At 70.1% G+C, this 115343-nt stretch carries 98 protein-coding genes (1 of these 98 only partly in view); 36 read left to right on the top strand and 62 right to left on the bottom strand.

All coding sequences use genetic code 11. The annotated features are described in order from the left end of the window. From U9J66_RS08610 to U9J66_RS08600, 3 genes are all read right to left on the bottom strand, one after another. Positions 1 to 18, bottom strand: the start of a protein-coding gene (locus U9J66_RS08610) for a TlpA family protein disulfide reductase (protein ID WP_017533128.1). The gene continues 306 nt to the left of window position 1, outside the view; the window shows 18 of its 324 coding nt (coding positions 1–18); the start codon lies at positions 16 to 18; the stop codon falls past the left edge of the window. After that, the gene (locus tag U9J66_RS08605; protein WP_017533127.1) at positions 18 to 716 is read right to left on the bottom strand and encodes an LmeA family phospholipid-binding protein; all 699 of its coding nucleotides are present in this window, start codon (positions 714 to 716) and stop codon (positions 18 to 20) included. Before U9J66_RS08605 ends, U9J66_RS08610 begins: the two co-directional genes overlap by 1 nt. Before the next feature lie 287 nt (positions 717 to 1003). After that, positions 1004 to 2149, bottom strand: a complete 1146-nt coding sequence (locus U9J66_RS08600) for a putative quinol monooxygenase (protein WP_051067443.1) — start codon at positions 2147 to 2149, stop codon at positions 1004 to 1006. Between the two features lie 249 nt (positions 2150 to 2398). On the opposite strand from U9J66_RS08600, the gene U9J66_RS08595 reads away from it, so the two are divergent. After that, on the top strand, positions 2399 to 3205 hold the full coding sequence (locus tag U9J66_RS08595) for an HAD family hydrolase (RefSeq protein WP_014912502.1): 807 nt from the start codon (positions 2399 to 2401) through the stop codon (positions 3203 to 3205). A gap of 23 nt (positions 3206 to 3228) precedes the next feature. Here U9J66_RS08595 and U9J66_RS08590 read toward each other — a convergent pair whose 3' ends face one another. The 5 genes from U9J66_RS08590 to U9J66_RS08570 form a co-directional block, all read right to left on the bottom strand. Further along, the gene (locus U9J66_RS08590) at positions 3229 to 4164 is read right to left on the bottom strand and encodes an NAD-dependent epimerase/dehydratase family protein (RefSeq protein ID WP_026124732.1); all 936 of its coding nucleotides are present in this window, start codon (positions 4162 to 4164) and stop codon (positions 3229 to 3231) included. A 228-nt stretch (positions 4165 to 4392) separates the two neighbouring features. After that, a complete protein-coding gene (locus U9J66_RS08585; protein ID WP_013155353.1) occupies positions 4393 to 4491 on the bottom strand; it encodes a 30S ribosomal protein bS22 in 99 nt (32 codons plus the stop codon). Positions 4492 to 4819: 328 nt separating this feature from the next. Next, positions 4820 to 5455, bottom strand: coding sequence for a histidine phosphatase family protein (locus U9J66_RS08580; RefSeq protein ID WP_014909855.1), 636 nt, complete (start codon positions 5453 to 5455; stop codon positions 4820 to 4822). A 34-nt stretch (positions 5456 to 5489) separates the two neighbouring features. Continuing rightward, on the bottom strand, positions 5490 to 6785 hold the full coding sequence (gene hemL / locus U9J66_RS08575; RefSeq protein ID WP_017533124.1) for a glutamate-1-semialdehyde 2,1-aminomutase: 1296 nt from the start codon (positions 6783 to 6785) through the stop codon (positions 5490 to 5492). 146 nt (positions 6786 to 6931) lie between these two features. Continuing rightward, the gene (locus tag U9J66_RS08570) at positions 6932 to 7579 is read right to left on the bottom strand and encodes a phosphatase PAP2 family protein (protein ID WP_014909594.1); all 648 of its coding nucleotides are present in this window, start codon (positions 7577 to 7579) and stop codon (positions 6932 to 6934) included. A gap of 268 nt (positions 7580 to 7847) precedes the next feature. Here U9J66_RS08570 and rraA point away from each other — a divergent pair, with 268 nt between their 5' ends. Further along, entirely contained in the window at positions 7848 to 8330 is a 483-nt protein-coding gene (rraA, locus tag U9J66_RS08565; RefSeq protein ID WP_017533122.1) for a ribonuclease E activity regulator RraA, read from the top strand. Positions 8331 to 8370: 40 nt separating this feature from the next. Here the strand turns inward: rraA and U9J66_RS08560 are convergent, their stop codons facing one another. Genes U9J66_RS08560 through U9J66_RS08550 form a run of 3 tightly spaced genes read right to left on the bottom strand, consistent with a single transcriptional unit; the run spans position 8371 to position 10735 of the window. Beyond that, positions 8371 to 9135: a hypothetical protein gene (locus U9J66_RS08560; RefSeq protein WP_017533121.1), complete on the bottom strand. Its 765-nt coding sequence runs from the start codon at positions 9133 to 9135 to the stop codon at positions 8371 to 8373. Next, positions 9132 to 10016 carry an ABC transporter ATP-binding protein gene (locus U9J66_RS08555; RefSeq protein WP_108914154.1) on the bottom strand — a complete coding sequence of 295 codons (885 nt, stop codon included), beginning with the start codon at positions 10014 to 10016 and terminating at the stop codon, positions 9132 to 9134. Before U9J66_RS08555 ends, U9J66_RS08560 begins: the two co-directional genes overlap by 4 nt. A gap of 11 nt (positions 10017 to 10027) precedes the next feature. Beyond that, positions 10028 to 10735: a hypothetical protein gene (locus U9J66_RS08550; protein WP_326337452.1), complete on the bottom strand. Its 708-nt coding sequence runs from the start codon at positions 10733 to 10735 to the stop codon at positions 10028 to 10030. A gap of 195 nt (positions 10736 to 10930) precedes the next feature. Between U9J66_RS08550 and U9J66_RS08545 the strand changes: the two genes are divergently transcribed. Further along, complete coding sequence (locus U9J66_RS08545; protein ID WP_017533118.1) at positions 10931 to 12205, top strand: sensor histidine kinase; 1275 nt, start codon at positions 10931 to 10933, stop codon at positions 12203 to 12205. Then, positions 12202 to 12849 (top strand): response regulator, encoded by a 648-nt coding sequence (locus U9J66_RS08540; protein ID WP_014911990.1) that lies wholly within the window; start codon positions 12202 to 12204, stop codon positions 12847 to 12849. The genes U9J66_RS08545 and U9J66_RS08540 overlap by 4 nt, the downstream gene beginning before the upstream one ends. A 26-nt stretch (positions 12850 to 12875) precedes the next feature. Here the strand turns inward: U9J66_RS08540 and U9J66_RS08535 are convergent, their stop codons facing one another. The 9 genes from U9J66_RS08535 to U9J66_RS08495 form a co-directional block, all read right to left on the bottom strand. After that, positions 12876 to 13517 carry a hypothetical protein gene (locus tag U9J66_RS08535; RefSeq protein ID WP_326337451.1) on the bottom strand — a complete coding sequence of 214 codons (642 nt, stop codon included), beginning with the start codon at positions 13515 to 13517 and terminating at the stop codon, positions 12876 to 12878. A 74-nt stretch (positions 13518 to 13591) separates the two neighbouring features. Next, positions 13592 to 14251, bottom strand: a complete 660-nt coding sequence (locus tag U9J66_RS08530; protein WP_014913535.1) for a bifunctional DNA primase/polymerase — start codon at positions 14249 to 14251, stop codon at positions 13592 to 13594. Positions 14252 to 14343: 92 nt separating this feature from the next. Continuing rightward, positions 14344 to 15342, bottom strand: coding sequence for a porphobilinogen synthase (hemB, locus tag U9J66_RS08525; protein ID WP_161110778.1), 999 nt, complete (start codon positions 15340 to 15342; stop codon positions 14344 to 14346). Between the two features lie 59 nt (positions 15343 to 15401). Beyond that, a complete protein-coding gene (locus U9J66_RS08520) occupies positions 15402 to 17093 on the bottom strand; it encodes a uroporphyrinogen-III synthase (RefSeq protein WP_026124729.1) in 1692 nt (563 codons plus the stop codon). Positions 17094 to 17211: 118 nt separating this feature from the next. Beyond that, positions 17212 to 18168: a hydroxymethylbilane synthase gene (hemC, locus tag U9J66_RS08515; RefSeq protein ID WP_014911621.1), complete on the bottom strand. Its 957-nt coding sequence runs from the start codon at positions 18166 to 18168 to the stop codon at positions 17212 to 17214. Then, a complete protein-coding gene (locus U9J66_RS08510; protein ID WP_042284452.1) occupies positions 18165 to 19646 on the bottom strand; it encodes a glutamyl-tRNA reductase in 1482 nt (493 codons plus the stop codon). Before U9J66_RS08510 ends, hemC begins: the two co-directional genes overlap by 4 nt. 132 nt (positions 19647 to 19778) lie before the next feature. Beyond that, the gene (locus U9J66_RS08505) at positions 19779 to 20474 is read right to left on the bottom strand and encodes a redox-sensing transcriptional repressor Rex (RefSeq protein WP_014910427.1); all 696 of its coding nucleotides are present in this window, start codon (positions 20472 to 20474) and stop codon (positions 19779 to 19781) included. Between the two features lie 322 nt (positions 20475 to 20796). After that, entirely contained in the window at positions 20797 to 21063 is a 267-nt protein-coding gene (locus U9J66_RS08500) for a glutaredoxin family protein (RefSeq protein WP_026124728.1), read from the bottom strand. Positions 21064 to 21094: 31 nt separating this feature from the next. Further along, the gene (locus U9J66_RS08495; RefSeq protein WP_026124727.1) at positions 21095 to 21352 is read right to left on the bottom strand and encodes a MoaD/ThiS family protein; all 258 of its coding nucleotides are present in this window, start codon (positions 21350 to 21352) and stop codon (positions 21095 to 21097) included. Positions 21353 to 21460: 108 nt separating this feature from the next. On the opposite strand from U9J66_RS08495, the gene U9J66_RS08490 reads away from it, so the two are divergent. The 7 genes from U9J66_RS08490 to U9J66_RS08460 all read left to right on the top strand — a co-directional run bounded on the left by U9J66_RS08490 (position 21461) and on the right by U9J66_RS08460 (position 28726). Next, positions 21461 to 22228, top strand: a complete 768-nt coding sequence (locus U9J66_RS08490; protein WP_014912544.1) for a winged helix-turn-helix transcriptional regulator — start codon at positions 21461 to 21463, stop codon at positions 22226 to 22228. Between the two features lie 195 nt (positions 22229 to 22423). Next, positions 22424 to 23551 (top strand): hypothetical protein, encoded by a 1128-nt coding sequence (locus U9J66_RS08485; protein WP_161110779.1) that lies wholly within the window; start codon positions 22424 to 22426, stop codon positions 23549 to 23551. 70 nt (positions 23552 to 23621) lie between these two features. Beyond that, the gene (gene mshD / locus U9J66_RS08480) at positions 23622 to 24602 is read left to right on the top strand and encodes a mycothiol synthase (RefSeq protein WP_326337450.1); all 981 of its coding nucleotides are present in this window, start codon (positions 23622 to 23624) and stop codon (positions 24600 to 24602) included. 276 nt (positions 24603 to 24878) lie between these two features. Continuing rightward, on the top strand, positions 24879 to 25844 hold the full coding sequence (pstC, locus tag U9J66_RS08475) for a phosphate ABC transporter permease subunit PstC (protein ID WP_014908526.1): 966 nt from the start codon (positions 24879 to 24881) through the stop codon (positions 25842 to 25844). Further along, positions 25841 to 26923: a phosphate ABC transporter permease PstA gene (gene pstA / locus U9J66_RS08470; RefSeq protein ID WP_017533109.1), complete on the top strand. Its 1083-nt coding sequence runs from the start codon at positions 25841 to 25843 to the stop codon at positions 26921 to 26923. Before pstC ends, pstA begins: the two co-directional genes overlap by 4 nt. 19 nt (positions 26924 to 26942) lie before the next feature. Further along, positions 26943 to 27722 carry a phosphate ABC transporter ATP-binding protein PstB gene (gene pstB, locus U9J66_RS08465; RefSeq protein ID WP_014913178.1) on the top strand — a complete coding sequence of 260 codons (780 nt, stop codon included), beginning with the start codon at positions 26943 to 26945 and terminating at the stop codon, positions 27720 to 27722. 38 nt (positions 27723 to 27760) lie between these two features. Next, positions 27761 to 28726 (top strand): nucleoside hydrolase, encoded by a 966-nt coding sequence (locus U9J66_RS08460; RefSeq protein WP_017533108.1) that lies wholly within the window; start codon positions 27761 to 27763, stop codon positions 28724 to 28726. Positions 28727 to 28759: 33 nt separating this feature from the next. On the opposite strand, the gene U9J66_RS08455 is transcribed toward U9J66_RS08460, so the two are convergent. The 4 genes from U9J66_RS08455 to U9J66_RS08440 form a co-directional block, all read right to left on the bottom strand. Next, positions 28760 to 29479 carry a DUF981 family protein gene (locus U9J66_RS08455; protein ID WP_042284445.1) on the bottom strand — a complete coding sequence of 240 codons (720 nt, stop codon included), beginning with the start codon at positions 29477 to 29479 and terminating at the stop codon, positions 28760 to 28762. Between the two features lie 142 nt (positions 29480 to 29621). Next, on the bottom strand, positions 29622 to 30035 hold the full coding sequence (locus tag U9J66_RS08450) for a PaaI family thioesterase (protein ID WP_017533105.1): 414 nt from the start codon (positions 30033 to 30035) through the stop codon (positions 29622 to 29624). Positions 30036 to 30104: 69 nt separating this feature from the next. After that, a complete protein-coding gene (locus U9J66_RS08445) occupies positions 30105 to 30554 on the bottom strand; it encodes a GreA/GreB family elongation factor (protein ID WP_014908583.1) in 450 nt (149 codons plus the stop codon). Positions 30555 to 30625: 71 nt separating this feature from the next. Beyond that, entirely contained in the window at positions 30626 to 31894 is a 1269-nt protein-coding gene (locus U9J66_RS08440) for an NAD(P)/FAD-dependent oxidoreductase (RefSeq protein ID WP_014909101.1), read from the bottom strand. Between the two features lie 148 nt (positions 31895 to 32042). On the opposite strand from U9J66_RS08440, the gene U9J66_RS08435 reads away from it, so the two are divergent. Further along, positions 32043 to 33614, top strand: coding sequence for a PucR family transcriptional regulator (locus tag U9J66_RS08435; protein ID WP_042284442.1), 1572 nt, complete (start codon positions 32043 to 32045; stop codon positions 33612 to 33614). 53 nt (positions 33615 to 33667) lie between these two features. Here U9J66_RS08435 and U9J66_RS08430 read toward each other — a convergent pair whose 3' ends face one another. Then, a complete protein-coding gene (locus U9J66_RS08430; protein ID WP_014908919.1) occupies positions 33668 to 34285 on the bottom strand; it encodes a DUF47 domain-containing protein in 618 nt (205 codons plus the stop codon). Between the two features lie 479 nt (positions 34286 to 34764). Between U9J66_RS08430 and U9J66_RS08425 the strand changes: the two genes are divergently transcribed. From U9J66_RS08425 to purM, 3 genes are all read left to right on the top strand, one after another. Next, positions 34765 to 35217, top strand: coding sequence for a sterol carrier family protein (locus tag U9J66_RS08425; RefSeq protein WP_014908309.1), 453 nt, complete (start codon positions 34765 to 34767; stop codon positions 35215 to 35217). Positions 35218 to 35283: 66 nt separating this feature from the next. Then, positions 35284 to 36780 carry an amidophosphoribosyltransferase gene (gene purF, locus U9J66_RS08420; protein ID WP_017533102.1) on the top strand — a complete coding sequence of 499 codons (1497 nt, stop codon included), beginning with the start codon at positions 35284 to 35286 and terminating at the stop codon, positions 36778 to 36780. 121 nt (positions 36781 to 36901) lie between these two features. Then, the gene (gene purM, locus U9J66_RS08415) at positions 36902 to 37966 is read left to right on the top strand and encodes a phosphoribosylformylglycinamidine cyclo-ligase (protein WP_017533101.1); all 1065 of its coding nucleotides are present in this window, start codon (positions 36902 to 36904) and stop codon (positions 37964 to 37966) included. 153 nt (positions 37967 to 38119) lie between these two features. Here purM and U9J66_RS08410 read toward each other — a convergent pair whose 3' ends face one another. Beyond that, the gene (locus U9J66_RS08410; RefSeq protein ID WP_014913176.1) at positions 38120 to 38347 is read right to left on the bottom strand and encodes a DUF3073 domain-containing protein; all 228 of its coding nucleotides are present in this window, start codon (positions 38345 to 38347) and stop codon (positions 38120 to 38122) included. A 253-nt stretch (positions 38348 to 38600) separates the two neighbouring features. On the opposite strand from U9J66_RS08410, the gene U9J66_RS08405 reads away from it, so the two are divergent. Both U9J66_RS08405 and bldC read left to right on the top strand, forming a co-directional pair. Continuing rightward, a complete protein-coding gene (locus tag U9J66_RS08405; RefSeq protein ID WP_014908467.1) occupies positions 38601 to 39434 on the top strand; it encodes a hypothetical protein in 834 nt (277 codons plus the stop codon). A gap of 708 nt (positions 39435 to 40142) precedes the next feature. Then, positions 40143 to 40346: a developmental transcriptional regulator BldC gene (bldC, locus tag U9J66_RS08400; RefSeq protein ID WP_013155387.1), complete on the top strand. Its 204-nt coding sequence runs from the start codon at positions 40143 to 40145 to the stop codon at positions 40344 to 40346. 264 nt (positions 40347 to 40610) lie between these two features. On the opposite strand, the gene U9J66_RS08395 is transcribed toward bldC, so the two are convergent. Continuing rightward, on the bottom strand, positions 40611 to 41732 hold the full coding sequence (locus tag U9J66_RS08395; RefSeq protein WP_326337448.1) for a hypothetical protein: 1122 nt from the start codon (positions 41730 to 41732) through the stop codon (positions 40611 to 40613). Positions 41733 to 42300: 568 nt separating this feature from the next. On the opposite strand from U9J66_RS08395, the gene U9J66_RS08390 reads away from it, so the two are divergent. Then, the gene (locus tag U9J66_RS08390; RefSeq protein ID WP_161110786.1) at positions 42301 to 43182 is read left to right on the top strand and encodes an N-acetylmuramoyl-L-alanine amidase; all 882 of its coding nucleotides are present in this window, start codon (positions 42301 to 42303) and stop codon (positions 43180 to 43182) included. Positions 43183 to 43284: 102 nt separating this feature from the next. Here U9J66_RS08390 and U9J66_RS08385 read toward each other — a convergent pair whose 3' ends face one another. Continuing rightward, positions 43285 to 44577: a hypothetical protein gene (locus tag U9J66_RS08385; RefSeq protein ID WP_326337447.1), complete on the bottom strand. Its 1293-nt coding sequence runs from the start codon at positions 44575 to 44577 to the stop codon at positions 43285 to 43287. Positions 44578 to 45203: 626 nt separating this feature from the next. Here U9J66_RS08385 and U9J66_RS08380 point away from each other — a divergent pair. The 3 genes from U9J66_RS08380 (at position 45204) to U9J66_RS08370 (ending at position 47207) form a co-directional block, all read left to right on the top strand. Further along, complete coding sequence (locus tag U9J66_RS08380) at positions 45204 to 45869, top strand: DivIVA domain-containing protein (protein WP_014908457.1); 666 nt, start codon at positions 45204 to 45206, stop codon at positions 45867 to 45869. A gap of 106 nt (positions 45870 to 45975) precedes the next feature. Next, entirely contained in the window at positions 45976 to 46818 is an 843-nt protein-coding gene (locus tag U9J66_RS08375) for a M48 family metallopeptidase (RefSeq protein ID WP_017533097.1), read from the top strand. A gap of 128 nt (positions 46819 to 46946) precedes the next feature. Beyond that, positions 46947 to 47207, top strand: coding sequence for a DUF6504 family protein (locus U9J66_RS08370; protein ID WP_014910526.1), 261 nt, complete (start codon positions 46947 to 46949; stop codon positions 47205 to 47207). Between the two features lie 88 nt (positions 47208 to 47295). Here U9J66_RS08370 and U9J66_RS08365 read toward each other — a convergent pair whose 3' ends face one another. The 3 genes from U9J66_RS08365 to U9J66_RS08355 all read right to left on the bottom strand — a co-directional run bounded on the left by U9J66_RS08365 (position 47296) and on the right by U9J66_RS08355 (position 49064). Further along, entirely contained in the window at positions 47296 to 47763 is a 468-nt protein-coding gene (locus tag U9J66_RS08365) for an NUDIX hydrolase (RefSeq protein WP_014913320.1), read from the bottom strand. A gap of 31 nt (positions 47764 to 47794) precedes the next feature. Further along, positions 47795 to 48376 (bottom strand): GNAT family N-acetyltransferase, encoded by a 582-nt coding sequence (locus tag U9J66_RS08360; protein WP_026124724.1) that lies wholly within the window; start codon positions 48374 to 48376, stop codon positions 47795 to 47797. A gap of 67 nt (positions 48377 to 48443) precedes the next feature. Next, entirely contained in the window at positions 48444 to 49064 is a 621-nt protein-coding gene (locus tag U9J66_RS08355) for a hypothetical protein (RefSeq protein WP_326337446.1), read from the bottom strand. Between the two features lie 110 nt (positions 49065 to 49174). Here U9J66_RS08355 and U9J66_RS08350 point away from each other — a divergent pair, with 110 nt between their 5' ends. Together U9J66_RS08350 and U9J66_RS08345 are read left to right on the top strand one after the other, a co-directional pair. Continuing rightward, positions 49175 to 49489, top strand: coding sequence for a hypothetical protein (locus U9J66_RS08350; protein ID WP_014911351.1), 315 nt, complete (start codon positions 49175 to 49177; stop codon positions 49487 to 49489). After that, positions 49489 to 50031, top strand: coding sequence for a hypothetical protein (locus U9J66_RS08345; protein ID WP_026124723.1), 543 nt, complete (start codon positions 49489 to 49491; stop codon positions 50029 to 50031). The genes U9J66_RS08350 and U9J66_RS08345 overlap by 1 nt, the downstream gene beginning before the upstream one ends. A 145-nt stretch (positions 50032 to 50176) precedes the next feature. Here U9J66_RS08345 and U9J66_RS08340 read toward each other — a convergent pair whose 3' ends face one another. The 11 genes from U9J66_RS08340 to U9J66_RS08290 form a co-directional block, all read right to left on the bottom strand. Next, positions 50177 to 50548: an STAS domain-containing protein gene (locus U9J66_RS08340; RefSeq protein WP_026124722.1), complete on the bottom strand. Its 372-nt coding sequence runs from the start codon at positions 50546 to 50548 to the stop codon at positions 50177 to 50179. Between the two features lie 309 nt (positions 50549 to 50857). After that, positions 50858 to 51922, bottom strand: a complete 1065-nt coding sequence (meaB, locus tag U9J66_RS08335; RefSeq protein WP_026124721.1) for a methylmalonyl Co-A mutase-associated GTPase MeaB — start codon at positions 51920 to 51922, stop codon at positions 50858 to 50860. Continuing rightward, entirely contained in the window at positions 51919 to 54153 is a 2235-nt protein-coding gene (gene scpA, locus U9J66_RS08330) for a methylmalonyl-CoA mutase (RefSeq protein WP_014911751.1), read from the bottom strand. The genes meaB and scpA overlap by 4 nt, the downstream gene beginning before the upstream one ends. Beyond that, positions 54150 to 56084, bottom strand: a complete 1935-nt coding sequence (locus U9J66_RS08325) for a methylmalonyl-CoA mutase family protein (RefSeq protein ID WP_326337445.1) — start codon at positions 56082 to 56084, stop codon at positions 54150 to 54152. Before U9J66_RS08325 ends, scpA begins: the two co-directional genes overlap by 4 nt. A 161-nt stretch (positions 56085 to 56245) precedes the next feature. Further along, positions 56246 to 56644, bottom strand: coding sequence for a hypothetical protein (locus tag U9J66_RS08320; protein WP_014909074.1), 399 nt, complete (start codon positions 56642 to 56644; stop codon positions 56246 to 56248). A gap of 11 nt (positions 56645 to 56655) precedes the next feature. After that, positions 56656 to 58296, bottom strand: a complete 1641-nt coding sequence (locus tag U9J66_RS08315) for a serine/threonine-protein kinase (protein WP_326337444.1) — start codon at positions 58294 to 58296, stop codon at positions 56656 to 56658. Positions 58297 to 58444: 148 nt separating this feature from the next. Continuing rightward, positions 58445 to 62845 carry an FtsK/SpoIIIE domain-containing protein gene (locus U9J66_RS08310; protein WP_161110791.1) on the bottom strand — a complete coding sequence of 1467 codons (4401 nt, stop codon included), beginning with the start codon at positions 62843 to 62845 and terminating at the stop codon, positions 58445 to 58447. A gap of 138 nt (positions 62846 to 62983) precedes the next feature. Next, on the bottom strand, positions 62984 to 63280 hold the full coding sequence (locus U9J66_RS08305; protein WP_014912563.1) for a WXG100 family type VII secretion target: 297 nt from the start codon (positions 63278 to 63280) through the stop codon (positions 62984 to 62986). 139 nt (positions 63281 to 63419) lie between these two features. Further along, entirely contained in the window at positions 63420 to 64067 is a 648-nt protein-coding gene (locus U9J66_RS08300; protein ID WP_161110792.1) for a hypothetical protein, read from the bottom strand. Between the two features lie 27 nt (positions 64068 to 64094). Beyond that, positions 64095 to 64430, bottom strand: coding sequence for a hypothetical protein (locus tag U9J66_RS08295; protein ID WP_161110793.1), 336 nt, complete (start codon positions 64428 to 64430; stop codon positions 64095 to 64097). 22 nt (positions 64431 to 64452) lie between these two features. Beyond that, positions 64453 to 69645: a hypothetical protein gene (locus tag U9J66_RS08290; RefSeq protein ID WP_326337443.1), complete on the bottom strand. Its 5193-nt coding sequence runs from the start codon at positions 69643 to 69645 to the stop codon at positions 64453 to 64455. A 249-nt stretch (positions 69646 to 69894) separates the two neighbouring features. On the opposite strand from U9J66_RS08290, the gene U9J66_RS08285 reads away from it, so the two are divergent. After that, positions 69895 to 71370, top strand: coding sequence for a hypothetical protein (locus U9J66_RS08285; protein WP_326337442.1), 1476 nt, complete (start codon positions 69895 to 69897; stop codon positions 71368 to 71370). A 42-nt stretch (positions 71371 to 71412) separates the two neighbouring features. Here the strand turns inward: U9J66_RS08285 and U9J66_RS08280 are convergent, their stop codons facing one another. Both U9J66_RS08280 and U9J66_RS08275 read right to left on the bottom strand, forming a co-directional pair. Beyond that, a complete protein-coding gene (locus U9J66_RS08280; protein ID WP_161110795.1) occupies positions 71413 to 72936 on the bottom strand; it encodes an outer membrane protein assembly factor BamB family protein in 1524 nt (507 codons plus the stop codon). Between the two features lie 118 nt (positions 72937 to 73054). Beyond that, positions 73055 to 73687 carry a YigZ family protein gene (locus U9J66_RS08275; RefSeq protein WP_014910709.1) on the bottom strand — a complete coding sequence of 211 codons (633 nt, stop codon included), beginning with the start codon at positions 73685 to 73687 and terminating at the stop codon, positions 73055 to 73057. A 341-nt stretch (positions 73688 to 74028) separates the two neighbouring features. On the opposite strand from U9J66_RS08275, the gene U9J66_RS08270 reads away from it, so the two are divergent. Next, positions 74029 to 74646 carry a superoxide dismutase family protein gene (locus U9J66_RS08270; RefSeq protein ID WP_014909592.1) on the top strand — a complete coding sequence of 206 codons (618 nt, stop codon included), beginning with the start codon at positions 74029 to 74031 and terminating at the stop codon, positions 74644 to 74646. Here the strand turns inward: U9J66_RS08270 and U9J66_RS08265 are convergent. Both U9J66_RS08265 and U9J66_RS08260 read right to left on the bottom strand, forming a co-directional pair. Beyond that, positions 74643 to 75350 carry a YidC/Oxa1 family membrane protein insertase gene (locus U9J66_RS08265; RefSeq protein WP_014912611.1) on the bottom strand — a complete coding sequence of 236 codons (708 nt, stop codon included), beginning with the start codon at positions 75348 to 75350 and terminating at the stop codon, positions 74643 to 74645. The two genes, U9J66_RS08270 and U9J66_RS08265, sit on opposite strands and share 4 nt — an antisense overlap. A 110-nt stretch (positions 75351 to 75460) precedes the next feature. Beyond that, positions 75461 to 75772, bottom strand: coding sequence for a DUF6412 domain-containing protein (locus U9J66_RS08260; RefSeq protein ID WP_014912229.1), 312 nt, complete (start codon positions 75770 to 75772; stop codon positions 75461 to 75463). Positions 75773 to 75999: 227 nt separating this feature from the next. On the opposite strand from U9J66_RS08260, the gene U9J66_RS08255 reads away from it, so the two are divergent. Beyond that, complete coding sequence (locus tag U9J66_RS08255) at positions 76000 to 76311, top strand: hypothetical protein (RefSeq protein ID WP_014910161.1); 312 nt, start codon at positions 76000 to 76002, stop codon at positions 76309 to 76311. Between the two features lie 63 nt (positions 76312 to 76374). On the opposite strand, the gene U9J66_RS08250 is transcribed toward U9J66_RS08255, so the two are convergent. From U9J66_RS08250 to U9J66_RS08240, 3 genes are all read right to left on the bottom strand, one after another. Further along, the gene (locus U9J66_RS08250; RefSeq protein ID WP_326337440.1) at positions 76375 to 77973 is read right to left on the bottom strand and encodes an N-acyl-D-amino-acid deacylase family protein; all 1599 of its coding nucleotides are present in this window, start codon (positions 77971 to 77973) and stop codon (positions 76375 to 76377) included. A gap of 292 nt (positions 77974 to 78265) precedes the next feature. Further along, positions 78266 to 78916 (bottom strand): class I SAM-dependent methyltransferase, encoded by a 651-nt coding sequence (locus U9J66_RS08245; RefSeq protein ID WP_014913249.1) that lies wholly within the window; start codon positions 78914 to 78916, stop codon positions 78266 to 78268. A gap of 114 nt (positions 78917 to 79030) precedes the next feature. Beyond that, a complete protein-coding gene (locus U9J66_RS08240; protein WP_014909400.1) occupies positions 79031 to 79645 on the bottom strand; it encodes a TetR/AcrR family transcriptional regulator in 615 nt (204 codons plus the stop codon). Positions 79646 to 79836: 191 nt separating this feature from the next. Here U9J66_RS08240 and U9J66_RS08235 point away from each other — a divergent pair, with 191 nt between their 5' ends. Next, positions 79837 to 81522 (top strand): MDR family MFS transporter, encoded by a 1686-nt coding sequence (locus U9J66_RS08235; protein ID WP_326337439.1) that lies wholly within the window; start codon positions 79837 to 79839, stop codon positions 81520 to 81522. 84 nt (positions 81523 to 81606) lie between these two features. On the opposite strand, the gene U9J66_RS08230 is transcribed toward U9J66_RS08235, so the two are convergent. Both U9J66_RS08230 and U9J66_RS08225 read right to left on the bottom strand, forming a co-directional pair. Further along, on the bottom strand, positions 81607 to 82056 hold the full coding sequence (locus U9J66_RS08230; protein ID WP_326337438.1) for a GNAT family N-acetyltransferase: 450 nt from the start codon (positions 82054 to 82056) through the stop codon (positions 81607 to 81609). Positions 82057 to 82188: 132 nt separating this feature from the next. Then, positions 82189 to 83403: an ATP synthase F0 subunit B gene (locus U9J66_RS08225; protein WP_161112368.1), complete on the bottom strand. Its 1215-nt coding sequence runs from the start codon at positions 83401 to 83403 to the stop codon at positions 82189 to 82191. A gap of 370 nt (positions 83404 to 83773) precedes the next feature. Here U9J66_RS08225 and U9J66_RS08220 point away from each other — a divergent pair, with 370 nt between their 5' ends. The 3 genes from U9J66_RS08220 (at position 83774) to U9J66_RS08210 (ending at position 86024) form a co-directional block, all read left to right on the top strand. Then, positions 83774 to 84337 carry a gamma carbonic anhydrase family protein gene (locus U9J66_RS08220; protein ID WP_326337437.1) on the top strand — a complete coding sequence of 188 codons (564 nt, stop codon included), beginning with the start codon at positions 83774 to 83776 and terminating at the stop codon, positions 84335 to 84337. A gap of 314 nt (positions 84338 to 84651) precedes the next feature. Then, entirely contained in the window at positions 84652 to 85152 is a 501-nt protein-coding gene (locus tag U9J66_RS08215) for a hypothetical protein (protein WP_326337436.1), read from the top strand. 146 nt (positions 85153 to 85298) lie between these two features. Further along, entirely contained in the window at positions 85299 to 86024 is a 726-nt protein-coding gene (locus U9J66_RS08210) for a hypothetical protein (RefSeq protein WP_017533085.1), read from the top strand. A gap of 54 nt (positions 86025 to 86078) precedes the next feature. Here the strand turns inward: U9J66_RS08210 and U9J66_RS08205 are convergent, their stop codons facing one another. The 4 genes from U9J66_RS08205 to U9J66_RS08190 all read right to left on the bottom strand — a co-directional run bounded on the left by U9J66_RS08205 (position 86079) and on the right by U9J66_RS08190 (position 93220). Next, positions 86079 to 88733 (bottom strand): sensor histidine kinase, encoded by a 2655-nt coding sequence (locus U9J66_RS08205; RefSeq protein WP_326337435.1) that lies wholly within the window; start codon positions 88731 to 88733, stop codon positions 86079 to 86081. Between the two features lie 122 nt (positions 88734 to 88855). Further along, positions 88856 to 89710 (bottom strand): ABC transporter permease, encoded by an 855-nt coding sequence (locus U9J66_RS08200; RefSeq protein ID WP_326337434.1) that lies wholly within the window; start codon positions 89708 to 89710, stop codon positions 88856 to 88858. Positions 89711 to 89796: 86 nt separating this feature from the next. Further along, positions 89797 to 90798 carry an ABC transporter ATP-binding protein gene (locus U9J66_RS08195; RefSeq protein ID WP_326337433.1) on the bottom strand — a complete coding sequence of 334 codons (1002 nt, stop codon included), beginning with the start codon at positions 90796 to 90798 and terminating at the stop codon, positions 89797 to 89799. 205 nt (positions 90799 to 91003) lie between these two features. After that, positions 91004 to 93220 carry a (Fe-S)-binding protein gene (locus tag U9J66_RS08190; RefSeq protein WP_041561749.1) on the bottom strand — a complete coding sequence of 739 codons (2217 nt, stop codon included), beginning with the start codon at positions 93218 to 93220 and terminating at the stop codon, positions 91004 to 91006. Positions 93221 to 93827: 607 nt separating this feature from the next. On the opposite strand from U9J66_RS08190, the gene dnaK reads away from it, so the two are divergent. From dnaK to U9J66_RS08160, 6 genes are all read left to right on the top strand, one after another. Then, a complete protein-coding gene (gene dnaK, locus U9J66_RS08185; protein ID WP_326337432.1) occupies positions 93828 to 95687 on the top strand; it encodes a molecular chaperone DnaK in 1860 nt (619 codons plus the stop codon). A 45-nt stretch (positions 95688 to 95732) separates the two neighbouring features. Beyond that, positions 95733 to 96464, top strand: a complete 732-nt coding sequence (gene grpE, locus U9J66_RS08180; protein ID WP_042284393.1) for a nucleotide exchange factor GrpE — start codon at positions 95733 to 95735, stop codon at positions 96462 to 96464. 188 nt (positions 96465 to 96652) lie between these two features. Next, positions 96653 to 97816 (top strand): molecular chaperone DnaJ, encoded by a 1164-nt coding sequence (gene dnaJ / locus U9J66_RS08175; protein WP_014908313.1) that lies wholly within the window; start codon positions 96653 to 96655, stop codon positions 97814 to 97816. Beyond that, positions 97813 to 98316 (top strand): heat shock protein transcriptional repressor HspR, encoded by a 504-nt coding sequence (locus U9J66_RS08170; protein WP_086003582.1) that lies wholly within the window; start codon positions 97813 to 97815, stop codon positions 98314 to 98316. Before dnaJ ends, U9J66_RS08170 begins: the two co-directional genes overlap by 4 nt. 112 nt (positions 98317 to 98428) lie before the next feature. After that, positions 98429 to 101056 carry an ATP-dependent chaperone ClpB gene (gene clpB / locus U9J66_RS08165; protein WP_014908667.1) on the top strand — a complete coding sequence of 876 codons (2628 nt, stop codon included), beginning with the start codon at positions 98429 to 98431 and terminating at the stop codon, positions 101054 to 101056. Between the two features lie 159 nt (positions 101057 to 101215). Then, entirely contained in the window at positions 101216 to 101812 is a 597-nt protein-coding gene (locus U9J66_RS08160; protein ID WP_014911122.1) for a Uma2 family endonuclease, read from the top strand. Positions 101813 to 101870: 58 nt separating this feature from the next. On the opposite strand, the gene U9J66_RS08155 is transcribed toward U9J66_RS08160, so the two are convergent. The 7 genes from U9J66_RS08155 to U9J66_RS08125 form a co-directional block, all read right to left on the bottom strand. Beyond that, positions 101871 to 102152: a hypothetical protein gene (locus tag U9J66_RS08155; RefSeq protein WP_014911898.1), complete on the bottom strand. Its 282-nt coding sequence runs from the start codon at positions 102150 to 102152 to the stop codon at positions 101871 to 101873. A 172-nt stretch (positions 102153 to 102324) separates the two neighbouring features. Beyond that, a complete protein-coding gene (locus tag U9J66_RS08150) occupies positions 102325 to 103308 on the bottom strand; it encodes an NAD-dependent epimerase/dehydratase family protein (protein ID WP_326337431.1) in 984 nt (327 codons plus the stop codon). A 68-nt stretch (positions 103309 to 103376) separates the two neighbouring features. Further along, on the bottom strand, positions 103377 to 104639 hold the full coding sequence (locus U9J66_RS08145) for an RNA polymerase sigma factor (protein WP_017533075.1): 1263 nt from the start codon (positions 104637 to 104639) through the stop codon (positions 103377 to 103379). A gap of 82 nt (positions 104640 to 104721) precedes the next feature. Beyond that, positions 104722 to 105141, bottom strand: coding sequence for a YciI family protein (locus tag U9J66_RS08140; protein ID WP_326337430.1), 420 nt, complete (start codon positions 105139 to 105141; stop codon positions 104722 to 104724). Positions 105142 to 105189: 48 nt separating this feature from the next. Continuing rightward, complete coding sequence (locus tag U9J66_RS08135; RefSeq protein WP_326337429.1) at positions 105190 to 106557, bottom strand: MFS transporter; 1368 nt, start codon at positions 106555 to 106557, stop codon at positions 105190 to 105192. Between the two features lie 210 nt (positions 106558 to 106767). Next, complete coding sequence (locus U9J66_RS08130) at positions 106768 to 106968, bottom strand: MbtH family protein (RefSeq protein ID WP_014908853.1); 201 nt, start codon at positions 106966 to 106968, stop codon at positions 106768 to 106770. 10 nt (positions 106969 to 106978) lie between these two features. Further along, a partial coding sequence (locus U9J66_RS08125; protein WP_326337428.1) for a non-ribosomal peptide synthetase occupies positions 106979 to 115343 on the bottom strand: 8365 nt, incomplete at its 5' end.

Raw genomic sequence — 115343 nt, 5'->3', positions numbered from 1 at the left:
CTCCACCGCGACGGACATCAGGCGACCTCGGAGCCCATCAGCGGGATGTCCGAGCCGGTGCCGGTGATCCGCAGCCCGCTGGAGGTGGCCTCCATCTCGGTGACGGACAGGCCGAGCGGGAGCTCGGGCACCTGGGCGCTGAAGCCCAGAGCGTCGGCGACCTGGTCCCCGAGGTCGATCGGCAGATCGCCGATCTGGATGTCGACCGGGGTGACCGTGAGGACGTCGCCGTCGACGGTGAACTCGACACCGCTGGAGACCGGGATGCTGCGGCCCAGCTCGGTCAGGGCGAGCTCACCGCTGATGCGGGCGTCGCCCTCCTCGGTGCCGATGGTCATGCCCTCGGGCAGGTACGGGTTGAAGTAGGTGTAGGGGACCACGAAGGAGCCGTCGACCTGGCCGGCGACCACGTCGGGCTCGTTCATGAGGTCGCTCAGGGGCGCCTCGACGTCGGAGGCGGTCGCCTCGACCTGTTCGACCGTGACACCGCTCATCGTCGCGCTGGCGGCGTCGATGTTCACCTCGGTGTAGGTCCCGCTCAGCACCTGGGGCAGGAAGGCCCAGCCCTCGATGGAGACGTCCGGCTCCTCGGACATGTCCATCTGCTGGGCGAGCCGTTCGGAGAGGGTGCTCTGCGCGAAGGAACGCGCCCCGATGTCGGCCACGACGACCAACGCCGCGAGCAGGATCAGGAGGACGACAAGGAACTTACGCATCGGAATCCCAGCACACTTTCTTTCGCTCCGGCGCGCCTCTCGGCTGGGTCATCCGGCCGGACTCGGTCACACGCCAACGGTGCTCGATGGGCACCGGTCATGGAAAACCTGTAGGGAAGGGTACTTCACCACGCGTTGGATGCCCCGCTCCCCGGATCGGTTGCGACGAGGCGGGGATCGGTTTCTCGTCGAGAACGCGGGAGCACTTCCGGGGGCGTCTCCCTCCCCGGCACAGGGGAAGGAACGCCATCATCGAAACGGCTGTTCGGAGGGGAGGCCGGACCCGCTCAGCGGGGCATCAGCATCGCCGCGAGGCCGTCATTGGCCGCCGCGTCCGCGAGGGAGAGTTCGATCACGTTGGTCGCGACCACGTGCCCGGAGAGCAGGCGGCCGAACTCCAGGATGTGCGGCTGACGCTCGTGTTCCTCCTGCGCCAGCTCGTCCCGGTAGATCGCGTAGACGATGCGCTGTAGCGGCGCGCTGGGCACGGTGTGCGCGGCGAACAGCAGGGTGTCGGGCTCGTGGGCGGACACCTGGGCGACCACGGCGGCGGCGAGCCGGTCGAACCCTTCGCCCTCGCCCTCGGCCAGCGTGTAGATCGTGATGACCCCGCGCACCTTGGAGGGCGGGGCCGAGGGGGCCCCTCCGTAGAGGTCCTCCTCGTGGTTCTCGGCGTGGCGGCGCTTACGGCGCACGGGTTCCTCCTGCGGATCGTCGAGTTCGTCGTCCACGTCGTCGTACTCGTCGTCGTAGTAGTCGTCCTCCACCTCGTCGTAGGGGTCACGACGGGGCTTGGCGGCCATCGCGCCCGCGCCCCAGAGAGCGGCGAGCGAGCCGAGCATGAGCACCGGCCCCATGGCGCCCAGGCCCGCACGACCCACGACGATGGACAGGAGCGCGGCCACGAGCAGCAGGAGGACGACGGTCAGGTCGACCTTCCCTCGGCCTCCAAGGCCTCGGCGCACGATGGCGACCAGCGCGGTGACGAGAAGGACGACGACGAAGACCTGCGCACCGTTCACGAGCGCGCGCGGGATCAGGTCGTAGTGTTCCAGCGGGGGGAAGGAGTCGCCGAAGCGCTCGCTGACGCGATCGACGGCCAGTACCACCAGGGGGACGATGGTGAAGACGCTGAGGAACAGGCGTGAGGTGAAGCGGGCGTTCGGCGCGCGAACCGCGTACTCGAAGGCCCCCCACGCCAGGTAGACGGGGCCTATGAGGCTGATGCCCACGTGCAGGAGCCGGAATGTGGCCCCGCCGAAGTCGAACATCACGCCGATCACCGCGGCACTGAGACCGACCGTGATCCCCAGGGCGGCGATCGACCACGCGATCACGGCGACACCGGGGCGGCGTTGGGCGTACGCGGTCAGCGCGGCGGTGGCGCTCCAGCCCACCAACGCGCTTATGAATGTCAGTCCTACCGTGACCATCTCGATAATGATGCTGCACGTTAGTGGGTGGATGTGCACAGGATGCACTTTTGAGGGCACGTTCCCGGGAGAGATCTCGCAGAACGGAGGCGCAAACCGTGACTTACACTGTGATCTTCATCACCAGGTTTAGTGTCAGGGCACGGAGGCCGCATGAGGCATCCGGAGGGCCTTAGGCTCACAGTACTCGGGGAGCGTCACCCCCGCCCATCGGAGGATCGCCTCCCCCACCCGAGCCAGGAGAGAACCGTGTCACAGGACGTATCGTCCCCGGAACCGGTCGGCCCCGGAGCCGCCTTCTTCGACGTGGACAACACCCTGATGCGGGGCGCGTCGATCTACCACTTCGCCCGGGGACTCGCCTCCCGCGACCTGTTCACCACACGTGACCTGATGCGTTTCGCATGGGGACAGACGGTGTTCCGGGTGACCGGCAGCGAGCAGCCCGAGCACATCAACGCCGCCCGGGAGGCCGCCCTGGCCTTCGTCGCCGGACACGACGTCGACGACCTCGTCTCGCTCTGCGAGGAGATCTACGACGACACCATGTCCGACCGCATCTGGGAGGGCGCCCGCGCCCTGGTCCAGAGACATCTGGACGCCGGCCGGCCCGTATGGCTGGTCACCGCCACCCCCGTCGAGCTCGCGGAGATCATCCGCCGCAGGCTGGGACTGACCGGAGCGCTGGGCACCGAGGCCGAGACCGTGGACGGGGTGTACACCGGACGGCTCAACGGAGACCTGCTGCACGGCCCCGCCAAGGCCGTGGCGGTCCGGGCGCTGGCCGGCGCGCAGGGATGGGACCTGCGCTCCTGCTCGGCCTACAGCGACTCCTCCAACGATCTGCCGCTGCTGTCACTGGTCGGCGACCCTCACGCGGTCAACCCCGACGGGGACCTGCGCCGGTACGCGCGCAACCACGAATGGCCCATCCACGACTTCCGCAAGCATCGCAAGGCGTTGAAGGTGGCCGTGCCCGCCGCCGTGGCGGGCGCCGTGGCCGGGGCCGTGGCACTACGCGCGGTCAGACACCGCAAGGCGCTCACGGCGCGCTGAGAGCCGCGCGGAAGGAACGTCCGTCAGCGACCGAAGGTGGCCCGGGCCAGGGCGAGGACGTGGATCGGACGCAGACCCGCGCCACGGGCCACACGGCCGCGGCTGTGCGCGTAGGACTCGAAGGCCTCGATGGAGCTGTAGGCGGGAGCCCAGCCCAGGGCGGCGCACAACGGCGCCGGATCCAGACGGGAGACGTGGGGTCCGACCTCGACGCTCCGTGCCGCGCTCGCGCCGGCGTAACCGATCCGTCCATGCCGGGCCACACCCCGCAGCGCCCTCAGACCGCGCGCGGGAACGGGGAGACGCTGTCCGCCGACCCTGCGCAGGCAGTGGGAGAGAGGTACCGTGTCCGCCCCGCAGGCGTCGAAGACACCGGTCTCCTCGCAGAGCGCCATCCGGACGAGCGCCTCGGCGCCGTCGTCCTCGTGCAGGAACTGCACCCTGGGGTCGCGTCCCATCACCGTGGGCACGACGCGGGAGTGCATGTAGCGGGTGAGAGGGGTGTCCACGGAGGGGCCGATGAGGTTCGCGAGCCTCATGACGGCCACGGAGAGATCCGGCCGACGGCGTCGCAGCGCGTGGACGTGCCGTTCGACCTCGGCGGTGTCATCGGCGTTCAGGGCCGCGTTGGAACGGACCACGAGTCTGCGGACGGTGTCGGAACGCTGGGCCGCGCCCAGGACCCGCAGAGTGCCCAGGAGGCCGTCCGCCCGGTCGGAGGTCTCGGTGGCGTCCAGACCCAGGTGCAGGACCAGTTCGGCACCGGACTCGGCGACGATGCGGTCCAGGCTCCCGTCGTGCAGGTCGACGTTCTGGTATTCGATCCCCTCGACGCCCGCGGGCGGAGGAGAGGAGTCCGCGCCGATCACCCGGCCGACGCCGGGGTTCTCGCTCAGGGTCTGCGCGACCCTGGCGGCCAGGGGACCTGAGACCCCGGTGACGAGTACGACACGAGCCATGGCGACACGTTCCTTGGGAGGAGACGGTGGTGGTTCCGGGAGGCTCGCGGACCGTTCACCCGGGGAGGGTGAAGCGGCGACCGCGACCCGTGGAACACGACAACGGCGTCCCACCCGGAGAATTCCTTCATCCCGGCCGACGCCGGGTGAGGAAAGAGAGTGTCTCCGCGTCCGGGGCGTGCTCGAAGCGCGCCCACGCCCGCGGAGAGACGTTCGCCGCGAACAGTCCTACTTCTTGTTGCGACGCGCGACGCGCGTGCGCTTGAGCAGCTTGCGGTGCTTCTTCTTCGCCATCCGCTTACGGCGCTTCTTGATGACGGAACCCATGGGATCACCTTCTCGCTGACGAGTGAGTACGGACATGCCGAACCACCGGTGGCGGACACCTTCTGGTTCGGATGCGGTTGCTGGGCTCGCTGAGGCACGCGTACACGAGGCACGCGGCCGGTGCGACCGGGGCGGGCCCCGGGGAGGACTGCGCTGAGCACGCACGTCTACCGCACCCGTGGCCTTAGCTTACCCGTAGGGCGTGTCCCGTGGACACACACCCCGCCACGTGACATGCGGCCTCCACCCGGTGGACCCACGAAGTCCCCGGGTGGAGCGAGCCGAAAAAGGCCTGGTCCCGGCGCCCTCGGACCCGGGACCGGGCCGGTCAGGCCCCGGGAACGGACGGACCGTCGCCGTAGAGCTCCGCCGCCGGCTCCGCGTAACTGACACTGGCCAGACGCTGATCGGCGAAGGTCAACGACGTGACGCTGGCGAGATTGCACTCACGCAGGTCCGGCCGGTGCCAGAGGCGTTTGCCCTCGGCCGCGCGACGGGCCATCCAGATCGGAAGCTGGTGGCTGACGCACACGGCCTCACGACCCCAGGCCTCACGGCGGACGACCTTGATGACCTCGACCATGCGGGAGACGATCTCCTGGTAGGGCTCGCCCCACGAGGGCCTGAAGGGGTTGTAGAGCCGCCTGAGGACCTGGGGGTCGCGGGCGGAGGAGGCCGACAACGACATCCCCTCGAACCTGTTGGCCGCCTCGATGAGCCGCTCGTCCAGGGTCACCTGTAGATCGAACGCCTTCCGCAGCGGGGCCGCGGTCTCCTGGGTGCGGTCCAGCGGGGAGGAGTACAGGGCCGCGATGTCGTGCCCCTCGAACCAGTCGGCGGCCATCTCCGCCATCCTCTGGCCCCGGTCGCTCAGGTGGTAGTCGGGCAACCGCCCGTAGAGGACCTTCCGGGGGTTGTACACCTCGCCGTGGCGGAGCAGGTGGACGACGGTGGTCGTGGTCATCGTGGAAGTCCTTCCGTCCTGGGTCCGAGCATGATCAGCCCTGGGCCTCGGCCGCGGCCCGGGCGGCCTTCGGCAGAGCGGAGACCACCTCGTCGATCGCGGCCTCGTCGTGGGCGGCCGAGAAGAACCAGGCCTCGAACGCCGCGGGCGGCAGGTAGACGCCCTGGTCGAGCATCGCGTGGAAGAACGCCGAGAACACCTTCGTGTCGGTCCGACGCGCGGTGTCGAAGTCGACGACCTCCTGGTCGGTGAAGAACACGGTGAACAGGTTCCCGCCGCCCTGGACGCGGTGGGCGACCCCGGCCGCGGACAGCGCCTTGGAGACCTCGCCCTCGACCTGGGCGGAGACCCGGTCGATGTGCTCGTAGACCTCGGGGGTGGCACCGCGCAGCGTGGCCAGGCCCGCGGCCGTGGCCAGCGGGTTACCGGACAGCGTGCCCGCCTGGTAGACCGGGCCGTTCGGGGCCAGACGGTCCATGACGTCGGCCCGACCGCCGAAGGCCGCGGCCGGCAGGCCACCGCCCATGACCTTGCCGAAGGTCATCAGGTCGGGCGTCACACCCTCCAGACCGAACCAGCCCGAGGCGCTGACCCGGAACCCGGTGAGGACCTCGTCGAGGATCAGCAGGGCGCCGTTGGCGTGCGCGATCTCCTTGAGACGGGCGTTGAAACCGTCCTTGGGCGGGACGACCCCCATGTTCGCGGGGCAGGCCTCGGCGATCACGCAGGCGATCTCGTCACCGTGCTCGGCGAAGGCGTTCTCGACGGCCTCCACGTCGTTGTACGGCAGCACGAGGGTGTCGGCGGCGCTGGCGCCGGTGACGCCCGGGGAGTCGGGCAGGGCGAAGGTCGCCAGACCCGAGCCGGCCGCGGCCAGGAGCGCGTCCACGTGACCGTGATAGTTGCCCGCGAACTTGACGATCTTGCTCCGCCCGGTGAACCCGCGCGCGAGACGGATCGCGGACATGGTCGCCTCGGTCCCGGAGTTGACCAGACGGACCTTCTCCACCGGGGCGCGCTCGACGATCAGCTCGGCGAGTTCGACCTCGCCCGGCGTCGGCGCCCCGTAGGAGGTCCCGGCCGCGACCTGGCCGTGGAGGGCCTCCACCACGGAGGGCTCGGCGTGCCCGAGGATGAGCGGACCCCAGGAGCAGACGAGGTCGACGTAGCGACGACCGTCGGAGTCCGTGAGGTAGGGGCCCTCGCCCTTGACGAAGAACGGAGGGGTGCCGCCGACGGCACCGAAGGCGCGGACGGGCGAGTTCACGCCGCCGGGGACGACGGCGGACGCCCGTTGGAAGAGCTCTGCGGAAGTCTGTTGTGTACCCACCTCACCAGTGTGTCAGCCGTCCTCCCCGTTCCGTCCATGCCCCACCCCGAAGACCTGGTCACGATGCCCCTCCCCCACCCCCATGGGTCCGGGAAGGGGTGTGCCCCGCCACCGGGGGACGGGGCGGGGCACGGGGAGAGGGATCCCTAGGCGTAGGTGTCGTGTTTCGGTGCCTCCTGGGCGGCGCGGTCCCCGGAGCGGACGAGGGGCCGCAGGCGGTCGTTCTCGGCCACCTTGTCGACGAGGAGGGTCATGGGGCGGGACATCGCGAGGCTGACCAGCGTCGCGACGATCGCGCCGACCAGGAGTCCGACCGTGACGTCGTGCGGGTAGTGGACGCCGACGAGGACCCGGGAGAAGGCCTCCAGAAGAGCGAACAGGATCGCCGCGAAGGCGTAGCGGCGCCAGGCCACGATGATGGCCGCGGCCGCGGCGCCCGCGATGGCGGCGTGGTTGCTCGGGAAGGACCAGTCACCTATGGGGTCGCAGGTGGCGATGGTCGTCAGGTCGGTCATGGCCTGACAGGGCCTGAGCTGTTCGAAGAAGGACTTGATCGTCAGGCTGACGAAGTAGGCGATGACGGTGGCGACCGGCGCGAAGAGCGCGAGGCCGACCAGGCGTGAGCCGGCGGACCGGGCACGCCACCAGGCCATGAGGAACAGGAGCGCGAAGACACCGAGGAAGAGGTCGGTACCCCACTCGGCGGCGGTCTGCATCCAGGGATCGAGGCCGGCCGCGAACTCGATCACGGCCCGGGACCAGGCGGCGCTGATGGCGAAGATCTCAGAGACCATCTCTCTCCATTGAGGTCGTACGGGGAGAAGGTCGCGCGTGCAGCGGAGAAGGCTGGGCGACGTCCCGGTGACGGGACTCCCACGGGCGAATGAACGGAAGCCCTTATCCTGTCATCAACCCGAAGCCCGCAAAGCCGTTCCGGTGGGGAAATCGACCAAAGAGATGACGAAACCCCACGAAAGAGACGGCCACCCCTGAACAAAAGGCGTGGTGACGGAGGTGGATAGCGTGGCGGGGTCCATCCGTCTCCCACAGACCGGAGTTGTCATGGCCACGAACTTCACCACGGCGGATCTGATCGACGACCACGGTGACACCCTGCGCAGCTGTTCGACGCAGTTCCGTCGGTACGGCGGGCACGACGTCTTCTCCGGGCCGATCCGTACCGTGCGCTGCCACGAGGACAACGGGTTGGTGAAGCGGATCCTCGCCACCCCCGGTGACGGCGCCGTGCTGGTCGTGGACGGCAACGGCTCCCTGCGCACCGCCCTGATGGGCGACATGATCGCCGCCTCGGCGGTGGAGAACGGCTGGGCCGGAGTGGTCGTCAACGGCGCGGTCCGCGACACGGTCGCACTGGCCGGGCTGGAGCTGGGGGTGAAGGCGCTGGGCTCCAACCCGCGCAAGTCGCTCAAGGACGCCGCCGGACGTGCGGACGTCCCGGTCACCTTCGGCGACGTCACGTTCGTCCCCGGCGAGTGGCTCTACAGCGACCACGACGGCATCGTCGTCAACGCCACGAGGCTCTGAGACGGCGGGGACGGCGGGGACCGCCGCCCCCGCCGTCCCGTCAGATCTCTCGGGCCCCGCTCCTGTTCACCGTCACGAACAGGAGCAACGCGGTTCCCACGAGACCGACCGCCGCGGCCGGGAGGAGGTCTCCGACCGGTGCCCCCGCGGCCAGAAGGGCCGGTCCGCGCATGAGCGTGCTCGGCACCCACTCGGCGAGAGCGGGGATCTGCCCGATCCCCGAGAGGAGCATCAGGGCGAGCGCGGAGGCCCCCACCACGGCGAGGGCGTTGCGCATCAAGGACGACATCAGCGCCACCACCGCCACGGCCAGGATCGGGAAGACCCCGCCGATCAGGGCTCCGATCAGGACCGACGGCGACAAGGGTTCGAAGAGCGCCGAGGCGAGCGCCCAGGCCACCAGGGAACCCGCCAGGTGGGCGAGGACGGCGGCCGCCGCCGGAAGGACGAAGCGGGGCAGGAGCATCTCCGCCGCCCCGGAGACCCGGGTCCGGTAGAAGACGGCCCGTCCGGGCCCGGAGTCCACCGTCAGGGCCATGGTCGCCACCAGGATCACCACGAGCGTCCCCACCGGGGCCGCCAGTTCGACGTAGGAGCCCAGGGCGTCGACCGCGGTCATCTCCGGCAGTTGGAAGTCCATGGCGGCCAACTCCCCTCGAGGATCGGCCAACGTCAGGAAGTCCTCCATGAAGTAGGAGAGCAGCGGCCCGACCGCCCCGAAGATCCCGAAGACGAGCACCAGGGCGAGCAGGGTGTGGGTACGGAGCAGTCGCCGGGCCTCCAGCCGGTACAGCGTGCCGTTCATCGATCCGTCCTGTTCGTGAGGGAGAGGAACGCCGACTCCAGGTCCTCCTGGAAGCCGGTCATGGACACCAGCGGCATCCCGTGTTCGGCGAGCAGCCGGGGGATCCCCAGCTCCCCCGAGTCGGCGTCCACCGCCTCCAGATGGACGCAGTCCTCCTCCACCCGGGAGGCCCGGGTGACCCAGGGCTCGGCCGTCAGGAGTCCGACGAGACGGTCGACCGGTCCATGCGTCCGCAGGTACCAGGCGTTGGGTCGGCCGCGGTCGGCGATGTCGGCGACCGGCCCCTGGTAGACCAGTCGGCCCCGGACGAGCACCGCGACGTCGTCGCAGATCCTCTGCACGTCGCCGAGCAGATGGCTGGCGACGATGATCGTGCACTCTCCTCTCAGCGAGGTGATGAGGTCGAGGACGTCCACCCGGCCCTGAGGGTCCAGGCCCGAGGCGGGTTCGTCGAGGATGAGCACCTCGGGGCGGCAGACGAGGGCGGCGGCCAGCCCCAGGCGTTGACGCATGCCCCGGGAGAAACGGCCGTTGCGCCGGTCGGCGGCCTCGGCGAGCCCGACGCGGTCCAGGGCCCGGGCGATCTCGGCGTCACCGGCCTTCTCCCCGACCATGTGGGCGCTGAGGGCGACCACCTCGGCCGCGGTCAGCCAGGGTTCGAAGTCGGGAACGTCGGGGCAGAGCAGGACCCGCCCCTCGGGGGCCGACACCGTCCCTTCTCCGGGCGCTCGCATACCGGCGAGGATCGACAACAGGGTGGTCTTTCCCGCTCCGTTCGGGCCTACCAGGCCCAGAACGCGGCCACGCGGCACCGCGAGGTCGATGTCGAAGATCCCCGTCTCCGGCCCGTAGGACCGGGTGAGTCCCTTCGTGGTGATCACGTGTTCGTGTTTCATGGGCCGCTCCTGGGCTCCTTCTTCCATTCCCGGTCTCCGACGAAGGGGACGGCACAGCCGACGAGGATCGCGGGCCCCATCAGCATCACCGTGTAGGCCGCGACGGTGGGGTCGGGCAGTACGAGTCCCATGACCCCGGTGGCCACTCCGACCATGGCGATGAACGCCCCCACCCACCCGCGTGCCTGTTCCCACCAGCGCGCGGCCGGGGTCTCCTCGGGCCGTTCCGCGCGCAGGAGCGGGGCGATCGCCCCCATCCCCACCAGGAAGGCCGCCAGGGTCAGGGCGACGATCCGGTCCGTGGGCAACGACGGGCCTCCGCCCGCCACCTCGTACAGCGTCACGACGTGCAGCGCGGCCAAGAGCAGCGCCAACAGCAGCGAGAAGAGGTCGACGACCCGCCTCAAGGATCGCGTCGACCACGGTGTGGGCGTCTCCAAGGCCCGGTGGAACCGGTCGCCCACCACCGAGACCAGCGAGAACACGGCCACCATGGTCAGGGTCACCGCGGGCAGGATCGACGCGACCGCCCATCCGGGCAGGTCGGAGGAGCCGCGGAGTATGTCGTACTCCGCCGAGTCCACCCGGGCGGGGAGCCCGGGGTACAGATGGATCGACACCGCCACCATGAACACCACCGTGGCCAGGGTGCCCAGCGTTCCCCAACGGGGAAGGGGGATCCTCCCCGAGGTCCTTCCGCCCATGCGCTCCGCCTCCGTCCCTCGTCTTTCACGAACGACGCTACGGAGCCGCGCGGGATCGGCGCATCGCCCCGGAGGAACGCTCCGGTCATGGGTTCGGGACGCCTTCGGGCATGCCGGAGGTCATGGTCGTGGACGTGCCCCGGACATGACCTCGGCGGCCGTCCCCGGCCCGGCTCCCCCGGTTACCCTCGATCAATGACGAACAACGGCCGGTTCCCCGACCTGTCCGACTGGGTCGCCCTACGGGAGGGCCGACCGCCCCGGGTCCTGGGGTTGCTCTTCTGGGCCGCCGTCCTCACCACCGCGTTGATGTTCGGGGTCGCCGCGTTCACGGAGGGCATGGAGGAGCTCCGGTCGGCCGGGCCCCTGATCATCGTCTACATCGTCGCCAGCGGCGTGGCCCTGACCCTGTCCTGCGCTCTGTGGCCGTTCCTGGCGTGGAGCCCCGGGGCACGTTGGACGGGACGGCTCGCCAGCGCGACCTTCCTCCTCCTGAGCCTGTGTTCGATGTTCGTCAGCAACCACACCACCTTCCTGTTCGTCTGTGTGGCCGCGATGAACGCGGTGGCGGTCTTCGGGATCCCCGGTCTGCTCTGTTACGCGACGCTCCTCATCGGGTTCTCGATCACAACGATCGGCCTTCCCGAGGGACACCTGTTCATCGGCGCGGCCATGGCGGTCGGACTCACCACTCTGGCCCTGTTGTCCGGGCTGGTGTACATGGGACTCGTGATCTCCGCCCAACGGGCCGAACGCACGCGGGAGCTCCTCGCCGAACTGGAGGAGGCCCACGCCGAGCTGCGCCGCCATTCCGACCGGGTACGCGAACTGACCGTCGCCGAGGAGCGGGCGCGCATGTCCCGGGAGATGCACGACAGCACCGGGCACTACCTCACCGCCCTCACCATGAACCTCTCCAACGCCCTACGCTTTCGCACCGCCCGCCCCGAGTCCGCCTGGGAGGAGGTCGAACAGGCCCGGGAACTGGCTCGTGAGGCCCTCACCGACACCCGCAGATGGGTCAGGGCGCTACGACCTCTCCGACTGGAGGGACGCGCGGGCGTGACCGCCATGCGGGCGATGGCCGAGTCCTTCGACGGCGGCGGGGCGCGCATCGTCTTCACCGAGACCGGGGAGTGGCCGGAGCCGTCGCAGGAGGCCGAGCTGGTCTGTTACCGGGCGCTCCAGGAGGGGCTGACCAACGCGATGCGCCACTCCGGGAGCGATCGGGTCGAGGTGACGGTGGCCTCCTCCCCCGAAGGCGTGACGGTGACGGTGACCGACAACGGGAACGGCGCCGACGAGGAGACCGCCCGGAACGGGTTCGGCCTGCGCGGTCTGCGAGAGCGGGTGGCCTCTGTACAAGGGACGATGAGCGCGGAGAGCCCGGCCGAGGGCGGCTTCCGGCTCAGGGTGACCGTCCCGGCGGTCGCACGGGCCGCTACGGTCGTGACGGGAGGTGCGGCGTGACGTCGGTTTCGGTCCTGATCGTGGACGACCAGATCCTGCTGCGACAGGGGCTGCGCAAGCTGCTGGAGATCGAGGAGGGCATCGAGATCGTCGGTGACGCCGCCGACGGGGTCGAGGCCCTGGAGTTCCTGGCCGCGCACCCCTCTCCGGACGTGGCCCTGGTGGACGCCCGTATGCCGCGCATGGACGGGATCGAGCTCATCGCCCGGATGCGCGTCGAACATCCGAAGGTCCCCGCCATCGTCCTCACCACCTTCGACGACGACGAGCTCGTCTTCGGCGGGCTGCGCGCGGGCGCCCGAGGCTACCTGCTCAAGGACGTGCCGCCCGACGAGCTGGTCTCGGCGATCCGTCGGGCCGCGCGGGGCGAGACGGTCCTGGGCGGCCCGGCCGCCGACCGGCTCGTCGCGGCCCTGAACACCACCGTGGCCCCGCCCCCGGTCTCCGAGACGGCGACACCGCTGTCCGACCGGGAGTGGGAGGTGGCCCGCATGGTGGGCGAGGGCGCCACCAATCGGGAGATCGCCCGTGCCCTGTTCATCACCGAGGGCACGGCCAAGAACCACGTCACCAGCATCCTGCGCAAGCTGGACCTGCGCGATCGCACCCGCCTGGCCCTCTGGGTCGGCCGACAGGACACCTGACCGAGAGACAAGGGTCCGTGGTGGGCTCACTCGACGCTCACCGAAGCGAGAACCGCGTCGGTGATGCCCTCGGGGACCTCGTCGAGGGTGGGACGAGCGGATCGGTCGATCAACACGCTGAGCACCGCGGCGGTCCCGGTACCGGTGTCCACCAACAGCAGGGTCGCGTCCTGGCTATCGAAGACGAGGTCGACACGGGTCGCCTCCTCGGTGCCGGGCACGGAATATTGTTCCTGGGCGTCGTCCCGGGCGTCCGTGGCCGCCAGCCCGAGCAGCAGGCGCAGGTTCACCGCCAGCTCCGCGGTCGAGACGGCCCGTCCGTCCGACGTTTCCGCGTCGACCGTGGTGACGGAGACGGCGGCGACGTGGGTGCCGTCCGCGCGTGTGAGGACGTGCGCGACCTCGTCGTCCTCCCACCCCAGGGACATCCCCGAGGGTGGAGGGGAGATCGACTCCCAGCCCTCGGGGACGCGGTAGGCGATCCCGTACGCGGCCAGGTCCTCACGGCCCGCCAGAGGTCCGCTCTCCGTCGGGGCGTCGGACGCCTCGGGAGGAGTCTCGACGGACTGATCGTCCCCGTCACGGCAGGCGCCGACGGACAACACCATGGCGACGCACAGGACCATGAGGCGAAGGGGCAGGGGGTGTTCCTCGGCGCGATCTCTCACCCGAACGAAGCTAGGGCATCACCCCTCATGCCCCGTCCGTCGTGGCCGGATGAGGTCAACGTGCCCCGTTCCGGTCAGGGCCTGGGGGCGGAGAACTCCTCGCTGGCGTCCGACAGGATGTCCAGGACGGCGATGGGGTCGGGCAGGAGCACGGAGCCCTCGGAGTCGGAGGGGGTGCGGATCCAGGTGACCCGGTCGTCGAAGGGCAGGGCCGAGGGGGCCCCGAGGACGAAGCTGTCCCGGCAGTGCCAACGCAGCCCCGGCATCTCCTCGACGGCCTCGGGTACGCAGTCCAGATGGCAGGACCACCACTCCTCCTCGTCCACCGAGGAACGGGTGGCGACGAAGAACAGGTAGCGGGACCCCATGGCGGCGACCGGACCCGCCGGGATCCCCGCACGCCCCATCCGCGCCAGGGCCATCACACCGGCCTCGCGGGGCACGTCCAGGACGTCGAAGACGCGGCCGGTCGGCAGTACCACGTTCGCGTGGGGCGCCGCGGTCCACCAGCGGCGGATCGTCTCGGTGTCGGTGCTGGCCTCCACGCCCCAAGCGGCGGTGACCGGGTGGGCGGCCGGGTCGGGACAGCCCATCCGGTCGCACGTACACGCGCGGTCCTCACCCGGGGAGGCGCCCCGGACCACCGGCCATCCGAGCCGGGCGTAGCGCAGCGCGGACTCCAGCATGCTGTCCGTCGCGTGGCGGCGTTTCCTTCGGTACAACACGTCGGCCATAGGAGCTCCCCGGTCTCATCGGTGCGGGCGCGGCCGGGTTCGGATCTGGGGCCCGAACCCCCGGCGACCGCGACCGGGACGAGCCGGTGCGCTCAACGCAGCAGACGTGCCGCCTCGGTGGCCCAGTAGGTCAGGATCTGCTCCGCTCCAGCTCGTCGGTAGGAGGTCAGGGTCTCCAGGATCGCCCGTTCCCGGTCGAGCCAGCCCTTCTCCGCCGCGGCCTCGATCATCGCGTACTCGCCGCTCACCTGATAGGCCGACACGGGTACCGGAGAGGATTCGGCCACCTTGGCGACCACGTCGAGGTAGGCCAGGCCGGGTTTGACCATCACCATGTCCGCGCCCTCGGCCACGTCCAGGGCCACCTCGCGCAGGGACTCGCGGACGTTGGCCGGGTCCTGCTGGTAACCGGAACGGTCCCCGAACCGCGGAGCTCCCTCGGCCGCCTCGCGGAAGGGCCCGTAGAACACGGACGCGTACTTGGCGGCGTAGGCCAGGATCGGCACCTCGGGGTGGCCGGCCCGGTCCAGTCCGGCGCGGATCGCCGCGACCTGGCCGTCCATCATCCCGCTGGGCGCGACCACGGCCGCCCCCGCCTCGGCCTGGGCGGCGGCGATGGACGCGTACCGCTCCAGGGTGAGGTCGTTGTTCACGTGCCCGTCGCTCTCCAGCGGACCGCAGTGACCGTGGTCGGTGTACTCGCACAGGCACAGGTCCGCCATGACGACGATGTCGTCGCCGACCTCCGAGGCCAGGTCGCGCAGGGCCACCTGGACGACGCCGTCCGGGTCGTCGGCCTGCGAGCCGACGGAGTCCTTGTGCTCGGGGATGCCGAAGAGCATCAGCCCGCCGACGCCCGCCTCGGCCGCCTCGCGCGCGGCCTTGCGCAGGCTGTCCCGAGTGTGCTGGACCTGGCCGGGCATCGAGGAGATCGCCACCGGTTCGGTGAGCCCCTCCTTGACGAACATCGGCAGGATGAGGTTCTCCGGAAGCACCCGCGTCTCCGAGACCAGACGACGCAGCGCCGTGCCCCGGCGCAGGCGACGCGGTCGGACGACGGGGAACGCGGCGTCGTGGTCGTTAGAGGTCATCTCGGATGCTCCCGGATCGTGGAGTGGACTGCTGTGTCGTCGTGTCGTGGTGCCCTCGGTCAGAGCTTGCGGCGGCGACCGCGACGCTTCTGACTCGGCTTCAGAACGGGCTTGCCCGCCTCGATCGCCTCTCGGCGCTTGGCCGCACCGTACTCCGCCAGAGCCTCCGTCAGGGCGGAAACCGAGGCTTTCGGTGCCACGACGTCGACGCGCAGGCCGAACTCGATGGCGGTCTTCTCGGTCTCTCGGCCGATCACGGCGATGGCGGTGGTGTTGTGCGGCTTGCCGGCGATCCCCACCAGGTTGCGGACCGTCGAGGAGGACGTGAAGAGCACGGCGTCGAAGCCGCCGCCCTTGATGGCCTCACGGATCGGCTGGGGCGGGGGCGCGGCGCGAACGGTGCGGTAGGCCGTGACGTCGTCGACCTCCCAGCCGAGGTCGCTCAGGCCGGCCGAGAGCACCTCGGTGGCGATGTCGGCCCGGGGCAGCAGGACGCGCTCGATCGGGTCGATCTCCGCGTCGTAGGGCGGCCAGACCGACACCAGCCCCTTACTGGACTGGACGTCCTCCGGCGGCTCCAGGTCGGGCTGGATACCGAAGTCGCGGACGGCCTTCGCGGTGGCGTCTCCGACCACGGCGACCTTGACCCCGGCGAAGGCCCGGGCGTCCAGACCGTAGGACTCCAGACGCTCCCGAATGGCCTTGACCGCGTTGACCGAGGTGAAGGCGACCCACTGGTAGCGGCCGGTGACCAGGCCTCGGACGGCGCGTTCCATCTGCTGCGGGGTCCGGGGCGGCTCCACCGAGATGGTGGGCACCTCCTCGGGGACCGCGCCGTGGTTGCGCAGCTGCTCGGACAGGGAGGCCGCCTGCTCCTTGGTGCGGGGCACCAGGACGCGCCAGCCGAACAGCGGCCGGGTCTCGTACCAGGAGAGCTCGGACTGACGGGCCACCGGAGAGCCCACGACCATCAGGGCGGGCGCGGTGACGTGGTGGTTCTTGGCGTCGGTGGACTTGAGCTCGGCGACCAGACGGGCCAGCGTGGAGGTCACGGTGGTCTGTCGGGTGGTGCCCCCGGCCCGGACGACGGCGACCGGGGTGGTCGCCGGTCGACCGCCCGCGATGAGGTTCTTGCACACCACGTCGAAGCCGGGGCCGCGGTGCTCGAGCGGCTCGCTCTCGTGGGCGTCGGCGCCCAGGATGACGAGCGGGGCGTCGGAGGCGGCCGCCTCCTGCCAGTCGACGTCCTTGCCGGAGTGCGGGCGGGCGTGGAGTACGCGCAGTTCGGCGACGTCGTCCCCGAGCAGGGGGATACCACCGAAGGTCGGCACGGAGGTGACGGAGGAGACCCCGGGCGCGACCTCGACCTCGATGTCCGCCTCCTTACAGGCGGCCACGAGCTCGGCGCCGCGGCAGCCGAAGAAGGGGTCGCCCGAGTACAGGCGGGCGACCCGACGCCCCTCACGGGCGTGTTCGACGGCGAGGGCGTTGATGTCGCCGCCGCACTCGGCGGCCTCCACCACGGAGACGTCCTCACGGCACAGGGCGAGCAGCTCCTCACGGAAGGCCGAGAGCTCCTCCGCCGCGGGCTCGCGCAGAGTGATGACCACGTCGGCGCGGCGCAGGAGTTCTGCGCCGCGCAGCGTCAACAGGTCGGCGCCGCCCGGACCGGAGCCGATCAGGGCGACGTGGCCCGCTCCGCGCGCGTCGCGCTGCGGGTCCTCCGGCTGGGGGTTGACGTTGGCGTTCACGTACTCGCTCCTCTTGTGTGGATCGCCCACGCCTCGGGGCGCGAACTCCGAGGCGGTGATGGTCGGGGCGACCCGCGCGGGTGTCACCCCGGCAGCCGAGGTGCTGCCCGGGTCGTTCTCAGGGGTTGTCCCTTTCGGCGAAGGCCTCGGCGACGATGCGGTCGGCGCCTTCGGCGATCATCTGTCGGGCCAGTTCGCGGCCGAGCCCGATCGCCGTCTCCAGGTCCTCCGGCGAGGCCATCTCCACGGTCCGCTCGCGGCGGACGGAGGTGGAACCGTCGGTGGCGACGACGGCGGCGCGCAGGCGCAGCCGTCCCTCCCCGTACTCGGCGAAGGCGCCGACCGGTGCGGCGCAGCCGGCCTCCAGCTCCGCGAGGATGGTGCGTTCGGCGACGACCTCGGCGCGGGTGGGCGCGTGGTCGACGGAGGACAGGTAGGCCAGGTCCCCGTCGGCGCGCTCGGTGCGGCACTCCACCGCGAGGGCGCCCTGGCCGGGGGCGGGCAGCATCTGCTCGGGCTCGAAGACGTCGGTGACGTCCTCGCGGCGGCCCACCCGGCCCAGACCGGCGTAGGCCAGGATCACGGCGTCGAGTTCGCCGGAGGCCACCTTGCCCAGGCGGGTCTCGGCGTTGCCGCGGATCGGCACGTAGACCAGGTCGGGGCGCAGGGCCGCGAGCTGGGCGACCCGGCGCGGGGAGCCGGTGCCGATCTTGGAGCCGGCGGGCAGGTCCATGAACTTGAGGCCGTCCCTGGCGCACAGGGCGTCGCGCGGGTCGTCGCGTTCGGTGATGGCGGCCAGGACCAGACCGTCGGCCGGGGTGGTGGGCAGGTCCTTGAGGGAGTGCACCGCGAAGTCGATGGTGTCGGCGACCAGCTCGTCTCGCAGGGCGTTGACGAACACCCCGGTTCCGCCGAGCTGGGTCAGGTGGGCCTTGGTGACATCGCCGAAGCTGGTGATCAGCTCCAGTTCGATGGCGTGGCCGGTCCGTTCGGTGATCGTGTCGGCCACCTTCTGGGACTGGTTGGTGGCCATGGTGCTGCGTCGGGTGCCGAGCTTGGCGGCGGTGGCGGTCATGCCTTCTCCTGTGCGGGCCGCGCGGCGGTGGAACGCCCGGCGTCGGCCGCGGTCTTCGGGTCGAGGTCGAACAATCGGCGCAGGGCGGCCTCGTATGACTCCCCGTCGGGGGCGGCGGCCAGCTCCTTCACGCGCACGGTGGGTCTGTGCAGAAGCTTGTCGGCGACGCGGCGCATGGCGCGGCCGATCTCCTCGCGGGTGCGCTCGTCGAGGTCGTCGGGGAGACGGCCGTGCAGGCGGGAGAGTTCGGCGTCCACGACGCCGCGGGCCTGGGCGCGCAGGGCGACGACGGTGGGGGCGACCTGGTCGGCGCGGCGTACCGCGCGGAACTCGTCGACCTCCTCCTCGACGATCCCGCGTACGAGGGTCAGCGCTCCGGAGCGGCCGGCCTCGGTGTCGGTTCCGGTCGCGGCGGCCTGACGCAGGTCCTCGATGTCGACGAGGTGGACGCCCTCGCGTTCACGGACGGCGGGGTCGATGTCGCGGGGCAGCGCGAGGTCGAGGAAGACGAGGGGGCGGGTACGCCCCCGGGTCGCGTCGGCCACGGCGTCGGCGGTGAGCACGAGGCCCTGGGCTCCGGTGCAGGAGATGACGAGGTCGACGTCGGGGAGGGCCTCGGCCGCGTCGGCGAAGGGGACGGTGTCGGCCCGGACGGTCTCGTAGGCCTCGTTGAGGCACTCGGCCAGACGCGCGGCGCGCTCGTGGGTGCGGTTGGCGACGATGACCGTTCCGGCGCCCTGACGGGCGACGGTGTTGGCGGACAGGGCGCTCATGGAACCGGCCCCCAGGACCAGCACGCGGGTACCGGTGAGCGGGCCGGAGGGAAGGTCGGCGGTGAGGGAGCGCGGCTCGGCGGAGGCGGCCTCGGCGAGTCCCTGGCCGGACATCGGGCATCCGGCGGGCGGGGTGACCGACCCGAAGGGGAGGTCGGGGCTGGGGGTGACGGCGAGGTGTCTGGAGGCGACGGTGAGGCCGAAGCTCACCATGTCGGCGCCGGCGTGGTCGAGGTGCGTCTCGGTGTGGGCTCGCTTGCCCACGCGCAGGGCGCGCTGGCCGAGGTCGTTGAGGACGCGGCCCACGGAGCCGGTCTCCTGGCCCTCCTTGAGGGAGTCGCGGACCTGGCCGAGGATCTGACCCTCGCCGACCACCATGGAGTCGAGTCCACAGGTGACGGAGAACAGGTGCTGGACGGCCTGGTCCTCATAGTGCGCGTAGAGGTGCTCGGAGAGCTCGGACAGGCTCACGCCGCTGTGCCAGGACAGGAGTTCGGTGATGGCCGCGAGTCCGTCGTGGTAGCCCGCGACATCGGCGTAGATCTCCGTGCGGTTGCAGGTGGAGACCACCATGACCTCGTTGACCGCGTCGGAACCGACCATCTCCCCGACCGCCCTGCTGCGCGCCTCCCCGTTCAGCGCGACGCGTTCGAGCAGCGCCACCGGTGAACTCCGGTGGCTCAACCCCACGGCCAGGACACTCATCCGTACTCCTATGCAGGCACTAAGTCTCTCCATGTTCGGGCAGGGCCGCGGCCCCCGGCCGTCGGCCCCCCGAAACGCGGCGCACGCTCGCTCTTCGCCGCCGCCCGTGCGGGTCCGCAGGACCCTGGACGTCTACGTCATCTCCAGCCCTACCCGCTCCGCCTCTCGGCCGTCGCCATCGGCCCTGCGTTGCGCGTGGAAGGCGAGGATCTGGAGTTCGATGGACAAGTCGACCTTACGCACATCGACCCCGTCCGGCACATTCAGCACGACGGGAGCGAAGTTGAGGATGCTGGTCACGCCCGCCTCGACGAAGCGACTGGCCACCCCCTGGGCGGAGCCGGCCGGTGTGGCTATGACCCCGATCGACACGCCCTTGGAATGCACAACCTCTTCCAGGCTGTCAATATGCCTCACCTCCAGCGACGCGACGGTCCTCCCGACCACCTCCGGATCGGCGTCGAGCAGGGCCGCGATCCGGAAGCCCCGGGTGCCGAAGCCCCCGTAGTTGGCCAGAGCGCGCCCCAGGTTGCCGATGCCGACGATCGCGACGGACCAGTCCTGAGTGAGACCAAGCTCACGCGAGATCTGGTAGATGAGGTACTCCACCTCGTAGCCCACCCCGCGCGTCCCGTAGGAACCCAGGTGCGACAGGTCCTTACGGAGCTTGGCCGAGTTCACCCCGGCCGCTCCGGCCAGGGCCTCCGAGGAGACCGTGGCGGTGCCGCGGTCCTGGAGGACCTGGAGAGCTCGCAGATACACCGGGAGCCGGGCGACGGTGGCCTCCGGTATTCCCTTTTCCCGGGGTCGAGGCGGACGACTGATCACAGGCGGGCGCTCCTGAGGTGGGTCGGTTCGGGCGGGGTGCGGGCCACGCCCGTCCCCGGCCTCACCCACCGGTTCCGCGCGTTCCCCGACCTTCGGGATGTACGGGAACTCCAGATTACGTGCTTGTGAAAGCACGCACAAAGTGGGGTGGCATGTGAGCGCCCACGAGCGGGTTCACACAAATCACCCCTCCCCGAGGGCCCTCGAAAACGAAAGATCACATCATCGGCATTTCCGGCGGGAGGGAAAACCCGCCGGCCCCGACGTGGTGCTCGTTCCCCGAGAAAAAGGGCGGGAGAACCCGTCGCCCTCCCGAGCACGCTCAGGAGGAGAGGGCCGAGCGCAGCCGTTCCTCGGAGACCCGCCAGAAATCGTGGCGACGCCCGTCGACGAACGTCACCGGGATCTTGTCCCAGTACTCCTCGCGCTCGGCCTCGGACACCTCGTCGAGGCTCCGCTCCGCGCGGTCCACTCCGAGTTCGTCCGTCACACGGGTGATCACCGACCACGCCTCTTCGCACAGGTGACATCCGGGCTTGCCGAGCATCACCACACGTGCCCGCTCCGTCCAGACCGAGGTCCCCGTCATGTTCCGCTCCGTCTCCACGTTCTCTCCCCGCTCATCCACCGGCGAAGGGCGGTAGGACCTCGATCACGGTCCCGTCCTCGACCACGATCCCGCCGTGCTCTCTCCGTCCGACCGGTTTCTCGTCCACGAGAAGCGACGAGGCCCCCAGTACGCGCAGGAAACGGTCGTCGGGGTGCAGACGGCGCGCCGCTTCGAGAGCGGCTTCGAGAGTTCCGGCATCGACCGTGTCCTCGGCCGTCCCGGCCGCTTCCTTCGCCGATGCCCAGTACCTGATAGTGCACTTCGCCATCTGTTGATTATCCTTGGTGTCCTCGGAGGCGACGTATTCGACCATTCTTCACCGGGGGCAACGGCGCCTTCGATCGCCCGCCGGACGCGGGCCGACGAGAAGAGACGCATGAGCCAGCTGCTGCTACTGACGAACTCGAACGAACCGTCCGATCACGTCCTGCCCGCACTCGGGCTTCTCCTGCACTCGGTGCGCGTGGCGCCCGCCGAGGCCGGCGCACTCCTCGCCTCAGGGGTGAGCGGTACGCCCGGAAGCCCGGTCGACGCCATTCTGGTCGACGCCCGAACCGACCTCGCGGCCGCCCGTAACTTCTGCCGCCTGCTCGACACCACCGGCCTGGACCGCCCCCTCCTGGCCGTCCTCACCGAAGGCGGCGTCGCGGCGCTCACACCCGAATGGCCCATCGACGACTTCGTCCTGGCCGACGCGGGTCCCGCCGAGGTGGAGGCGCGTCTACGGATGGCGGTCGGCGCGGCCGAGGCCGGCGCCGACGATCCCGGCGAGATCCGCCGGGGAGACCTGGTGATCGACGAGGCCACCTACATCGCCCGACTGCGCGGACGCATCCTCGACCTGACCTTCAAGGAGTTCGAACTCCTCAAGTTCCTGGCCCAGCACCCCGGCCGGGTGTTCACCAGGGCCCAACTGCTCCAGGAGGTCTGGGGATACGACTACTTCGGCGGCACCCGGACCATAGACGTCCACGTCCGGCGGCTGCGCGCCAAGCTGGGCTCGGAGCACGAGTCCCTGATCGGGACCGTCCGCAACGTGGGCTACCGGTTCGTGCCGGACCCCGTGGCCAAGGCCCCCGCCTCTCCGGCCGGGCTCACCGACGGGCCGGCCGAGGCGCGATCGGCGGAGGCCGGCACCGCGTAGCGGTACCACCGGGGTCGCGACGGGAACCCGCCGGAGAGCCAACGGTCGAGGAACAGACGGTGTGGAGTCTCGTACTCGGAGTCCTCACGCCCTAAGATCGTTGACGCACCCGGCGGGTAACGACAGGCGCGGCGGAGCTCTCCGGGTGTGGACCGAGACGCCCTGGCGCGCCACCGGAGGAGTGAGATCGCCCCGATGCCCGTCCCCGCCGCGACACCCCCCGTCCACCCCACCCCGCTCCGCCGCCGTGTGCCCGCCCTGCTCGGCGTGGTCTTCATCGGCTCCACCATGATCGCGCCCCCGGGCCTGGCCCACGCCGCCCCCACCGACGGGGTGGTGTTGGCGTTCGAGCGGACCACCGACACCGTCGAGCCCGGATCGCCCGCGCCGGGCAACCCGCTCTCGGTGACCAACGGCGGCACGCTGCCCCTGTGCCTCCAGGCCCTGGAGGTGAACGATCCCGGCTTCCGGGTGGACGACTTCTCCGCCCGTGAGGTCGCGCCCGGCGAGTCCGCGCCCGCGGGCGTCGTGGGCGGTTCCCCCGACGACGGGACCACGGTGACCGCCACCCTCTCCTACGCCTTCGCCGACGAGGCGGAGGGCTGCGCCGGAACCGAGCCGAGCGGATCCGCGGCCTCCTCCTGGCGGATCGACGTCCCCGAGCCCGAGCCCGAACCCGAGCCGACCCCCACCGAGGAGCCGACCGAGCGGCCCACGGAGGAACCCACCGAGGAGCCGACGGAGACCCCGACCGAGGAGCCCACCGAAAGACCCACGGAGCCTCCGACCCAGCCCCCCACCGATCGGCCCACGGAGGAACCCACCGCGTCGCCGAGCCCCACCGCTCCGCCGACCGGGACCCCCTCCCCGAGCGACTCCGCGTCCCCCACGGACCGGCCCTCCACGACGCCTTCGCCGACCAACGGCGAGGAGACGACCGCCTCGCCCTCCGACCGGCCCTCGAACACACCGCGGCCCTCCCCCGACCGCACACCGTCCCGAGGCGGGGGCGACGTTCCGCGCGGAGGCACCGTCCCGACCAGCGGCCCCCAGGCCCCGACCCTGCCCCGTGACGAGGCCGACCTGCCCGAACTCGCTCCCGGGGTCCCGGAGGACCTGGCCGACCTGCCCCTGGTCACCCCCACCTCCGATGACGACGCCGAGACCGAGGTCGCCGCCGACCACGACGACCTGGGACCCTCCATCACCCCGGCGATCCTGCTCGCGGCGTTCCTGCTGGCCCTGCTGTTGGCCGCCCCCTTGGCGCCGACCCGTCGGGTCCGCCTGGGAACGGGGTACCAGGGCAGGCGCCGCAAGGGCTGACCGCCCCATCGCATGTTCGGCACGCGCCCGGCTCCCGCGCGAGGCCGAACAGGATCTAGGATTCCGAGCCATGAGCACCCCGCTGACGGTCACCGATGACCTCTCCTCCGACCTGGTCGAACCCGTCCTGGTCCTCGCCGAGGCGGCCCGCGCCACCGACGGAGTCGCCCCGCTGTCCGAACAGACCCTGCTCCGGGTCAGGCACGGGGCCCCCGCCGGAAGCAGCCGCTTCCACGTCCTCGCCGAGGAGGGCCGCGTCGTGGGCTTCGCCTTCGTCGAGCGTTCCGAGGACGAGCCCGACTCCGGCGAGGTCGTCGTCGACCCCGAGCGGCGCGGCCGCGGATACGGAGCGACCCTGTTGCGTTCGATCCGAGAGGACGCCGGACCGAACGGGATCCGTGTGTGGGCCCACGGGCGCACCCCCGCGGCGGTCGCCACGGCCGAGGCCGAGGGCTGGACCCCGGCCCGGGAGCTCCACAAGATGCGGATGCCCCTGCGGGATCTGGGCCCCGAGGTGCCCGGAGGCCCCTGGACCGCCCCGGAACTCCCCGAACCCGAGCTGCGCCCCGAGGTCGCCGAGCGGGTGCGGATCCGCCCCTTCGTCGTCGGCCAGGACGAACACGCCTGGCTGACAGCGAACTCCCGCGCCTTCGCCGACCATCCCGAACAGGGCTCCCTGACCCTCGACGACCTGCTCCAGCGCGAGGTCGAGGACTGGTTCGACCCGCGCGGCTTCTTCGTCGCCGCCACCGAGAACGGGACGATCGCCGCCTACCACTGGACCAAGACCCACGCCGACGGCGCCGGTCTGAGCGACGACGAGACCGTCGGCGAGGTCTACGTGGTGGGCGTGGACCCCGACTGGCAGGGCACCGGTCTGGGCCGGGCCCTCACCCTCGCCGGTCTACGTCACCTGCGCGACTCCGGGCTGCCGTGGGTGCACCTGTACGTGGACGGTGACAACCGGGCCGCCGTACGTCTGTACGAGTCGCTCGGCTTCTCGATGTGGGACACCGACGTGATGTACGCGCCTATCGCTCACGAGGGCTGAACTCGCCCCCGAGAACACCCCACGGGCGTGCGCCTCGTCACATTCACCGATCGAACCCCTTGCCGCCACAAGGGTGCGACACGACGTTCATCTTCCGTTCATCTTCCCTGAGAGAACTGGTCACTTCCGGCGCTTACCTTCGCAATCGTCACGGTAAGGGCGCCTTCGGCGATCCTTCCGTAACACGGCGGTCGTCCCCGCCCCGGCGCCCAGTCGGAGCGGTGGCACCCAGGCCTCGCGTGACCGGCCCCGAACCCTTTCCGAACCGGAGCATCCATGACGACCACGGACTCGCCCAAGGCGGCACCACCGCCCGCGGGCAAGCGCCGTATCGGCGACGTCGTTTTCGCCGGGCTCGCCCGAGGCTCGGGCATCCTGATCCTGCTGATCCTCGCCGGTGTGGCGGCCTTCCTCCTGGTCCAGGCCTGGCCGTCCCTGATGGCCAACACCTCGAACTTCCTGACCGACCAGTCGTGGGACGCCAACAGTCGGGAGAACCCGTCGTTCGGTGTCGCCGCCCTGGCCTTCGGCACGGTCCTCGCCGCGACGATCGCGCTGGCCCTGGCCACCCCGGTCGCCATCGGCATCGCGCTCTTCATCGTCTACTACGCCCCGCGCAGGCTCGCCGCCACGCTCGGCTACCTCGTGGACCTGCTCGCCGCGATCCCCAGCGTGGTCTACGGCCTCTGGGGCATGATGATCCTCGCCCCGAAGCTGGTCCCCGTCTACGAGGGCATGACGCGCTACCTGGGCTGGATCCCGCTCTTCGCCGGCCCCGCCTCCACCTCGGCCCGCACACTGCTCACCGCGGGCATCGTGCTCGCCGTCATGATCCTGCCGATCATCACCGCGATGTCCCGCGACGTCTTCCAGCAGGTCCCGCAGGGACACCGCGAGGCCGCGCTCGCCATGGGCGCCACCCGCTGGGAGATGATCCGCCTCGCGGTCCTGCCCTTCGGCAAGTCCGGGATCGTCGGCGGCGCCATGCTCGGCATGGGCCGCGCGCTCGGCGAGACCATGGCCGTCGCCATGATCCTCTCCCCCTCCCTGGCCATCTCCTTCGACCTGTTGCAGAGCGGTAACCAGACCATCGCCGCGCACATCGCGCTCCAGTACCCGGAGGCCACCGGCTACGGGGTGTCGGCGTTGATCGCCGCCGGTCTGGTCCTGTTCGCGATCACCCTCGCCGTCAACATGGGCGCCCGCTACGTCGTGGCACGGGGCAACAAGGAGTCCGCATGAGCATGACGACCACGCAGCCTCCCGCCCCGGGTTCGGAGGCCGGCTCCCGGACCGAGCTCAGCACCGGCGCCCTGCCGCGCCGCTTCCCGCTCCTGCTGCTCGCCGGCTCCGCCCTGGTGGTCGCCGGCGTACTGGCCGCCTTCTCCTCCTTCGGCCCGGTCGCCTGGGCCCTACTGACCGCCGTGGCCTACACGGTGATCATCGTGACCGCCTCCGTCCGTGTGGAGGGCGGCCGCAAGGCCAAGGACCGTCTGGTCACCGCGATCGTCTACGGCTGCTTCCTGCTGGCCATGGCCCCGCTGGTGTCCCTGCTGTACACCGTGGCCGACAAGGGCCTGGACCGGTTCAGCCCCTACTTCCTGACCGTGTCGATGAACGGCGTCCTGCCGAGCATGGACGCGGGCGGCGTCTACCACGCCATCGTCGGCACCCTGGCCATCACCGGCATGGCCACCCTGATGGCGGTGCCGATCGGTGTTCTCACCGCCGTCTACCTGGTCGAGTACGCCCAGGGGCGGTTGAAGAAGGTCATCACGTTCTTCGTCGACGTCATGACCGGTATCCCGTCCATCGTCGCCGGTCTGTTCGTCGTGGCGCTGTGGATGATGCTCTTCGGCCCCGGCAAGACCAACGGCGCCGCGGGCGCCATCTCGTTGGCCGTGCTCATGATCCCCGTCGTGGTCCGCTCCAGCGAGGAGATGCTGCGCCTGGTCCCCCAGGACCTGCGCGAGGCCTCCTACGCGCTGGGCGTGCCCAAGTGGCGCACCATCGTCAAGGTCGTACTGCCCACCTCGGCGGCCGGTCTGACCACCGGAATCATGCTGGCCATCGCGCGTGTTATCGGAGAGACCGCTCCACTGGTCCTCACCGCGGGATCGTCCGCGGTCTCCATCAACTGGAACCTGTTCGACGGCCAGATGATGAACCTGCCGGTGTTCATCTTCTCCCAGTTCCGTATGGGCGGGGCCGTCAACTACGAGAGGGCCTGGGCGGCGGCGTTGACGCTGGTCCTGGTGGTCATGCTGCTGTTCTTCCTGGCACGCGTGATCGGCCGCCTCTTCGCACCCAAGACCCGCTAGAGCACACGAGGAACACCCTGTGGCGAAACGAATCGACGTCTCCGGACTGCACGTCTACTACGGCGACTTCCTCGCGGTCGAGGACGTGTCCATGACCATCGAGCCGCGATCGGTGACGGCGTTCATCGGTTCCTCCGGCTGTGGCAAGTCCACCTTCCTCCGCACCCTCAACCGGATGCACGAGGTCACCCCCGGCGCCCGCGCCGAGGGCAAGGTGCTCTTGGACGACCTGGACATCTACGGCGCCGAGGTCGACCCGGTCCTGGTCCGCAGCGAGATCGGCATGGTCTTCCAGAAGGCCAACCCCTTCCCCACGATGTCCATCTACGACAACGTGATCGCCGGGGCCCGGCTCAACAACAAGCGGATGCCCAAGTCCGAGGCGGACGACCTCGTCGAGGAGTCCCTGCGCGGCGCCAACCTCTGGGAAGAGGTCAAGGACCGCCTGGACAAGCCCGGCTCGGGTCTGTCCGGCGGCCAGCAGCAGCGTCTGTGCATCGCGCGCGCCACCGCGGTCAAGCCGTCCGTGCTGCTTATGGACGAGCCCTGCTCGGCCCTGGACCCGATCTCGACGCTGGCGATCGAGGACCTCATTCACAAGCTGAAGGAGGACTACACGATCGTGATCGTCACCCACAACATGCAGCAGGCCGCGCGCGTCTCCGACCGCACCGCCTTCTTCAACCTCTCCGCCCCGGGCAAGCCCGGCAAGCTGATCGAGATGGGCGAGACCAACCAGATCTTCACCCGTCCCGAGAAGAAGGAGACCGAGAACTACATCACCGGCCGCTTCGGGTAGATCGAACGGCACGAACACGGAGAGGGCGGGACCTCGTCATGACGACGCCGCTCATCATCGACACCGATACCGCGCAGGACGACTGCGTGGCGCTGTTGGTGGGTCTTCTCGACCCCGAGGCGGACCTGCGGGCGATCACCATGGTCGCCGGGAACGTCGGGTTCGAACAGCAGGTGCGCAACGCCCTCCTGACCCTGAACGTCGCCGGGCGGCTCGGGGAGGTGCCCGTGCACCTCGGATGCCGGCGCCCGCTCGTACGCGAGTGGGTGAGCGCGGAGAACGTGCACGGGGACGGCTCCGGCGGGCTGGACATGGACCGCGAGGGTCTGGCCGTCGAGTCCGAGCACGCGGTGGACGCCCTCGTCCGGATGGCCGCTGAGAACCCCGGTGAGCTTTCGATCGTGGCGATCGGTCCGCTCACCAACATCGCCATGGCGCTCGCGAAGGACCCCGCCTTCGTCGACAACGTGAAGGCGTTGTACGTCATGGGCGGTTCCAACAACGGCCGGGGCAACATCACGGCCGCCGCCGAGTTCAACTTCTACGTGGACCCCGAGGCGGCGAAGTCGGTGTTCGCCGCCGGGTTCGACGTCACCGTGGTGCCCTGGGATCCGCTGACGCTCCGGCAGGCGGTGTTCGGGCAGGAGCGGCTCGATCGGATCGCCGCTCTGGGGACGCCGCTGTCCTCGTTCTTCACCCGGGTGTGCTCGGCCACGCTGGAGTTCGACCGCAAGGTGGGAATCGACGGCACCACCCACCCCGACTCCCTGACCGCCGCGGCCCTGATCCGGCCGGAGCTGGTGCGAAGGGCCACGCCCTACCACGTGGACGTGGAGACCGCCGGTGAGCTGACCCGCGGCTACTCGGCGATGTCCTGGGGCGTCCACGGGCTGGAGGCCAACGCCCGGGTCGTGGAGGAGATCGATTCCGAGGGGTTCTTCGAGTACCTGGTGTCGCTGCTGTCGCGGCGCACCGTCCCCGCCCGGGAGATCGGCGGTCTGTGACCCGATCTCCCGGGCTCGGGGCGGTTCACGAGGTCACATGGTGTTGATGACCAGGCCGATGTGCGTGTAGTAGTTCAACGCGCCGAAGAGCAGGAACGCGATACCGGCGATCCCCCACACGATCCCGATGACGGTCCACAGGGGGCCGCCGAGCGCTCTGAGCGCGAACGGGAACAGCACCGCGCCGATGCCCACGAGCACGTAGAGGCCGGAGATGAAGGTGGCCTCCAGCCACGGGTAGGCGCCGAACACGCCGGAGATCGGTTCCTGCGGCGGTGCGGCGAACAGGGTGAAGGCCCATCCGGCGGCGGCGATGCCGAACGAGGCCAGGCCGATACCGAAGATCAGCACCGAGACGGGGCCGGCCACTCGGGCGGCGTGCTCGACGGGACGTTCACGCCCGTTGAGGTCCTCGCCGCGCTTCCACAGGTAGAAGGAGGCGACCAGCAGGAGGACACCGAACACCAGGCTCGGCTCTCCGAAGATGATGTTGTCGAAGGGGAACCCGCCGGCCGCCAGAGGCCACGTGAGCGTCATGTGCAGGCCGGTCGTCGTCAACAGCAGGCCCAAGGCCGCGAAGGCGAGCGCCCAGCCGTCAGGGACGATCCTGCGCCCCTGGAGCAGCGCGCGCCCCAGGGCCACCACCAGGATCAGGCCGGCCCCCGCCGCGAGCGCCATCACCGTGTTGTAGGTCGGCATCGTCGCCCAGTCGATCCGAAGACCGCCTTCGACACCGGTGAGAAAGTCCCCCATCGTCGCGCACCCACTTCAGAGCCGATGTGCCGTCATGCACAGAGTGTGACTCCGCCACGTTCACACATCACTCCGCGTGATGTCACGTATGTGATGGTTGTTTTTCCATGCCCGATTCGCCCGCTTGGCTCAAAGAAGAGGTTCACTCGATCCGGGTGATCGTCCCCTGAGCCGCCGCGACGGTCCTCTCCCCCTCGTCGCCGACCATCACCAGGTCACAGCGGCACAGCGCGCGCCTGCGCGTGGACTCCACCACGTGCGCGCGGGCGGAGAGCGTCCGGCCGACCGCCGGACGCAGGTACTCGATCGTGAACCCCCCGGTGAGCACGGAGGCGCCCAGGACGCTGCCGCCCGCGAAGGTGAGGGCGTTGTCCGCCGCGTAGGAGAGCACACCGCCGTGCAGGAAACCGTTCTGCTGGAGGAGTTCGTCCCGGACGTCCACCTCCAGGACGGCGCTCCCCTCCTCGAAACCGACCAGCCGCGCCCCGATCAGCGAGCTGAACGGCTGGGCGTCCAGGACCAGGCGGGCGAGGTCGAGGGTGATCTCTTCGGACATGGCACCTCCGAACACGGGGCCCTCACCGTAGCGCGGCGTGGGCCGCCCTCCAACGGGCGGCCCACCGCTTCAGGCCTGGTAGGGAACCGCGTCCACGAGGGTGACCTTGACGGTCCGGCCGCTGGGGACCGCGTAGGAACGCTCCTCGCCCCGTACCGCGCCGAGCAGGGCCTGCCCCAACGGGGACTGAGGAGAGTAGACGCTCAGTTCCTCGTCGAGCGCGCCCTCGCGCACACCGAGCAGGAAGGTCTCCGTGTCCTCCTCGCCGCCATAGCGGACGGTCAGGATCATGCCGGGCTCGGCGACGCCGTCGTCCGGCGGGGCCTCACCGATCACCGCGTGCTTGAGGAGCTCCTCCAGCTTGTGGATCCGCGCCTCACGGGCGTCCTTGCCCTCGGCGAGACGGATCCCCAGACTCTCGGCCTCGGCCGTGTCGGTGTGGCCGTTGAGGGCGGCCAGCTCCACGGTGAGCCGACGGTGGGCGCCCGGCGTGAGCCAGGCCGTACTGTCGTTGGACATCGTTGACTCCTTGGAAGAGGAAGGGCGCCCCGCCGATGTTCGGCGGGGCGCCCGGTGGACGAGAACGTCGTTCACCGGAGAGGGTCGAAGGGGCGTAGCGTCGCCGGAACGCTTCCGGTCGCCACCGCCCGGGCGAGCAGCCGGCCGGTCGCCGGCCCCTGGGTGAAGCCCCACATGCCGTGGCCGCCGGCCACGTACAGTCCCGGGATCCGGGTGGCTCCGATCACCGGCAGTCCGTCCGCCGTGACCGGACGCGAGCCGACCCACGTGTCGGTGCGGGCCTCCAGGTCGACCCCTGTCAGGTAGGGGGCGGCCGAGGTCGCGATCGCCGAGATCCGGTCCGCCGCGAGTGGGGCGTCGATGTCGCGGAACTCCATCGTTCCGGCGACTCTCAGCCCCTCGGCGAGAGGCGTACACGCCACCCGCGCCTCCGGCAGGTAGAGCGGCCCGGGTACCGGACCGTCGGTCGGGGCGGTGAAGCTGTATCCGCGTCCCGCCCTGAGTGGAACGGTGACGCCCCAGGGGCGTCCCTGACGTCCCAGCCAGGCACCGGTGGCCACGACGACCGCGTCCGCGGACTCGGTCTCGCCGTGCGCCGAACGGAGTCGGAAGCCGTCCCCGCGGGCCTCCACCCCGGTCACCCGGAAGCCTTCGACGACGCTGCCGCCGCGTTCCCGTACCGAGTCCGCGAGCGCGTGCGTGAACAGGCCCGGATTGACGTAGCGCTGCCCGTCGATCCGTACCCCGGCCCGAACGGTCCCGGAGACGAACGGGCTCTGCGAGCGCGCCGCCTCCCCGTCCAGGGCCGCGTAGGAGAGAGGCAGGCCGGCGGCCCGCACCTGGTCCAGTTCCATCAGGAGGTGCGCCGCGCGCTTCTCACTGGTGAACAGGGCCGTGACCGGGGCGTCCTCGGTCTTGGGGCCGTCCTTCAGACCCACACCGGCCTCGGTCAGCTCGGTGAAGGCGTCCAGGCTGACGGAGCTGAGCGGCACGTTGCCGACCAGCGCCCTCTCCCAGGTGGAACGCCTGCTGTTGATGGCGAAGGCGGCCAGGAAGCCCAGCAGACCGGTGTCGGTGGTGGGCGGAATGGACAACGGCGCCTGGGGGTCGAGGAGGGCCCTCACCCCGTGGCCGAACACCGACGGGTCGTTCAGTGGAATCGTCAACCCTGGAGCGATCCAGCCCGCGTTACCCCAGGACGATCCCGCCGCGACCGTGTCGCGTTCGACCACCGTGACCCCGACCCCGTACCGCTGGAGGTACCAGGCGGTCGACAGGCCCACGATCCCGGCGCCGACGACGATGACGGTACGCGGTACCCCCGCGCCCTTCACGGACATGGCTCGTTCTCCCTAGTGCATGCTGATGAGCGGACCCGGTGCCGCGCCCGCTCCGAGTCTCCCCCGTCGACACGGGAAGATCCTTGTCAGGACAGCACAATTTCGCCCTAGTGTGAAGTGGGTTTCGAACAATGGGAGGGGTGGCGGGATGGTTCTGCTGGACCGGTTGGTCACCATCCTCGGCACATACGGGACCCGTCTGGTGGGACCACGACCGTCGCCGGAAACGGTACTGCGCGGCGTGGCCCTGCACGACCCCGGGGTCCCCGGCCGGGAGAAGGGCGACGTCCTGTTGGCCATGGGGGTGAGCGACCCGGCGCACGCCGTCGCGCTCGCCGAGCGTGCCCGCGCCATGGCCGTCGTGGTGCGGCCACCGCATGTTCCGGAGGCCGCCGAGAGCGGCGAGCCCTACGTCGAGGCCGCCGAGGCGGCCCGTGAGCACGGCATCGCCCTTCTGGTGGTCGACACGTCGGTCTCGTGGGGTCAGGTCGCCGGAGTGGTCTACGGACTGGTGCTGGAGGGCGGCGAGACGGAGGCCGGGCGCGGACCGGCCGACCTGCCCGCGCTGGCCGACACCATCGCCTCCCAGGTCGGCGGGGCGGTGACCATCGAGGACCCCCGTTACCGGCTCCTCGCCTACTCCGACCGACAGACCGACGCCGACCGGGCCCGGCTGGACACCATCCTCGGCCGTCGCGTCTCCGACGAGATGCAGCGCCATCTGGAACGCCAGGGGGTCACCGCGCACCTGGAGTCCTCGAACGAGCCCCTGTTCCTACCGCCGGAGCCGTCCCTGGGCCTGGGCGGACGCACCGCCGTGGCCGTCCGGGTGGGTCGCGAGTTCCTGGGCTCCCTGTGGACGTCCTGCGAGCGTCCGCTGGACCCCGAGCGTTCGACGCTGTTGACCGAGGGCGCCCGGACCGTCGCGCTGCACATGCTGCGCACCCGAGTGAGCGCGGACCTGGAACGCCAGGTGGAGTCGGACCTGGTGAACCGGCTGCTGGCCGGGGCCATGGATCCGACCGAGGCGGCCGGACGGCTCGGGCTGGCGGCGACGCCCCACCGTGTGGTCGCCCTCCAGGCGCACACGTCCGACGAGCGCCATTCCGCCACCCTGCTGACCTTCGAGCGGGCCACCACCGGCTTCGGCTGGTCGAGGCCGGGCCGCAGCACGGTGTTCGGCAGCACCGTCTACACGGTCCTGCCCTGCGGAGCCGACCCGGCCCCGGCGCGCGCGTGGGTGGCCGAGACCACACGAGGGCTGCCCCCGCACGTGGTGGTGAACGCCGGGATCGGAGGCCCGGCGGACCTGGCTCGGCTGCCCGCGAGCCGTCGCGAGGCCGACGAGAGCCTCGCCCTGCACGCCGACCGCCCCGACGGGACCGACCGGCCCGCCGTGGCCTACGACGAGTCCTGGGACGAGGTCCTGGTGCACCGGCTCCGGATGGCCTCCGCCTCGGGCCGTCGGCCGGCCGACGGCCCGGTCGCCGACCTGACCCGTTACGACGCCGAGCACGGCACCCGCTACGCCGAGACGCTGCGCGCCTGGCTCGGCGCCCAGGGCGACCCGAACCGGGCCGCCCACGAGCTGGGCGTCCACCCGAACACGATCCGACACCGCATGCGCAGGATGGCCGACGTGACGGCACTGCGCCTGGACGACCCCCGCGCCCGGCTGGCCCTGGCCATCACCCTGGAGGCCTACGCCGAGAACCCCTGACCCGGAGACCGGCACGGGAGGGCGTGTGCACCGACCCCGGACTAACCCCGGCCTTATCCGTGCTTGACCACAATGGTCTCGACCGTGTTGGCGACGTGTTCGAAGGCGTCGGCGGCGGTCTCGAGTTCCTCGATCACGTCCTTGAGCTTGAGCACGGTGAGGGCGTCGTACTCGCCGCTGAACAGCTTGGCGAGGAGTTTCCGGTAGATGCGGTCGGCCTGGTTCTCCAGCTGGTTGATCTCGATCCAGTAGCGGGTGAGATCCTTCATCGTCCGGAGCCGGGGCATGGCCTCCGCGGTGAGTTCGGCGGCGCGTTCGAGCACTTCGATCTGGTCGATGATCCCCTTGGGGAGACGCTCCAGGCCGTACAGGCCGATGAGGTCGACGGCGGCCTCCATCGAGTCCATGACGTCGTCGAGGTTGGAGGCGAGACGGTAGATGTCCTCGCGGTGGAGCGGAGGTGCCGAGCTCTTGTTGAGTCGGCGCATGATGGCGTGGGTGGCGTCGTCACCGGCGTGCTCGCAGGCACGCATCTTCTCGGTGATGGCCTCCCGGTCGGCTCCGTCGCTCATCAGTTCCACCAGCAGGCGGGCTCCGATGACCAGGTTGTTCGCCGAGTCGGTGAACATCTCGTAGTAGCTGTCATCACGCGGGCGCAAGCGCAGGCGCACGTCGTTCTCCCGATGGTGCGGTGGTCTTCCTTGGTGGATGTTAAGGGCGCTGACCAGTTGCTTCAGCGCGACAGCGCAGGGCTCGCCGGGCCCGGGCCCCGGTGTGGGGGAGGTGGGTCCGGTCCGGGTCACCCCTTGTTCATCCGCCTGTGTCGGCGCGGTGAACACCAGCAGGGCGTGGGTTCCACCGCAATCCTCCCAATCTCAACGACACCGGGACGCTTCGGGACGCTACCGTGTCCCGCCCCGGCCGGCCAGCGGAACGATGAGACAGGAATCACCCAGGGGGGTGGAGAGAGGCGGACTCCTCCACCTCTCTCCTCCGACGTCCACCTTGGGTCCAACTCCTCGGCATGACAAGTACCCCTTCCGTTCACCCGATCGTCACCCGCCCCTCCCGAGTGTCGGCGTGCCTTCTCGCGGGGCCGTCCTCACCTTTCTCCAGCGCGCGCGGGTCGTCGCGCCCGTAGGCTTCGGGCATGCCTTCAGCTCTGTCCCCGGCGTCCGTCCGGCGTCTGCGCGCCGCTCTGGACGAACAGCTCTCCGCTCTGGGCGAACCTCCCTTCTCCGGAACCGACGAGGAGGCCGTGGCCGCCTGTGCCCGCGCGGTCCTGCGCGCCGAGGGGCCGTCGCGGCCCGCGGTGAAGGCCGCGGTGCGGTGCAGCCTGGCGATCCTGGCCGACCGGGCCCCGGGTCGGAGCCTGGAGGTACGGGTGCCTCCGTACGGGGCGGTCCAGGCGGTGGAGGGGCCCCGGCACACACGGGGGACCCCGCCCGGGGTGGTCGAGACCGATCCCGTCACCTGGCTGCGCCTGGCCTGTGGGCTGCTCGGTTGGGAGGAGGCCGTCGCCGGGCACGACGTGCGCGCGAGCGGGGTCCGGGCCGACCTCTCCGAACAGCTGCCCTTGTGGCCCTCCGACCCCGCCGTGTGAGGGGTTCCCGGCCCCACCCCGCCCCCACGTGCCCGTGCGCCATCGGCCAGCGGCTAAGCTGTGCGTGTGTCGTTCTCCGACGGCCGGCTCTCCATGGACCTCGATCCGCTCGAACGCGGCCCGCAGGACGCCTGCGGCGTTTTCGGGGTCTGGGCACCCGGCGAAGAAGTCAGCAAGCTCACCTACTTCGGCCTCTACGCGCTCCAACACCGCGGACAGGAATCCGCGGGCATCGCCACCAGCGATGGAGAGCGGATCGTCGTCTACAAGGACATGGGGCTGGTCTCCCAGGTCTTCAACGAGGCGACTCTCGACTCTCTGAGAGGCCACCTCGCGATCGGCCACTGCCGTTACTCCACCACCGGGTCGCCGGTGTGGGAGAACGCCCAGCCGACGTTCTACACCGCGCGCGAGGGGGGTCTGGCGCTCGGCCACAACGGCAATCTGATCAACACCCCCGAACTGGCCGCCGCCCTGCCCGAACAGCGTGGTGGGGCCACCACGGACACCGAGGTCCTCACCCACCTGCTCGCCGCGAAGGTCCGCGAGGGTCTGCGTCTGGAGGACGCGGCCCTGGAACTGCTCCCCCAGGTCAAGGGCGCCTTCTCCCTGGTGTTCATGGACGAGGACACCCTCTACGCGGCCCGCGATCCCCAGGGAATCCGCCCGTTCGTGCTGGGGCGCCTCGGTGAGACCTCCGGCGCCGGCGGCTGGGTCGTGGCCAGCGAGACCGCGGCACTGGACATCGTGGGCGCCGAGGTCGTCCGCGAGATCGAGCCCGGAGAGCTGCTGGTCATCGACGGTGACGGGGTCCGCTCCCGCCGTTTCGCCCCGGCCCGCCGCAAGGGCTGCCTGTTCGAGTACGTCTACCTCGCCCGCCCCGACACCACCATCAACGGGCGCAACGTCAACTCCACCCGGGTGGAGGTCGGCCGCCGGCTCGCCAGGCAGCACCCGGTCGACGCCGATCTGGTGATCCCCGTGCCCGAGTCGGGCACCCCCGCGGCGGTGGGGTACGCGGAGGCCAGCGGTATCCCGTTCGCCCAGGGCCTGGTGAAGAACTCCTACGTGGGGCGCACCTTCATCCAGCCGAGCCAGACCCTGCGCCAGCTGGGCATCAGGCTCAAGCTCAACCCGCTGCGCGAGGTCATCGAGGGCCGACGGCTGGTGGTCGTGGACGACTCGATCGTGCGCGGAAACACCCAGCGGGCCCTGGTCCGCATGCTCCGCGACGCCGGAGCGGCCGAGGTGCACGTGCGCATCTCCAGCCCGCCCGTCCTGTGGCCCTGCTACTACGGCATCGACTTCGCCACCCGCGCCGAGCTGATCGCCGCGAACCTCTCGGTGGACGAGATCGCCGAGTCCGTCAACGCGGACTCGTTGGCCTATGTGGACCTGGACGAGCTCATCGCCGCGTCCGAGCAGCCGAAGGAACGGCTGTGCCGCGCCTGCTTCGACGGTGTCTACCCGCTGGAGGTCGACGCCGACTCCCAGGGCAAGTACCTGCTGGAGAAGTCCTGTGGCACCCCTGAGGGGTCCACGGTGGCCGCAGGCGGCCATTGATCCACGTGGCGGGCCGTTCGGCCCGCCACGTTCACGTCCGGCCGGTTCCTCCGGCGTTCCCGAAGACGGGGCGGCGGAGCGTTCCCGCACATCACCGCAGAGAATCACGAGGAGAACTCGCGTGGCAGCCGACAGCACAGGGGCGACGGGCGCGTACGCGGCCGCGGGTGTCGACATCGCCGCCGGGGAGCGCGCCGTCGACCTGATGAAGCGTCACGTCGCACGGACACGCCGGCCCGAGCAGGTCACCGACGCCAGCGGGTTCGCGGGCCTGTTCCGCCTGGACACCGCGAAGTACAAGGACCCGGTCCTGGCCACCTCCACCGACGGGGTGGGCACCAAGGTGATGCTCGCCCGACAGATGGACACGCACGACACCATCGGCATCGACCTGGTCGCGATGGTCGTCGACGACCTGGTGGTCAGTGGCGCCGAACCCCTGTTCATGACGGACTACATCGCGACCGGTTCCGTGGTGCCCGAGCGGATCGCGGAGATCGTCGGCGGGATCGCGGAGGGTTGCCACCAGGCGGGATGCGCGCTGGTCGGCGGCGAGACCGCCGAGCACCCGGGATCGATGGACCCCGATGAGTACGATCTGGCCGGCGCCGGCACCGGCGTGGTCGAGGGCGACGCGATCCTCGGCCCGGACCGGGTCCGCGAGGGCGACGTCGTGATCGCGATGGGCGCCTCCGGTCCGCACTCCAACGGTTATTCGCTGGTGCGGCACATCGTGGACGGCGCCGACCTGGATCTGTTCTCGGAGGTCCCGGAGCTGGGCGGGGTCCTGGGAGAGGTCCTGCTCACCCCGACCCGGGTCTACGCCAAGGACTGTGTGGCGTTGACCGAGGCGGTGGAGGTGCACGCCTACTCGCACATCACCGGCGGTGGTCTGGCCGCGAACCTGTCCCGTTCGCTGCCGGAGGGCCTGGACGCCCGACTGGACCGTTCCACCTGGTCACCGCTGCCGATCTTCGGATACCTGGCCCGCGAGGGCGACGTGTCCCGGGAGGACATGGAGTCCACGTTCAACATGGGCGTGGGCATGGTGGCGATCGTCGCGGAGCGGGACGCCGAACGCGCGCTGGAGGTGCTCACCGACCGCGGGGTCCCGGCGTGGCGCCTGGGTGTGGTGACCTCCGGCTCCGGTCGGGCCGTGCTCGACGGCGAGTACCGGAACGCGTGAGAAAAACGGACGCGAATATAGCCGGTGCGAACCACCTGGGTGGTTCGCACCGGCTATATCCACCTGTCCGCGGCGACTTCCATGAGAAAGCCGCGGCCGCTACAGGTCAGCGGTTGTCATCCGAGCGACCTGAAAGTCTCGGCCGACGTGCGACTACTTGTCGGAGTCCGAGTACTTGTCGGCAAGATCCGCGTAACGGTCGACCAGGTCGTCGTGAGCATCCGCGTAAGGATCTTCCGGACCGGATGGTCCGGAGGTAGACCCCTCGCCCTCAGCGACACCCAGCTCCGACCGCAGCCGATCAAGGTCGGTGCCACCGGTGCTGTACTTGAGCTTCCGGGCGACCTTCTGCTGCTTGGCCTTGGCTCGGCCGCGCCCCATTGGCTCGACCCCCTCAACGATTGGGTTCCGACGAACCCCAGATCACTTACTAACCCGCACTACCAGGCTGACGGCCGTCAAACGAGACTGACGGCAGGCGTCAGCTTACGTACACACACAACCGTACCTGGTCGGACCACGCCCTGCCTACGCCACCCGGGGGTGATGGATGTGGCGTGCGCACCAAACCCCCTGCGACCTGGCCTTTCCCAAGGTGAGTGCCTGACGCAACGATCTGTGCCACGATGCGATCGTGCTGCCCTACACCGCCTACCTCCGCGTCTATCAGCCGATCACGGCCTTCTCTCCCCATGACCGCAGGTACTGGGAGGGATACTCCGCGTCCCGGAACCGGCCCAAGCGGATCAACGCGCTGACCGCCGAGCACGCCGAGAGCCTGGGGCGGGTCATCACGACCCCTCCGGTGATCGCCCCGCCGGAGGAGAGCCGCGACGCCTATCTGCGCCGGGTGAACGAGCGACTGTACGTGTGCCCGTGGCAGACCCGTCTGCGTTCGTGGCGCGCCTTCGCGGAGTTCTCCGACGCCACGCCCGAGCCCCTGCTCGACGCCTTCGTGCCCACCACCGAGGTCTCTCGGGCCGAGGTGGGCTATCGACGATGGCGCGATTCGGGGGGCGAGACCAGCCCGGGCATCCTGTCGAGCAATTGGACGATCCCGGTGCCGTGGTTCATCCCCTTCGAGCATCGGGAGCGGTGTCTGGTCCTGTCGGCCGGGACCACCAGGACCCTGTTGTACCTGACCCGGACCTCGCAGGCCCGGCGACGGTTGGAGCACACCGTGGCGGTGTTGCGCGAGCACATCGGGGACCACGCCGTCTCGGCCTCGACCGAACGGCTCATCGAGTGGCTGTCCCTGGTGGCCCACCCCGAGTCCCTGCTCGAACTGGACTACGGAGGGCTCCCCCATCTGCTCAGCGACGACCATCTGAGCGAGGACCATTCGGTGGCCGAGATCTCCGACGCCATCGAGGCGCTGGCGAAGGGTGACGGAGGTCGCGTGGTGGAGCTGCGCAGGAGGATCACTCGACGTTGGAGGTCGGTGCGCGCTCTGGAGCACGCCAACTGAGTGTCACGTTCCTCCCAGGTTTTCGTGGACACGACCCCCGCGTTCGTCGTCATCATCCGCTCCGAAAGGGCGAGCGCCACGCCGTCGGACAACCTGGTACACCAGGTTTCTCGGCCCCCTCCGACCTTCTTTTCGCATGTGAAGGCGGTAGGAGGACCACTTCGAGGGGGAGACGACATCAAGCATCGTGAAACTGGGCATAACGCCCGATAGGTATCGACGTAGACTGTAGCGAGACGGTCACCGATCGCACACACGACGACAACGCAACCCCCGCCACGTCGAGGATCCGCGTGGCGCCACCCACCGACCGAAGCGGACGAGCGGCCTCGCCCACGATCCACCCCGCATCCCCCTCGAAACCCGGCCGAGCAGGGACGACCTCTCCCCGATCAGGCCTCCCCACTCGGGTTTCGGTCAGGTCCGCCCTAGCACTTCGGGCACACCGGATCGCGAAAAACGAGGCCTGAGAATGAAGTTTTGACCGAATACGCCACATGCCACTAAACGTGTCGCTAGAATCACTTAGCGTGACGCGGCCACGGGCGGCTTTCAATGGCCTCCCACGTGCAAAGTTGCTTGGTGTGGTCGCGTAATCACCTCGGGTGATGCCAATATGGACCTAGAGGAAATATTGGACATCCGGGCCAAGTGCCAGGAACAAGGCTCAAGGATCGGCACACAGATCCAGGAGGAGAGGCCGTACACATGTCAACTCGCACGCCCGAGGCGGAGCCCCTGTTGACCCCCGCCGAGGTTGCCACCATGTTCCGCGTGGACCCCAAGACCGTGACACGCTGGGCCAAGGCGGGCAAGCTGACCTCGATCCGCACCTTGGGCGGCCACCGCCGCTACCGCGAGACCGAGGTTCGTGCCCTGCTGGCCGGCATTCCGAGCCAGCGTACGGAGTGATCTCCCCGGTCTGTGCCGATTCCGGGGGGAGCGGCCGGACGTACTCCGGCTACCGATGACGGATTCAGGTGGGTCATCCGGCCAGGGTGACCCACCCGCCCTTCTCTCAGCCGAGAAGGACGCCTCTCGCTCCGTTCCCGACCGACCCCGAGTCGGGAACGGAGCCGAGCGGCGCTCGACCCATCTTGACCGGAAACCAGGGACCACCTCTGTCCGGAACACGCCCGGGCGGATCGGCACCACGGAGCCCGGAAGGACCGCCGGTCAGTCCTCGATTCGGTCGTCCAACGCGGTGGTCCGCTTACGCGCCAGGAACGTGGCGGCCGTCCCACCACCGACCGTCACCGCCGCCGCGGTGACCAGCGCCGCGATCGAACCCCCCGTGGTCGCGAGCAGATGCGGCGACGCGGCCTCCCGTCCGCCGGCCTCCTCGACCCCTTCCTCGCCCGACACGCCATCGCGGCCGAAGCCGCTCGCCCGGGTCTCGGCGAAATCGACCACGAACCCGTTCTCGTCCTCGGGGTCCCCCACCTGGACCGACACGGTGAGCGAGGAGCGGATCCCCTCCCCCTGGCCCTTCTCATGCTCGTCGTCGAAGGAGGCCTCATCCGGGAGGAAACGGACGCTGACGGGGACCTCCTCGACCACACGACCGTTCTTGTCGAAGACCTCCAGGACCTCCTCCGCCACGTACTCGTCCTCGAAGTCGGGCACCGTTCGACCGAACGCCGTCAACTCCCCGTACTCCAGGTCCGCGCGGGTCCGCCCGTCGTAGCGGGCGTCGGCACTGCTGTACACGTCGGCCACGGTGAACTCCACCGCGTTGTCGTCGGCGAGCACGTTCGTGGTCTCGTTCTCGCCCAGGATGAGAGGTTCCTCCCCTTCCGGCTCCGACTCGGAAGGGGGCGTGGAGGTGGCGCCGGGGGGCTCGCCCGTCCCTCGCTCCTCCGCGGGCGCGGTATCCTCCGCGCCCGCGGGGGGCTCGGGCGTTTCGAGGGGGACCCCGGGCAGGTCGATCATGCCGAGCGCGACGAGGGCGGGGACGTCGAGGCGGACCTCGGCCGTGTCGACCCGAGACCAGGCGCTCGCGCCGGACTCCCGGTCGACCTCGCTGAGACTCTCACCCTGGATCCGGGCGTAGCGGGCGAGCGGCCCGCGAAGGGTCTCGGAGCCGGCCCGGTCCTCGCCGTCGTCACCGAAACCGGTCATGGCGGAGTAGCCGGTGACCAGGTCTCCGTCGGCGACCCAGGCACGTGCGTCGGCCTGAACGAGCGAGGTGGCCGAGGCCTGGTGGGGAACGGAGACCGCGCCGAGCGCACCCAACGCCACGAGGAGGGTTCCGCCGGTGAGGAGACGGCGGAGGAAGGATGGTTCGGCGGGAGTCACCACATACTCCTGTTGTGTCTGGGGGATGCCCGACCGCGGGGTCGGCCCCGTCCGGCGCGGAGACGACGGCGCGGGGTGTTCCGACCGATCGGGTCGGTCGGGCGCGGTGTTCATGGTTCGGGAGCGGTCCTCGGACCGATCGGGTACCGATCGTGTGGGACGCCGTGCGCAGAGCGATCCACACGTCGAGCCTAACGCCTTGATCACAAAACGGAAACCGTTCCGGAGGCGGCGGCCCTGTCGCCCAGCGCGACCTTTTCTCTTCGATGATCCCTGTGACCTGCGGAGAGTTGCCCCTCTCTCCCCACCAGTCCCTGCTTTCCCAGCAGCACAGATGGTCCGTACGGACAGTACGGACGAGTCGTGGTGATGCCCGAGACCGCACCCTTCGTGGGCCACTCTCCGACACCGTCCCGAACATCACGGAAAGGGAGGACGACCACGGAACGCCCACCGCCGATCAGGGCGATTTCACGCCCCCACCCCCCGGTCGACTGTTCTACATGTGCGTTTTCTCCGCCTTCGTGTAGGTACGGCGGGGTAGTGTCCAACGGCTAGGTTGTGGAACATGCTCGACTCCACACCCTCAGGGCGCCCGAGCCGCGCCGTTCGCGCCCTGACCCTGCTCGCACTCGCGGCGCTGTGGACCACGGCCTGCTCCGCGCCGGGCGGCGCCCCGAACGGCGACCCCACGGCCGCCCCTCCCCTCCCCGGCCCCGAGGACGGCGAGGGCGGAGGAGACGGCGCCGACGGCGGAGAGGACTCCTCCGCGCCCCGGGGCGACGGCCCCCTGGGAGACCGGGTCGTGGTGATCGACCCCGGCCACAACGGCGGCAACGCCGATGCCCCGAGCGAGATCAACGCCCAGGTCCCCGCCGGCAACGGGGAGAAGGCCTGCGACACCGTGGGCGCCGAGAGCGTGAACGGCTACGCCGAACACGAGTTCAACTGGGACCTGTCCCTCCTCGTCAAGGAGCGTCTGGAGGCGGACGGGGTGACGGTGATCCTCACACGGGAGGACAACGAGGGCGTCGGCCCCTGTGTCGACGAGCGGGCCGAGATCGGCAACGAGAACGAGGCCGACGCCGCCCTGTCCATCCACGCCGACGGCGGCCCCGAGTCGGGGCGCGGCTTCCACCTCATCACCCCCGGAGAGATCCCGGGGCTCACCGAGGAGATCGTGGAGCCCTCCGCCCTGCTGGCCGAGGACATCCGTCGCGAATACCTGGAGGGCGGCGACGTCCCCTACGCGGACTACCTCGCCGATGAGGGCCTGGACGAGCGCACCGACCTGGGCGGGCTGAACCTGTCCACCGTGCCGAAGGTGTTCCTCGAGGCCGGGAACATGCGCAACCCGGAGGACGCCGCTCTGCTGGAGGACCCCGAGTGGCGGGAGCGGGCCGCCGACGCCATCGCCCGAGGCATGGCCGCCTACCTGATGCGCGGCTGACGGGTATCGAGAACGCGCGAGGGCCCCGGGGAGATCTCCCCGGGGCCCTTCACCGTCTCGGTGTCGATCGGCGTCTCACGGCCCCGTCGACGACGGTTCGGATCAGCCCTCGTCGGTCGCGACGGCCTCGGTGTTCTTCTTACGGCGGGCCAGGAAGGCGGCGGCGCCACCGCCGGCGGTGATCGCGGCACCGGCGGCGATCAGGCCGAGCAGCGGGGTACCGGTCTGGGCCAGCGGCTCCGAGCCGCGCGCCTCGGTCTTGGGCAGCGTGCTCGGGTCACGGTCGCCGGTCGGGGTCTTGGAGGTGTCGCCGCCCTCGCCACCCTCGCCGCCCTGACCGTCGTCGATCACGCCGGTGGTGATGCCCGCGAAGCTCTCGGCGATCGAATAGCCGTTGATGAACTCGTCGTCGATGAGGAAGTTCATGTACAGGAGGGTGTAGGCGTCGTTCCAGACGAAGCCTCCGGCCTCGGTCGTGACAACACCCTTGTTGACGGCCGGCTGGAGGGTCAGCTCGACCTCGTCACCGTCCTCGGAGGAGTAGAGGACCGGGGCCGCCTCGAACTTGCCCTCGTCGAACTTGTGGGCGACCTCGCCGTCCCAGCTCTGGGTGGTGGTGACGCTGAGGCCGGTGATGGTGCCCTCGATGATGACGGTGGAGGAACCGTCGACGAGGTCGGAGTTCTCCTCGTCCAGCACGATGACGTCGGCGGAGTCGGTGGTGACCTTCTCCTCGTCGTCCCCGCCCGGGGATTCCTCGCCGGAGCCGGGGAGGCCTTCGTCGTCGTCCTCGACGTTCTCGTTCGGGGCCTCGCCGCCACCGGAGCCGTTCTCGCCCCCGTCGCCGGGAACGGTGCCGGTGCCGTCCTCGCCGCCACCGGAGCCGTTCTCGCCCTCGGAGCCGCCCTCGTCACCACCCTGGGAGCCGTCGTCCTCTCCCTGGTCCGGGTCCTCGTCCTCGGACTCGTCGTCACCGTCCTCGTCGGTGTCGTCGTCCTCGGTGTCGTCCTCGGGCTCGTCCTCGTCCTCGTCCTCGTCGTCGTCATCCTCGGGGTCGAGGATGTCCTCGATGTTCTCGACGGTGATGAGGATGTCGGCCCGGTCGATGACCGTGGTGGCGCTGGCGCCCTGGGCGTCGACCTTGGCGGTGGTGGTGCCCTGGACCGTCAGCCAGTCGCCGATACCGGTCGAGAACGACTCGGAGACCGAGTCGCCCTGGGTGATGGGCGTCTGCGCGACGGTCCCATCGCCACCACCGAGAGCGGAGGCGTAACCCCAGCCATAGGTGTCGGCGTGGGCCGGCATGGCCGAGGCGAGGCCGAGGGCGCCGAAGGCGACGAAGGCCGCGCCGCCTTGGAGCACGCGGCGAGCATGGATTCGGGGAGAGTTCTTCACGAGAATCCTCTTCGAGTCATCCGGAATCGAATGCTTCCGGTCCTGGCCGCGGTCGTTGCCGCAGAATTTCACGAGGTGCGGGAGTTCTCGAAGATCATGGCCAGGGGCGTTTGTGGGGGACGTCCTCTAGAGCGCGAAGGCCCGAGGATCGGGGCGATGAAGTGGCCGCAACGGCCGCGTTCCACCGAGTGCGTTCCACCGAGTGAAAGGGCCGGGGGCCGATTCCTCTCTTCGACCGCCTGACCGCAACAGTACACGGCCGCCGGGTCGAATAACCCGAATCGGATGTATCGAAAGAATCACAGGGAATGGCTTTCGCGACCATGAGTAATCGATACTAATGGATTCCGTCATTCTTTTCGATCAAGGTAAACCGAACTCGGATACATGCGTCTTATAAGGAAGACGCGCAGGTGGAGAGCGCTTCACGGCCACCGTTCCGAGGTCATCGCGAACAGATACCGACCGCCTGTCCGAAGTCGGCCACGGACGGGCCGCACCGTGGCGCGGGACACACCGTGAACCTCATGTCGGGGCCCGGCCCACCCCCTCCACGCCCGGCCTCCACGAAATCGCGTCACGGATGAGCCCGTGACGACACCCCTTCGAACCTCATGAACTGCACAATGGGGACCATGCCTCTGACACCGGCGGACATCCGCAACAAGAAGTTCCACACGGTGCGTCTACGCCCGGGTTACAACGAGGAGGACGTGGACGCCCTCCTCGACCGCATCGAGGAGACCCTCATCGCCCTGGAGGGCGGTCCGCGCCGCGGTGCCCTGATCACCGCCGAGGAGATCCGCAACTCCCGCTTCCGCACCACCCGCATGAGTCCGGGATACCGCGAGGACGAGGTCGACGACTTCCTCGACGTCGTCGCCGCCGAACTCGCCGGCCGCGGTCTGGGCCAGGTCGTACCGCCCCCGCTGCCGCCGCGCCCCGGCCAGAGCGTGCCGGGACACCCCATGCCGCCCGGCCTTCCCGGAGCCCATGGAGCGCCCGGCGCGACCCCCCGGATGACCCCGGAGGACATCCGCAACTCACGGTTCGCCACCACCCGCCTGACCACCGGCTACAACGAGCAGGAGGTGGACGACTTCCTGGACCGCGCCGAGCACACCCTGGGGGTCCTCCTCCAGGGCAGAACCGACCGGGCCACCCTGACCTCGGCCGAGGTGGAGCGGGTGCAGTTCGCCACGACCCGCGCCCGCCCCGGATACGACCCCGCGCAGGTCGACCGGTTCCTGGACGCGCTCGCCGACGAGCTGCGCCGCTACGAGCAACCCTGAACCGGGAACACGCCGGCGCCATCACCCCGTGAAAAGGGAAGCAGAAAGTAATATTTAGGCACAGAGAGTAGCCATCCCACGCCGCCGGTGGCCCGAGGGGAGCAGCATGACGCACACTCGCCCGCACGGGTACATCCGGGACGCGTACATCGAGGACACGGACGCGGAGATCGTCCCGCCTCCCGGGCATCCCTGGGAGAGACCCTTGTTCCTCCTGTGCGTACTGGTGTCACTGCTCCTGGCCGCCGTTCTGCTCCGCCTTCTGTGGACGGTGTCCGGTACCTCCCCGTGGATCCCGATCCTCGCGGTGTCGGTGCCTCTGGGGTGCTGGTGGGCGCGCGGGCTCAGGTACGCGCGAGAGCGCGCCGAGTCGGTGCGGATCTCCCCCACCCAGTTCCCCGAGGCCTACCGTCTCGTCATGACCCTGTCCGCCGAGACCGGTCTGACCCGGGCTCCGGAGGCCTACGTCAGGATCGGTACGCCCTCGGCGAGCCTCGACGCGGCGGCGCACGGGCTGCGCCGTTATCTGATCCTGCCCGGCGCGATGTTCGACGGAGAGGGGCGGCTCCGCGACCCGGACGCCCTGGCCTTCCTGGTCGCCCACCAGATCGGGCACATCGCCGCGGGCCACACCGGCTACTGGCAGCGCCTGGCGACCCTGGGGGCCGAACTCGTCCCCGGCCTGGGCGCGGCGCTGGCCCGGGTCCGCGAGTACACGGCCGACGACCACGCGCTGGCGCAGGCCCCCGAGGGCGCCCACGCGGTACGTCTGTTCGCGGGCGGCGCCGAGCTGTACACCCGGGTGAACCTGGGCGAGATGGCCGCCAGGGCCACCGGCGAGCGCGGCGTGTCGCTCTCCCTCTACCACCTGCTCTCCCGGCGACCGAGCAACGTCAGGCGCATGGCCGCCCTACGGGACCGGGGCCGGCGCGGCCGCGTGTTCCTCTGAACCGTTCGACCGATCCGACCTCTTCCTCCCGCGCGCCGAACTGCGCTCCGCGCCCTCGTACCCCTAGGGTGTTCGCGACCCTCCGAGAGAGTCGACTCTCTCGAACACGTGTTCGATAGGCTGTCATAGTGAGTCTTCTGAACGAACAGATCGACGTACGTTCCACCGATGGTGGGAACCCCGCGCAGTTCATCTGGCGAGGACACACCTTCCGGGTGCGCAGAATCATCGGCGACTGGCCCGCCCGCGCCGAGGCCCCCGGGGTACCGGCCACTCGAATACATCTGCTCCGAGTCTCCGCGGAGTCGGAGTCGGGCGAGCCGAGCATCATCGACATCTCCCGGGACGACGCCTCGGACCGTTGGACGATGCGTCGGCAGTGGAACTGACCGCACGACCGCGATGGGCGCCCGTCGGAACGTTTCCGACGGGCGTCGACCTCCGTCCCCGAGACCACGCCCTCGGCGCCGAGAAGGCTCAGAGCGGGAAGTAGGGCGCCCCTTCGCGCTCACGCGCGTGACGGATCCGTTCGAGGATGCGCTCGGCCATCCGCGGCATCTCCTCCGGGGCGAACCAGGCCACTTCCAGACTCTCGTCCCCGTCGACCCTGGGCTCACCTCCGATCGGCCGGCAGCGGAAGGCCAGATCGAGGAACTGCACCCGGTCGCCGTTGGGGTAGGTGTACGGCTCCTGCGCGATCACGGTGGCCAATCGCTCCACCCGCACCTCCACCCCGGTCTCCTCGCGGACCTCCCGGACCACGGCCCGAGCCGGCTGTTCCCCCGGTTCGAGAATGCCTCCGGGGGTGGCCCAGCGGCCGTCGTCCGAGCGCCGGTGCAGCAACACCGCGCCGTCGTCGTCGAGCACCACGGCGGTCACGCCCACCAGGGGCAGAAGGCCGTGACCCACGTGTTCGCGCAACCGCAGGAGAAAGTCGGGAACCATGCTCCGACGGTAGCGGCGGAAGGGGCCGGTCTCAGCCCCGCGCCGCGCGCGAGGCCCGGTACTCGTCGTCGAGGATCGACATCAGGATCGCGTCGTGCCACGCGCCGTCCCACCTCAGGTGCCCGCGCCAGACGCCCTCGCGTACGAACCCCGACTTCTCGTAGGAGCGCCGCGCGCGGGTGTTGAAGTCGAACACCTCCAGCGCGACCCGGTGCAGTCCGACCGTCTCGAAGGCGTACTCCAGGACCGCGTCGGTGGCGGCGGTGCCGTACCCCTTCCCCGTGACGGCGAGACCGTTCAGAGAGATCCGGTAGTGCATCTCGGCGTTGTCGGGGTCCAGGTCGATGAGCGCGCACTCACCGACGTAGGCCCCGGTGTCACGGTCGTGGATCAGCCAGTCGGCCCGGTCGTGCCGGTCCGGCCTGCTCGCGGCGAAGGCGCGCAGCTCCTCCTCGGTGAACCGCTTGTGGGTGCCGGTCATCCGCCGGACCTCGGGATCCATGTCGAGAAGCGAGGCGATGAAGGGATCGGCGTTGTCGGCGTCGAGAGGGACGAGGCGGACACCGCGTCCGAGAAGAACGGGCTGGTCGCGAAGGGCGTCGACGGGGATCATGGATCGCATTCAAGCAGCGTGCCCGACCGGGGACAACGGGTTTTCCCTCCGCGTCCCGGGGAGGAACTCAGGCCCCGTCCCCGTGGCGTTCCAGAAGGGTCCGCGCCCGTCGGAGTTCACGTGCGCCCATCACCAGGACGAAGGCCCCACCGAGGGCCGGGAGTCCGGCGAACCACAGAAGACCCGCGGGGGCGGTGGACCACCCCTGCTCACCGTAGGGCCCCTCGGCCGGCGAGAGCGCCGCCACCACCCCCGAGATCATGAGAAGACCGAGGAGGACGAGGGGCCACGGTCCGCGCCTTCGGATCGACGCGGCGTAGAGCAGGGCACGACGGTCCGTTTCCAGGGCTCCGGAGAGCTCGCCCGTCCAGAGCACCCGTTGCACCGTCCGACGCTCGAGAAGGGTGGTCCCGACCCACCACGGCGGCCGACGGCGGGCCGAGAGGAGGAACAGCGCGGCGACCACCGCACCGAGCACCGTGGCCACGAGGAACCCCGAGACGAGCAGTCCGATGGGGAGGCCCGACCACGGGTCCTCGCCGACTCCGCCGAGAAGACCGAAGGCGAACCCGGAGAACAGGAGGAGGCCGATCCCCGCCCCGAGCGCCCCTCCTCGGCGGCGGACGGCCTTCACGTGCCCGGGATCGTCGAAGGGACGGTCGGCACCCTGGGGGACGGGTTCGCTCATGCGGACGAATCTACTCGAATCGAACATGGCCCGTACGGCCGGACCTCCCGGCGAGAACGTGAGAGGGCGTCAGGGGTAACGTCGGAAGGTCCGCCGTCCTGGGGAGGCCCATGCTCATCACCCTGCTCGTCAGTTCCCTCGTCACCTACGGTCTGTTGTTCGTGCTCGGAGTGGCCTTCGTGGTGTTCACCGCCCTGGCCCCGCCGGGCCGCAGAGGACCCGCGCTGACCGGTGCCCTCCTGTTCTGTCTGGGAGCCCTGATGGAGTTGATCCGGTCCCTGACCGTGCATCTGGCGATCATCGACCTGTCCCAGGACGGGGGCGCGTTGAACCTGATCCTCAACATCGCGGCCTCCCTCTGCCTCCTCGGCGGACCGGCCCTGCTCGGAGCGGCCGTCGTCAAGTCCGTTCGGGAGGGACGCTGATGTTCGGAACCTACGCCGCCGTCGGCCTGGTCACCGGCCTGCTGTTGCCCATCGCGCTGGGGGTGACGCTTCTCGTCCTCGCCGGACGGGCCGTCGGTGCCGCCGGCCTGGTGCGCACCGCGGCGATCCTGATCATGGTGCTCCCCTTGCTGTCGCTGGGGATCACCCCTGTGGCCATGGCCCTGACCGACCCGATCACCGCCCTGACGGTGGGCGGTGTCGTACGAAGCCTCCTGACCCTGGTCACGTACGGCCTCCCGGTGATCCTGCTGCTGGTGGCGCTGCGCAAGGTCTCCCGTCCGAGGTCCGCGGGCACCCCCGGCCGCAGGCCCCCGTACGGGCCGGACCCCCGGGCTCCGCGCCCTCAGTGGCCGACACCGGGTCACGGCCCCGGCCACGGGCCGCCGCCCGGGCAGGGCGGACCCCCCGGACCACCGGCCCAAGGATCTCCCTTCCCCGAGGGGCCACCGCCCGCTCAGGGGCCGCACGGAGGTCCGCCGCATCGACCCCGCCCAGGACAGAACCCGCCACCGGGTCGGTGACGTTCGTGAGAGCGGTGCCGCCGGGTGGGGTCGTCCTTCGCACGACCCCACCCGGACACACCGTTATCCCCCCGTGACCTCAAGGGCACGCGGGGGCCGCTGTCGGTCCCGGGGTGGGGGGACTCGGGGGCCGATCGACGAGGCGTCAACCCGCCTGACGCTTGGCCTCCAGGGCCTCCATCGCCGCGACGGCGGTGGCGACGGTCTGGTGGACCGGTACCTGACGGTGCAGGCCGACCAGTCGGACGACCTTGGTGACGCGTTCGTTGAGAGCCGCCAACGACAGGGATCCGTTCTGCTCGCGAACGGTCCTGTAGGCGTTGATGATGACGTTCAGCCCGCTGGAGTCCATGAAGTCCAGCGTGGACAGGTCCAGGATCAACCACGGACCGTGGTCCTCGATCGTGGCCCTGATGTGCTCCTGGAGGTCGGCGGCGGTCGCGATATCGAGTTCTCCCTCGATCGCGACGATCACGCTGCGGCTTTCAACCCGCGTGCTCAGTCCAAGCCTGTGCACGTTCACTCCTCCCGGCCCCACGTTCCGATGGTGAGGGGTCCCTTCGCTTAACCATACGCAGCCCGACCGGGAACGACTACCGGGCTCGGCTCCACTCCCACGAAGCCGGTCCGGTGAGGGGAACGCCTGCGCGCCCGTGCGGCCTGGTAAGTCGTTGGACACACACGGTATAAGCGAACCGCCGTCACGGGAATGCCATCGGACAAGAAATTTTCGCCTCATGGGCGCGAACCCCGGTCGAGCGGCCCGATATCTCCCGATCACACTGTGTCATTTCACGACATCGGAACCGGCGTTGTCCGATGTTCCTCAGAGGTCCCCGGTGTCTCCTTCAGGGCGTTCACGTTCCCTTCGCCCTTCTCGCCGACCCTCACTCTGAGTGAAGGAATCCAATAAGGCTCCGGCGGCCAGTGTGGCCGTCGTATCGCCCGAACGGACCCTGCTCTCCATGTCGGGGATGAGATCGGCCACGGTCGCGTCCCTCAGGAACGTGTCCATGAGCCGGTCTCGCACCTGATCCCACATCCAGTCCACGCCCTGGGCGCTGCGCCGCTCGGCCAGGGACCCGTCGCGTTCCAGCACCGCGCGGTGCTCGACCACCGTGTCCCACACCTCGTCCAACCCGTCCCCGGTCATACCGCTACAGGTCAGCACGGGAGGACGCCATTCGGGGTGGACCGGCCGCAGCAGCCGCAGGGCCCGGGAGAGTTCCCGGGCGGCCTTCCTCGCGTCGGCGGCGTGCGGACCGTCGGCCTTGTTCACCGCCACGACGTCCACCAGTTCCAGGACGCCCTTCTTGATGCCCTGGAGCTGGTCGCCGGTGCGGGCCAGTGTGAGGAAGAGGAAGCAGTCGACCATCGCCGCGACCGTGACCTCGGACTGGCCGACGCCGACGGTCTCCACCAGGATCACGTCGAACCCGGCCGCCTCCATCAGCAGCATGGTCTCCCGGGTCGCCCGGGCCACCCCTCCCAGGGTGCCCGCCGTGGGAGAGGGCCGGATGAAGGCGTTCGGATCCACCGCAAGGGCCGCCATACGCGTCTTGTCCCCGAGGATGCTCCCGCCCGTCCGGGTCGAGGAGGGATCGACCGCCAGCACCGCGACCCGGTGCCCTCTGGAGGTGAGCCGGGTGCCGAGCGCGTCGATGAAGGTGGACTTTCCGACCCCCGGGACCCCGGTGATCCCCACCCTCTGGGCCTTGCCGGTGTGCGGCAGCAACCGCACCAGGAGTTCCTGGGCGGCGCGCGCGTGGTCCGGCCTGCGCGACTCGACCAGGGTGATCGCCCTGGCCAGGGTCGGCCGGTGCCCGGACAGGACCCCCTCGGCCAGGGCGTCCACGTCCACCGAGCGCCTCCTGCGCGCCGTCACGCTCACTCCCCTTCCAGGTCCGGGTCCACCCGCTCCTCCAACTGGTCGAGCAGATCGATGGCGGCCTCGGCGATCACCGTACCGGGCGGGAAGATCGCCGCCGCCCCGGCCTCGCGCAGCTCGGCGAAGTCCCCGGGAGGGATCACCCCGCCCACCACGATCATGATGTCCTCCCTGCCCAGTCCGGCCAGCTCCTCGCGCAACGCGGGCACCAGTGTCAGGTGCCCCGCGGCCAGCGAGGACACCCCGACCACGTGCACGTCGGCCTCCACCGCCTGCGCCGCGACCTCGGCCGGGGTCTGGAAGAGCGGACCCACGTCGACGTCGAAGCCCAGGTCCGCGAACGCGGTCGCGATGACCTTCTGGCCCCGGTCGTGACCGTCCTGACCCATCTTCGCCACCAGGATGCGGGGGTTGCGCCCCTCCGCCTCGGCGAACTCCTCGACCCGGCGCGTCACCCGCTCCATCAGGTCGGCGGCGTTCTCGTTGCCCGCGGCCTCGTCCTTGTACACACCCTGGATGGTACGGATCTGACCGGAGTGACGGCCGAACACCCGCTCCATCGCGTCGGAGATCTCCCCGACCGTGGCCTTGGCCCGGGCCGCGTCGACGGCGGCCGCCAGCAGGTTGCCGGTCAGCGCCTCGTCGGTCCTGGACTCGCCCTCGGCGGCCCGGGTGAGGGCGTCCAGGGCCGAACGCACCCGTTCCTCGTCCCGTTCGGCGCGCAGACGGGCCAGCTTCTCCAACTGCTGGGCCCGCACACGGGAGTTGTCGACCTTGAGGACCTCGATCTCGTCGAGGCCGTCGGGGCGGTACTTGTTGACCCCGATCACCGGCTGACGCCCCGAGTCGATCCGCGCCTGGGTACGGGCGGCGGCCTCCTCGATCCGCATCTTGGGCAGACCGGCGTCGATCGCCGCGGCCATACCGCCGGCCGCCTCCACCTCCTGGATGTGCGACCACGCCTTGGCCGCCAGGCTCCGGGTGAGGCTCTCCACGTAGTAGCTGCCGCCCCAAGGGTCGACGACACGGGTGGTGCCCGACTCCTGTTGCAACAGCAGCTGGGTGTTGCGGGCGATGCGGGCGGAGAAGTCGGTGGGCAGCGCCAGCGCCTCGTCGAGGGCGTTGGTGTGCAACGACTGGGTGTGCCCCTGGGTGGCGGCCATCGCCTCCACGCAGGTGCGGGCCACGTTGTTGAACACGTCCTGGGCCGTCAGCGACCATCCCGAGGTCTGGGAGTGGGTGCGCAGGCTCAACGACTTGTCCTTGGCCGCGCCCAGGTCCCTGACCAGCCGCGCCCACAACAGGCGGGCGGCCCGCAGTTTGGCGACCTCCATGAAGAAGTTCATGCCGATCGCCCAGAAGAACGACAGGCGAGGCGCGAACACGTCCACGTCCAGCCCCGAACGCTGCCCGGCCCGGATGTACTCGACCCCGTCGGCCAGGGTGTAGGCCAGCTCCAGGTCGGCCGTGGCCCCGGCCTCCTGCATGTGGTAGCCGGAGATCGAGATGGAGTTGAAGCGCGGCATCCGCCGAGAGGTGTAGGCGAAGATGTCGGAGATGATCCGCATCGACGACTCGGGCGGATAGATGTAGGTGTTGCGGACCATGAACTCCTTGAGGATGTCGTTCTGGATGGTCCCCGACAGCTTCTCGGGGGGAACGCCCTGTTCCTCCGCCGCGACGATGTACAGGGCCAGAACCGGCAGCACGGCGCCGTTCATGGTCATGGACACGCTCATCCGGTCCAACGGGATGCCGTCGAACAACTGCCGCATGTCGTAGATGGAGTCGATGGCCACGCCCGCCATGCCGACGTCGCCGGCCACACGCGGGTGGTCGGAGTCGTAGCCCCGGTGGGTGGCCAGATCGAAGGCGACCGACAGCCCCTTCTGTCCGGCGGCCAGGTTGCGCCGGTAGAAGGCGTTGGACTCCTCAGCCGTGGAGAACCCGGCGTACTGGCGGATCGTCCAGGGCTGGTTGACGTACATGGTCGGATAGGGGCCGCGCAGGTAGGGCGGGATCCCCGGAAGACCGTCCACGAAGTCCAGCCCGGCCCGGTCGGCGGGTGTGTACAGGGGCTTGACCCCGATCCCTTCGGGGGTCTCCCACTCCAGGGCGTCGGCGGCCTTGCCGGTCGCCTCCTCCAATGCGCGTCGCCAGTCGGCCTCGCCCTTCTCTGCCGGGCCGGTGAAGGCGGGCGGGCGGGCCGGAACGTCGGAGAAGTCGGGGATCATGCGCTCTCCCCCTGTACGGAGTCGGTCGTGACGCTCGGCGGTTCGATGGTGAGGACGTCGAGCAGATCGGTGAGCAGGGCGACGGCGTCGCCGCCCTTGAACGCGAAGGAGTCCACGCCGGCCTCGCGGTAGGCGTCGCGGGGCGCCCCGGCCAGGATCACCCGGCGGGCCCCCGCGCCCTTCAGGGCACGGGCGAGCGTCTCGGCGTGCTCGGCGTAGAGGGCGTCGGAGGAACAGATCACCGCGACGCGGTGTCCGGAGTCGGCGAAGGCCGTCACCGCCGTGTCGGCGTTCTCCAGCGGTCCGGGCGTGGCGGCGGCGATCCCACCGGCGGCCAGGAGGTTGGTGGCGAAGGAGGCCCGGGCGGTGTGCGCGGCCACCGGCCCCAGCGTGGCCAGGAAGGCGGTGGGCCGGTCCCCGGTCCGCTCCGTCCAGGCGTCGGAGCGGTCGCGCAGGGCCTCGTAGTCCCGGCCGCGGCGGCGCACCGGGAAACCGCCCGGAACCGGGACCGGAGAGGCCACGGGGTCGGGGTCGCGTTCCAGCGGCGTCTCGTCCGGGTTCGGGAACTCGCTCAGACCGGTGAGCGGGGCGGCACGGGTCGCCAGGGCCTCACGACGGCGCTCCCACACCCGGTCCACCTCGGCGAGCAGGGTGCCGTCCACGATCGCCGAGGCGATGCCTCCGGCGCGTTCCAGGGTTCGGAAGAACTCCCAGCCGGTCCGGTAGAGGTCGGCGGTGAGCGACTCCACGTAGAAGGAGCCGCCCGCCGGGTCGATGACCCTGGCCAGGTGGGACTCCTCGATCAGCATCGACTGGGTGTTGCGGGCGATCCGGCGGGCGAAGTCGTCGGGGCGACCGACCGCCGAGTCGAAGGGCGCGACGGTGACCGCGTCGGCCCCGCCGATCCCGGCCGCGAAGCAGGCCACGGTGGCGCGGAGCATGTTCACGTGCGGGTCGCGGCGGGTGAGCATCGCCTCGGAGGTGGTGGCGTGCACACGCGTCCCCCGACGGTCGGCGGGCACGCCCGAGGCCTCCAGGACCTGATTCCACATGGCGCGGACGGCGCGAAGCTTGGCGATGACGGAGAACTGGTCGGCGTCGGCGGCCAACCGGAACTCGATCCGACCGGCGGCGTCGGCGACGTCGACCCCTGCTTCGACGAGCGCCCGCAGGTAGGCGGTGCCTGCGGCGACGGCCGCGCCGATCTCCTGGGAGACCGACCCGCCCGCGTTGTGCACCAGGGTGCCGTCGGCGACGAACAACCCCAGGTGGGCGAAGCGCGCGGCGTGTTCGGCGGCGAAACGGGCGGCGTCGGCGACCTCGGGGCGTTCCCCGGCCAGGGCCGCCGTCGAGAGCGGGTCCAGCCCCAGGTGGGAGATGACCCGACCGTCGGGCACACCGGCGTCGGCGTGGACGCCGAGCAGGGCCGTGGCCGCTTCCAGGGCCTGCGGGCCGGCGGCGCTCAGGACGACCGGGGCCAGGTCCAGGTGGACGTCGGTGAGGGCCTCGGCCAGGCCGGAGACCGGCAGCCCCGCTCCGCCCACGTGGATCCACAGGGATCCCACACCGTTCATCAGGTCGTCGTGCGCGCGACGGCGGAGCACGGCCGGGTCGGGGTCGGTGTGCCGGGCCCGGATGTCCCACCCCTCCAGGACCCCGCCGCCGGGCCGGTGACCGCGGGTGAAGGGGGCGATCCCGGGAAAGCCGGGATCGGCCGCCGGAGGAGAGGAGGTGTAGAGGGGTTCGATGTCGAACCCGTCCAGGGTGGGGGTGTTCAGCACCGACTCCGGGGTGTCGGCGAGCCGTTCCTCGGCCACCCCGCTCTTGCGCAGCACACCCGCGACGAGCTCGCGCCACCGCTCACGGGTGGCCGGGGCGAAGCCCTCCGCCGGGTCGAGGGCCTCGGCGGACCCGCTCTCTGGGACGTCCATACTTCGAGATGGTAGAGAATCGCGCTCGGTTCCGGTACGTCGGGGTGCGGCGTACGACACACGGGTGGGAGAAACGCGCCTCGTCGCGGGCGGCCTCGTCCCTCCCCGTACGCGAACGGCCCCGCTCTCGGGCGGGGCCGTCCATCGGTTCGGGGGTCGGTTCAGCCGCAGTTGGTGCCGGTGCGCACGACCCACGCGTCACCGACCACGCCGCCCCAGTCCACGCACCGGCCGGCGGCGCTCAGGTAGACCGGACCCGCGTAGGCGGTCCAGTTCCCCGGGTCGCTCTCCCAGGAGGTGCTGTCACTGGTCTTGAGCACCGCGTCCATGTTCATCGCGGCTCCGGAGGAGGAGCGCACCACGACGACGCAGTTCTTCCCGCTGGAGTTGTTGTAGGCGAGGTAGACCGTTCCACCGCTGATGTCGGCCTGGTTGACCACGCCGTAGCCGCTGCCGCACTCTCCCCCGTAGGAGGCCGCGGCGGCCGGGACGGCCTGGGCGAGGACGGCGACCAGGGCGATGGCGATCCCGCCGGAGGCCCGGCGGACAAAAGACTTCAACACTTCTCCTCCTACCAGGGCGGGGTGCCCGTGCCGCTGGTCTTGTGGTGTTCCACGAGCCGGGTGATCGTGATGGTGCCGTCGGCGTTCTCGGTGTAGGTGACCTCGGCGGAGATGGTGCGGCCGCCGGAGTTGACGTAGGAGGTCAACGCGGACGGGCTGGAGGAGACCGAACCGGCCTCCCCGTCCCCGATGGATCCGGCCTGCCCCTGACAGAAGCTCCACGCGCAGACCACCGTCGCGCCGTCGAGCGAGCCGTAGTGCCCGGAACCGCCCGAGGGCTGGAAGGCGACCACCTCGCCGCCCGAGGGGCGTTCACCGGAGGCGGAGACCCCGGAACCGACGGTGGCCATGGTGGTGACCGGTTCTCCGGCCTCTTCCTCGTCGTTCTCGTCGTCCTTCTCGTCGTCCTCGTCGGAGGCGTCGTCCGAGGGCTCGTCCGAGGGCGAGGCATCCTCCGAGGGTTCCGTGCCGACCGGCCCGGGGCGCCGGATCTCCTCGCCGGAGGCCTCCTCGGTCCCCTCGTCCTCCCCGGGCTCGTCCCCACCGGAGAACCAGGAGGCCATGGGGAGGGAGTCCCAGTTGGAGGCCAGGGCCACGCCGCCGAAGCCGAGTCCGGCGATGAGGGCCAGGGCGCCCACACCCGCACCGACGAAGGCCAGGACCCTGCCGGTGTTCCCTCCGCCTCGGGCCACGGCGAACTCGCGTTCGGGCGCGGTCTGGACGCCGTGCCAGTTGTCGTCGACCAAGGCGCCCATGGCGTTGCCCGCGGCGGCGGCCGAGGCCACCGGGGCGTAGGAACGGCCCGGGGCGCTCACCTCCACCATCGCGGTGACCAGTTCGAGGGCGGTGGGCCTCTGGGCCCCCTCCTTGACCATGGCCCGTGCGGCGAGGTCGGCGAGCGGACCGGTGAAGCCCTCCATGTCGGGCGCGCCGCTGATGACCCGGTGGGCGATGGCGGCCGGGTCGCCGCTGCCGAAGGGGGGACGTCCGGTCGCCGCGTAGGCGACCAGGGCTCCCCAGGCGAAGATGTCGTCGGCCGTGCTGACCGGGGCGCCCTGGTAGTGGTCGGGGCTGATCCAGCCGGGAGAGCCCATGATCGAACCGGTGCGCGTGAGCGCGGTCTGGTCGACCGCGCGGGCCACACCGAAGTCGAGGACACGGGGCCCCTCGGGCGACAGGACGATGTTGGCGGGCTTGAGGTCGCGGTGCGCGATGCCCACCTCGTGGATCTGGGAGAGGGCCTCGGCCACACCGGCGGCCAGGCCGATCAGCAGGCGTTCGTCGAGGGCTCCGTGCTTGCGCATGTAGGCGCTGAGGGTCATCCCCCGCACCAGCGGGGTGACCAGCCAGGGCCGTTCGGCCTCGGGGTCGGCGTCCAGCAGGGGCACGGCGCAGGCGCCGCCCACCTTGCCGAGCAGTTCGACCTCACGGGCGAAACGGGCTCGGAACTCGGGGTCGGAGGCGTACTCGGGGTGGATGAGCTTGACCGCGACCAGCTCTCCCCCGTCCTTCCGCGCGGCGTAGACGACGCCCATGCCGCCGGAGCCCAGACGCTTGAGCGTCCGGTAGGGCCCGATCCTGGCCGGATCGGTGGAGGTGAGGTCGGTCGCGGTGACCGGAAGCGTGATGGCTGAGGGGGTCGGATTCACTGGGGACTGGTCCTGGTCGGCGTATAGGTGGGAAGGGCGAGACAGGCGGCATGCTCAGGCGCCCGCCGAGTGCAGGGGGAGGAAGAGTGGGAAAGGGGGAGTAAGTGGATACTACTCCTCCCCCTTCTCAGTCGAAGGGTCGTGGCGGTCAGGGCATCGGTACCCTCACCTGCTGAATGCGCCCGTCGCCCAGGTGCAGGTAGGCGGTTCCGGGCGTGAGGCGGGGGCTGGACACCCCCTTGGGCAGACGCAGCCCCAGGACCTCGCCGTCGGCCTGGCTCTGGGGGGACAGCAGGGCGCCGACCCGGTTGCGCTTGAGGTGCACGTGCCAGCCGTTGAAGCCGCCTTGGAGGGCCTCGTTGGTGCCGGCGGCGACGATGCCCCAGCCGGCGCCCACCATGCCCCGCGCGATCCGGGTGAACTCCTTGCCCAGATCGCTCTGGAGCAGCAGTTCGGCGTCGTCGATCATCACGACCGCCGTCTCGCCCTCGAAGCTCCCGAGCGCCTCGTGGAGCTGGGACAGTCGGGGTTCGGCGGCGTCGATGACCGCCCGCACACCGCGCCGGGTCCTCAGGTCCCCCAGCCGCGATCCACGCGGGGTGACCAGCAGCAGTTCCGTGCCGCCCTCCAGCAGGGACTCGGCCATCACGGTGAGCATGCTGGACCGCCCGGACTGGGGCGGGCCGCTCACCAGGAAGGTGGGGATGCGCGACAGGTCCGCGGTGACCGCTCCGAGCTCGTTGCCGCCGACACCGATCAGCGCGTGCAGCGGACGGGGCGGGGCGGAACGGAAGCGGGACATGTCCGCCAGGGTCAGTCGGTCGGGAAGGACGTCGACCCGGAAGGGGCGCGGTCCGCCCTCGGGACGGGGACGCCTGGACACGAAGTCGGCGATCCGGCCCAGCTCGGCGCCCTGCGCGGCACCCTGCGGGTTCCGGGTCAGGAGGGCGATCTGCACCTCCAGGGCGTCGGAGGCGCGGAAGGCGCGGCCGTCCGGGACCTCCTCCGGCAGGGAGCGGGCCTGGAGCCCGGCCGAGCTGTAGTCGCCGGCGTCGTTGCAGCGCAGGACCAGCAGATCCTCGGTGGTGGAGGAGTACTTGGTGCGGGTCAGGAGACGGTCGCCGGTGGCGACCACGTGCACGCCCACGCCGGCGCCGTCCCGCATCAGGGTGGTGACGTCCTCGACGAGGGCGCCGTAGTTGTACTCGCCGAAGGCCTGTTCGAAGGCGTCCAACCGGTCGATGAACAGCACGATGTGAGCGGGGCGCTCCGTCGCCGGAACCTTGGCGCGCAGTTCCTCCAGGTCAGCGCATCCGTGCGTCGCGAGCAGCTTCTGGCGTCGGTCCAGTTCTTCGCCGAGCAGCCCCAGCAGGCGCACCACCCGGTCGCCCTGGGTCCGCTGGGCGACCGCGCCGCAGTGGGGCAGCCGCTCCATCGGCAGGAGCGCGCCGTTGCCGCAGTCCAGGCCGTACATGTGGACGTCGTCGGGGTGGTGTCCCAGGGCCAGGGAGGCCGCGAGGGTGCGCAGGGTCTGGGAGCGGCCGGTCCGGCCCGACCCCATGACGTGCAGGTGTCCGGTCCGGGACAGGTCGAACGTGTAGGGCGTCTGCCGCTGCTGCGCGGGGATGTCCACGAGACCGAGCGGGACCGGTCGGACCGTTCCGGGTTCGGGTGTGGGCGGTCGTCCCCCCAACAGCGCGGACAGGGTGAGCGTGGTGGGCAGCGCCTCCAGCCAGGGGCTCGGCTGGCGTCGGGCGCCGACCTGCTCGGCCGCCTCCTTGACGGCCGCCACCAGGGCGGTGAGGTCGGTGGACTCCACGTCGCCGCTCTCCTGGCCCTCACGTACGGCGACCGGCGCCGGAAGGGCCAGGTCCGACCATTTCACCGCGTGGGCGATCGGGTCGGAGGCGTTCTCGACCGCGACGACCCGGCGACCGCCGACCCGTCCGGACTGGAACGGCAGGAGGGAGGCGTGGCCGAGCCTGGCGTAGGCGCGGCCTGGGGTGTCGATCCCGATGTGGGCCGACTCCGGGGCGTCGATGACGTCACGGCTCTCGGTCTCGTCGGTCATCCGCAGGGCGATCCGCAGGTTGGTGTTGGCGCGGATGTCGTTGGTGACCACGCCGCCGGGACGCTGCGTGGCGAGCACCAGGTGGATGCCGAGCGACCGACCTCGCTGGGCGATGTTGACCAGACCCTTGACGAAGTCCGGCAGTTCGCGCGCCATGGACGCGAACTCGTCGATGACCAGCATCAGACGCGGCATCTGCGGCATGCTCGGGTCGCGGTCCAGGAGTTCGAGGTAGTCCTCGATGTCCTTGGCCCCGGCCTTGGCCAGGATGTGCTCGCGACGGTGGAGCTCGGCGCCGAGCGAGACGAGCGCGCGTCCCACCAGGTGGGTGTCGAGGTCGGTGACCATGCCGACGGTGTGCGGCAGGTCGACACAGTCCTTGAAGGCGCTGCCGCCCTTGTAGTCGACCAGGACGAACGACATCGACTCGGGCCGGTTGACCGCCGCGAGCGAGGCCACCAGGGTCTGGAGCAGCTCGGACTTACCGGAACCGGTGGTACCCGCGATGAGCGCGTGGGGGCCGTCACGACGGATGTCGACGGCGAAGGCGCCGTCCAGTCCCACACCGAGCGTGGCGACGGTACTGCGACCACCGCTCACCCAGTGGGCGGCGATGGCCTCGCCGTTCGGGGGCTCCAGCCCGATCACGTCGAGCAGACGGGCGCTGCGCGGCAACGCTCCCCCGGCCTCGCCCACGCTGCTGTCGCGCATGGGCGCCAGTGCCCGGCCCAGCCGTTCCGCCCAGGCGGCGGAGGGGACGTCGGCGCGCACGTCCTCGACGTTGTCGAAGGAGGTACGGCGCAGGCGCATCCCGTGCGGGGTGATGCCGACGACGGCGCGGCATTCCTCCGGGAGCAGACGCTCCTCCGCGTCCAGGCACAGAACGTAGATGCCCACCTCGGGGCCTTCGCGCAGCAACTGCACCACGCCGGGAAGGGAACGGATCCGGCGAGCGCCGTCGAGCACGACCACGATCGCCGGTTCCTCGTCGGCCGCTCCGCGCGGCGCCTGGGTCCGGGCCTCCATGATCATCTGGAGTTCGGAGATCCGCCGGGCGCAGGTGGTGGCGTCGATACCGATCCTGCCCAGCGAGAGTCGGGGGTGTTCACCGCGCAGATGCGGAAGGTAGCGGGTCCAGCGCCACCGGTTGTGGTCGCCCTCCATCGACAGCAGGTAGAGCTGGAGCTCGGCCGGGCTGTGCAGGGTGACGAGCTGGGCGACCAGCCACCGTTCCAGGGCCTGGGCCCCCTCGCCGCTCCCGGCCACGCCCACGACGCCGTTGTCCTTGACCGAGACGCTGACCGGCACGTCCTTCATGTCCCAGGTGACCTCCTTGCGGTGGTCGTCCTTGGTGGGGTCCATGAGGACCACCTGGGAGGGGATGCTGCCGGTGCCCATCCTCAGCAGGGTGAAGTCCTCGTCGATCTGGCGGCGTTCCCACAGACGGGAGCGCGGCCCGGTCGCCAGCAGGAGCACGGCGGCGGGGTCGGGGCAGGTGTCCCGCAACCGACGCTGCTCGGAGACGAGGGCGTCGCGGGCGTCCTTGGTGACCCGCTCCGTCTTCTCCTCGAACTCGCGCATCTGCCGGTCGTAGCGGGCCTTGCTGGTCTTGCGCTGCATGAGCTGCATGAACAGTACGGAGACCGGCGCGAGCAGCCCGATGAGCAGCATCTGCGGCCGGTTCATGATGAGCGCGCCGCCGACCGCCATCGTGATCGGCATCAGGATCATCATGATCAACTGGGCGATCGGCCGATCCGGCGGTTCGGGCGGGCTGGGCAGCTTGAACTTGGTCTTGCTGGGCGCCGGGTGCAGGCGGGGAGGACGGTTGTAGTCCAGGCCGGTGCCGTCCTCGGAGGGCACGATCGCGGCGTCGGGACGGTGGTTGGGCCAGACCTCGAAGAGGGTGCCGCCCAGGGTGAGCTGTTCGCCCTGCGGCCAGGCCGTGTCCGCCGCGACGTCCTCGCCCTCCAGCCGGACACCGGAACCGGCGCTCGTGCGCAGGAGGGTGACGGTCCCGTCGGGGGCCACCCGGATCCGCGCCCAGTGGCCGTCGGCGTCGACGACCAGCACCGCGCTCTCGTGGTCGCCGATCACGTAGTCGCCCGGGTCGAGTCGGACCACGCGTCCGGCGTCGAACCCCGATACCACTCTGATCTCGACGACGCCCGGCGGTTCCGCCTTGACCTCCGCGGGCCCGCCCACGCCGATGACGGCGCCGTCGAGGATGCCGGCCTCGGACAGGGATGCGGCCGGGTCGACCTTGCGCTCACCGACGTAGAGCGGGACCTCACGGCCCGTCCTCGGCAGGGTGCGGACCATGGGGTCCACGACCTCGATGAGCTGACGCACCGTCGCGCCGGGGTCGGCGTCGACGAGCATGTCCAGTCGCAGAGGCGAGGAGGCGACGGGACCGGAACCGTCCGGACCGTCCACTGACGGACCGGTGGCCGGGGTCGCGGTGAAGAGGAGGCGCACGGTGGACTGTTTCCGATCGATCTGCGGGCGGGGAAGGGTGCGGTGAAAACGGTCGGGGCGGTTCGGAGCGCTCCGAACCGCCCCCACACCCGACCGGGGGATCGGGCAGGGGGATGTGCGGTGCCGGGGAGGTGGGACCTAGCCCTTGAGGCCCTCACCGAGCTTCTCGTCGGTCTCGCTGAAGGTGGTGCCGACCTGCTTGATGTACTTGGCGATGCCCTCCAGGCCCTTGTTGACGTCCTCGAAGCCGCTGTTGAAGTCCTCGAAGAAGGGGCGGAAGTGCTTCTCGGCGGCGGGCGTGCTGTAGCCGTCCGAGATCAGGCCGTCGACCTTGTTCTTGATGCCCTGGAGTCGCTCGGTGAACTCGTTGAACTCCTGGGTGAGGGAGCCGGAGGTCTCCTCGGTCTTGTCGCTGTCGACGTTGTAGGCGGGCATGTGGGGCTCCTTGTGTTCTGCTCGGTGGCCGCGTCCGGCCGGGTCGTCGAGGTGAAGGCCGGGGCTCCGTGAACCTGACCATTGTGGTGGATAACCCCACCGACCAGGAGGTTCGCCCCCGCTTTCACCGTTTTCACGGCTACCGCCCCGGGTTCACTTCGCGTTCCCAGAAGCGGGCCGTACCGGTGATCGCGTCGAAGAGGTCCAGGACCTCCTCCGCCTCCCGGGAGTTGGGGCTGGTGCAGCTGACCATGATCCGTTTGTTCAGGTCGGGGTATTCGAAGGCGGTGTGCATGGCCACCGTGCGGACGATCGCCTCGTCGGTGTCGTAGTCGGTGATGCCGTAGATGCGGCCACAGCGTCCGAGCCCGGATTCGGCCAGGTCGACGGTGGTCTTGCGCAGCCACGTGCCCTCGCGCGCGGTGGCCGAGGCCGGGTAGACGTGCTCGACCAGCTTCAGGGGATCGAGGGCGTTCTCGCCTCGGCCCGACGGGAAGACGAACACGCAGACGTTCGCCATGAAGAAGCCGTCGTCGTACTCCTCGAAGGTCCCCGCCGCCGAGACCAGCCCGGAGCCGGTCGCGTCACCGGTCACCTGGGCGATGTCGGTGAACAGGTCGTTGAGGGCGTCCGCGTCCTCGGTCCGGTTCCCGTACCTCTCCAGCGCACGGGAACGCATCTCGGCCAGCGAGTCGCCGGACAGGTCGTACTGCGCCCAGTGCTCCGGGATGTCGATGTCGAACATGACGTCCGTCTCCGGGACGTCCTCCTCGAACAGGTACGGCATGGCGATGGTCCTCTTCGTTTCGACGGTCTACGCCTGGGCCTGGCCCTGGCCGCCCCCGGAGCCGGACTTCTTCTTGTCGTCCTCCAGGCTCTTGCCCAGCTCCTCGTCGGCCTCCTCGAAGGTCTCGATGACGGGGCCGAGCGCCTCCAGCAGCTTGCCCAGGTCCTCGGCCTGCCGCTCGTAGTTCTTCTTGCAGTCCTTGCCGTAGTCCTTGGCCTTGTCCACCAGGTTCCCCGGGCCGATGTCCTCGGCCCGGTCCTCCGGGCTCTTGACGTCCTCGCCGGCGAAGGCGTTGGCGATGCGCGCGAGCGAGGTCTCCATCTCGATCACCGCGTCCATGTCGATCTTGACGATCTTGGCCATCGGGCCCTCCTCTCACACGACGTCAGCCGTCGTCCCGTTGCTTCCTGAGTTCCTCGACGTCGATGCCCCGCAACTCGGCGAGCTCCTCTTCGAGCCGCGCCCGTTCCCGCTCCGCCTCGGCGAAGGCCTGGTCCATCCGGGCCTCCTCCTTGAGCTCCGCGGGGCCGGCCCGCGGGTCCTGACGGCTCTCCAGGTAGTCGCCCTTGACCTCGTCGGAGAGCAGTTTGTCGAGGAGGTCCAGCTTCGCGCCGACCCTGTTGATCTCGTCCTCCTCGGCGTCCTCCCGCTCCTCCTCGTTCAGGAAGTCCTCGTGGAACTCCTCCAACATCCCGTCCCTGAGCCGGTTGCGCATGGCCTGGTGGCTCAGTTCCAGGATCGCGCCGGAACCGCCCTCGAAGCGGGTCTCCGCCGCCGCCTTGGGGATCGCGGTCCCCATCTGCATGAGCGACTGCTCCAGATACCTGGCGTTGGGCAGACCGTCGGGGCCGAACTCCAGATTGTCCGCGTACCAGTCCAGGTGGTACCGGAGCATGTCGACCCCGAACCCGAGGGTGATGTTGAGGGCGTTCTTGAAGAGCTCCAGGGGGATCGCCGCCAAGGCGTCCACCCTCGTCGAACGGACCGGGGTGACCGGTGTGTCCTCTCCGGAACCGGAGGAACCGCGTCCGCCGTCGCCGGAACCGTCCGTCTCGCCGCGGTCCGCCGAACCCCGGTGGGCCTCGGGGACCCCGTCCTCGCCCTCCCTCGTCGGGGAGTCGGCGTCCTCGTCCCGACGCGGGGTCGGGCCATCGGATCCGTCCGGACGCGGGGCCGTCGGGGCGTCGTCTCCACCGGCGCGCGGGATGTCCACACGCTGTTGGGCTCCACCGGGAGCGCTGACGCGCACGTGATCCTCGGTGATGCGCAGGTCGGGTGTGCCCCTTCCCTCGGTGACCACCCGGACACCGCCACGGCCGTCCGAGATCCTGGTCCTTCCCCCGTCGTCGCTCATCGAGCTCCGTCCGGCGGGCGTCTGGTCCCCCTCGATGTCGCCCGAACGGAAGGAGACCTGGTCCCCGTCGTGGAACGGTCGGGCCACCGAGCCCGGCCCGGACTGCGGACGCGTCGTGATCTCGTGCAGGGGATGCGTCCCACCGCCCATGCTCTCTCCGTCGGTGGACGCCCGCCAACGTGGGGGCACCCGACCGGCGTCCCCGGCGTGCTCACCGGGGCGGAACGTCGGGCCGCCCGTCTCGGGATCGGGACCGCGCATGTCGACCCGGTCGTCCCGGACCTCGATGGTGCGGTCACCACTGCGCACGTCCGGTTCGGAACCGCGCGGCACGTCGGCGCCGACCCGGTCGCCTTCGACGTGGACGTCGGTCCCGTCGCCGGTGCGCACCCTTCCGCCCTCGTTCCCCTGGGACACGTGGGTCGTGGGGTCGTCGCCCTCGGAGCGGGTCCGCGCCGAGCCCAGGCCTCGAGAGTCTCCGGGCTCGACCTCGGTCCGGGTCGTCCCGTCACCGACGTGCGCCTCGTCCCTGGAGCTCCCGGCCGTGATCCCGTCGGGACCGTGGGCGGACACCCACGAAGGAACGTCCGAGCTCCCGTCGCCGGCGGGCGTGGAGACGACGCGGAAGTCGCCGCTGCCCATCTCGTTCGTGCCGTCGGCCCGCCGGGCCATCTCCAACGAGTTCCCGTCGGCGTCCGGCGGGGTACGGACCCCGGCCGCGTCGGCCCCGGCCGCGTCCACCCGCCAACCGCCCGGGGTGTCCACCTGGAGGGTGACGTCGGAGCCGTCCGGACTGTTCGGGTCAAGGGCGATCCGGTGCCCGTCGACCTGGATCGACGGGGCCCGGCCCGCTCCGTCCGCTCCATGGACGCTCGTCGTCCCGTCGGGCGCGGTGACCCGGAGTCCGGGTCTGCCGTCGACGTCGACCACCCTGATCTCGCTGCCGGAACCGGTCCGGACCACGCCGTCCGGGCATCCGGGCTCGTCGAAGGTGATCCGGGTGTCCCCGACCGTGACGGTGCCGTCCGCGTCTCGGGTCGCCCGCTGCGGCGAGGCCTCTCCGGCCCTGATGTCGAACCCCCCATCGCCCCGGCCGACGGCGGTGGCGCCCGCCCCACGCGCGGTGCCGATCCCGTCGCGCGAGCGCCACAGGTCGACGCCCCGACTCTCGTCCGATACGCGCGCGTCACCCGGCGAGGCCGAGGCGCGCGTGCTCCCCGAGTCCAGGGTGACCGTGTCGGTACCTCGGTCGTAGCTCTGGGTGGAACCGTCGGTGTCCACCCGGTAGCCGTCCAGGCCGATCTCCGTGGACCGTCCACCGGCCGGGTCGCTCACCCTGGTCCTCGGCGTGGAGCCACCCTCGGCGTCGGGCCTGGTGATCTCCGGTCCGTCTCCGCCGAAGCGCAGGTCGACGGGGCCGCCCTCCTGGACGATCCGGGTGGGATCGTCGTTCGTGGGGCGGGTGACGCTCAGGCCGTCGGAGGCGGAGATCGTGGCGCCCTGGTCGTTCCGGGAGACCGTGACGTCCCCCTGGCCGGTGGGGACGGTCAATCGTCCGTCACGGTAGGAGGCGCCGGGCCGCCCTTCCGGGCCGGTCACCTCGACGGTGCCCGATTCGCCTCTCGCGCCGCGGGAGACGGTGGCCCCGGAGCCGTCCTGCGTGGTCACGCCGAAGCCGTTCTCGGAACGGGTGACCGTGCGGTCCCCTACCGTGACGCGGTCCCGGGTCACGTCCATGGTGAAGTCCGGTCCGTCCCCCGGCGTCGGATGACGGTAGGAGACCGTGGGCTCCCCGTTCGCGTCGCGTGTGGTCGTGTAGGAACCGTTCCCGTGGCTCTCGACCGTCTCCCGTCGGGGCGTGCCGCTCCCGACGGCCGTCTCGTCCGGTCGGGCGGCGGGGGGCGTGTCGATGGGCGGTGGGGCGCCGGTGGTGGTGTCGTCCCCACCGGTCCGAGACCCCGTGGGAGATCCCGTCGTGGTGGTGTCGCCGTCGGCCCGGGGACCGGACGTGTCGCCGCCGCTCGCCTCCGGGTCGGCCGTGGTCGAGCGACCCGTCGAGGAGGTGTCCATCCCGTCCGCGATCGTGCTCCGGGGTCGGGCGGACGGCTGGGGCATGGGGGTACCGCCCCCGGACCTGGTCACCGGGGCGAAGTCCTCACGGGGCTCCTCGCCGGAGCGCCGGCCCTCGCCCGCGTCGCTCCGTGCGGACGTGTCCTCCCCGTCGGAGGAACGGTCGGTGGTGCCACCGTCGCCGGAGGTCTCCGGGGCGGCGCCACGGTCGGAGGTGTTCGGTTCGGAGCCCGTGGCGGGAGCGCCGTCTCCGGTCGTGGAATCGCTCGCGGCCCCGACGGTCCCCGCCGGGGGTCCGCCGGCGTCGCTCTGGACGGGAGCGCCGTCGGAGGCCTCCGGGGGCCGGGTGGTGCCCCCGCCGACGGAGGTGTCCGCGGCCCCGTTCTCGGGGGATCCGGTGGAGTCCGTCGTGGTCGGCGCGGCGGAGGAGGCGACCGTCGGTTCGGCTGTCGAGCCACCGGTGGGTTCCGGACTCGAGGTCGAGGTCGGAACGCCTCCGTCCGAGGTGTTCGCGGCCGTCGACGTCGAGGTGGACGGGCCGCTCTCGGGCGCACCGCCTCCCGCCGGGGCACCGGTGGAGGCATCGGGGGAACCGGTCGTGGCCGGGCCGGTCTCGGACGTCGAGGGGTTCGTGGGGCCGGACTGCGCGGCTCCGCCGGTGTCCGAGGGACCGCCGGTCGACTCGGAGGTCGTGCCGTCCGAGGAGATCTGGACGTCCGGGTTCGAGGAAACGGCCGCGGGTTCGGTCGTCGTACCGCCCACGCCGTCCGGGGCGCCGAAGGAGGCCTGCGCGGTCGTCCCCGGACCACCGGGGTCGGAGGCCCGAACGTTCGAGGGGTTCGAGGAGTCACCGGAACCGGTTCCGGAGCCACCGGTGTTCGTGTCGCCCCCGGGACCGCCGGTGTCCCCACCGCCCGAGGCCGGTTCCGGAGCCGCGCCGGAGCCGACGGGGTCCGGTGCCGGATCGCCACCACCGGTGCCGACGCCGGTGCCTCCGTCGCCCCCGGAGCCGGAACCACCGAAGGACGGAAGCATGTCGTGGCTCTTGAGGGCGCCCACGGTCGAGCCCGCGGCGCTGGTCCCCAGCGCGGTCAAGGCCTCGTGTCCCAGGCTGATATCGCTCAGGGCCACACCCTCGCCGGCCACCTGCACGGTGATCGAGGCGCCCATGCTGGTCGCGGAGTCCTTGGCGATGTTGTAGCCGATGTCGGCGGTGACACTGCGCGAGCGCACGTCGTTGACCCTGCGCGAGACCCGCCCGGCCCGAGAGGTCACCGCGGTGACGCCCCTGCTGTTACGGACCGCGGTGGCGGCGCTGCGCACACCGCCGGCGGCCCGCCCCGGAACCCGGGTGGCCGCCTGGCCCGCGACCCGGCCGACCGCGCGACCGCCGCGGAGGAGGGCTCCACCGGGGATCAGCGAGACGGCGTCCATACCGAGGGTGAACAGGGTCTCCTTGTTGAAACCGAGCTTGCCCTCCTTGAAGAGACCGGCCCCGCTGATCGAGAGGGCCACGAGGGCCAGGGCGATCCCCAGGCCGGGGATGAAGATGGCGGCGAGACCGGCGACGACCATCGCCACCGCGTAGAGGAGGGGGTTCTCCTCCACCCAGGTGACGATCTTGTCCAACCAGCCCCACAGTTTGCGGGGACTGCCCTGCTTGGCCTCTTCCAGGGCCCGGGCGCACTCGTCCGCCGCCCCCTGCATGTCGTCGAGGAGACGCTCCAGTTTGACGATGTGCGTCTGACGGACGGGATCGTCCCCGTCCACCTTGTTCTTCCAGGCGTCGGTGTCCTCCAGGGCCAGATAGGCCTCGGCCGCCGCACGCGCGATCGTCGCGCTGTCCGCGCGGGCCGTCTCCAGCGAGGTCTCCCACTTGTCGAGGGCCCGGTAGCCCGACTCGTAGGCGGATTGCGCCTTGTCCAGGTACTTGGGCAGCTCGTTGACGAGCTCCTTGAGGGCGTCGACGGTGTCGCCCTCGCCCAGGCGGTCGCTCTCCAGGCGGCGCATGTCGGCGGCGGCCTGCTCGGCCGCGTCCGACAGCTTCTCGTAGAACCTGCTCAGCGAACGGACGTCACTCGTGACCCAGGGGACGGGGTCCTCGGATCGATCGAGAAGATCCCACCGGAGATACTCCCGTGGTTGCTTGGTCACGTCTCGACCTTCCCGCTTCCCGCTCCCGATACGGCGCCGTGTCGCGCACCGGGGGCGCGACGGCGGGACCTGTGGGGGACTCAGGTCCTGTGGGGGCATCGAACACTGTACGAGTCCGACATCATAGACTCCCACCCCGTGAGTGAACAGATGCATCGAAAGCATGCTCGGTTCCCCTGAACCGGAAGAAGTTTTCCGGCATCCTCCCCCAGGCGACCCACCAGTGAAGACACCCATGGGAGAGAGCGCGTGACCCTGACATCGGCGGCACGACCCCTGGGAGCACGGTCGGCGACGGCCCGTACCGCCGGCTCCCTCACCCTCGGCCTCGCCCTGGCGTCGGCCTTGACGGCGGTGGCCGGCTCCCCCGCCGCGGCCGATACGACCGGCGGCTACGAGATGTGCCCGACGGTGTACTACTACGTGGTCCCCGAAGGCTCGCCCGGGCTGGAGGCGATCGCGGACCTCATCCTCGACGACCCGGAGCGGGCCGACGAGATCTACGGCTACAACGAGGGCCGTTCCCAGAGCGACGGCACGGCGTTGGGCGAGGACCGCGCGGTCCAGCCCGGTTGGCGACTGGTCGTGCCCTTCGACTCCGGTGGAGAAGGCGTCTACGAGGGCCGCGACCCACTGTGCGTCGTCGCGGTCGACCAGGCCAACGCCCAGGGCGTCGCGCCTCCGTCACCTCCTCCGGCCCCGCCCGCCTACACCCCGCCCCCCGAGAACGAGCCCTCCGCCTCACCGAGCGAGGACGCCGATGCCTCGTCCGGCCCGGGCGACAGGCCCAAGATCGACCCGCGCATCCTCATCGTCGGCGCGGTCGTCCTCATCCTGTTGACGCTGCTCACCCTGTTCTGGCAACCGGTGTTCAAGGCGATCGCCTGGCCGTTCAAGAAGATCGCCGCCCTGCCCTGGCGTAAACCGCGCAAGCCCAGGTCGGCGCGGATCGCCGCGGCCATGCGTCGACGTCGGGCCGCGACCGAGAGCGTCATCTCCGACCCCGACGCCGTGCACCGGGCGGGCGGCGCCCACACCGACCTCCTCAGCGCCCCCGCCGAGATCCCGGCGCGCCCGGTGGCGATCCTGACCACCCTGGACGAGACGACCGCCATCGTTCCGGTCGGAGCCACTCCCCCCGCCTCCTCATGGCGCGTCGTCGGCACCACCACCTGGCGTTACGCCCGAGGCTCGACGGCGCCCGGCCCGTTCAACTTCGCCACCGCCACGCACACCGTCGTGCGGCCGATGACGGCCGGGGTCCTGGCCTGTCTCGGCACCCTGGAGGACGAGCGCACGCTCGTCCACGTCGACCTCACCCGGATGCGCGGACTTCTGGCCGTGGGCGGCGACCAGCGGGTCGCCTCCGACACGGTGCGCGTGATCGCCGACGCCCTCCACTCCCAAGGGCTGACCGTGCGCGTGCTGCCCTCCGGACGACCGCTGCACTCCCTGATCCCCGAGACGATGCCCGACCTGTCCGCCCCCGACCCCATCGGAGGGATCGAGCACAGCCGGGAGCGTCCGCTGGTGGTGGTCGTTCCGCGTCCGCTCGGCACCGCCGACGAGCACGTGATCGGCAACATTCCGCCGAACACGCTCGTCGTGGCCATGGGCGAGGCCGAGGTGGCCCGCTGGCAGTGGAAGGCCGACGAGGACGGCTCGGTGGACACCGGGGCCCTGGGACTCCGCGTGGTGCTGCGGCTCCCCGAACACCGGTCCTGACGTACGAGGCGGGGCGGGCCGGCCGGGTCCGCCCTGTCGATGTCAGCCCTCGTCGTCCTCCGACGGCCCGTCGGAGGCCTCGGGCTCCCCGTCCCCCTCGGCGTCGTCGGTGTCCTCGCCCGGGCCCGGACCGTAGACGAAGCGTTGCCGATCCTGCACGAGGATGGCGTGCCCGGTCTCGGTGACCGCCTCCACGTACGCGGACAGGTCGTCGGAGACCACGTCCATGGTCTCGGCGTCCAGGACGAGCTGACGATCCTCGTCCTCTCGGGAACGGGAGTCGCCGTAGACGAGACCGGCGTGCGCGAAGGCCGGGGAGATCGCTCCGGCCTCCTCCTCCAGCCCCCATCGAGTGCGACCGGTCACCAGGTCGACGGCGACCATGGTGGCCCCGCCGCTGGCCTGGGGGAGCAGCAGGGTGGCGGTGTCGGTGTCGTAGAGACCAACCGGGACCCGGGCCTCCTCGAAGGGGGCCGCGACCGGGTTCGCCCCCGGCTCCCGCAGCGTCCACAGGGTGTCGCCGTCGTCGACGTCGTGCGCGGACAGCAGGGACGGCGCCTCGGGCTGGGCCCAGCGCACCAGAAGGACGTCACGGGTGGGCTCCGTCTCCTCCTCTTCGCCCTCCTCGGTGTCCTCGTCCTCGTCGGACGGCGCGTCGGTGGGCTCGGCGTCCGGGTCCGGAACCTCGTATACCCCGAGGACCTGGGGGACGTTCACCGGAGCGCTGGCGGGCAGTTCGAGATCCTCGTCGGAGGAGGACACCGACCACAGGACCTCGCCCGCCTCGTCGGGGTCGATCGAGTAGGCGTGCAGGGCGGAGGATCCGTCGTCGAGCAGGACGGTGTCGTCCCAGGCCGTCACCGGGACGCCCAGCGGATCGATCGGCTCCTCTTCCTCCGCGTCCTCGTCCTCGTCGGTGCCGGATTCGACGTCCGTGTCATCGGAGTCGGCCTCGTCCGTCTCCTCGTCGCCGGGTTCGGGCTCGGGTTCGAAGGCGTAGGTCCACAGCTCCTCGCCGTCGGTGTCCAGCACCGTGTAGTCGCCGTAGGGGTCCTCGGCGGTCCACCCGTCCGGACGACGCACCGCGGCCCCGTCCAGGTAGAGGTCGCCGGGCTCCGCCGGCTCCCACAGGGTCCGGCCGCGAGAGTCCAGGACGAACGGACGATCGTCGGGGTCGACGAGGGACAGGGCCGACTCCCCCTCCAGGTCGGTGTCGAAGCCGCGGAAGCGCGCCTCCCCCTCCCACAGGGTGTCGCCGGTGGCGGCGTCGTGCAGCAGGTGCCGGTCCTCGCCGCCGGAGCTGATCAGGAAGGCACCGCCCACCGGGCTGATCCGGACACCCAGAGGGTCGTCGAGGATGTCGTGCGCGTCGGCCTCGTCACCGTGCAGATGACGCAGGACCTCGCCCTCCAGACCGGGAGGCGGGTCGCCCTCGAAGTCGGTGGGCAGCGGGGAGGGGCTCGCCTCTCCGGAGGGCTCCGGCGGCTCCGGTTCACCGGTGCACGCCGCGACCAGCAGCGCCACGAGGCCACAGGTCAGGGCCTGGGGCACGCGTGAGCTGCGCATTGACGGTCTCTCCCCACGAAACGATGACGTTCACGGCAAATCCTAAGCCGCCCGAAGGTCAAGTGGATACATGGCGTCCGAAACTCCTCCCGCCCCGCACCGGGTGCGGGAACGGCCCTCAGGAGTCCTGTTCGGGCTCCACCTCGACGGTCGTGGTCCCCCGTACCTCGAACTCGGCCCGTCCCCCGGTCAGCTCGGCCAGCCGGACCTCGAAATCGGACAATCCACTCTCCGGGAGAGCCACCTCGATCCGGATCCGGTCCTCGTAGGCGACCTCGCGCACAGTGAGCGAGGAGTCGCGCAGGTCGCTCTCCAGGCGCCCGCCCAGAACGTAGTCGGCGTAGACGTCCACGACCAGGAGTCGTCGACGTTCCAGCAGGCCGAACTCGTCCACCGCCGCGGACACCGAGTTCCCGTACGCGCGGATGAGTCCGCCCGCGCCGAGCTTGGTACCTCCGAAGTAGCGGGTCACCACGGCGACGGTGTCGGTGATCCGGCGGTGCCTCAGCACCTCCAGCATGGGGACGCCGGCCGTCCCGGCGGGTTCCCCGTCGTCGCTGGAACGCTGGATCGCACCATCGTCACCGAGAATGTAGGCGGTGCAGTTGTGGTTGGCGTTCCAGTGCTCCTTGCGGCGTTCGGCGATGAACGCGCGCGCGGCCTCCTCCCCGTCCACCCGTGCCAGGGCACAGATGAACCGGGACTTCTTGATCTCGATCTCGTGTTCGCCGCCGCGTCTGATCGTTCGCATGTCGCCTGTTCGGCAGGGGTCGTGGGTCGCCCCCAGTCTGCCGGCTCGGAGGAGGGAGCCCACGGGCGCCTCCTCGCGCTCCGGTCGGATGACGATCCTCCGGGATCCCCTACGGCTCCGACGGCCCGACCGTGACCGCGGTGGTTCCGGCCGGTACCATCCCACAGTCGGGAGGGCCGGACGGCGACCCGACCTGTCGCACGATCGTCGCCCTCTCCCCCGGGTCGGCGCCCCCAGGTCGCCCACCGCTCCCCGACGAACAAGGTTCCGCACCCATGGTCATACCTCGAACACCTTGGGTAACGTTGCGGACGACCACTGAGCTCACATCGGGAGTCCTCATGCGCACCGCCCCGCCCGCCGTCGGCCTGGCCCTGACCATCGCCCTCCTCTCCGGATGCGCTCAGGAGGAGTCCGCCCCCGTCAACGAATCCTCCGCGTCCCAGGCGCCCACGGCTCAGCCCACCACCGAGCCCAGCGTGACCGCGTCGATCTTCCTCCCGCCGGGTGAGAGCACCGGGGCCCTCACCTACGACGAGACGGCCGTGCCCGAAGGGGCCACCTCCGACGTCCAGGTCCGGGTCCAGGACGGCTCCACCTACGTGCAGTTCACCGGAACCGGCCTGGAGGCGAACCGGGACTTCGGTGCCCACGTGCACACACAGCCGTGCGGCGACGACCCGGCCGACTCCGGGCCGCACTACCAGAACGAGCTCGACCCCGCGGCCGAGGAGGGCGAGCCCTCCACCGACCCCGACTACGCCAACCCCGAGAACGAGGTCTGGCTGGACATGACCACCGACGACAGCGGCAACGCGTTCGTCACCGCCACCGTCGACTGGGAGTTCCGCGAGGGCGAGGCCCGGGCCCTGGTACTGCACGACGAGCACACCGCCACCCACGAGGGCCACGCGGGCACGGCGGGAGACCGCCTCGCCTGCGTGACCGTCGACTTCTAGGGAGTGGGGACGACCCGGCGCAGGACCAGTTTCTCTCCCAGGGCCCAGGCGGTGGAGGCGCACAGGTACAGCCCCGCCGCCAGCGGAACGAAGGCCGCCACGACCACGGTCGTGAACTGGAGGTAGGACAGGGCTCCGAACATCGGAGGAGCGGCGCCGGGCGTCTCCCCGGCCATCGGCAGCATCACGTAGCGACGGTTGGCCCAGGCCACGACGGCCAGCACGGCCAGGACCGCGACGAAGACCGCGATGTTCCCCGAGGCCCCACCGGCCAGGGTCGCCCCGAGTTCCACCCCGAGGAAGGTGTGGGAGAGCAGTTCTCCCGTCCCCGGGACCGCGCCGATGAACAGTCCGTACAGGGCGATGACGATGGGGATCTGGGCCAAACCGGGCAGGCAGCCGGCGAGCGGGCCGGTGCCCGCCTCGGCGTAGACCTCGCGCTGCGCGGCGAGCAACCGCTCCGGGTTCCCCTTGTGCCGCTCCATGACCTTCGCCAGTTTCGGGGCGAGGAGGGCGCGCTGTTTCTCCGCCCGCACCTGGGCCACGCCCAGGGGCAGGAGCAGCGTTCTCACGATGACGGTGAGCGCTATCACCGCCGCCCCGGCGGCGAGGGTCCCGGCGAGCGGGGTGAGCAGGTCGGTCAGGACGGCGAGAACCGTGCTGAGCACGTCGATGAAGGCCGCGATCGGCCCGAAGGTGTACAAGGAGAAGACCCTTCGTCCAGGTGATGGGAACGGACGTCGGGCCACTCGGCGTCATCGCGCGAAGGGAGAGGGGTCCCCCGCGGACACAGGCGGAAGGGACCTCTCGAAGGTCAGGAGGGCGCGAACGGGCGAGCGGCCGAAAGGGCCGCTCCGGGCGCTCGGGGACGTGGTCGACCCGCCGCGTCGGGGTCGCGCAGGGACAGGACCGGCAGCCGTTCCGAGCGGCGGCGCATCGCGCGCGCGTCACCGGTGGCGCTGTCGCCGACCGGCCACGGGGCGGTGCCCCGCAGGATCATCCAGGTCAGAGCGGCGCCGACCGCCACGGCCAGGAGCAGCACGCCCGTACCCTGGCCGGCGCCCGTCAGTTCGACGGGGAGCATCCCCATCGCGAGGAACTCCAGAAGGGACAGCAGGAAGCCCATGTCCCCTCCTCTCCTCGTCGATGGCCTTTCCAGGCCGGGGGGATCGATCCTATCCGTCCACCATAAAGCTCACAAAAGCCCTGTTCAGCCCGGTCACGGGGAGAAATCCGCCGACACTCCGCCGACGTTCCGCACCGTTCACGTGATCCTGTAGCTAAATGACACGGAGCAACCCACTCCGCCATGTCTTTCCGGGCCGGTTCGAGCCCGACGAAGAGGGGATTCCCGTGCCGATCCGCCCTGCGCACCTCGCCACCATGTCCGCGACCATCGCCGACGCCATCTCGGGGCTGTCCAGCGAGGAGGAGGAGACCGCTCCGGTGCACATCACCTTCGAGTCCGGGCATCGACAGACGGTCGATAACGGCGGCTGTCGAGTGCTGGAGACCGGGCAGGGCGGCGTGGTCGAGATCGAGGGGGAGTCCCGATTCGCCCTCTTCGCCGGTACCAGCTGCCAGGGGAGCAGGACGCTGGCCTCCGGGCACGGTGCCGTCCGCTTCGGCACCCCGGTGCTGGCCGGGGCCATCGTCATCGGTTGACCGCGCACGCGTCACGGAGGGGCCTCGGTCGGACCGGGGTCCCTTCGGTGTCGAAGGGGCCTCTCAGCGGCGGCCCCCGCGAAGGGAGCGTCCGGGCAGTCGGTCGGTACGCCGCCCGTTCCTGACGGTGAACTCTCCGCCGATCATCACGTGCTCGATACCCGCCGGAGGTCGCCGGGGTTCCTCGTAGGTGGCCCGGTCCGCGATGGTCTCCGGATCGAAGACGACGAGATCGGCGTGGGCTCCGAGCTGGACGACCCCGCGGTCGGTCGCCCCCAGTCGGTGGGCGGGCCGGGAGGTCAGGTGCCGGACGCACTCCTCCAGGGTGAGCAGACCGAGTTCGCGCACGTAGTACCCCAGGTAGCGGGGAAAGGTGCCCCAGCCTCTCGGGTGGGGACGCTCACCGACGAGGATGCCGTCACTGCCCGCGGTGTGCGCGCTGTGCCGCATGATGGTGCGGATGTTCTCCTCGTTGCCGATGTGGAGCAGACAGCCGCCGCGCAGCCCGTCGGCGACCAGCAGATCGACGTAGAGCCGTCCCGGGTCCTCTCCTCGCCGTTCGGCCAGGTCCGCGATGGAGTGACCGACCGCCCAGGAGAGCTCCGGGTCGGCGACCCCCGTGACCACGAGGGTCCTCCAGTCCATGGGCATACCGTGGTTCCCGTCGGTGCCCCGCCCCTGGATCTCCTCCAGGATCCGGTCACGGGTCACGGGGTCGCGCAGGCGGTCCAGCGTGGCCCGGGCGCCGCCCTCCTGTGCCCACCCGGGCAGCGGGGCGGCCAGGTAGGTGGCCGCGGCCCGGTAGGGGTAGGTGTCGAGGGTGACGTCGAGTCCGTAGCGGACGGTGGCCTCGTCGATGGCGTCGAGGACCTCCGAGGCCCGACCCCGGTTCCGGGGGAAGTTGACGTGGCAGTGGGCCAGGTGCAGAGGCACATGGGCCCTGCGGGCCACCTCCAGACATTCCCGGTAGGCCTCGACGACCTCGGCCCCGTAGTTGCGGTGATGGGGGCAGTAGTAACCGCCGGCCGCCCGGACCGGTTCGAGGAGCGCGACGATCTCGTCGTCGCTCGCGTACATGCCGGGCGTGTAGGTCAGCCCGGTGGACATCCCGTGCGCGCCCTCCGCCATCCCCTGGGCGACCATCGCGCGCATCCGGTCGATCTCGGCGTCGGTCGCGGGTCGGTCCTCCTCGCCCACGACCGCCATACGCACGTTGCCCTGGGGGACGAGGTAGGCGACGTTGGTGGGCGACCCCCGATCGACGCGGTCCAGGTAGTCGCCGACGCTCCGCCAGGTGTGATCGAGGTCGGGGGTGCCGTTCCAGGCGGCGATCCGTTCCCGGATCGGGTCGACGGTGGCGTCGGTGACGGGCGCGTAGCCGAGCCCGTCCTGACCGAGCACCTCCAGCGTGACCCCCTGGAGGACCTTGGCCTCGTGCGCGGGGTCGGCGAGCACGGCGAGGTCGGAGTGGGCGTGCATGTCGATGAACCCCGGGGCGACGACCAGACCGGTCACGTCGACGGTCTCTCCCCTGCCTCGGGCGGTCCCCGAGGGGAGGACGTGGCTGATACGACCTGCGCTCAGGACGAGGTCGGCGAGGCGGGACGGACCGCCCGTGCCGTCGACGATCCGGCCCCCGGTGAGTACGGTCTCGGACTGCACTGTTCCTCCGTTCGGGTCACCGACACCCGCGGTGGCGACCCCGCCGCCGAGGTGTCGCGCGGCTCGGGATACGCTTCGGGGAAATCAATCGATAACTTTGTTTCCAATAAGCGGGTCGACAGGTCTCTCCCTCATCGTCCCCACCCGGACGGGGGTCGGGAACCTCCCACGCTCGAACCAGGGCATCCCTCGTGGTCGAGGGCGACCGGACCCCGGCCGCGCCCCGCGACCACGGGCCGCGTACCGGCGGCCGCCCCGGACGGCTCCCCCGGGGCGGCCGCCCATCCCCCGGCTACCCCGAACGACGCGCTCGGACCACCAGGTCGTGCACGGTGTAGGTCGTGTCGTCCAGCGTCTGACTCCCGGCGCGCGCCTCGTCGACCAGGACCTCCCACTCTCCGGCGGGGAGCACCGAGGTGACCGCGTCCCCCTCGTAGAACAGCTCCGGCCTCGGCGGGCGGGGCACACCGGTCTCCAGATCACGCGGATGGTGCGCGACCACCAAGAGTTCCCCGCCCGGGGCGACCGCCTCCGCCAGGAGGGAGAACAACCGCTTCCGGGGCTCAGGGGCCAGATGCATGAAATGCACACCGATCAGGTCGTAGGCGCCTCGAGGAGGCGTCCACTCGGTGACGTCCGCCTGCTTCCAGACGATCCGCTCGGCCGCCTCCGGGGAACGCTCGGCCACGTGGAGCTCCGCGCGTTCGAGGGCCACCGTGGAGATGTCGATCGCGGTCACCTCCCAACCGCGTTCCGCCAACCACAGTGCGTCGGCACCCTCACCACTGCCCACGTCCAGGGCCCGCCCCGGGGCGAGCCCCTCCACCTCGGCCACCAGATGCCGGTTGGGACGTCCGCTCCAGATCCGATCCTGTGAGCGGTAGCGCTCGTTCCAGAAGTCGGCGCCCAGGGTCTCCTGCGCGAATTCGTGCTCGTCGGTCATCCGTCGACCACCTCCGCACCCACCTTCGCCCGATACCTCCGGAAGGGCGAGTTCCCTTGCCGTTCCGGCAAGACCACGTGCGAACGATCTCCGATCATCCGTGGCGGTCCGGACTCAGGGGTCGTCCGGGTCCGGAGCGCCGAAGTCGGCCAGGCACAGTTCCAGCAGCGCCAGAACGCGCTCGGTCAGCTGTTCCCGGTCGTGGGCGCGCAACGCGTCCCCGCCCTCGATCCTTCGGACCCGCCCCATCCCCAGCATCACGGCGGCGATCAGGGAGGCGTGCACCCGGGAGTTCTCCCGGTCCAGGTAGACCGCGAGCGGCTCGATGAACGCGGTCTTGAGCCGCCCCTGATAGACCGACTGGAGGTCGGGGTCGCCCGCCGAGTGGTCCAGGGCCCGCTGGAGGAGTGTCCCCTCCCCGTACAGCCGGCTGACGATGTGCTCGGCCAGGCGCCGCGTCAGAAGCTCGGGAGGCCCTTCGGTGATGAGCCTGGGGAAGACGCCGTCCTCGCGCAGGATCTCGGTGAGCAGGCCGGCCTTGGAACCGAAGTAGCGGTTGATCAGCGCCACGTTCACCCCGGCGTGCGAGGCGATCATCCGCGAGGAGACCGAACCGAACCCCTCGCTGGTGAACAACTCCTTGGCGCTGGTGAGAATGCGCTCTCTGGTCGCCTCACGACCTCTCCCCGGCGCGGGCGCGCCGCCCCCGGCCACTTCCGGACGCTCCATCTGCACACCCTTCGGGAACCACTGTCCGCTTCGAAATTCCAGGGTCGCACCTCGCCGACACATACGCATACCGGTAGAGACGGAGAGATACCGATTTGACAGGTCAACACCGTTTACATATACCGGAGCATGGATGCCCGCCCCCGGCGCTGCGCCGCGGGGCCTTTCGTGCGTCCGGAATCGGGGGACCCATGGAACAGTCGCTGCGCGGGAAGTCGAAACCGAAGGGACCCGCACCCGGTACACGGACACCCGCGGTCGACGACCTCACGACGAACCCCCCGAGCACCCCGGAGACCACCTCCTACCCCTCGCGCAAGGTCGTACGACGGATCATGGTCGGCCTCGTCCTGGCCATGCTCACGTCGATGCTCACCAACTCGATCATCGGCACCGCCCTGCCCACCATCATGGGCGAGCTCGGCGGACAGGACCGGCTGGCCTGGGTGGCCACCGCCGCGCTCCTGACCATGACCGCCTCCACCCCCGTGTGGGGCAAGCTCTCCGACATCTGGGGACGCAAGCTCCTCTTCCAGATCGCCCTCGGCGTCTTCATCGTCGCCTCGCTGGCCGCCGGCTTCGCCCAGAACATCAACTGGCTGATCGCCGCCCGAGCCCTCCAGGGCCTGGGCGTCGGCGGCCTGGCCACGCTGCCCAACATCATCCTGGGCGACGTCGTCTCCCCCCGTGAACGCGGACGCTACAGCGGCCTGATCGGCATGGTCTTCGGCGTGTCCACCGTGCTCGGGCCGCTGGTCGGCGGCTTCCTCGTGGACAGCCCCCTCGGATGGCGCTGGTGCTTCCTCATCACCGTGCCGCTCGCCGTGGTGGCCTTCGCCGTCATCCAGTTCATGTTCCGTATGCCCTTCACCCCCCGGCGCAAGGCCCCCGTCGACTGGCTCGGCGCCGCCCTGATCTTCAGCGCCGCCAGCACGGCGATCGTCCTGCTCAGTCTGGGCGGCACCCAGATCCCTTGGAACTCCCCCGCCGCCTACGCGATGGGCATCGGCACCGTGCTGCTGACCGTCGCCGCGATCCTCGTCGAGCGCCGCGCCGCCGAGCCCATCATCCCCACCCGCCTGTTCCGGAACCGCACGTTCGTGCTGGCCTCCGCCGGTTCGGTGACCGTGGGCATGATGATGTTCGGCCTCATCATCTACATGCCGCAGTACCTCCAGATGGTGCACGGCATGAGCCCGACCGTCTCCGGACTGATGACCCTGCCCCTGGTCGGCTGCTTCCTGGTGACCTCGATCGGCTCCGGCTTCGCGATCAGCGGCAGCGGCCGTTGGAAGGCCTACCCGGTCGTGGGCATGGTGCTGTGCGTCCTCGGTTTCACCGTGCTGACCATGGCCCAGTACGACCCCGGGCTGACCACGGTGGTCGTCGGACAGATGCTCGTCGGCCTCGGCTTCGGGCTCAACATGCAGATCCTGCTACTGGCCACCCAGAGTTCCCTGCCGGTCGAGGACATGGCCTCCGGCACCGCCTCGGTGACCTTCTTCCGCAACCTGGGCGGCGCGATGGGCGTGGCCGCCTTCGGAGCGGTGATGGTCGGACGTCTCAACAACGCGCTCGCCGACGCGATGACGGCCGCGAGGGCCGAACTGGAGGCCGACGTCACGGCCGGGACCGACTCCGGCGCCGACGAACTCACCGTGGGCCTGGAACAGGCCGCCGAGTCCGCGCAAGGGTCGCCCGAACTCGTGCACTCGCTGCCCGATCCGATCCGCGAGGTCGTCGTGCACGCCTTCGACCACGCCATGCAGGGCGTCTTCGTGGCCGGTGTCCCGATCGCCGCGTGCGGTCTGATCGCGGTGACGTTCATGAAGGGGGTCCCGCTGCGCGGAGGCGGGCCGGCGCGGGCCGAGAAGTGAGCCCGATCGTCCCATGACCGGTTCCGTCCGTACGGCGGCTCCGACCCGGGGCCGCCGTACCGGCGGCGCGAACGCCCTCACCGGTCAGAGATAGCGGCGGAAGCCCTCGGCCGAGTTCTCGAACCCGAGAGCGGCGTAGAAACGATGCGCGCCCTGCCGGCTCTCGTGGGAGAGCAGCTCGATCTTGTAGCACCCCGCCTGCACCGCCCTCTCCAGGGCGTCCTCCATGAGCGCGCGTCCGATGCCCTGGAGACGGGTCTCGGGGTCGACCACGAGGTTGTCGACCACCGCCCAGGGTTGGGCGTCATGGGTCAGGTTGGCCACGACCAGCAGGTCCAGGGTCCCGATGATCTGGCCGCGCCGCTCGGCGACCAGGACCGTGCGGTCGGGGTCGTTCTCCATCCTCGTCCAGGCGCGTACGGCTGCGGAGGACATGCGAACGTGCGCGCTCCGCGTGTGGGTGGTGTCACCGAGTTCGCGCAGGAGTCGCAGGATCGCACCGAGGTCGGACCTTATGGCCGCGCGGATAATCATGGCTGTCGGCATCGTAGCCGACAGCCTGCGACAAGGCGGACGTCACCCTACAACCGACCACAAAACGCCGAGGGCGGGACCAGTGGTCCCACCCTCGTTCCGTGACCGGCTCGAACGCGTTCTCCGCGTCCCTCAGGGCTTGCGGACGACCCGGACGCCCTCGTCCCCGAGCGGAGGCTGCTGAGGCCCCTCCGGACGACGGTAGACGCCGGTGACCCCCGGGTCCCCCGCGTCGGTCGGGGCGGCCGCCTGTCCCTGCGGCTGCTGGGGGCCGCTCTGCGGCTGCTGGGGCGCCGCGACCTGGGGCGGCCGGGGCGCGCCGGGGGCCTGCTGAGGTCCGCCCGTCCCGTCCGCCGGGGCCGGACCCGCGAAGCGGGCGCCCTGAGGAGGACGGGGAGCGGCGGCCTTGGGGTCTCCGCCCTTTCCCTCCTCCTTCTTGGGCTCGGCGACCTGCTCCGGCCTGATCCGCACGGTCGCCTCCTCCGGCTCCGGCTGGAGCGGCGGCATCTGGGCCGTGGTCGTGTTCTCGTTCTCACCCTCGGACGACGGAGCGGCGGCCTTCGGGGCCTTCTTCTCCGGCTCGCCCTCGGGCTTCTTCGCGGCCTGGGGGGCCTTGCCCTCCTGCGGGCGTCCCTGGGCGGGCTTCTTCTCCTCGGCCTTGGGCTCGGGGGTCTCCGCCGGAGGGGTCGTCAGGTCCTCGCGGGACAGCCCCGCCTCCAGGGCACCGGACTTCTCCTCCGCGGTGAGCAGGTCGGCCAGCGTGGAGTGCATGTCCTTGAGCCGGCGCAACGCCTCGGCGTGCGTGGCCGTGAGCGTGGCCAGACGGCGGTCGGCCGTGTCGTGGATCTTCTTGGCGCGGGCCTCGGCCTCGCTCAGCCGACGCTCGCCCTCCTTCTGAGCCTGGTCACGGAGCTGGTCCGCCTCCTTCTTCGCGCCGGAGACCATCTCGGTGGCCTCGGTGCGCGCGGAGGTGATGATGCGCTCGGCGTGCTCTTCGGCGTCCTTGCGCTGCTTGGCGACCTCGTCCTCGGCCTTCTTCTGGGCCTCCTTCACCTCGGACTCGGCCCGGGAGCGACGCTCCTTGGCCTCTTCCTCGGCGATCCTGAGGATCTCCGCCATGCGTTCGCTGATCTGCTCGTGTTCCGGCTTGACCTGGGCCTTCTCACGGGCGATGGCGAGATCGCGCTTGTACTGCTCCAGCTCGTCGTCCATCCGCTGCAAACGCTCGCGGAGGTCCTTGAACTGGTTGTCCACACGCACGCAGTAGTCGTCGACGTGCGCCTTGTCGTATCCGCCCTTGCGTACTGTTTGGAACCTGTCTTGTTGCAGTCCGCCGCCCGGCAACATATTGCTCATGTGCTCTTCATGTCCTTAACACCGTTGACTGCACGTCGCAGATGGTGAGAATTTGCCCCATACATGTTCAAGAACACCCTGGGAGTCTCTTTTGAGATTCATGCCCTGAGTGTCCGTCCCACGCCCCGGCCCGGCACGATGGAGGGGCATCGTCCGAGAGCGGAGCGTAACGCCGTGGACACCGTCCAGACGACCAAGGTAGGCACGCGCCGCGCCGCCGCGTCAAGAGCCCTGACGGCCACGGCGCCATGCGGACCCTGGTCACGTTCTTACTAAGGTATGCGCGATCATCCCCATACGGGGGCCGAGCGGTCAACTTCCTCGCCCCGGCCCCGGGGCCGACTCCGGGAAGGACCTCATCATGGCCGGCACACCTGACGAAAGAGACTTTGAACGGGTCGACGGACCACGGATCGGAAGCGCGCCCTTCGGGGAACCCCGGATCCATCCCACCGCCTGGATCGCCCCGGGAGCGGTCGTGGTCGGCCGGGTCAGGCTGGGCGAGCGGAGCAGCGTCTGGTACGGCTCCGTGTTGCGCGCCGACACCGAGGACATCGTGGTCGGCGACCGCGTCAACATCCAGGACCAGTGCGGACTGCACTCCGACCCCGGACAACCCGCGATCCTCCACGACGACGTGAGCCTGGGTCACAAGGCGATGGTGCACGGCGCCATCGTCGAGGAGGGCGCCCTCATCGGCATCGGCGCGATCGTCCTGGGCGGGGCCCGGGTCGGCAAGGGTGCGCTCGTGGCCGCCGGTTCCCTGGTCGCCCCGGGCAAGGTGGTCCCCCCGAACACACTGTGGGCCGGGGTCCCGGGCAAGGTCGTCCGGGAACTGAACGACGGCGACCGTCTCGTGCTGGAGCACACGCCGACCGCCTACGCCGGCTACGCGGTCCAGCACCAGGACGTCACCTGGCGCTGACCCCGCGCAGCCGGAACCCATCGCTCCGACCGGTGCCTCGATCGGCCGTATGGTCCTCTCGGGTGAGGGGCCACACGGTCGACGACCCCGATCTCCCCCGAAGGGAACGGACACTCTGTGACTAGCCCGGGTGGTCCGGGCACTGGCCCACACGAGTCATGCGCGATGGGTTCCGGCGTCGTAGCCTGAGAAGTGCTCGCGCCCTATGGGAGCGGTGTTCCGTCGCGCCCGCCCCCTTCCCGAAGGCGTGGGACATCCGGCCGACCGCCGGCGCCCCTGATGTCCAGCGACGCCGTCGTCGGAGGTGAGCGCGCGTGAACCATGGACTCGGGGTACGCGATCGTCTTCACGACCATGTCGCCCTCGACGAGATCGAACTGTACGCCGAGGTGCTCATCGCGGTGGCCGACGTCGACCGCAGACTCAGTCTCGTCGAGATCGACCGTGTCCTCGGGCTCGGTACCGGCTCCGCTCCGGAGGAGACGGGCGAGACCGTCCACGTGTCCGCCCGAGCCCCGAAGCCCCGGCCACGCCCCCAGGCCCCCGCTCCTCGGAACCCGGACCCCGACACCCCCCGAGGGTCCGGCCCGGACCACCCCGACCGACCTCCGACGATGCGCGGATCGTTCCCCCAGGACGCCCCGCCGCCGCGGCCTCCCGCGCCCCGCTCCGAGGAGCCGCCGCCCCCGTCGGGGTCTTCTCCGAGGGTCCCCCTCGATCGCCTCCCGGCCCCTGGGCTTCCCCGGGTGATCCCCGGCCCCGCCGGCGGACTGCGCGGTCCGTTGCTCCTCCACGTTCTGACCCGAGGCCTGTGAGACCGAACCGGCGTCGATCGATGCCGATTCGGTCCGTTTCGGCCTGATCCGGCCACCCTTCTCCCGAGCGCCGACCCCCTCCACCGGGTACTGACCCTTCTGAGCCCTCCAGCCGCAGCACGGCAGGCCGCCCCTCAGGAGCACAGATGCGCGAACCCGACACCCCCGTCCCCGACCGCGGAGAAGAACCCGGCCCGCACCGCGTCGACGAGGAGCCCGACAACGCGCGCAGGATCACCTTCACCATCGCGGTCCTGGTGACGTTGGTCTTCCTGCTGATCACCGCCGCCGGCCTCGGCCGTCTCCTGTTGGGCGACGACGACGCGGAACCCTCGGCGGCGGATCCCTCCCCCACCGGTGAAGAGGCCCCCGAGGAACCCGAGACCACGGAGGGGCCCGGCGGAGGGGACACCGTCTCCGACCCTCGCTCCGGTCTGGCCTACGCACTCGCCGGAGAGGGGTGGACACGGCTCGGAGACGACCAGGTCCCGCCCGAGTACACCTCCTACACGGTGTACGGGTCTCCGGAGGATCCGGGGGCCGTCATCGTCACCGGAGGCGAGGAGCTGGGCCCCCTGGAGCCCCTCGCGGCCACCGCCGTCTCCATGGCCACCCGCATGGTCGGCCACCTGGCCACCGACGGCGGCGACCTGTGGGTCGAACCGTCCGGAGCCACGGAGGTGAACGGCCACCCCGCCTTCGGAGCGACCATGGGCGACGATTCCGAGTCCGACGAGGAGGCCTACGGCCGCTTTCTGGTGGTGGAGCTCGAGGGCGACCAGGGCGCGTTCGTGCTCGGCCTCAACACCGACGGCGGGGCCGAGGCCACCGCCGACATCGACGCGGCCTTCGACTCCCTCACCACCCTCTGAACCCCCACGAGCCCCCGTGCCGTCCAGGTCCAGGACGGCACGGGGCAGGGCGTCTCACAGCGGCAGGACCGCACGGAGCAGGAACCCGCCCTCGCCGGTCGGACTCCCGGAAACCGTGCCTCCCTGAGCGGCGACGCGCTCTCTGAGCCCGGTCAGTCCGTTGCCTCCGTTCGTGTCCTTCTCGGCCCCATGGGCCCGGTCGTTGTGGATCTCCAGCACCAGCGTGTCCGCGCTCGCGCCCTCGCCCCGCACCGGGATGAAGGTGATCTGGCACTGCTCGGCGTCGCTGTGCCGCAGCACGTTGGTACCGCCCTCGCGCACCACCCACGCCGCCAGCGCGGCGGTCCTGGGCGGTACGTCGAGCCCGTCCAGGCCGGTGATCGTGGTCGAGGTCCCGCCGGAATCCAGGACCGCGGTGACGGAGGAGATCTCCTGTTCCAGGTCGATCTCCCGATAGCCGTTCACCGCCGACCGCACCTGGCCGAGCGCCTCGCGTGCCAGGCTCCGGACCTCTGCCATCTCCGCGGCGGCGCGCTCCGGGGCCCGGTCCACGAGTCTGCCCGCCAGCTGGGCCTTGACCGACAGCGCGGAGAGACTGTGCCCGAGCAGGTCGTGCATGTCGCGGGCGAACCGGAGCCGCTCCTCGGTGACCGCCAACCGGGCCCGGGCACGCTGCCCGGCCACCGCTTCGAGACTGACGTCCCACAACCAGATCGTCGAGACCGTGCCGCCGGCGAACAGCAGCGCGATGAGGACGGCGATCAGCCACACCAGGGCGTACAGACCGACGTTGAGGTCCGTTTCGAAGTCGTAGCCGGGCAGGAACAGCAGCGGTGTCAGCAGAAGGGCGAAGGAGACCAGGAGGCTGGTCCGCCGTGGCGCGAGGAAGAGCCCGATCCCCCACCAGGTGCCGACCGTGAGCATGCCGGTCTCCGGAGACTGCAACAGGAACCCGGTGGCGATGAGAAGAACCAGGGAGGTCCAGTAGAGCGGCGGGGTCGGGGCCCGGTTCCCGTTCAGCCGTTCCCAGATCAGGACGTTGAGGATGACGCAGTTCACCATCGTGACCACCGTCCCCACGGCCGAGGGCCACAGGGTCCAGCCCATGTTCAGGGCGGTGACGAGGTCGAGCACACCCCAGAAGCACATGACCAGACCGTTGAACCCGAACAGGACCATGATGATGAGCCGGGCGATCCTGATCCGGTGATCGTCTCTCTCCTCCGAGGTCTCACCGACGGCCTCGGATCTGTGGGAAGCGCCCTCGTCGGTGATACCCGGGCCGGACGAAGCGGCGACCCCTGGAGCACCGCCCAGGCCACGTGCGGGGTGCTCGGTCGCGCTCACCACGGAGTGGCCGCCCGCCATGGCACCCGGAGGAGGTGTGCCCTCCCGAAGAGGAAGGACCGCTCTCAGCAGGAAGCCGCCGTCGGGGGTCCGCGCCGCCGTCAGGGAGCCGGAGTTGCACTCGACACGATCGGCGAGCCCGGAGAGACCACCGGCCGATCCGGTCTCGTCCTCCTCCCCACCCTCGGCGTGGTCGTTGGCCATCTCCACGACCAGCTCGTGGGAGGTGCCATCGGCCGATTCCGCCATCGAGAAGTCGATCCGACACCGGCGTGCCCCGCTGTGCCGCAGCACGTTGGTACCGCCCTCGCGTACCACCCACGCCGCCAGCGCCGCCGTCTCCGAGGGCGGGTTCAGCCCCTCCAGCCCGGAGACCATCGTGACGGTGTTGTTCGCCTCCAGGACCGAGCGGACCGCGCGCACCTCGGTGCCCAGGTCGAGGTCGCGGTAGCCGCGGACCACCGAGCGGACCTGGTGGAGCGTGCTCCGGGCCAGTTCGTGCACCCGCCCGATCCGTTCCTTGGCGGCCTCGGGGTCGGTGTCCACCAGGGTCTCCGCCCTGCGCGCCCCGACCTCCAACGTGCTCAGCTCGTGACCCAGCAGGCCGCGCATGTCCTCCGCGAACCGGAGTCGCTCCTCGTTCACCGCCAACCGGGCCCTGGCGCGCTCGCCCTCCACCGCCTCCCTGGTGGCGTCCCACAGCCAGAAGACCGGCAGGCAGGCGAACCAGGCCACCAGAACGAACAGGAGGAACAGGATGGAGAGGAAGATCAGAAAGGGCCATGACTCGCCGTACGGCCCATAGAGGAGGGTGTGGCCGCCCATCAGGAGGAGGCACAGGGGGATCACGTAGCGGGTCCGCGACCAGGTGCTCATGAAGGAGAGCAGGCACAGAACGTTCGCGACGAGACCGATCACGTGCAGCGGCGTCCGGAACAGAAGGCACACCAGGACGAGCACCCCCACCAGCCCCCAGTACAGGCGCGGGTCGGCCTCCCGTCTTCCGTTCAACCGCTGCCGGGTCATCACCCATCCCAGCACCGTCATGACGAGGCAGAGGAGGAGGGCCACCAGGGCGGGGGCTGTCTCGGTGGCCGGCGTGCCCGGCGTCAGACGACCGGGGAAGTACAGCTCGTAGAGGGCCCAGACGGGGAAGACCAGTGCCTGAGAGGACAGGGTCGACAGGACGATCCACTTCAGGACCCGCTGTCGCCGGGTGTAGTTCCCGCCCGTCCCGCCCTCGCCTGAGGCCTCGGCCGCGTCGCCTCCGATGACGGAGACCTCACGCTCATCGGTCGTGTCCGTCCCGCTCGCGGCCATCGCCCCGCCCACCTCGCCTTCACCGGTATCCGGTACACCCACTCAACGTTAGGCCGTGGAACGACCCTCCGGGCGGTCGTCCACAGGGCGGATTCCGGCCGTGGACGTGTTCGTGCCGGGAAGGTCCCCGTCCCGGACCTTCCCGGCATCCCCGTCCGGCACCGTCACGGTCGACGGGGGTCCCACTGGAAGAAGCGGCCGACGGCCAGCGCCAGGACCACGATCCACACGAGCATCACCGCGATGGAGGGGAGCGAGGCCGTCCACAGCCCCAGGGTCCCCACCGGTTCGGCGGCCTCGAAACCACCGAAGACGTCGTATCCGGTGTAGGCGGACTGGGCCACCTGCGCGGCCGCGGCCACCGGGAGGAGGCCCACGATCGTGACCATCGGGCCGGGCATGAGACCGAGGGGGAAGAAGATCCCGCCGGTCATCATCAGGAACAGCATCGGGAGGGTCGAGAACATCTGCGCGGACTCGGCGCTGCGCACCAGAACCGTGATCAGCAGACCGACGAGGGTCATGGCCGTAGTGCACAGCAGCACCGCCACGCCCAGCAGGACGGGGTCGACCGGCGTCGTACCGTTCATGGCGGCGATACCGCCGACCACCAGGGCGGTGACCAGCAGAGTGAAGAGCAGGACGAGCAGGGTCACCCCGCCGAAGATCGCGGTCCTCGGCACCCCGCTCGCGCGGAGCCGCTTGAGGACCAGCGACTCCCGCCGCGCGGCGAACACGTTGGAGGCGTGACCGATGCCCAGCATCAGACCGATAGTGAGGATTCCGGCCGCGAGCGCGAGATCGGTGGTGGTGTACTCGCCGAAGGCCGGGGCGCTGGGCATGGACATCAGGGGGCCGAACAGCACCAGCGGCATCAGCAGGTACAGCCAGGCGGTCTGGTAGCGCACGAAGAGGGTGAACTCGGTGCGGGCCAGACGCAGGGTCTGAGCGAACACGCTCGGGGCCGTCCGTGTTCCGGAGGCCCCCCGGTCGGAGGTTCGTACGGTGGTCGTGCTCATCGTGTTCCTCTGCTTCCTGCGGGTCTGTGGGAGATCGGGGTCGCGCGATGGTCGGCGCGTGGTCCCGGTGGCGCGAATCCGCCCGGTCACTCGGCGAGCAGGTCGGCGGTGCCGTCCGCGACCTGGAGGAAGACGTCCTCCAGGGAGGCGCCGCGGACCTGGAGGTGCCGCAGGACCGTCCCCCGCCCGGTCGCCCAGGCCAGCAGAGCGGCGATGGCGTGGTGCGCCCGGTCGGCCACGTCTCCCCCGGTGACCGTGTAGGTGGCCCAGAGGGCCTGGTCCCGGGTCTCGACCTCGCATCGTGCGCCCTCGACCTCGGGCAGGTCGGCCGTACGCACGTCGTCGGGCACCTGGAAGCCCACCCGGTCGCCCCAGCCCGCGAGGACGTCCGCCAGGGTGCCCTCCACGTGGATCTCACCGCGGTGCATGATGGCCAGGCGGTCGGCGAGGCGCTCGGCCTCCTCCAGGTAGTGCGTGGTGAGCAGGATCGCGACCCCGCTCGCCTTGAGGTCGTTGACGATCCGCCAGGTCTCGTGTCGGGCCTCGGGGTCCATGCCCGTCGTGGGCTCGTCCAGGTAGAGGACCTCGGGACGGGAGATGAGCGCCGACGCCAGGTCCAGGCGGCGCTTCTGACCCCCGGAGAGCTGACGGACGCGCAGCCCGCGCTTCTCGGTCAGACCGACCAGCTCCAGGACCTCGTCGATGTCGCGAGGGTCGGCGGCCAGGTCCCTGGCGAGGACGAGGTTCTCCTCGACGCCGAGGTCGTCCATGAGCCCGCTGCCCTGGAGTACCGCGTCGGCGCGTTCGCGGACCCCGGCGGGCTGGCCGAAGGGATCCTGTCCGAAGACCCGCGCCATGCCCGAGGAGGGCTTTCGGAAGCCCTCCAGGGTCTCGATGGTGGTGGTCTTCCCCGCGCCGTTGGTGCCGAGGAGGGCGAAGAGCTCTCCGGGGCGGATCTCGAAGGAGACCCCCTTGACGGCCTCGAAATCGCCGTACCTCTGTCGAAGGTCGCGGACGACCACCGTCGGTTCCGCGGTGGTGTGGGGGGCACCGTTCTCGACGGCCGTGGCGGTGTTCTGTGTCGTCATGTTCCGAGGATCCCGTGGGCGAGGGTGCTCGCGACAGACGCCGCTGTCACCGTTCCCTCATGTCAGGCGCCCGTCCGGACCACTGACAAATGTCATCTCCGCTCCTCGCCTCGACCCGTTCATACGACGGAAGGGGCGGGACACCTCTCGGTGTCCCGCCCCTTACATTCGCGGGTTCGGGCTCCTATGGGAGCCTCGCCGCCCGTCAGGCCTCGGCCGGCTCCTTCTTCTCGCCCTCGGCCGGGTTCTCACCCTTGACCGAGCGGAGCAGGAGCTGGGAGACGTCCACGACCTCCAGCGATTCCTTCGCCTCGCCGGCGGACTTCTTCTCGTTGATCGCGTCGCCGAGCATGACCTGGCAGAACGGGCACGCGGTGGACACGGTGTCGGGGTTGGTGGTCAGCGCCTCGTCCACACGCTCGGTGTTGATGCGCTTGCCGATCCGCTCCTCCATCCACATGCGGGCACCACCGGCGCCACAGCAGAAGCCCCGCTCCTTGTGGCGGTGCATCTCCTGGGTCTTGACCCCGGGCACCTGCGCCATGATGTCGCGCGGCGGCGTGTACACCTTGTTGTGCCGACCCAGGAAGCAGGGGTCGTGGTAGGTGATGTTCTCGTCGATCGAGCTCACCGGGGTCAGACGCCCCTCCTCCACCAGCTTGGCCAGGAGCTGGCTGTGGTGGACGACCTCGTAGGTACCGCCGAGCTGCGGGTACTCCTTGGCCAGGGTGTTGAAGCAGTGCGGGCAGCTCGCCACGATCTTCGTGACACCGGCTTCGTTGAGCGTCTCGACGTTCTGCTGGGCCAGCATCTGGAAGACGTACTCCATGCCGAGGCGACGCGCCGGGTCGCCGGTGCAGGCCTCCATGCCGCCCAGGACCGCGAACTTCACCCCCGCGATGTCCAGGAGTTCGGCGATGGCCTTCGTGGTCTTCTTCGCCCGGTCCTCCAGGGCACCGGCGCAGCCGACCCAGAAGAGGTACTCGGTGTCCTCGTCGAGCTTGTCGTCGACGACCGTCACCTCGACCGGGTTCTCCTGGGAGGCGAGCTCCTCGATCCAGTCCATGCGCCGGTCCTCGGCCATGCCCCAGGGGTTGCCCTTGTTCTCCAGGTTCTTCAGGAGCGTGTTGGCCTCGGAGGGGAAGTTGGACTCGACCATGACCTGGTAGCGACGCATGTCCAGGATGTGGTCGATGTGCTCGATGTCCACCGGGCACTGCTCGACGCAGGCGCCGCAGTTGGTGCAGGACCACAGCTCGTCGGGGTGGATGACGCCACCCTCCTCCTCGGTGCCGACCAGCGGCTTGTTGAGGAGGGCGAGAACGTCGACGCCCGCGTGGCTCTCGTCCGGAGCCTCGGCGAGGGTCTCCTCGGTGATGCCCTTGAGGAGGTACGGGGCCTTCTCGTAGGTGTGCGCCTGGAGGTCGAGGATGACCTTCTTCGGCGACAGCGGCTTACCGGTGTTCCAGGCGGGGCACTGGGACTGGCAACGGCCGCACTCGGTGCAGCTCGTGAAGTCCAGTAGCCCCTTCCAGGTGAAGTCCTCCAGCTTGCCCGCGCCGAACGGGTCCTCGTCCGGGTCGGCCTCCTCGAAGTCGAGGGGCTTGGTGCCGGACTTGTCCATCATCTGCTTGGCGGCGCCCAGGGACGGGGAACCGTCGGCGTTGCGCTTGAAGTAGATGTTGACCGGGGCGATGAAGCGGTGCCAGCCGATGCCCATGGTGAGCTTGAAGTACAGCACCATGAAGAACAGGTAGCTGATGATCAGCTTGAACGCGGCCACCAGGGCGATGGCCGGTTCGGCGACCGCGGCGTCGGTCGGCATGACGGAGCCGATGGCGTGCGAGATCGGCGTGGCCCAGGTCGGGAACGGGAAGTCGCCGATGCCGACCTTGAGGCCGCGGATCACGAAGATCGAGATCAGCAGGCCCCACAGGTAGGCCTCGACGTAGTACGCGGTCCACGTCTTGGAGTTGTAGAAGCGGGAGTCGCGGCCCTTGCGGTGGGGACCGTTCAGCAGACGGTAGACGGTCAGGCCGACGATGCTGATGAGGCTGGCGCCGGCGATGATCTCGATGGCCAGACCGTAGAGGGTCCAGTCGTGGATGATCGGCAGCTTGAAGTGCGGATCGAAGGTCTCGCCCTGCGCTTCGATGACCGTGAAGACCAGGAGCGGGAAGGAGACCATCACGAACCAGTGGGCGACACCCACCCACGGTCGCTTGAGCATCCTCGTGTGCCCGAGGATCTCGATGAGGGTCATCGTGAGCCGTTGCCCGAACGGCCCCTTCCGCTCCGGCTCCACCGTTCGGCCGACACCCACGGTTCGCACGATCTGGCGGATGCCCAGACCGAACAAGGTGAACGCGACCACGGCGAAGACCGAGGTGATGATGCCCAGCGTCAAGTACAGGGGTTGCATCGTCCGTGGCCTCCCATCCTGCTTCTCGTCGTCCGGTGCGCCACACACCGGCACCGACAGTTGATGTTACTAGCGAGTAATGGCTCGGAGTCCATCGGCCGCCCACTAGGAGCCGGCGCGCCGTCCTTCTCTCGCCTTACGCGCACATGGCACGGCCTCCGGACCGCCTCGCGCGAGAGCCAACCGTAGCCGCCTCTCGCCGGTCGAGCGCCACGCGGGCCCACACGAGCCCCGCCCGACGCACCATGCCCCCCTATGTAATCGGACCTCGGAGCCACGCGGGAGCATCCGGACCCCCGTGGAGCCGTCCGCCGTGTCGCGCGCCGACCGGGATCACTCCTCCCCCTCGAGCCCCGGACACCCCCGGAACACCCCTGAGGCCTCCCCCGACTCCCCGGATATTCCGGGTCAAGGATGTCCCCGAGTTCGCCCGGGGTTCCCCCATTTCCACGTGAAAGACGCCCTGGTCGGGAACATCCCCACGCGGCCGACCGTTGTCAGGGCGAGAGAAGTAACTTGAGTCGGGTCGACTCAACTGACTTGACAGCCCCCACCCGACGAAGCAAACTTACGTCCGAACGACTCAACTTTGACGGAGGTACCAACCATGGCACGTGCGGTCGGAATCGACCTCGGTACGACGAACTCGTGTGTCGCTGTCCTCGAGGGCGGCGAACCGACGGTCATCACCAACGCCGAGGGCTCCCGCACCACCCCTTCGGTCGTGGCCTTCGCCAAGAACGGCGAGGTGCTCGTCGGTGAGGTGGCCAAGCGTCAGGCCGTCACCAACGTCGACCGGACCATCCGTTCGGTGAAGCGCCACATCGGCACCGACTGGTCGGTGAAGATCGACGACAAGAGCTTCAACCCGCAGCAGATCAGCGCCTTCATCCTGCAGAAGCTCAAGCGCGACGCCGAGGCCTACCTGGGCGAGGACGTGACCGACGCGGTCATCACCGTCCCGGCCTACTTCAGCGACTCCCAGCGTCAGGCCACCAAGGAGGCCGGCACGATCGCGGGTCTGAACGTCCTGCGCATCATCAACGAGCCGACCTCGGCCGCCCTCTCCTACCACCTGGAGAAGGAGGACGAGGCCACCATCCTGGTCTACGACCTCGGTGGCGGTACCTTCGACGTCTCCCTCCTGGAGGTCGGCGACGGCGTCGTGGAGGTCAAGGCGACCAACGGCGACAACCACCTCGGTGGCGACGACTGGGACCAGGCCGTCGTCAACTGGCTGGTCGAGAAGTTCAAGAACTCCAACGGCGTCGACCTGTCCAAGGACAAGATGGCGCTCCAGCGTCTGCGCGAGGCCGCCGAGAAGGCCAAGATCGAGCTGTCCAGCTCCAGCGAGACGCAGATCAACCTGCCCTACATCACGGCCTCCGCCGAGGGCCCGCTGCACCTGGACGAGAAGCTCACCCGCGCCGAGTTCCAGCGCCTGACCTCCGACCTGGTCGAGCGGACCAAGACCCCGTTCCAGCAGGTCATCAAGGACGCCGGGATCAGCCTGGACCAGATCGACCACGTCGTCCTGGTCGGTGGCTCGACCCGTATGCCCGCCATCGCCGACCTGGTCAAGGAGATGACCGGCGGCAAGGAGCCCAACAAGGGCGTGAACCCGGACGAGGTCGTGGCCATCGGTGCCGCCCTCCAGGCCGGTGTTCTCAAGGGCGAGGTCAAGGACGTCCTCCTGCTCGACGTCACCCCGCTGTCGCTGGGCATCGAGACCAAGGGCGGCGTGTTCACCAAGCTCATCGAGCGCAACACCACCATCCCGACCAAGCGGTCGGAGATCTTCACGACGGCCGACGACAACCAGCCGTCCGTGCAGATCCAGGTGTACCAGGGTGAGCGCGACATCGCCCAGTACAACAAGAAGCTGGGCGTCTTCGACCTGACCGGTCTGCCCCCGGCGCCGCGCGGCGTCCCGCAGATCGAGGTCACCTTCGACATCGACGCCAACGGCATCGTCAGCGTCACCGCGAAGGACCTGGGCACCGGCAAGGAGCAGTCCGTCACCATCTCCGGTGGTTCGGCGATGTCCAAGGACGACATCGACCAGATGGTCCGCGACGCCGAGCAGTACGCCGAGGAGGACCGCAAGCGCCGCGAGGAGGCCGAGGTCCGCAACAACGCCGAGTCCCTCGTCTACCAGACCGAGAAGGTCATCAAGGACAACGAGGACAAGATCCCGACGGACGTGCGCTCCGAGACCGAGGCCGCCGTCGGCGAGCTGAAGACCGCGCTGGAGGGCACCGACACCGAGGCCATCCGCGGCGCCAGCGAGAAGGTCGCGCTGGCCAGCCAGAAGATCGGTTCGGCCATCTACAGCCAGGGCCAGCAGGGCGAGGGCGCCGGTCAGCCCGGCGGTGAGGGCGCGGACGCCTCCGCCGACGACGCCGACGTCGTGGACGCCGAGATCGTCGACGAGGACAACGGCAAGGGCGACAAGCAGGGTTCCTGAACCCCGAGAGTCCGCTGAGAGCCGAGGAAGGAGGGCACGTAGGACATGGCGCTGTCGGATAAGAGCGACCCCGACACCGGTGACGGTGACCAGAACCAGGGTCCGGTGATCCGCGACAACCGCAGGATCGACCCCGAGACCGGTGAGGTCCGAGACCCCGAGGCGAAGAAGTCCGAGGAGGCCGAGGTCTCCGAGGAGGACGAGGCGACCGAGGTCGAAGCCGAGGTCGAGGACATCCCCGAGATTCCGGACACCCCGGAGTCGGTAGTGAGCGAGGCGATCAACGCCGACGAGCGGGTCGTCGAACTCACCAACGACATCAAGCGGGTGCAGGCGGAGTACTCCAACTACCGCAAGCGGGTCGAGCGCGACCGTGTGGCCGTCCGCGAGGTGGCCACCGCCCAGGTCGTCGGCGAGCTTCTGCCGGTCCTGGACGACATCGGCCGCGCCCGTGACCACGACGAGCTCAACGGAGGGTTCAAGGCGGTGGGCGAGGCCCTGGAGGCCACGGTCACCAAGTTGGGCCTGGAGAAGTACGGCGAGCAGGGCGACGAGTTCGACCCGAACGTGCACGAGGCCCTCACCCTGGTGCCGGTTCCGAACATCTCCGCGCAGACGGTGATCGAGGTGTTCCAGCCGGGGTACCGCATCGGAGAGAGGATTCTTCGTCCGGCCCGTGTGGTCGTCGGAGAGCCCATGGGCGACGAGTCGGAGACCGCCGAGGCGGCCGCCGACGAACCCGCGGACTCCACCGAGGACGGCGAGGACAAGAAGTAGCCGGTCACGCCGGTCCGGACGCCACGAGGGCGTCCGGCCGCGGGCCCGGGCCCGTGGCGTAGGACCTGTGGCCGTGAGCGACGTGAGATCGTCGGTCACGGCCACAGGCCGACCCCGGCCCCGTACGGAACGGGGCCACGTGTAAACATCGAACACCACCGGCACCAGCGGGGAGAAGGCACCAGTCGATGAGCACCAAGGACTACCTGGAGAAGGACTACTACAAGGTCCTCGGCGTCTCAAAGACCGCCACCAAGGACGAGATCCGCTCGTCCTACCGCAAGCTGGCCCGTGAGAACCACCCCGACGCCAACCGGGACGACCCGAAGGCGGAGGACCGCTTCAAGGAGATCTCCGAGGCGTACAACGTCCTGTCGGACGACAAGCGCCGCAAGGAGTACGACGAGGCCCGCTCGATGTTCGGCGGCTCCTACCGCCCCGGTGGCGGCACCGGACCCGGCGGCTTCGACATGAGCGACATCTTCGGTCAGGGCTCCGGCGGGGGCGGGGCGCCCGGCGGCGAACGCCTGAGCGACCTGTTCGGCGGGTTGTTCGGCAACCGCGGCCGCGCGGGTCAGGCGACCCGCAGCAGGCGCGGCGCCGACGTCGAGACCGAGACCACTCTGACCTTCCGCGAGGCCGCGGACGGGGTGACCCGTTCGTTCCAGCTGAGCAGCGAGGCCGCCTGTCCCACCTGTAAGGGGACGGGCGCCCGCGCCGGTTCGGCCCCGCGCATGTGCCCGAAGTGCTCCGGCACCGGGCACGAGAGCACCAACCTGGGCGGCTTCTCGCTGTCCGAGCCGTGCAGCGAGTGCAAGGGGCGCGGCCTCGTGGTCGACGACCCCTGTCCCACCTGCAACGGCAGCGGGCGTGGCAAGAGCACCCGCACCATCCAGACCCGGATCCCGGCCGGCGTGTCCGACGGACAGCGGATCCGGATCAAGGGCAAGGGGGCCCCGGGCGAGCACGGCGGCCCCGCCGGTGACCTGTACGTCGTCGTCCATGTGAAGGGCCACCCGGTGTTCGGCAGGAGCGGTGACAACGTCACCATCAAGGTTCCGGTGACCTTCCCCGAGGCGGCGCTCGGCGCCGACGTGCGGGTTCCGACCCTGGGCGGCTTCCCGGTGACCGTGAAGGTCCCGCCGGGCACCCAGAACGGGCGCACGCTGCGGGTCCGCGGCAAGGGCGCCACCCGTAAGGACGGCACCATCGGCGACATGCTGGTCACCTTCGAGGTGGCGGTGCCACAGACACTCAACGGCGACGCGCGCGAGGCACTGGAGAAGTTCCGCGCCGCGACGTCGGACTACGACCCGCGCGACGGGCTCGAAGCGCGGGCGAAGGGCGCGTGAGAGTCGTGAACGATCCTTCCTTCGGCGTCGATGCCCCGGTCTACGTGATCTCCGTGGCCGCGGAACTGGCCGGTATGCACCCGCAGACACTGCGCCAGTACGACCGTCTGGGGATCGTGTCGCCCGGCCGTGCGTCCGGGCGGGGCCGGCGCTACTCCATGCGTGACATACAGACGTTGCGCGAGGTGCAGCGTCTGTCCCAGGAGGAGGGCGTCAACCTCGCCGGGATCAAGCGGATCCTGGAGCTGCAACACGAGGTGGACCAGCTGCGTGAGCAGGTGTTCCACCTCGCCAACGAACTGGAGGCGGCGCGCCGGGCGGTGTCCCGGCGCGGCCGCCCCGCCCACCCCGAGGGTGGGCCGGTCCGCGGGGAGCTGGTGCGCCGCACCCGCGTGACGATCTTCAATACGGCCACCGATCCCGAGGAGCGCCCCGAGCGGGGCGGCGGCCTCGGGGACACCGGCGATAACCGCGGACAGAGCGGGCCCGACCAGGGCTGAGAGGTCGGACCGACGGCGCCCGGGACCCCGGGGGTCGATGTCCACGGCGCGGCGGAGTCGGCCGCTTTCGATCACTCTGAGTGACACTTCATGCGGAGGGAGTCACGTAATCATGAACTACAAGCTCACCCGGAAGAGCCAGGAGGCGTTGGCCGACGCCATCCGCCAGGCCACGTCCGACGGCAGCCCCCAGACCGAGCCGCTGCACCTGCTGAACGCTCTGCTGAACCAGGCCGAGGGCATCACCAGGCCGCTGCTCAAGGAGGTCGGGGCCGACCCCGACCTGATCAAGGACAAGGTCGAGGCGGCGATCGGCGGGCTGCCGAAGGCCTCGGGGGCCACGGTCGGCTCTCCCAGCTCCTCGCGCCAGCTCATCGTCTCCCTCAACACCGCCGCCCAGCGCGCGCAGCGGATGGAGGACGAGTACGTCTCCACCGAACACCTGTTGGTGGGGCTGGCCACCGACGGCGGGGAGGCCTCACGGATCCTCAAGGAGGCGGGCGCCGGCCCGGACGAGCTCCTGGAGGCCTTCGAGAGGGTGCGCGGCACCGGACGGGTCACCTCGGAGAACCCCGAGGACACCTACCAGTCCCTGGAGAAGTTCGGTGTGGACCTCACCGAACGCGCCCGCGAGGGCAAGGTCGACCCGGTGATCGGCCGCGACGGAGAGATCCGCCGCGTCATCCAGGTCCTGAGCCGGCGCACCAAGAACAACCCCGTCCTCATCGGCGAGCCCGGCGTGGGCAAGACCGCCGTGGTCGAGGGCCTCGCCCAGCGCATCGTGGCCGGCGACGTGCCCCAGTCCCTGCTCGGCAAGCGCCTGATCAGCCTGGATCTGTCCGCGATGGTCGCCGGGGCCAAGTACAGGGGCGAGTTCGAGGAACGTCTCAAGGCCGTGCTCTCCGAGATCAAGGAGTCCGAGGGCCAGGTCATCACGTTCATCGACGAACTGCACACCATGGTGGGCGCGGGCGCCGCCGAGGGCGCCATGGACGCTGGCAACATGCTCAAGCCCATGCTGGCCCGCGGCGAGCTGCGCATGGTCGGCGCCACCACCCTGGACGAGTACCGGGAACGGATCGAGAAGGATCCCGCCCTGGAACGCCGTTTCCAGCAGGTGTTCGTCGGCGAGCCGTCGGCGACCGACACCATCGCGATCCTGCGCGGTCTCAAGGGGCGCTACGAGGCCCACCACAAGGTGCAGATCTCCGACTCGGCCCTGGTCGCCGCCGCGACCCTGTCCGACCGCTACATCACCGCGCGCTTCCTCCCGGACAAGGCCATCGACCTCATCGACGAGGCCGCCTCCCGCCTGCGCATGGAGATCGACTCCAGCCCCGTGGAGATCGACGAGCTGCGCCGTATCGTCGACCGTCTCAAGATGGAGGAGATGGCGCTCGACAAGGAGTCCGACACCGCCAGCCGGCAGCGGTTGGAGCGGCTGCGCTCCGACCTCGCCGACAAGCAGGAACGGCTCAACGGCCTGGTGGCCCGCTGGGAACAGGAGAAGGCCGGCCTCAACCGGGTCGGTGAGCTCAAGGGACGGCTGGACGACCTGCGCACCAAGGCCGAACTGGCCGAACGCGAGGGCCGCTTCGAAGAGGCCTCCCGGCTGATGTACGGGGACATCCCGCAGCTGGAGAAGCAGATCGAGGAGGCCTCCAAGGCCGAGGAGGACGCCGAGGAGTCCGGCGGCGCCCAGGACGACCCCATGGTCAAGGACGAGGTGGGCGCCGACGAGGTCGCCGACGTCGTCTCCTCCTGGACCGGGATCCCCGTGGGCCGGCTGATGGAGGGCGAGACCTCCAAGCTGCTGCGCATGGAGGACGAGCTGGGCCGACGCCTCATCGGCCAGAAGGACGCGGTGGCCGCCGTGTCCGACGCGGTGCGTCGGGCCCGGGCCGGCATCTCCGACCCGGACCGCCCCACCGGTTCGTTCCTGTTCCTGGGTCCAACCGGTGTCGGTAAGACCGAGCTGGCCAAGGCCCTCGCCGAGTTCCTGTTCGACGACGAACGCGCGATCGTGCGCATCGACATGAGCGAGTACTCGGAGAAGCACTCGGTGTCGCGTCTGGTGGGAGCGCCTCCCGGATACGTCGGCTACGAGGAGGGCGGCCAGCTCACCGAGGCGGTACGCCGTCGCCCCTACACCGTGGTGCTGTTGGACGAGGTGGAGAAGGCCCACCTGGAGGTGTTCGACACCCTGCTCCAGGTGCTGGACGACGGTCGCCTGACCGACGGCCAGGGCCGCCAGGTGGACTTCCGCAACACCATCCTCATCCTCACCTCCAACCTGGGTTCGCCGTTCCTGGTGGACCAGACGCTGGAGGAGTCGGTGCGCAGGGAACGCGTGATGGACGTGGTGCGCTCCACCTTCAAGCCGGAGTTCCTCAACCGACTGGACGACGTGATCATGTTCGACGCGTTGTCCACCGAGGACCTGACCCGGATCGTCGACCTCCAGGTCGACAAGCTGGCCCGACGTCTGGCCGATCGGCGCCTCACCCTGGAGGTCACCGAGGCCGCCCGCGAGTGGCTGGGGTTGACCGGCTACGACCCGAACTACGGGGCCCGACCGCTGCGACGCCTGGTGCAGTCCTCGATCGGCGACCCGCTCGCCAGGGAGCTGCTCTCCGGCGACCTCTCCGAGGGCGACACCGTCTTCGTGGACGTGGACGACGCCCGGGAGCGGCTGACCGTGGCCACCCGCAAGGCCGAGGAGCCCGAACTCCCGGCCTGATCCGCGCACCGAGGGGCCGCGTCCGACGAAACGGACGCGGCCCCTCGTGTTCCACGAATTCCACGAACCCCGGGCTCGCGGAGGCTCCCTGGGTACCCTGGTCCCAGGAGTCCGCGACGCGTTCCGGAACCCGCGCCACGGCGGAAGGGGCCGTACACCATGACCGTGATCGACCACCTCTCACCGAGATCTCCCGTCGAGAAGCTGAGCATCGAACAGTTCGAGGTCATCGCCAGGGCCGCGGCCCGTGAGGACGTCACCCTCGAGTACCTCAACGGACAGATGGAGATCCGGACCGTGCCCGACAGCGACCACAACGCGATCCTCATGTGGTTGATGCGTCAGTTCATGACGCAGAGGGCCGATCTGGACCTGAACGTCACCGGCCAAGGTCTGAAGGTGGATTCCTACCGCAAGGGCCGGGCACGCCCGGACGGCATCCTCGCCCCCGTCGACCATTTCGCGGGCCAAGGCGAATGGGCGGACCCCCAGGGAGTCCTCGCCGTCGTCGAGGTCACCTCATGGGACTCCGACACCAACTCCCGAGATCGGGTCGAGAAGGCGCACGCCTACGCCGCCTGCGACATCGAGGTCTATCTGCTCGTCGACCGCGACGATGACAGCGTCACCGTCCACAGCGAGCCGTTGAAAGGCCGCTACCGCAACATCAACAAGCTCGGCTACGGTCACACCGTCGAGATCCCGGGGGTCGAGGTCACTCTGAACACCGACGGGCTCAAGCGCTACGCCCGCTGATCCGCGCACCGAGGGGCCGCGTCCGACGAAACGGACGCGGCCCCTCGTGTCGTACGGGTCAGGCCAGGGCCAAGGCCGATCCGAACAGGAAGTAGAGGATCACCAGGCCCACCGTGATGGCCAGGCCGATACCCATCGTTCTCCAGGCGTAGCGGACGAACCGTTCCTGCTCGGCCGGCTCGTGCTCCTTGGTCATGGCGACCACGGAGAAGACGATCGCGATGATGCCGCAGATCTGGTTACAGCACAGGGTCATCAGGATCGACCAGATCAGCGCGCTGACCGGGCTACCGCCCGAGGACGAACCGTACTGGGGAGCGGGGCCGGAGGGGTACGACACGGGGGAACCTCTTCACGTCGGGGGAAGAACCACCCCCTTGGACGTCGGAGGGCGGGCTCCGGTTTCCACCGTCCCCGAGACCCGGAGGCCACGTCCGACGAGAGGGAGATCCGCGTCCGGTCCGTGGTCCTGCCCGCCACGGGCCCCGGCGCAGGGGTGGCGTCGACTCCGTTCAAGAGGCGAGCAGCCGGGCCTCGACCTCCGGGTCGAGTCCCAGTCGGGGCCACCCTTCGCGTCGAGGAGCCGTGCCGCCGATGGACTCCAGCCACGCCCAGGTGTCGGCGACGGTCTCGGCCACCGGGCGGCAGCGCAGACCGGTGGCGAGCGCGCGCCCCACGTCACCCTGGTGCATGCTCCCGTGCAACTCGCCCGGTGGAAGCCAGACCGGCAGGTCCGTCCACGGCCGCACACCGGCCTCGACGATCACCTCGGGATCGAACCAGCGGAACACCGCGTCGGAGCCGGTCGCCTCCCGACAGGCGGTCAGCAGCCCCTCCATGGTGGCGTGACCGGTGGGAGAGACCAGGTTGAACGGCCCGCCCGATCCCTTCTCGATCGCGTCCAGCGTCCACACGGCCAGGTCTCTGGCGTCGATGTACTGCAACGGCAGATCACGGGGGCCGGGCGCCAGGACGGTGCCGCCCCGGGCGATCCTCCCCAGCCACCAGGGGAGTCGACCGATGTTCTCGTACGGGCCGAGGATGAGACCGGCCCGCACGAAGAGGGCGCGATCTCCCAGCACCGCCTCGGCGGCCAGTTCACCCCCGCGCTTGGCCCGCGCGTAGTCGGTGCCGTCGTCCTCGGGCGAGGACTCCACCGTCGGAGCGGTCTCGTCCGCCCCCGCCGGGATGATCATCCCGTGCACGGAACGGCTGGAGATATAGGCATAGCGATCGACCCGCTCCGAGAGCAGACGCGCGGCGGCGGTCACCGCGGCGGGCGCGCCCGACCAGGTGTCGACGACGGCGTCCCACTCCCCCGTCTCCAACTCGGCCAGACCACCCTCCTCCGTGCGGTCCCCTTTCCGGACCTCCACCCCGGAGTGCGGCTCATGCCGTCCCCGATGGAAGACCGTGGTCTCCCAGCCTCGGGCGAGGGCCTCCTCCACGACGGCCCGCCCCACGAACTCCGTACCACCCAGAACCAGAAGTCTCATGGGGAGATTCTGATCCGGGACCACCGAACGCGCCAGGGGGTACTGCCATCGGCAGAACCGGGGGCTCCCTACCGTCGATCGCCGGGCCGCGCGCGCTCCACCATCAGTTCGCGTTCGCGCTCGTTGCGGGTGAGCCTCGCGGCCCGTTCGTGCTCGGTCCGCGCCTCGTCCTCGCGTCCCAGCCGCCGCAACAGGTCTCCACGGACCGCGGGAAGCAGGTGGTAGTCGGCCAGGGCACCCGAATCACGCAGCGCGTCGACGATACGCAGGGCGGGCTCCGGGCCGAAGGCCATCGACACCGCCACCGCCCGATTCAGCTCGACCACCGGCGACCCGGTGCGCCGGACCAAGGCCTCGTACAGGGCCGCGATGGCTCGCCAGTCGGTGTCCTCCGCGGTCACGGCGACGGCGTGCGCGGCGGCGATCCCGGCCTGGAGCGAGTAGACGCCCCGTTCGGCGGGGTCCTCCGGAAGCGAGGCCATCAGGGCCTTCATCCCCCGTCCGATGAGCAGCCGGTCCCAGCGTGAACGGTCCTGTTCGGCGAGCGGCACGGGAGACCCGTCGGTGCCCACCCTCGCGCGGAAACGGGAGGCCTGGAGCTCCATGAGCGCGAGCAGACCGTGCGCCTCGGGTTCCGAGGGCGTCAACGCGACGAGGACCCGCCCAAGACGCATGGCCTCGTCGCACAGTTCGGGCCGCAGCCAGCGGTCCCCCGAGGTGGCCGTGTACCCCTCGTTGAACACCAGGTAGAGGACTTCGAGGACGTCGGAGAGCCGCGCGTCGCGTTCCTCTCCGGACGGTACTTCGAAGGGCACCCTCTTCGCGGCCAGGGTCCTCTTGGCCCGCACGATGCGTTGGGCGACGGTGGCCTCCGGAACGAGGAAGGCACGGGCGATCTCGTCGGTGGTGAGCCCGCCGAGCATGCGCAGAGTGAGCGCGATCCGGGCCGAGGTCGACAGCACCGGGTGGCAGCACACGAACATGAGCTTGAGGAGGTCGTCGCCGTAGTCCTCCTCCAGGACCGCGTCGAAATCGGCGCTCCCGTCCTGTTCGACGAGGTCGCGTCCCAGTTCGACCATGTGCCGCTGGAAACGCTCGTCCCGACGCCAACGGTCGAGGACGCGGCGTTTGGCGACGGTGGTCAGCCAGGCGCCGGGCTTACGGGGGACCCCCTCCTCCGGCCACTTCTCCAGGGCGGAGACCAGGGCGTCCTGGGCGAACTCCTCGGCCAGGCCGACGTCGCCGACCATACGGGTGAGAACGGCGATCAGACGGGCCGACTCGATACGCCAGACCGCCTCCACCTCGGGTGTGACATCGGTGTGGCCCACGGGAACATCAGAGCACCGCCGTGACCTCCACCGCAAGGGGCGGGCCCGGATCGCGGCCTCACCGATCCGGGCCCCGCCGCGTTCAGCCCTCCTGGGAGGCGCGCAGCTCGCGCTCGCGCTCCTTGAGCTCCTCGGGCATCGTGTCCATGTCCTCCAGTTCGGCGATCCGACGCAGCTGGAGCCTCATCTCGCCCTCCGGCGGGTGCGGGCACCGCTTGGCCCACTCCACGGCCTCCTCATGGGAGGACACCTGGAGCACCCAGTAACCGGCGATGAACTCCTTGGCCTCGGTGAAGGGACCGTCGACGACGTTCGCGCCGCCGTCCCGGAAGATGATCTCGGCGCCCTCGGAGGTGGGGGCCAGCCCCTCTCCGGTCAGCAGGACGCCGGCCTTGACCAGCTCCTCGTTGTAGGCGGCCATCGCCTCGTAGACCTCGGGCCCGGCCTCATAGGCCGCGGCCTCATCGGCGGGGGTGCTCATGATCGACATCAGGTAACGCATCGTTGTTCGCCCTCTTCCGGGTACGGAACGGTGTCTCTTCCGCCGCTCTCACCCGTTCGTCGAACGGGCCGGCCCCGGATCGACATCCTCCCCGAATCTTTTCTCCTCTTTCTTCCCCTGCCCCGTTTCCCCGCCCCGTCCACCCTGGTCGGAGCCGTTTTCCCAGCCCTTGGAAACCCGCTCGGCCTCCTCGGCCGGTTCGACGTCCGTCCCCTCCCCGACCTCCCGCAGGTCCCTCGCCTCGGCCGCGTCCGCACGCTCGGTCATCCGTCGGATCACCCGTAGGAGGACGAGCGTCGCGATGATGACCAGCGCTCCACCGACCAGGGAGGGGAGACGCAGGTCGACACGGCCCAGCACACCGCCGAGAAGGGCACCGGCCGCGTTGAAGGTCATCGAGACGATCTGCACCGAACTCAGTACCCGGCCGCGCAGATCCGCGGGGATGACGAGTTGGGCGATACCGATGATGACCGTGTTGGACACCGCCATGGCCACCGCGATCAGGGCCCAGAAGAGACCCGCGACGTAGGCGTTGGGCGACAGGATGAACGCGACGCATCCGGCGCCCATGAGGACGTAGGCGAAGACCTCGGTGCGGAAGCGCCCGAAGGCGGTGACCATCCGCGTGACCAGGAGCGCTCCGAGGAGGGCTCCGATCGCGGCCGAGGAGAGGAACACTCCGTACAGCGCCTCGGGCACCTCGAAATGGACCCTCAGGATGAGGACGAGGACGGAGGACTGGAGCATGAAGCCGAAGCTCACCAGCGATCCGTGCAGCACCAGGTGGCGCAGGGGCCGGTCTTTCCAGAGGAAGGACATGCCCTCGCGGATCGAGACGAGGATGGACGCACGCGGCCCTTCCGCCTCCCCCTCGGCCCTTCGGGGGCGGCGTGCGCTCAGGGGCAGCCCGATCAGGATGAGGGCGCCGAGAACGTAGGCTCCGGCGTTGACCGCGAGCGGAAGCGCCGCGGCGACGACGAACAGCAGGCCGCCGAGTGGCGCGCCGCCGAAGTCCTCGACGACCACCCGGCCTCCGACGATCCGACTGTTGGCCCGGTCCAGGGAGGTCTTGGCGACCAGTTCGGGCATGAGGGCGCGTCCGCCGATGTCGTAGAACGCCTCGCAGGTCATGACCACGAACATGACGGCGTACAGCGTGAGGACCGTGGCCTCGCCCGCGGCCACGGTCACCGCGAGAGCGATCAGCGTGGCGGCGCGTACGAGGTTGGCCGCGATCAGGACCCTGCCGCGGTCGAGGCGATCGACCAGGGCCCCGATGAGGAATCCGAACAGCAGCCAGGGCAGGAACCTCGTGAAGGCGAGCCCGGCCACCAGCACGGGGTCGTTGGTGAACATGGCCGCCATCAGAGGGAGGACCGTCAGCATGACGCCGTCGGCGACGCTGCTGCTCATCCCTCCGACCCAGAAGCGGTGGAAATCGCCTCCGAGACCTGTCGTCGTCGTGCGCGGTCCGGTCCTCACGGCCATCTTCCCGTCTCTCTCCTGGTGACGCGCGGTGGGGCGCGGGGGTCTCATGGACACCGGCGGGGCGAGGCCGGTGGTCGGCCTGACGCGGGCCCGTGGTGCGGGCCCGCGCCGCAAGGCGTCGTCGAGCGCCGCGGGTCAGACCGCGGCGAGACTCTTGGGTCGGATGTCGGTCCAGTTCTCCTCGACGTAGCGCAGGCAGGCCTCGCGGGTGTCCTCACCGGCGACGACCTCCCAGCCCGCCGGAACGTCGGCGAAGGACGGCCACAGGGAGTGCTGCCCCTCGTGGTTGACCACGACGTAGAAGGTGCCCTCGGTGTCGTCGAACGGGTTCGTCATCGTCAGCTCCTCAGCTGTTCGAAAGGGTGGAGTCCAACTGATCGGATACGAGGCGGCCGATCCGCTCCACCGATTCCGGGCGGGTCATCCCCATGTGCGTGGAATCGATGTCGTGGACGTCGATCCGGCCGTCGACGTATCCCTTCCAGTACTCGACCTGGGGCGAGTACTCGTTCCTTCCACGCGTCGCGCGGAAGAAGAGTGCGTCCCCGGTGAAGACCCGGGGGGTGTGACGGTCCATGACGGCCGCGTGGTTGACGGCGGCGTCCACGAGCCTGGCGAGGTCGTTCTCCTCGAACTCGGTCAGGACCGGGTCCTTCGAGCGCAATTCCGCCACCACCGCCGCGCGGTCGATCTCGCGATCGACGGCGTCCTCGGAGGCCGGGACGTCGAGCATCATGGCCAGGACCTCCGCGTGTGAGAGAGCGGCGTGCCCGGCCCCGGCGGGCACCGGGTAGGAATCCATGAGTCCGAGGAAGGAGACCTCTTCACCCGCTTCTTGGAGGCGCACGGCCATCTCGTGGGCCACGAGACCACCGAACGACCATCCGAGAAGGCGGTAGGGCCCATGCGGCCGGATCTCACGGATCCGGTCCAGGTACTCCTCGGCGATCTCTCCGACGCTTCCGGGGAGCTCTCCGGGGACCGTGAGGGCTCTGGTCTGGAGACCGTAGAGGGGCTGGTCCTCGGGAAGGAAGCGGACCAGTCCCGAGTAGCACCAGCTCATCCCCATGCCCGGGTGGACACAGAAGAGCGGCGACCTCTCCCCTCTGGCCTGCAATGGCAGGAGGACGTCCAGGGCTCCGCCGGCCTCCTCGCGATCGCGCTCGGCCGCCTCGGCCAGGAGGCCGGCGACCGTGGGCGAGCGGAACACGTCCCGGACCCTGAGTTCGATCCCCAGTTCCGCGCCGGCCCTGCCCACCAGTCGCGCGGCCAGTAGGGAGTGGCCTCCCAGGTCGAAGAACGAGTCGTCGATCCCCACCCGCTCCAGGCCCAGGACCTCCGCGAAGAGGGCGCAGAAGGCCTGTTCCCCAGGCGTTCGAGGTTCTCGTCCGACCACGGTGGGCGTGTACCGGGGCGCGGGCAGGGAACGTCTGTCCAGCTTGCCGTTCGACGTCAGCGGCAGGGTGTCCAGGACCATCGTGGCGGCCGGGAGCATGTACTCGGGCAGCGCACGGGCGGCATGCGCGGTGATCGCCTCGGGGTCGATCTTCCGGTGTTCCGCGGCGATCAGGTAGGCGACCAGGCGCGGATCACCGGGGCGGTCCTCGCGGACCAGGACGGTCGCGTGAGCGACGTCCGGATGCGAGACGAGCACGGATTCGATCTCCCCGGGCTCGATCCGGAACCCCCGTATCTTGACCTGGTCGTCGGCCCGGCCGTGGAAGCGGAGGTCGCCGTCGACCGTCCAGGAGACCAGGTCGCCGGTCCGGTACATGCGCTCGCCCGGTGCGCCGAAGGGGTCCGGAAGGAAACGTGCGGCGGTCAGATCGGTCCGTCCGAGGTAGCCCCGGGTGACGCCATCACCCGCCACGTACAGTTCCCCGGGCACCCCGGTGGGTACGGGGCGGAGGCGACCGTCCAGAACGTAGGTGCGGGTGGAGGACAGCCCTCGACCGATGTGCGGGCGGTCTCCGGTCAACTCCGTGTAGGTGGCGTTGACGGTGGTCTCGGTGGGGCCGTAGGTGTTGGCGACCGAGATACGCGCTTTGGAGGAGGACTCGACCAGATCCGTCCACACCCTCTCCGGCACGGCCTCTCCTCCGAGGGTGAGACGCAGCGGCGGCGCGTCCGCAGGTCGCGGCAGAACGGTGTCGCGCAACAGTTCCCAGAAGGACGGGGTCAGATCCAGGTAGGTGACCCGATGGCGTAGCAGGTTCTCGAGCAGAAGCGCGGGTTCGTCACGGGTCTCGTCGTCCACGATCAGGATCGTGTCCCCGCGCGCGATCGGCGCCCACTGCTGCACCGAGGCGTCGAAGGCGGGGCTGGCCGTCCAGGCCGACACCCGCCGCTCCGGCAGGTGGTACCCGGACTCCTCCATCGCCCGGAGCAGATGGGAGAGGTTGGCGTGAGAGACCGCCACCCCCTTGGGACGCCCGGTGGAGCCGGAGGTGTAGATGACATAGGCGAGGGAGTCCGGATGGAGTGATATCCCGGGGTCGCTTGCGGGGGCCTCGGGCGCGGGCGCCCGCTCGTCGGCGATCAGCACGCCCATGGTGTCGGGCAGTCCGCGGACGACCTCGTGGGAGTACGCGGCCGCGTCCGTCAACAACAGGTCGCCGCCCGCCTCCTTCAGGATGTCGGCCAACCGCTCCGCGGGATTCCGCGGGTCCAGGGGGAGGAAGGGCGCCCCGCACTTGAGGACCGCGAGCATGGCGATGAACAGATCGGCCGAGCGCCCCATCAACAACGGGACCGGGCGTTCCCCACCGGCCCCCAGGCCGATCAGGGTGTGCGCGAGCCGATTGGCCCGGTCGTCCACCTCTCGGAAGGTGAGCTCGGTGTCCTCGAAGATCACGGCGGTGCGTTCGGGTGAACGTCGCACGCTCTCGGCGAACCGTTCCAAGAAGGTCGGGGCGGGGCCCGCTGCGACGTCGACCGGTGCTTCGGGCCGTTCGTCCGGCAGCAGGACGTCCAGGTCGTCGAGGGAGCGGCGGGTGTCGTCACCGAAGGCGCGCAGCACGTGGACGAAGCGGTCCAGGAGGCGCCGTGCGGTCCGTTCGGTGAAGAGGTCGGTCGCGAACTCCAGCTCGACGGAGGCCGGTCGGCCGCCGTCGGCCGGCCGGTCGGCGACGGTGAACCCGAGATCGAACTTGGCGGTGTCCACCTCCGCTCGGTCGTACCGTCCGGTGCCGTCGGTCACCGTGTCGGCCCCGACCGCGATCTCGTCGGTCACCAAGGAGAGCATGGCCTGGAAGAGGGGGTGATGCCCGTTGCCTCGCACCGGGTTGACGGCCTCGACCACATGCTCGAACGGCAGATCCTGGTGGTCGAAGGCGGCCAGGTCGGCCTCACGCACCCTGGCCAACAGCTCGGCGAAGGAGGGGTTCCCCGAAGTATCGGTGCGCAGGGCCAGGGTGTTCACGAAGAACCCCACCAGGTCGTCGAAGGCCGGGTCGGTGCGGCCCGCGACCGGGGTGCCGATCGCGATGTCCTCACCGACGCCCATCCTGGTGAACAGGGCGGCCAGAGCGGCGTGCACCACCATGAACAGAGTGCAGTCGTGTTCCCGGGCGATCCGTTGAAGCCCGTCGTAGACCTCGTCGTCGAGCTCGGTCACGAGAGTGGCGCCCGCATGACCCGCCTCGGAGGGTCGGGGGAGGTCGAGCGGCCATTCGGCCACCTCGGGGAGGCCTCTCAGCGCACGTCTCCAGTAACGGGACTGTTCGGCGTGGGCCGAGTCGGGGTCGTCCGTGTCGCCGAGCAGTTCGTACTGCCAGAGGGTGTAGTCCGCGTACTGGACCGGGAGCGGATCCCAGGCGGGTTCCCTTCCCTCGGCACGCGCGATGTAGGCACCCCGCAGGTCCCGGGTCAAAGGTTCGAGGGACCAGCCGTCGGCGATGATGTGGTGCATGAGCACGACCAAGGCCGCGTCGCCCTCGTCGGAGAGCAGCAGGTCCGCGCTCACGAGCGGGCCGGACTCCAGATCGAAGACGTGGGCGTCGATCTCCCGGATCAGGTCGGGGATCCGTCGAGCCTCGCACTCGCGTACCCGCAGCCTCGTGTCGGAACCGTCCGTGACGTGCTGGTAGGGCTCTCCCCGGTCGGTGGGAAAGACCGTCCGCATGCTCTCGTGCCGCCGCACCACGTCCTGGAACGCCGCCGACCACGCGTCCGGGTCGGGCCGTTCTTCCAGACGGAGGACCATCTGAACGTTGTACGCGCGCTCCTGGCCGTCGACCTGGTGCAGGAACCAAAGGCGGCGTTGGGCGTGGGAGAGCGGGAGCCGCTCCGGTCGTTCTCGGGGCACCGCCCGGGGGCGGGCGGGGCGGTCCCCCGTCGTCTCGATCGTCTCCGCCACCCCGGCCACGGTGGGAGCGGCGAACAGTTCACGCAACCCCACCTCCGCGCCCAGGATGGAGCGGACCCGAGAGATGAGCCGGGTGGCGAGCAGAGAGTGACCGCCCAGGTCGAAGAACGAGTCGTCGATCCCCACCCGCTCCAGCCCCAGGACCTCGGCGAACAATCCGCACAGGATCTCCTCTCGCGGGCTTCGGGGGGCACGGACCGAGGCGGCGGACGTGAAGTCGGGCAGGGGCAACGCTCGGCGGTCGACCTTGCCGTTGCCGTTCAGCGGCATGGCGTCCAGCACCATCACCGCGGCGGGCACCATGTGATCGGGCATCACCGCCGCGACGGCGGAACGGACGTCGGCTCCGGCCAATACGGTCCCGGCGACGGGAACGACGTAGGCGACCAGGGACATGATCCCGGTGTGGTCCCTGTGGGCCGTCACATGGGCCTGGGCGACCCCGGGCATCTCCAGGACGACGGCCTGGATCTCGCCGGGTTCGACCCGGAAACCCCGTACCTTCACCTGGTCGTCGGCACGTCCCAGGTACTCGATCCGCCCGGGAGCGGCCCAGCGGACGACGTCACCGGTCCGGTACATGCGCTCGCCGGGTTCACCGAAGGGGTCGGGCAGGAAGCGCTCTCCGGTCAGATCGGGACGTCCCACGTACCCGTGGGCCAGCCCGGCCCCGGCCACGTACAGCTCACCGCGTACACCGACGGGCACCGGATTCAAGCGTTCGTCGAGGACGTAACAGCGCCGGTTCGCGATCGGCCCGCCGATGGGTACGGAGCCGCCCGTCAACGCGTCGATCCGGTGGGAGTGGGTGAAGACCATGCTCTCCACCGGCCCGTAGACGTGGCGGAAGTGGAGGTCGGGAAAGGTGGACCGGAAACGACGCATGTGCTCGACGGACGCCTTCTCACCGCCGACATAGACCTGGACCGCTCGGTCGAAGAGTTCCGGATACTCGTCCATGACGAGGTTGAAGAGCCCCGTGGACAGGAAGAACGTGTCCACCCCGTGTTCGGCGGCCAGTGCGACCATGCGCGGTGGCTCGGGCACCTGACCGGGTTGGAGGACACAGATCGATCCGTGGAGGAGAGCTCCCCAGAACTCCAGGACGAAGGCGTCCCAGGAGACGGGGGCGGACTGCAACCAGACACGGTCGGGGCCCAGGTCGATGTAGTCCTGTCCGGTGAAGGTGGACACGATCGCGCGGTGCGAGGCGAGGACGCCCTTGGGGGTTCCGGAGGAGCCCGAGGTGAACATGACGCACGCGGTGCTCGACGGGGAGAGCGGCAGGTCGAGATCCGTGCCCTCGTACCCGGAGATCGTCTCGGCCTCCGCGTCGACGGCCAGGGCCCGTTCGGCCCCCGTCTCACGATGCAGGAGGCCCTCCCGGGTGAGGATCAGCCGGGTCTTCGACGCCGACACCATCGACGCCAGGCGCGTATCGGGAAAGGCCGGGTCGAGGGGGACGTAACCGGATCCGGTCTTGAGCGTCGCCAGGAGGGCGACGGCGTACTCCACGCCACGTTCCATGAGAACGCCCACCAGGGCACCGGGGGTCGCGCCCTGCTCGCGCAGGTGGCGGGCGAGCCGGTTGGCGGCCGTGTTGAGCTCCCCATAGCTGAGCGCGCGCTCCCCGAAGACCAAGGCCGTGGAGTCGGGGGCCTCGGAGGCCCGCCGCTCGACGAGGGAGTGGACGAGCGTGGAGGGTTCACCGGCGGCGGTCTCGTTGACCTCTGTGACCAGGGCGTGGAACTCGTCGCCCGTCAGCAGTGGGATGTCGGCGACACCGATCGACGGCTCCTCCGCGACCGCGGCCAGTACGCGCAGGAACCTTTCGCCCAGCTCTTCGACGGTTCGCCGTTCGAACAGGTCCGTGGCGTAGTCCACGGCCCCGGTCAGTCCCTCGGGGCCCTCGCCGAAGGCGAAGGTGAGGTCGAACTTGGCGGCCCTCCCCTCGAAGGGTTCGTGCGTCACCCGAAGTCCGGGCAGGTGGGGTCGTACGACCGTGTTGTTCTGAAGGACCAGCATCACCTGGAAGAGGGGGTGGTACGAGGTCGAGCGCTCAGGGGCGAGCTCTTCGACGACCAGGTCGAAAGGCGTGTCCTGATGGTCGAAGGCGGCCAGATCGACCTCACGCACCCTGGCCAACAGCTCGGCGAAGGAGGGATTCCCCGACACGTCGGTACGCAACACCAGGGTGTTCACGAAGAACCCCACCAGCTCGTCCAAGGCCGGATCCGTCCGCCCGGCGACCGGAGTCCCCAACGGAACGTCCTCACCCGCGCCCGAGCGGCCCAGGGTGACCGCCAAGGCCGCTTGGAGCACCATGAACAACGTGCAGCCGTGTGCTCGGGCGATCTCCTCCAAACGGGCGCGCAGATCCACACCCATGTCGAGGGCGACGCTCTCGCCGCGGTGCGAGGGTACGGAGGGGCGGGGTCGGTCCAGGGGCAGGTCCAGGACCTCCGGGGCGCCCTCCAACGTTCGACGCCAGAAATCAAGCCCGCCCGAGGCCGTCTCCTCCGAGGAGAGCAACGCGTTCTGCCACAGGGTGTAGTCGGCGTACTGCACCGGCAACGGCTCCCACCCCGGCACCCTCCCGACACGACGCGCCCCGTACGCCTCGGCCAGATCCCGAAGCAACACACCCTCGGACCAACCATCCGTGGCGATGTGATGTGTGAGGACCACGAGGACCGCCTCCTCGTCGGAGACGCGCAGCAATCTCGCCCGCGCCGGCAGGTCCCGGGCCAGATCGAAGGTTCCGGCGGTGAACTCCGAGATCGTGGAGGCGATGAGGGTCTCGGCGCACTCATACGCCTCGAAGCTCAGACGCTCCCGTGCCTCTCCGGTCCCGAGCACGCGCTGGAAGGGTTCGCCCTCGTGTTCGACGAAGAGCGTGCGCAGGGCCTCGTGACGGTCCACGACGTCGAGGAGGGAGGCTCGCAGGGCCGGAACGTCGACGGCCCCGTGTAGGCGCAGCGCGACGGACACGTTGTAGTTCGCGCTCGCCCCCTCCAGTCGATCGAGGAACCACAGCCGTCGCTGCGCATAGGACAGCGGAGACCGCTCCCCACGATCGACCGGCACCAACCCGGGACGAGCCGGAACACCACCGCTCTCGGCCACCAGACGATCCACCCCCGCCACCGTCGGATCCCGGAAGAAATCTCGAAGCCCCACCTCCGCCTTCAACACCGACCGCACCCGCGACACCAACCGCAACGCCAACAGCGAATTACCACCCGACCGGAAGAAGTTCTCCCCCGGCTCCACCGACCCACGACCCAAGAGCTCCGCGAACAACCCGCACAGAATCTCCCGACGCGGGGTCATGTGACCGGAGGCGACCTCCTCGACAGGTTCCGGCACGGCTTCGATGAGGCCGCTCCGATCCGTCAGAGCGGCACGCTCCGAGTCCGATGGCCGCACTCCGGAATCGACGGTCGCGGAAGGGTCGTCGGCCATGGCCTCCAAGGCCCGGACCAACACCGCGACGAGTGCGCGGACGGTCTCCTCGTCGAAGAGGTCGACCGCGTACTCCACGAGACCGGAAAGACCCGCGGGGGCACCGTCCTCACCCCGACGCTCGGTGAACGCGACCGCCAGATCGAACTTGGCCACACCGGTGGAGACGGAGACGACCTCGGAGGACTCGGTGCCGGCGAACTCCGAGGCGCCCGCGAAAGCCGGGTTCAGGGCGACGGTGACCTGGAAGAGGGGGTGGTGCGAGGTCGAGCGCTCAGGGGCGAGCTCTTCGACGACCAGGTCGAAAGGCGTGTCCTGATGGTCGAAGGCGGCCAGATCGACCTCACGCACCCTGGCCAACAGCTCGGCGAAGGAGGGATTCCCCGACACGTCGGTACGCAACACCAGGGTGTTCACGAAGAACCCCACCAGCTCGTCCAAGGCCGGATCCGTCCGCCCGGCGACCGGAGTCCCCAACGGAACGTCCTCACCCGCGCCGGCTTCGGAGAGCGCTACCGCCAGAGCCGCCTGTACCACCATGAAAAGCGTGCAGCCATGTTCCCTGGCCATCCGGGCCAGCTTCGCGTGCAGTTCGGCGTCCACCTCGAAACGCAGATCATCACCCTGATGAGTGGGGGTCCGCGGGCGGGGTCGGTCCAGGGGCAGGTCCAGGACCTCCGGGGCGCCCTCCAACGTTCGACGCCAGAAATCAAGCCCGCCCGAGGCCGTCTCCTCCGAGGAGAGCAACGCGTTCTGCCACAGGGTGTAGTCGGCGTACTGCACCGGCAACGGCTCCCACCCCGGCACCCTCCCGACACGACGCGCCCCGTACGCCTCGGCCAGATCCCGAAGCAACACACCCTCGGACCAACCATCCGTG

This window comes from Nocardiopsis sp. LDBS1602 (assembly GCF_035818715.1).
GTDB classification, from domain to species: Bacteria; Actinomycetota; Actinomycetes; order Streptosporangiales; family Streptosporangiaceae; genus Nocardiopsis; species Nocardiopsis alba.
Note: the sequence above shows the minus strand (reverse complement) of the source record. Positions and strands in the feature narration are given on the sequence as shown.

Excerpts from the sequence above, each read along its gene's own strand:
- U9J66_RS08605 (WP_017533127.1), bottom strand. The coding sequence starts at position 716 with ATGCGTAAGTTCCTTGTCGTCCTCCTGATCCTGCTCGCGGCGTTGGTC.
- U9J66_RS08600 (WP_051067443.1), bottom strand. The coding sequence starts at position 2,149 with ATGGTCACGGTAGGACTGACATTCATAAGCGCGTTGGTGGGCTGGAGC.
- U9J66_RS08590 (WP_026124732.1), bottom strand. The coding sequence starts at position 4,164 with ATGGCTCGTGTCGTACTCGTCACCGGGGTCTCAGGTCCCCTGGCCGCC.
- U9J66_RS08585 (WP_013155353.1), bottom strand. The coding sequence starts at position 4,491 with ATGGGTTCCGTCATCAAGAAGCGCCGTAAGCGGATGGCGAAGAAGAAG.
- U9J66_RS08580 (WP_014909855.1), bottom strand. The coding sequence starts at position 5,455 with ATGACCACGACCACCGTCGTCCACCTGCTCCGCCACGGCGAGGTGTAC.
- U9J66_RS08570 (WP_014909594.1), bottom strand. The coding sequence starts at position 7,579 with ATGGTCTCTGAGATCTTCGCCATCAGCGCCGCCTGGTCCCGGGCCGTG.
- rraA (WP_017533122.1), top strand. The coding sequence starts at position 7,848 with ATGGCCACGAACTTCACCACGGCGGATCTGATCGACGACCACGGTGAC.
- U9J66_RS08560 (WP_017533121.1), bottom strand. The coding sequence starts at position 9,135 with ATGAACGGCACGCTGTACCGGCTGGAGGCCCGGCGACTGCTCCGTACC.
- U9J66_RS08550 (WP_326337452.1), bottom strand. The coding sequence starts at position 10,735 with ATGGGCGGAAGGACCTCGGGGAGGATCCCCCTTCCCCGTTGGGGAACG.
- U9J66_RS08545 (WP_017533118.1), top strand. The coding sequence starts at position 10,931 with ATGACGAACAACGGCCGGTTCCCCGACCTGTCCGACTGGGTCGCCCTA.
- U9J66_RS08530 (WP_014913535.1), bottom strand. The coding sequence starts at position 14,251 with ATGGCCGACGTGTTGTACCGAAGGAAACGCCGCCACGCGACGGACAGC.
- hemB (WP_161110778.1), bottom strand. The coding sequence starts at position 15,342 with ATGACCTCTAACGACCACGACGCCGCGTTCCCCGTCGTCCGACCGCGT.
- hemC (WP_014911621.1), bottom strand. The coding sequence starts at position 18,168 with ATGACCGCCACCGCCGCCAAGCTCGGCACCCGACGCAGCACCATGGCC.
- U9J66_RS08510 (WP_042284452.1), bottom strand. The coding sequence starts at position 19,646 with ATGAGTGTCCTGGCCGTGGGGTTGAGCCACCGGAGTTCACCGGTGGCG.
- U9J66_RS08500 (WP_026124728.1), bottom strand. The coding sequence starts at position 21,063 with ATGACGGGGACCTCGGTCTGGACGGAGCGGGCACGTGTGGTGATGCTC.
- U9J66_RS08495 (WP_026124727.1), bottom strand. The coding sequence starts at position 21,352 with ATGGCGAAGTGCACTATCAGGTACTGGGCATCGGCGAAGGAAGCGGCC.
- U9J66_RS08490 (WP_014912544.1), top strand. The coding sequence starts at position 21,461 with ATGAGCCAGCTGCTGCTACTGACGAACTCGAACGAACCGTCCGATCAC.
- U9J66_RS08485 (WP_161110779.1), top strand. The coding sequence starts at position 22,424 with ATGCCCGTCCCCGCCGCGACACCCCCCGTCCACCCCACCCCGCTCCGC.
- mshD (WP_326337450.1), top strand. The coding sequence starts at position 23,622 with ATGAGCACCCCGCTGACGGTCACCGATGACCTCTCCTCCGACCTGGTC.
- pstC (WP_014908526.1), top strand. The coding sequence starts at position 24,879 with ATGACGACCACGGACTCGCCCAAGGCGGCACCACCGCCCGCGGGCAAG.
- pstA (WP_017533109.1), top strand. The coding sequence starts at position 25,841 with ATGAGCATGACGACCACGCAGCCTCCCGCCCCGGGTTCGGAGGCCGGC.
- U9J66_RS08460 (WP_017533108.1), top strand. The coding sequence starts at position 27,761 with ATGACGACGCCGCTCATCATCGACACCGATACCGCGCAGGACGACTGC.
- U9J66_RS08455 (WP_042284445.1), bottom strand. The coding sequence starts at position 29,479 with ATGGGGGACTTTCTCACCGGTGTCGAAGGCGGTCTTCGGATCGACTGG.
- U9J66_RS08450 (WP_017533105.1), bottom strand. The coding sequence starts at position 30,035 with ATGTCCGAAGAGATCACCCTCGACCTCGCCCGCCTGGTCCTGGACGCC.
- U9J66_RS08445 (WP_014908583.1), bottom strand. The coding sequence starts at position 30,554 with ATGTCCAACGACAGTACGGCCTGGCTCACGCCGGGCGCCCACCGTCGG.
- U9J66_RS08440 (WP_014909101.1), bottom strand. The coding sequence starts at position 31,894 with ATGTCCGTGAAGGGCGCGGGGGTACCGCGTACCGTCATCGTCGTCGGC.
- U9J66_RS08435 (WP_042284442.1), top strand. The coding sequence starts at position 32,043 with ATGGTTCTGCTGGACCGGTTGGTCACCATCCTCGGCACATACGGGACC.
- U9J66_RS08425 (WP_014908309.1), top strand. The coding sequence starts at position 34,765 with ATGCCTTCAGCTCTGTCCCCGGCGTCCGTCCGGCGTCTGCGCGCCGCT.
- U9J66_RS08410 (WP_014913176.1), bottom strand. The coding sequence starts at position 38,347 with ATGGGGCGCGGCCGAGCCAAGGCCAAGCAGCAGAAGGTCGCCCGGAAG.
- bldC (WP_013155387.1), top strand. The coding sequence starts at position 40,143 with ATGTCAACTCGCACGCCCGAGGCGGAGCCCCTGTTGACCCCCGCCGAG.
- U9J66_RS08390 (WP_161110786.1), top strand. The coding sequence starts at position 42,301 with ATGCTCGACTCCACACCCTCAGGGCGCCCGAGCCGCGCCGTTCGCGCC.
- U9J66_RS08380 (WP_014908457.1), top strand. The coding sequence starts at position 45,204 with ATGGGGACCATGCCTCTGACACCGGCGGACATCCGCAACAAGAAGTTC.
- U9J66_RS08375 (WP_017533097.1), top strand. The coding sequence starts at position 45,976 with ATGACGCACACTCGCCCGCACGGGTACATCCGGGACGCGTACATCGAG.
- U9J66_RS08365 (WP_014913320.1), bottom strand. The coding sequence starts at position 47,763 with ATGGTTCCCGACTTTCTCCTGCGGTTGCGCGAACACGTGGGTCACGGC.
- U9J66_RS08360 (WP_026124724.1), bottom strand. The coding sequence starts at position 48,376 with ATGATCCCCGTCGACGCCCTTCGCGACCAGCCCGTTCTTCTCGGACGC.
- U9J66_RS08355 (WP_326337446.1), bottom strand. The coding sequence starts at position 49,064 with ATGAGCGAACCCGTCCCCCAGGGTGCCGACCGTCCCTTCGACGATCCC.
- U9J66_RS08350 (WP_014911351.1), top strand. The coding sequence starts at position 49,175 with ATGCTCATCACCCTGCTCGTCAGTTCCCTCGTCACCTACGGTCTGTTG.
- U9J66_RS08345 (WP_026124723.1), top strand. The coding sequence starts at position 49,489 with ATGTTCGGAACCTACGCCGCCGTCGGCCTGGTCACCGGCCTGCTGTTG.
- scpA (WP_014911751.1), bottom strand. The coding sequence starts at position 54,153 with ATGATCCCCGACTTCTCCGACGTTCCGGCCCGCCCGCCCGCCTTCACC.
- U9J66_RS08325 (WP_326337445.1), bottom strand. The coding sequence starts at position 56,084 with ATGGACGTCCCAGAGAGCGGGTCCGCCGAGGCCCTCGACCCGGCGGAG.
- U9J66_RS08305 (WP_014912563.1), bottom strand. The coding sequence starts at position 63,280 with ATGCCCGCCTACAACGTCGACAGCGACAAGACCGAGGAGACCTCCGGC.
- U9J66_RS08300 (WP_161110792.1), bottom strand. The coding sequence starts at position 64,067 with ATGCCGTACCTGTTCGAGGAGGACGTCCCGGAGACGGACGTCATGTTC.
- U9J66_RS08295 (WP_161110793.1), bottom strand. The coding sequence starts at position 64,430 with ATGGCCAAGATCGTCAAGATCGACATGGACGCGGTGATCGAGATGGAG.
- U9J66_RS08280 (WP_161110795.1), bottom strand. The coding sequence starts at position 72,936 with ATGCGCAGCTCACGCGTGCCCCAGGCCCTGACCTGTGGCCTCGTGGCG.
- U9J66_RS08275 (WP_014910709.1), bottom strand. The coding sequence starts at position 73,687 with ATGCGAACGATCAGACGCGGCGGCGAACACGAGATCGAGATCAAGAAG.
- U9J66_RS08270 (WP_014909592.1), top strand. The coding sequence starts at position 74,029 with ATGCGCACCGCCCCGCCCGCCGTCGGCCTGGCCCTGACCATCGCCCTC.
- U9J66_RS08260 (WP_014912229.1), bottom strand. The coding sequence starts at position 75,772 with ATGGGCTTCCTGCTGTCCCTTCTGGAGTTCCTCGCGATGGGGATGCTC.
- U9J66_RS08245 (WP_014913249.1), bottom strand. The coding sequence starts at position 78,916 with ATGACCGACGAGCACGAATTCGCGCAGGAGACCCTGGGCGCCGACTTC.
- U9J66_RS08240 (WP_014909400.1), bottom strand. The coding sequence starts at position 79,645 with ATGGAGCGTCCGGAAGTGGCCGGGGGCGGCGCGCCCGCGCCGGGGAGA.
- U9J66_RS08235 (WP_326337439.1), top strand. The coding sequence starts at position 79,837 with ATGGAACAGTCGCTGCGCGGGAAGTCGAAACCGAAGGGACCCGCACCC.
- U9J66_RS08230 (WP_326337438.1), bottom strand. The coding sequence starts at position 82,056 with ATGATTATCCGCGCGGCCATAAGGTCCGACCTCGGTGCGATCCTGCGA.
- U9J66_RS08225 (WP_161112368.1), bottom strand. The coding sequence starts at position 83,403 with ATGTTGCCGGGCGGCGGACTGCAACAAGACAGGTTCCAAACAGTACGC.
- U9J66_RS08220 (WP_326337437.1), top strand. The coding sequence starts at position 83,774 with ATGGCCGGCACACCTGACGAAAGAGACTTTGAACGGGTCGACGGACCA.
- U9J66_RS08210 (WP_017533085.1), top strand. The coding sequence starts at position 85,299 with ATGCGCGAACCCGACACCCCCGTCCCCGACCGCGGAGAAGAACCCGGC.
- U9J66_RS08200 (WP_326337434.1), bottom strand. The coding sequence starts at position 89,710 with ATGAGCACGACCACCGTACGAACCTCCGACCGGGGGGCCTCCGGAACA.
- U9J66_RS08195 (WP_326337433.1), bottom strand. The coding sequence starts at position 90,798 with ATGACGACACAGAACACCGCCACGGCCGTCGAGAACGGTGCCCCCCAC.
- U9J66_RS08190 (WP_041561749.1), bottom strand. The coding sequence starts at position 93,220 with ATGCAACCCCTGTACTTGACGCTGGGCATCATCACCTCGGTCTTCGCC.
- dnaK (WP_326337432.1), top strand. The coding sequence starts at position 93,828 with ATGGCACGTGCGGTCGGAATCGACCTCGGTACGACGAACTCGTGTGTC.
- grpE (WP_042284393.1), top strand. The coding sequence starts at position 95,733 with ATGGCGCTGTCGGATAAGAGCGACCCCGACACCGGTGACGGTGACCAG.
- dnaJ (WP_014908313.1), top strand. The coding sequence starts at position 96,653 with ATGAGCACCAAGGACTACCTGGAGAAGGACTACTACAAGGTCCTCGGC.
- clpB (WP_014908667.1), top strand. The coding sequence starts at position 98,429 with ATGAACTACAAGCTCACCCGGAAGAGCCAGGAGGCGTTGGCCGACGCC.
- U9J66_RS08160 (WP_014911122.1), top strand. The coding sequence starts at position 101,216 with ATGACCGTGATCGACCACCTCTCACCGAGATCTCCCGTCGAGAAGCTG.
- U9J66_RS08150 (WP_326337431.1), bottom strand. The coding sequence starts at position 103,308 with ATGAGACTTCTGGTTCTGGGTGGTACGGAGTTCGTGGGGCGGGCCGTC.
- U9J66_RS08140 (WP_326337430.1), bottom strand. The coding sequence starts at position 105,141 with ATGCGTTACCTGATGTCGATCATGAGCACCCCCGCCGATGAGGCCGCG.
- U9J66_RS08135 (WP_326337429.1), bottom strand. The coding sequence starts at position 106,557 with ATGAGCAGCAGCGTCGCCGACGGCGTCATGCTGACGGTCCTCCCTCTG.
- U9J66_RS08130 (WP_014908853.1), bottom strand. The coding sequence starts at position 106,968 with ATGACGAACCCGTTCGACGACACCGAGGGCACCTTCTACGTCGTGGTC.